This window comes from Erythrobacter fulvus (assembly GCF_028595285.1).
In the GTDB taxonomy this organism is placed as follows: Bacteria; Pseudomonadota; Alphaproteobacteria; order Sphingomonadales; family Sphingomonadaceae; genus Erythrobacter; species Erythrobacter fulvus.
In genome coordinates this window covers 112,354-224,913 of record NZ_JAQQXQ010000002.1, presented here as the reverse complement: position 1 = coordinate 224,913, position 112,560 = coordinate 112,354, and the positions used below count along the sequence as shown (strand labels likewise).

Below are 112,560 nucleotides of genomic sequence, written 5' to 3'. Positions count from 1 at the left end.
AACACCAGCAGCACGCCTGAAATGATCGCGATGATGAGGTTCTGGACCAGCTCTGCCTGCCATTCCTCTTCACCCACCACGTCGCGGATCACGCCTGTGGGCAGATCCTGCAGAACCGGCAGTGCGTCGATCTGCGCCTGCGCTTCGCCCTTGAGCACGCCCGCGGCAAGGTCTGCGCCGACCAGCACGCGGCGGTTCTGGTTGTAGCGCTGAATCGCCGTCGGGCCCGAACCGAAGCTGATGTCGGCCACCCGGCTCAGCGGCACCGATCCGCCGTTATTGGTGGGAACGGGCAGATTTTCGATGGTGGTGAAATCGCTGCGGGCCGCTTCCGACAGGCGCACCTTGATCGGGATCTGGCGGTCCGACAGCGAGAAGCGTGCCGCGTTCTGTTCGATCTCTCCCAGCGTAGCGATGCGGATCGTCTGCGACAGCGCCGCCGTGGTCACGCCCAGCTCGGCGGCAATCTTCTCGCGCGGGGTAATGATGATTTCAGGCCGGTTGAGATCGGCGCTAATGCGCGGGGCGACCAGCGAATTGAGGCCCTTCATCTCCTCGACCAGCCGGGTCGCGGTTTCCTCCAGCAGCACCGGATCGGAGCCTGCCAGCATCACCGTCATGTCGCGGCCCGAACCGAACCCGGCGCTCTGCGACTGGAAGCGTACGCGGGCATCGGGAATCTGCGCCAGCACCGGTGCCAGCTCGCGTTCGAACTGGATCGAGCTGCGTTCGCGATCTTCCTTGAGCTTGACGAAGATCGACGAGCTGTCGCCCAGCCGGATGCGTTCCAGCAGCCGCTCGACTTCCGGCTCCTGCGTCAGCCGGTCAGCCACATTGTTGACGATCCGCTTGGTCTCCGCAAGCGTGGTGCCGGGTACGGTCTCGATCTCGACCCGGCTGTTCTCGTCGTCGATGGTGGGCTGGAACTGCGCAGGAATCTGGCCGAACAGCAAAATCGTCATCAGGAACGAGAACCAGCCGATCGACAGCATCCACACCCGGTGGTCGTAGAAGCGCGCAGTCAGCCAGCGGGTCCCTTGCGCGAAACGGCTCGTGCCGCCCGAAGGCGCCTCAATCAGCTTGAAGGTGAGCCAGCCCGCCCCGAGCGACAGGCCGGAACACAGCAGCACCTGCACGATCTCGAAGATCTTGCCGACGAGCTTGTGGGCAATTCCGTTGGTGTCGCTCGATACGGCGGTCGCCACCTGCTTGGGAATCTCGAGCGCGGCCAGCAGATTGAAGCTGGCGAACAGGGTCACGGCGGTCACCGCCAGCAAGACGATAATGGTCAGCAGTAGCGCGGGAACATAGAACATGCGGCGGCGTGGCCCGGTCAGACCGGCGCGGCGCGCAGCCAGCTTGCCGGTGTCGAGCGTCCACGCCAGCACCCGCATATAGGCGTCGATCAGCGGGCCTTCGCCATGTTCGGCCACGCCCTTGGATTTGAGGAAATAGGCCGCCATCAGCGGGGTGATCATGCGCGCCACGGCCAGGGACATCAGCACCGCGACCACCACGGTGATCCCGAAATTCTGGAAGAACTGGCCCGAAACGCCCGGCATCAGGCCAACGGGCAGGAACACCGCGACGATGCAGAAGCTGGTGGCGACCACCGGCAGGCCGATCTCGTCCGCTGCGTCGATCGAGGCCTGATAAGCCGTCTTGCCCATGCGCATGTGGCGCACGATGTTCTCGATCTCCACGATTGCGTCATCGACCAGCACGCCCGCCACCAGCGCCAGCGCCAGCAGCGACAGGAAGTTCAGGTTGAACCCGAGCAGATCCATGAACCAGAAGGTCGGGATCGCCGACAGCGGAATTGCGACTGCCGAAATAAAAGTCGCGCGCCAGTCGCGCAGGAAGATGAACACCACCACCACGGCCAGCACCGCGCCTTCGACCAATGCCCAGATCGAGGATTTGTACTGGCTGCGGGTATAGGTGGTGTTGGTCGACAGCTTGATGAACTTGATGCCGGGATTCTCGGCCTCGATCGCGTCCATTTCCTCAAGCGCAGCGTCGTAAACCGTCAGGTCCGATGCGCCGCGTGCGCGGCTCATGGCGAAGTTGACGACTTCCTTGCCGTTCACCTCGCTGATCGAGGTGCGTTCGGAATAGCCGTCGCGCACGGTGGCGACGTCGGCCAGGCGCACAGTGCGCCCGCCGCCCAGCTGGATCTGGGTCTGCGACAGCGCAAAGGCATCGTCCGAATTACCCAACACGCGCAGCGACTGGCGGGTACCGCCGATCTCGGCCAGCCCGCCCGCTGCATCGAGATTCACCTGCCTCAGCACCGCGTTGATTTGCGAGGCGGTAACGCCGAAAGACTGCATCCGCGTCGGATCGAGGATCACCTCCATCTCGCGGTCGACACCGCCGAAACGGCTCACTTCGGCCATGCCTTCAATCTTGAGCAGGCGTTTGGCCACGGTGTCGTCGATGAACCAGCTCAATTGCTCGATGGTCATGTCGTCGGCCTCGACCGCGACATAGCCGATCGGCTCGCCCACCACGTTGACCTTCTGCACCTGCGGTTCGAGGATGCCTTCGGGCAAGGACCCGCGCACGCCGTCGATCGCCGTCTCGACCTCGTTCACCGCTTCGATAAGATTGGTGCCGATTTCGAATTCGACGAAGGTGTTGGAACTGCCTTCGCGCGCGGTCGACTGGAGCGAATTGACCCCGTTGATCGCCCGCAGCGCGCTTTCCACGCGTTGGGTGATCTGATTCTCGATCTCGGTCGGAGAGGCGCCGGGCTGGGCAATGGTGACACGGACTGCAGGAAATTCGACGTCCGGATTGTTCGTCACGTCCATTCGCAGGAAGCTGACGATGCCGGCGAACAGCAGGCCGGTGAAGAACACCAGCGGAATCACCGGATTGCGGATCGACCAGGCCGAGATGTCGCGAAGAGCCATGATATTCCTGCCTGTTGCCTTACGCTTGCGTCAGATACGCGGGCGACCCGCGCACGGATGGACCGCTCTTACATCTTCTGCGGCTGGGGGTTGATCGTTTCGCCCGGGTTGAGGAACCCGCCGGCGCGCAGCACCACCTGTTCCTTGCCCGAAAGCCCTTCGGTGATCGCAATGCCCTGCTTGGTCACCGCGCCGGTCTTGACCCCGCGGCGCACGGCCTTGTTTTCCTCGCCCACGACGTAGACGAAGCTGCCGTCATCATCGGCAAGCACCGCGCTTTCGGGGAGCACCGTGGCTGTGAAACTGCCGCTGTTGATACGGGCCGTGGCAAAGCCGCCGGGACGCAGGCCGGGGGCGAAGGACAGAGCGACCCGCGCCGTACCCTGCCGCGTGGTCTGATCGATCACCGGCGAAAGCTGCCAGATCTGGCCCGAGAACTCCTTGTCCGAACCGGTCGGGATCACGCTTGCGACAGTGCCGACCGAAAGGCCGGCCAGCTGGTCTTCGGACAGTCGGGCGAGCATTTCCATCTCGCCGCCACTGGCAATCACGAACAGCGCGCCGTTGCCGGGGCCGACCGTCTGGCCGGGTTCGACATTGCGCTGAAGCACATAGCCCGACGACGGTGCGAGGACGTTCAGCCGATCATTGCGGGCCCGCAGTTCGCGCAGCTGCGCCTCGGCCACCTTGACCCGCGCCACCGCGGCATCGCGGGTCGCGGTAAGGCGATCGACATCGGCCTTGGAGACGAAGCCACGCTCAACCAGTTGCAGCGCGCGATCGAGATTTGCCTGCGCAAGATTGGCATCGGCGCGGGCAACCTCGATCTGGGCGGCCTGCGCTTCGGCCTGCTGGACCTGCACCGAACGATCGATCACGGCCAGCACCTGACCCTGCTGCACCCAGTCGCCCGCGTCGACAGTGACGCGCATCACCTGCCCGCCCTCGCCCACGGCGCCGACCGGCATCGGGCGACGCGCGGCGATAGTGCCGGGCGCTTCGATCACGCCGGCAACCGTTGTCTGGCCGGGTGTAATGACAGTCACCACCGGGGCCTGCGAATTGTCGTCGCCTGCGGGCACCGGTTCTCCGCCGGCAAGGGCGAAATAGACGCCGATCGCCAGCAAAAGGCCGAACAGGCCGATCCCGCCGACAATCAGCCAGCGCGGCACCCGCGGGGCGGACAGCGTCCGTGCATCGGCATATTCGGTCGTCACCCCGTCGGCAGCTTCGGCCCGGATGGTGGTCTCGTAATTCATTGCCATTCCCTCGTCGGGGCCTTCCGCTTGCGCGCGGAATGGCGACCCCTGAGTGTATTATCTCGGTAAGTCACCGAGCGCAACGCCTGATAGTCCGGGGTGCGTGCGGGGACAATCCGTGCATCGACGGGTGACTTTGAGCTTAGACGAAGGGCGCGGGAGACGGTTCCCCGAAGCGCGGCAAGGGCTCCCGTTCAGCGCAGACGACCGCGCTTGATCAGGTTGACCACACCGAGCAGCACGACCGCGCCCAGCACCGCGACCAGCAGGCCGGTGATCGAGAATTCCTGCACGCTGCCGCTGATCCCCAGCAGCGGACCTGCAATCGCGTTGCCGACGACCGAGCCGACGCAGCCGACCACGATATTCGCCAGAATGCCCATAGAGGCATCGCGGTTCATCACCAGACTGGCCAGCCAGCCGGCAATCCCGCCAACGATCAATGCGATAATCCATCCCATGGTTTTGCTCCCTTTATCCTGCGCACGCGAAAAACCCGCGCGCCCTGCGGATGTGCGAAGTGACGCACTTCGTCGCATGGATGCAACGGGCTAAGGACAGAAAGGGTATCAGGCAGGACGAAGCGAGCAACCGGGCACGGGGCCCGGCGCCGATCAGTATTTCAACTGGCGCTGGTAGAGATCGCGGTAATGCTGGATCTTGGTGACGCGCAGGCCATGCATGCCCGAACGATCGACGGCGCGCTGCCACGAGGCGAATTCCTCGAGCGTGAGGCCATAACGGGCCAGCGCTTCGTCAAGCGTCAGCAAGCCGCCATTGACCGCCGCGACGACCTCGGCCTTGCGCCGCACCACCCAGCGCTTGGTATCGGGCGCGGGCAAATCGGCAATCGTCAGCGGCTCGCCGAGGGGGCCGATGACCTGTGCGGGGCGGATGTCCTGGTTTTCCATCATTGCTCTTCTCTCGCATCGCCTCCGGGCGCATCCGTAACACTCTTGGCATCGGCCCCCGATGCCGCGTCGTGCCGGACAGCCACGCATGCGCTTTCACTGCCACCCAAGGCTTTAGAGGCGTCTAAAGCATCAAGGTTAATGGCAAGTTGGTTATCCTCGATCATGGCAAAGTAACTTGCCGCTGCATCGCCGAAGCTGGCCGCGACCGCCTCGATCCGGCCTTGCGATTCGCCACGCATCAACAGACGCAGGTCACGCGCAGCATTGAGCCGGGCGGTGATCTCGCTCCATTCGACCGCTTTCAGCGCATCGCCGGCACGCCGGGCACCGCGGGCTTCGAATCGTTCGCCCGCAGCCGGCGACCCGGAAGGCCGCAGACGGACGCCGTCGTCGGCACGGCGCCCTGCGGGAACCGGCCGGAATGCGGCGGAAACAGGATTCGCTTTCTCGAACATGCAGGCCGCTTCTAACCCGAGTGCGTCAAGATCGGGTAAAACCGCCATTTACTCCCGCTTAGGAATAGTGCGGGGCGCAGAAGAACCTTGGCGAGCGCCGCGGGACTGGCGAAAGCCGGACGGCGTCGCTATATGGCAGCCCGTTTCCATGGATACGCCGACACTTCCCAAGGCCGGCCTGCTGAGCGGGCCCGACGCCGCCGCGCTGTTCGATCTGCCGCGCCCGGCCGCCGACTGCCGCATTGTCGTGGCGATGAGCGGCGGGGTCGATTCGTCGGTCGTCGCCGCGCTTGCCGCCGCGAGCGGGGCTGAAGTGATCGGCATCACGCTCCAGCTTTATGATTATGGCGCTGCGACGGGCCGCAAAGGCGCTTGCTGCGCCGGCGACGATATCCGCGATGCGCGTGCGGTGGCCGACCGGCTCGGCATAGCGCATTACGTGTTCGACCATGAAAGCGCCTTCCGCGAGGAAGTGGTCGAACAGTTCGCCGACGAATATCTCGCCGGACGCACACCTGTCCCCTGCATCCGCTGCAACATGGGGCCGAAATTCACCGATCTGTTCCGCATGGCACGCGAGCTTGGCGCGGATTGCCTTGCCACCGGACATTATGTGCGCCGCGTGATGACGGCAGACGGCCCGCAGCTCCATCGCGCCTTCGATCCGGCGCGCGATCAGTCGTACTTCCTTTATGGCACCACCGAAGCACAGCTCGATTACCTGCGCTTTCCGCTGGGCGGCATGCCCAAGCCGCAGGTTCGCGAGCTCGCCGAGGCCGCAGGCCTGCGCAATGCCGCCAAGCCGGATTCGCAGGACATCTGCTTCGTGCCCGACGGCAATTACGCCAAGATCGTCACCAAGGTGCGACCCGAAGGCGCGGCTCCCGGCAATATCGTCCATGCGGCAACCGGCGCAGTGCTGGGCGAACACAAGGGCATCGTCCATTTCACCGTGGGCCAGAGGAAAGGCCTCGAGATCGGCGGCCAGCCGGAACCGCTCTACGTGATCGGCCTCGATGCCGCAGCGCGCGAAGTGCGGGTCGGGCCCAAGCGGATGCTGGCGGTCCATGCCGCGCGCCTGACCGAGACGAACCGCATTGGGCTCCTGCCGGACGAGCCTCTGACCGCCAAGGTCCGCAGCCTTGCCAAGCCGGTACCGGTCACACTGGAAGGGCCGCTGGGCGACGGGAGCTCAACCACGATCCGCTTTGCCACTCCCGAATTCGGTGTCGCGCCTGGGCAGGCTGCGGTTATCTATGCCGGGGAGCGGGTGATCGGCGGCGGCTGGATCGATTCGACGGAGAAGGTGGAGAGTTAATCCTCCCACTTCTCCAACACGCAGCCATAGCCTTCGCGATAGGTTGCGGTGGTTTCGGCCACCAGCGGGAAACGCGCGGTGACGCTTTTGGCCTCCGGATCATCGCGGAGCGTGACTGCCTCCATTCCCAGCAATTTGTCCTTGGCGCAGTCTTCGAGGCTGCGGCCCGCGACGAAACGGCATGAACACGCGACCCGCGCGGCATAGGCCGATCCGATCGCGCCATAGCCGTCGATCGGCTCGCGAAACGCCCATACCGCCCCGCCTGCGCCGAGCGCGATCAGCGCCAGCAGCCACAGCCCGTAACGCGCGCGGCCGGAAGTTCGGGGGGTGGAGGATTTCGCCATTGCCAAGCCTTGTTGCTTCGGGAATTGAGGGCCCGATGACCCCTGCCGAACACCTCCATAACCGCGCCACGCTGCTCGCGCCAGCCCTGCTCCTGCTTGCCGGTTGCGGCGCGGCGCCGCCCGCCGAAGCGCCGCTTTCGGAGGCCGCGATGGACGCCGTCACCGCCGATGCCGGCGCGCCGAAGGACCAGCTCGCAAGGGCAATCGACGATCTGTTTACGGCACCGGGCGTGGGAGAAACCCGTGCGGTGGTGCTGCTGGCCGATGGCAAGATCGCTGCCGAACGTTACGCACCGGGATATGACAAGGACACGCGCTTCGTCAGCTGGTCGATGGCCAAGACGGTGACCGGCGTGCTGATCGGGATGCTGGTTTCGGACGGGCTGCTCGCGCTCGACGAACCCGCCCCGGTTCCGCTGTGGCAGCGCCCCGGCGATCCGCGCGCCGAGATAACCCTGCGTCACCTGCTGCAGATGCGCAGCGGCTTGCGCCACACCGAGGCAGGCGATCCCCCCTATGCATCCAGCGAAGTGAGGATGCTCTTCCTCGACGGGCGCGACGACATGGCCAAGTGGGCCAAGGAGCAGCCGCTGGAGGCCGAGCCGGGCAAGATGTTCGAATATTCGTCGAACACCAGCGTGATCCTCGCCGATATCGCCGCACGCGCGCTGGCCGGCAGCGACACGCCCGAAGCGCGGCGCAAGGCGGTGGCCGATTACCTGCAACAGCGCCTGTTCGGCCCCTTGGGGATGACCAGCATGGTCCCCGAATTCGATGCTTCCGGCACGCTGATCGGCGGCAGTCTGATGCATGCCACCGCGCGCGACTGGGCGAAGCTGGGCGAAATGCTGCGCCGCAAGGGCCGCGCGCCCGGCGGCGAGCAGCTGGTGCCGAGCCGCTGGGTCGAGGCGATGGTGACGCCGAGCCCCGTACGCGCCAATTACGGCTTCCAGATCTGGCTCAATGGCGAGCTCCCGGAAGGCGAGGAGCAACCGCTGTTCCCCGACCGAGCGCCGAAAAGCATGTTTTCGTTGATTGGCCACATGGGCCAATATGTGCTGGTGTCGCCGGAACAGCGCGTGACCCTGGTGCGGCTCGGCCATTCGGGTGCCGAGGAGCGCAAGGCAATGCTGCAACAGGCGGCGGATGTGCTGGAGCTCTATCCCGCCAGGTAATGCCTCACAGGTAGAAGCTGCCCTCCACCACGGTCACGCACGGCCCGCCGAGCCATGCGCGATCCTCGTCGAGGCGCAGCGTCAGATCGCCGCCCCGCTCGCTCGCCTGATGCGCGGTGAAGCTGGCTCGCCCGAGCTTCGCCGCCCAGTAGGGGGTAAGCACCGCGTGGGCCGAGCCGGTGACGCTGTCCTCGTCGACCCCGCCGCCGGGAACGAACACGCGGCTGACGATGTCGGTCTTGTCCCCCGGAGCGGTGGCGATGAACTGGTCCTTCCCGAGCTTTTCCAATCTGCGAATGTCGGGCGCGAGACCGCGCACCGCCGCTTCGTTTTCGAAGAGGTAGATGTTGTAGCCGAGCTCGGAACGGAAGACTTCAAGCGGTTCAGCTCCGAGCAGGCGGATCGCCTCGGCCTGATTTTCGCGGGTGTCCGCGGCGGTGGCAATGGCAGGGAGTGCAAGTTCGTAACCCTCGCCGGCCTTCACTACTTCGAGCACGCCCGACTGCCGCGTGCGGAAGGTCACGCGTTCGCCACCGTCCCGGGTCAGAAGAATGTGACCGCTCGCCAGCGTGGCATGGCCGCACAGCGCGATTTCATAGGTCGGCGTGCACCAGCGCAGCTCCCAGTCGGCCGCTCCGGTCGTCTCGCGGACGACGAAGGCGGTTTCGGCAAACAGGTTCTCTGCGCCGATCTTTACCAGCACGTCGTCGGGCAACCATTCCTCCAACACCATCACCGCGGCCTGATTGCCGCCGAATGACTGCGCACTGAAGGCATCGACGTGCCAGTAGGGAATTTTCTGCGTCATTCAGAACCTCAGGGGTAAAGCAGCGTATCCGACCACGGCGCGTCCGGCGCGCTGCGGGTGAATTCGCGGCGGTCATGCAGCCGGTTGTCGCGATCGATCCAGAATTCGATTCTTGTCGGGCACAAAGTAAATCCCGTCCAGTGCGCCGGACGCGGCACCTTGCCCTCGCTCTCGTGCGCCGCCCAGAGCTCCTGCACCCTTTCGAGATAGGCCTGCCGCCCGGGCAGCGGACGCGACTGGTCGCTGGCGGCACTGCCGACCTGGCTCTTGTAAGGGCGAGAGTGGAAATAGGCGTCGGCGCGCTCCGGGCTGACTTCGGTCAGCGGCCCTTCGATGCGGATCTGGCGGCGCAGGCTTTTCCAGTGGAACAGCAGCGCCGCCTGCATGTTGGCGCGGATCTGCGAGCCTTTCCGGCTCTCGGCATTGGTGAAGAAGGTGAAGCCCCCGCCCATAATTTCGTTCGGGCCGTGGCCCTTGAGCAGCACCATCCGCACCGACGGCGCAGCATCGGCGGTCGCGGTAGCAAGCGCCATGGCGTTGGGATCGTTCGGCTCGCTGCCCTGTGCCGCCGCGAACCATTCGTCGAAAAGGACGAAGGGATCGGTGCCTGCAGGGATCACGCTGTCGGCCAGCTGCGCGTCATCAAGGGGGGGTGCGCCGGACATCTGGGGTTCCTTGGTTGGTGGACTGACAGGCCACATAGATACGCGCACCGCCGGACGAAAGCCGCAGATGGTAAATTTCGGCTGTCGTTGCAGCCTGCGCAAGCTTGCGCATGGCGACTGTCTCACCTAGCTAACTCACCATGCGCGATCCGTATAGCATCCTCGGCGTTCCCCGCACCGCCTCCGAAGCGGACATCAAGAGCGCGTATCGCAAGCTCGCCAAGGAGCTGCACCCCGATCGCAACAAAGACAATCCCAAGGCGGCCGAGAATTTTTCCGAGGCCACCCGCGCCTATGACCTGCTGTCGGACAAGACCAAGCGCGCCCAGTTCGATCGCGGCGAGATCGATGCCGAGGGCAATCCCGCCAACCCCTTCGCCGGCATGGGCGGGCGTCCGGGCTATGGCCGCGGCGGCACCTATGGCGCCGGGCCGGGTGCCGGCGGTTTCCGCGAGAGTGATTTCGGCGGCTTCGGCGCGGAAGATGTGGATCTGGGCGATCTGTTCGAAGGCCTGTTCGGCGGGCGGGCGCGCCAGCAACAGCCTCCGCCTCGCCGTCCCTTCGGAAAGCAGCCTCCGCCACCCCCGCCCAAACGCGGCGCGGATATCCAGTACCGGCTCGCGGTGCCCTTTGTCGAAGCGGCTGCCGGGCGCGACCAGCGCATCACGCTGGCCGACGGCAAGGCGATCAACCTGAAACTGCCCACTGGGGTCGAGGATGGCACGATGATGCGCCTCAAGGACAAGGGTCACCCCGGGCCGGGCGGTCATGGCGACGGGATCGTGATGGTCGAAGTCGGCACGCATCCCTTCTTCAAGCGTGAAGGCGACAATATCCGCATGGATCTGCCGATCACGCTCGACGAGGCGGTGCGCGGGGCCAAGGTCAAATGTCCGACAGTCGATGGTCCGGTGATGCTGACGATCAAGCCCGGTACCAATGGCGGCACCGTGTTGCGACTGGCGGGCAAGGGCTGGACCAAGAAGGCCGGCACCACCAAGGACGGCAAGCATGAACGCGGCGATCAGCTGGTGACGCTTGAAATCCAGCTCCCCGCCGATCTCGCCGCGCTTGAGGAGCGGCTTGAAGGCTGGGTGGATGCTGCCCGCCCGCGGGAGAAGTTCGGCCTGTAAGGCCGGGCTGGGGCGCCGCGCCGGTGACCGATACAGCCTTTCCACGGCGGGTCGTCGAGGTGGTGCGGCGGGTCGCAGTCGGCACCTTCAACGACGGCTTCATCCATGCAGGCAATCTCGCCTATCTGTCGATGCTGGCGATCTTCCCGTTCTTCATCCTCGGCGCGGCACTGTTCGAATTGCTCGGCGGGCGGGAAAACGCGCTGGGATTGATCGACGCCGTGACACGCGCCTTGCCGCCGACCGTTGCCGGGGTGATCAAACCGGTCGCCGACGACGTGATACATGCGCGTTCGGGCTGGCTGTTGTGGCTCGGCGCGGCAGTGGGATTGTGGACCGTTTCCAGTCTGATCGAGACGATCCGCGACATTCTTCGCCGCGCCTATGGCACGCAGGCGGTCCATGCCATGTGGAAGACCCGGCTGTTTTCGGCCGGGCTCACACTCGCGGCGGTGGTGGTGCTGATGCTGTCCCTGTTCGCGCAGGTGGTGATCGGGGCGGCCCAGCAGGTAATCCATGCCGTCATCCCGCAACTGGCAGAGCTGATCAGCACGCTACAGTTTTCGCGTATCGTCCCTGCGCTGGGCCTGGTCGGGTCGCTGTTTGTCCTGTTCGCATCGCTCACGCCGCCCGAATATCGCAGGCGGCGTTATCCCAAATGGCCGGGCGCGCTGTTTACCGCGCTGTGGTGGCTGGCGGTCGCTGCGGCGCTTCCGATGGTGCTGCGGCGCTTCTTCACCTATGACCTGACCTATGGCAGCCTTGCGGGAAGCATAGTGACGTTACTGTTTTTCTGGCTTGTCGGGCTCGGCCTCGTTATCGGCGCGGAACTGAACGCAGCGCTGGCAGGGCCGCAGACCGCATCCGGCGAAGCGAGCGAGGAGAAGGCGTAGATGAACGGTTTGATGGCAGGCAAACGCGGCCTGATCATGGGGCTCGCCAACGACAAGTCGCTGGCCTGGGGCATTGCCAAGAAGCTGGCCGAGCACGGCGCGCAGCTGGCGTTTTCTTATCAGGGCGAGGCGCTGGCCAAGCGCGTGATCCCGCTTGCCGAACAGCTGGGTAGCGATTTCACCTTCGAATGCGACGTGTCGAGCATGGAATCGCTCGATGCCGCCTTCGCAACGCTGAAGCAGCGGTGGGACAGTCTCGATTTCGTGGTCCACGCGATCGGCTTTTCCGACAAGAACGAACTGCGCGGCAAATATGTCGACACCAGCCTCGACAACTTCCTGCTGACGATGAACGTCTCGGCCTATTCGCTGGTCGCGGTGACGAAGCGCGCGGCGGAAATGATGCCGGAAAGCGGCGGCAGCATCCTGACCCTGTCGTACTACGGCGCAGAAAAGGTCGTGCCGCATTACAACGTCATGGGCGTTGCCAAGGCAGCGCTGGAAACCAGCGTGAAATACCTCGCCAATGATCTCGGCCCGCAGGGCATCCGGGTCAACGCAATCAGCGCCGGGCCGGTAAAGACGCTGGCGGCAAGCGGGATCGGCGACTTCCGCTACATCCTCAAGTGGAACGAGTTGAACTCGCCGCTCCGCCGCAACATCACGATCGAGGATGTGGGCGGTGCGGGGCTTTATTTCCTTTCGGACCTCTCGTCCGGGGTTACGGGCGAGACGCACCATGTCGATGCGGGCTACCACCTCGTCGGCATGAAACAGGAAGACGCGCCCGACATCGCGCTTTCCTGACATTTGTGATTAAGTTGCAAAAATCGGCACTCGAAACAGAGCTTTAGCAATGGACCATGTCGGCGACTGCGTCGCAATCTCCAATGGCAATCTTTCTGCTCTAATCGATCCTTTAGGTGCTGAACTCGTGTCTCTGCAAGACTGCCGCGGCCGAGAGTATATGACCGACGCCGACCCGGCGTTCTGGTCGGGTCACGCTCCTTTGCTATTCCCAATTGTCGGAAGACTGAACGATGACGTGCTTCGCGTAGACGGGCTCGAATATCGGATGCAGCAACACGGCTTTGCGCGACGAATGCTATGGAGTGAGATAGAGACACAGAGAAATGCAGTGACATTCCGCCTATCGGATACTGCTGCAACACGCGTGCGGTACCCCTTCACTTTTGAATTAACTGCTCGATACAGCCTCGAAGCGACCCGGTTAAGAGCGACGATCAAAGTGCGAAATCCAGGCCGCCAGCCTCTGCCATTTAGCTTTGGCTTTCACCCAGCATTTGCTTGGCCACTTCCTGATGCTGGGGAGAAGGAAATGCACAGCATCACTTTTGAGGGTGCTGAGGCAAGTCATATCTGTCGCCTTGATGCGGATGGGTTGCTTGCGGTACAAGAAGAAACCCCTCTCAAAAACGGTCGCCTCCCGCTTCATTCAGCACTGTTTACCGGCGGTGCTTTGATCTGGGATCGATTACAGAGCCGGCGCTTGAAATATAGTGGATCCAACGGCCCGTGGCTTGAGATCCTTTTCGATCTTCCGCAACTTGGAATTTGGCAGAAGCCGGGCGCAAACTTTATTTGCATCGAGCCATGGTCTGGACTCGCGGATACTGCCGAGTTTGCTGATGATCTCGCGCGTAAGCGAGGGATCATCCTTTTGCCACCGGGTGACGAGGCAAACTTCACAATGGAGGTGATCGTGCATGAACGACCACACGTTCACGATGAACTATTCTCGACATGAACATTTTGCGTCAAACTCTTACACTCCACGAGTAACACTTGTGCAGGAGCAAGAGTTAACTGTATTTTTTAAAGTATAGCACACACCGCTCTTTAGCGTGAAATTTCCGCTCAAAACTGGAAGGCAGGCGCCGTTCTGGAACGCACCTCCAACGCAGCCGCTTGCGAGTTCGCTGGATCCCTGATCTGCCTTGAATTTAAAGCAGTGCCTGCCACCATCGCTCGTTGTCGAGGTACCAGCGCAGGGTTTGACGCAAGCCGTCGTCGAAACCGTGATGCGGCGCATAGCCAAGTTCGCCGCGCGCCTTTGTTTCGTCGATTGCGTAGCGGCGGTCATGGCCGACACGATCAATGACGAAGGTCTTGAGGCTGCTGGTTGCCTTACCCTTGGCTGCGGGCGCATCGGGGTAGCGCTCTGCCAGGCCGTCGATCTCGGCGAATGCGCGGTCGACTTCGGCACAGATGGTGTCGATCACGGTCATGTTGGGCAGTTCCGCTCCGCCGCCGATATTATAGGTCTCGCCCGGCTTGCCGTTGACGAGGCAGGCCTCGATCCCCCGGCAGTGATCCTCGACATGCAGCCAGTCCCGCACGTTCATGCCGTCGCCGTAGATCGGCAGGTTGCGGCCGTGCAGCGCATTCAGCAAGAAAAGCGGGATCAGCTTTTCGGGATACTGGTAGGGCCCGTAATTGTTCGAGCAATTGCTGGTCGTCACTTCCAGCCCGAAGGTGTGGTGATAGGCTCGCACCAGATGATCTGAGGCGGCCTTCGACGCCGAGTAGGGCGAGTTGGGCGCATAGGGCGTAGTCTCCCTGAAGGCCGGATCATCAGGCTCCAGTGATCCGAACACTTCGTCGGTCGAGATGTGGTGGAACCGGTGCGGTTTGCCGCTGCCTGCCAGCCAGACCGTGCGCGCGGCTTTCAGCAGGCTGTTGGTGCCGAGGATGTTGGTGTCTATGAAGGCATCGGGCCCGCTGATCGAACGGTCGACATGACTCTCGGCAGCGAAGTGGACGATCGTGGTAATGTCGCGATCGCGCAGCAGCTTCTCGACGAGGTCGGTATCGCGGATGTCGCCCACCACTAGCTCGGCATTGGCCGCGCCTTGCAGCGTCGAGCGGTTGCCGGCATAGGTCAGCGCATCAAGAACGATCACGCGGGTATCTGGGTGCTTCGCGTTCAAGTAATGCACGAAATTGCCGCCGATAAATCCGGCGCCGCCGGTAACAAGCAGATCAGCCAAGCTTTACCTCCTCTTCGAGCATCAGGCACAGATTGTCGCGCCAAGGGGTCGGCTGATCACCCAGCAGTTCGCGCGTGGCACTGCAATCGAGCACCGAATAAGCAGGACGACGCGCAGGCGTTGGGTATTCTGTGGTGGTGAGCGCGTGGATGGTAGGGATACGCGGGATGAGACCTCGCGCGTGGGCCTCCTCGGCGATCGCAACCGCGAAGTGGTGCCAACTCGCCACCCCCTCATCGCAATGATGGAATGTCCCTGTCGCGCCTTTCTCGACCAGCGCCCAGATGGTGCGCGCAAGGCCCGTGGCCCAGGTCGGCGCGCCCACCTGATCGGCAACCACGCCCAGTTCCTCGCGCTCCTTCATCAGGCGGATCATCGTGCGCACGAAGTTCGCGCCACCCGCCTCATACACCCATGCGGTGCGCACCAGCAGGTCTTCGGCGCGCAGGGTATCCTCGCCTTCGGCCTTGGTGCGGCCATAGGCGCTTTGCGGATTGCGCTGCGCATCGGGAGCATAGGGCGCCGAGGAGGTGCCGTCGAAGACATAGTCGGTCGAGACATGGACGACCTTGCCGCCCGTCCCGGCCATCGCCTCGACCATGATCCTTACCGCATCGGCATTGATCGCCCGGGCAAGAGCCTCGTCGCTCTCGGCCCGGTCCACCGCTGTGTAGGCGGCAGCGTTAATGATCAGATCGGGTGCCTCGACCACCAACCGCGCAGTGAGCATCGCCGCATCGGTCAGATCGACATCCTCGACATCGATCGCATTGACCTCGGCCCAGGCCGGCGCCGTGCGCTGCAAGGCCCCGCCAAGCTGGCCGCCCGCTCCGGTAACCAGCACTCTCATGCGAACACTGGCACATCGGCAAGCGCAAGCCCGCGCGCATCCTTGTCCGAGATGATCGGATCAAGCCCGGCAAGAGGCCATTCGATCCCCACCGCCGGATCATCCCACGCCAGCGAGAACTCGCTCTGCGGCGCATAGGGCGCGGTGCACTTGTAGAGGAAATCCGTATCGTCCTCGAGCGTCAGGAAGCCATGGGCAAAGCCCTCGGGCACCCAGAACATGCGCCTGTTTTCAGCACTCAACTCCACACCGGCCCATTTGCCGAAGGTGGGCGAGGAGGCGCGCAGATCGACCGCAACATCGAACACCGCCCCGCTTGTGACGCGCACCAGCTTGCCCTGTGGACCCGGGTTCTGGAAATGCATACCGCGCAGCACGCCCTTTTGCGAGCGACTGTGGTTATCCTGCACGAAACCGAGGTCTAGCCCAGCAGCGGCAAAGCCAGCGGCGCTCCACGTTTCCATGAAGAATCCGCGCTGATCGCCTAACACGCGCGGCTCCACGATCAATGGGCCGGGAATGGTGGTTTCGACGATCTTCATGCGTGTGCCGGATTGTCGAGCAGGCCAAGGAGGTACTCGCCATAGCCGGACTTGCGCAGCGGCTCGGCAATCTCGCGCAGGCGGTCCGAAGTGATGAAACCCTGTCGCCAGGCAATTTCCTCGGGACAGGAAATCTTCAACCCCTGCCGCTCCTCGGTAATTCGCACATAGGTCGCCGCATCGAGCAGCGAGGCATGGGTGCCGGTGTCGAGCCACGCAAATCCGCGCCCCATCATCTCGACCGACATCGCACCCTCATCCAGATAGAGCCGGTTGAGATCGGTAATCTCCAGCTCGCCGCGGGGTGATGGCTTCAGATCACGCGCGCGATCCACCACGGTCTCGTCGTAGAAATAAAGCCCGGTCACAGCATAGTTCGACTTCGGCGCCTTTGGCTTTTCCTCGATCAAGATCGCCTTGCCCGCCGCATCGAACTCGACCACACCGAAAGCCTGCGGATCGTTGACACGATAGGCGAACACTGTGGCGCCATCCGAGCGTTCATTGGCGCTCTGCAGCAGATCGGGCAAGCCGTGGCCGTAAAAGATGTTGTCACCTAGGATCAGCGCACTCGGCGCGCCGCGCACGAAATCGGCGCCGATGTGGAATGCCTGCGCCAGACCTTCGGGCCTGGGCTGCACCTCATAAGATAGCGACACCCCGAACCCTGAGCCATCGCCGAGCACCCGCCTGAACTGGTCCACATCGTCAGGCGTGGTGATGATAAGAATGTCGCGAATTCCCGCGAGCATCAGCGTGCTCAGCGGATAGTAGATCATCGGCTTGTCGAAGATTGGCATAAGCTGCTTCGAAACACCACGGGTCAATGGATAGAGGCGCGTTCCAGAACCACCTGCGAGAATGATGCCACGGCGATTTTTGGATAACCAACGTCTGATCATTGGTCGCCTTAGACTCCTCTTTTTCGGTACGGCTAGTGAAATCAATACCTAATAAGTTGCGGTGAGCAATGAGCACATCGAGATGTTCGGGTCAACTTCTGCCAGAGTCCAAATCCAATCAAGCTATTGAAATTTTTGATCAAAGTGATTGAACGGGTCTCCGCCTACATAGGAGGCGCTTCGGAATATCGCATTCGTTGTTTTGGTGTCGGATGAAGCTTTGGCAGCGATTGAGCCGCACTTACCGAAGAACCAGCCTGAAGCGCGACAGGTTCCTGGATTCGCTTTTCGCGGCAGGTCTTGCCTGCCTCATGATCGTCGAAGTCGATCGCGAAGCGCGGACCGAGGTTGGCCTTGATCCTGTCGATGCTCTGATCGGGTTCGGGTTCGGGAAAGTCGAGAACGGCATACCCGCGCTCAAACAGCTCAAGCCATATGCGCACTTCCTCCTCGCTCAGGCCGAGTTTGAGAAGGAGGCGCGAGAAGAGCGGGGGTTCGATGAGAGGAAGATCCAGAAGGGGGTTCTTCAAGGCGCGGATCCTTCAAGCAGCATCACGAACTCTCCCCTTCCCAGCGCGCGATTAGCTCAGGCCGCTGCGAACATGACATCTCAGTAAAACGACGTCGGTGCAAGTCGCGATTCTACGCGCCGAACCCGCGCTGCATTATCAAATGCCGTCGCACTGCACATGGCCATGTACCCTCCTTGCGTTATTCCCTTGTACGTCGGAGCGCGGCGGGCTGGGACAGGCAGAGCAGGAATCACCGCCTCTGCCGCTCGAAGCGCGTCAGCTTGAGGGCGCTGTCGCATCGGTAAATCTGTCGTAGAGGAGACGCATGGCGCGCCCAAGCCCATCTCTCCCCCTGGCACACTGCCTCAAGATACTGTGAAAGTCGTTCCTCACCGTCCCGCGCTCGTCCAACTCCGCATAGATGCGCCAGAAGTCATCGAGGCCGAGAGCACGAGGCATATGCCAGACCCCATGATACCCGAAGCACTGAAGCGGATCGCCCTTCCGTTCCGCCGAAAACCAATCGGCGACCGCGGCCTTCGCGAACCGCAGCCCCCGCTCCTCGAGCCATGCCCGGTTGATCCGGCCAATGGCGAGATCCTCGGGATGCGAGACGACGAAATCTGAGTGCTGGCACGCCTCGAGCAGAGCACGGCTACGCAGCGAGAAGCCCCCATTGCCAACGTCTAGTCCGTCCTGGAATTGCGGCCATGACGCACCGATGTAATCGTAGCTGAGAAATTCGTCGCGCCAGCGTGTACCATTCAGGACATGGCCGTCCCACTGTACTAGCAAGCAATGCGACGTAGTCACGTAAGCTGGCAGGCTGCGCAGTATGAACTCCGAATAGGCGCGGGAGGATGTCAGGGGCTCCATCTGATGCCATTGGGCCGCTTGCGGGAGATCCCGAGGTCGCTCGTGCGTCAATAGCATGACGTTGCCGAATTCCACCTCGTCCATGCTTCTGCGGAGCGCAGCGACCGTTGCGGCGACGTTGACAGACGTCACCGCGACGAGCGTGACCTGCGGAAGCGAGAGGTTCGGTGCGGATCGCCGATACATATCAGATCGCGATCACGAATTGCTCGCTTGCGCGGCTGAGGTGAGGATGATGGTAGGGATCGACCACAGTGTCGGTTCGCCATCGCTGCTTCAGCGCAGCCAATTCGCGTGACAGGCGTTCCGCTCCGACCTTGTCCCTATCCAATCCCCTAGAGACCGATTCATGATGGATCAGCCTTGCGCGCGGCTCATACAAAGACTGCCATCCGCGCTCGTTCAGCTTCAGACACAGGTCGACGTCGTTGAAGGCGACCGGGAATTTCACCTCGTCGAGGCCGCCCACGGCAAGAAAGCGATCACGCTTGACCACTAGGCAGGCCGCCGTAACCGCCGAAACGAATTGCGGCAAGGCGTGCCGCCAGAAGTAGCCCTCGTCTTCCGGGCGAAGGAAACGGTGTGCATGGGCGGCGCCACCCCCCACCCCCAAGGCCACGCCGGCATGCTGGATCCGTCCATCGGGATAGAGAAGCTGGGCACCCACCGCGCCGACATCGTCCCTGAGGGCCTGCACGACCATGCAGGACAACCAATCGCGATCGATCATCTCGATGTCGTTGTTGAGCAAACACAATAACTCTCCGGTTGCCCGATCCACAGCGCTGTTGTTGATGCGCGAATAGTTAAACTCACCCGCATGACGGATAACCCGAATGCCGGTCTTCTGGACGTCCTCTAGGAAACGGATACTCTCCGGATCATCGCTTTCATTGTCCACAACTATCACCTCCATATCCGGATAATCCGTATCTGCAACGCCCCTAAGGCACGCGGCTAACAGGTCCACCCTGTTGCGGGTGGGTATAATGACAGAGACGCGAGGCTGTTCGGCCGGCAAGGCGCATTGCGGGAGTGGCAAGCGGGGACGGCGGCGGGTCTTTCGATGGGAGTGGATCCGGCGGATGTGCTTAACATCGCCGTCTCCGAGCATCAACCTGACGAGCTCGCCATCCCAATCGGCTGCATCGACGGCCGCCATCAGCGCAGCGCAATCTGCACGGACCACGCAAGTTCCTGTGACGAAGTCGAAATAGCGAAAGAGTTCGCAGTTCCAGTCAGGCTTGAAATGCGGTGACATCCGATGCCCGCGCGCGTCGATAAGGTCATCATCGGCGTAAACCACGTTGCCGGCGAACCCGCGGATCCCTCGCCGATAGCCGTGCGCCGCTCCCTCGGACAAGACATCGCCCGACGTGATCGGCAAAAGCCATGGCTTCATCGCCCAGTCGATCTCGTTCGCCAGGCGAATCAGATCATCCCGCGCGTCAGGCCCGATCACAAATGCGGGAATCCCTTGCGAAACGAGCGATCCCAGTGTCGCTTTCAGATCGCCACCTGGCGTTTCCTTGACGAGGGCGATAATCGAAGGGTCATCGTCGATCGCTGCTGGACGCGTCTTCTGTTCCTTCAGCATCCAATAGTCGTAGGCGCGACGGGAGCAGCCCAGCAGAGGAGCGAAGTGCGCAAGCGAGCGAGCGCGCTTGCCTGTGATGTACCACCAGGTCGCGAGAATGTATTTGCGAGGGTGCCGAAGCAGCGCTTCCCAGTGAACCGAGAACGCTAGGAGCCGGGCACAAACTGCCGGCCGGTGAACCAAGCTCACAGCGAATATCCCGATCCCGACTCACGTCCCGAGCGCAGATCGCATCGCACCTCGCCGCACGTGCCAGCTGCCCTTACGCGGAGCAAGCACGTCGGAGACCATCGTGGGCATGCGTCGGTCATAGAAGCGGCTCTTTCGTTGTGTGCGAGTTCTCAACCCGCCTCAGACAAGCTCGCGGAGCCGTCCAGACCACGCTTTCGCGACGGCATCTAACGAGTATCTCTGCCTTATGCGCTTCGAAGCGTTAGCCGCAAGGCCTTGGCGCCAATCCCGGTCAATCACCATCCTTCGCATCAAACAGGCAGCCGCATCGACATCAGGTTCACCCCATTTTTGTCCGGCACCGAAAGGATACTCCCCTTGACGCACCTCCCGCAGGCCCGTTGGAACCAGTGCGGCCGTATCGTCGTCAGCGAAGTCCATATTGCCTGAGTAGGCTGATACGATGACGGGCTTTGCAAGCAGCATGGCTTCGGCAATGTTGCGACCAAAACCTTCGCTCCTGTGCAAGGAAACGAAAGCGTCGAAGGACCGGTAGAGATCCAGCAGGCTCCCGCGCGACAGAGATTTGTCGATGACATGGATCTGTTGATCACCATGCATCAGATCCCCCAGCGCTTGCCAGGCAGATTGATCCGCCATCCCTCGAATGCTCTTTAGAACGAGCCCCACTTTGAACTCACTCGGCGAAAACGCCTTGCGGAAGGCAGCGATCACAGCCTGCGGATTCTTCCGGGCGAAGCTCGAGAGCCCATCGAAGCTGTATCCAAACAGAAAGTGATCCTGCGGCAGGCCGAAGTCCGCCCGCGTCGCCCCGTCCGTGGCATCAGCGTTGACTGCCATCGGCATATGCATGACGGGAATCGGTGCGGCGCGCTTATAAGCGTCGTATGTGAAGCGGCTTGTCGCCCATACCTCGTCGACGAAGTCCCAGGCATGGTCCCACGCCTGCGGCCACTCAGGGAGTTCCCAGGGCCAGACACCGATATTGTATCGCCCCTCACCAATGGCCGGTCCCTGGGCGATGATCGCAGCCAAGGTGGATTCTGCCGTCATGCAGAACAGGTTCACGTCGTATGGCAAATCGGCGGAGAGGCTCGGACTCCTCAACCCTTCATCCTGTCCTGCAGCGACTGCTTCGACATTGCGGATCACATAGGGGATCCCGGCTGCTTCGAGCGACTTGGCGGCCATCCTCACATCTTCGCCGAGGCCGAGACGGCCCAAGGCATGGCCGAAGAGGTTGACGCCCTTTATCCTGCCTTGGCGCCTCCTCCGCAGGGGCGGCGCGGCGAGCGCAATCAACGGGTGTGCGAGGATCGGGTATTCGCGGGCACCTTCCGAACGACACCACGCCTCAAAGGGTCCGGCATCGCACGATTCGAACTTCGCCCGCACTTCCGGCGCGGCGTGCCAAATCAAGCGGCAAATCATTGGCAAGCCCGAGCTGGGGTCGGGCACCTTGAGCGCTTTCGCCTGACGCACGTCAAGAAGCCCCCCGAGGTTTGCCTGCGTCAAACCCTGGGTAAAGACATGGGCGAGAACATCAAGCTGCGCGTCGCCCTGCCGCAGGTCGCTATTATTATTGCAGTTGTGCCGGTACAAAGCGCGCATCAGCCAAGTGACTGGGGTGCAACCGGTTCGAGGCAGGTGCGGAATGGGCTGGTTGGCCATTTCGAAGCCGCCGTCGAGGTCCGGATCGAAACGCAAACCCAGCTCGCGAAAGCCGTGAAGTAGGCACCACCAGAAAAGCCCTGCGCGCCCCTTGGATGTTTTCAGGTCGAACGCATCCTGTAGGTCGGGTCGTTCGCGCCAGATCAGCAGAGCGCGTGGCGGAAGCTCCGCTCGCGGCGGTGCCCGGGTCACCACACCGAAAAGCCACGAAGACCACTCGGCCAATTTGGGAAAGACATAGACGGCGAGCCGCTCCGTCATCGTGTATCCCCACGAGCCGGACGGCTGTCGATCGTGCGGATCGGGAGGCCCTTCGGGTGGCGATGGCAAGACACGGAAACGTCTGCCCAGCGATCGGCAGGGATTAGCGAGGCGCTCAACCAACCGAGGCTTCGCATCGTTAGGAGCTGCGCACCAGCAGTGTTACACCGGCGCGGTCAAAATCAAGCGAGTCGAGCCTGTCGGCATAAAGGCACTCTCCTGCCCCTGCGCGGGCCTTCCCATCGTCTGACATCACTTCGCCCGCCAGCGGCAAGGCCAGCATCGCGCCGTCATACGCGGCGATCGTCGCGGCATCGGGCACGCCTTCGATCCGGTCGAAGCGGAAATGCGGCCCGTTTACCAGCACCTGCCCGGCAGCGATGCTGCGGCGGTGCTCGGCCGCGTAGGGACCGCCGTCGGACACCGCCAGCGCCCGCTTGAGATGGAGCTCGCGCGGGCGGCCGTAATCATAGAGGCGGAAGGTGGTGTCGCTGTTTTGTTGCACCTCGACCAGCGACAGTCCTGGACCGATCGCATGGACGGTGCCGGCAGGCAGATAGAACAGATCGCCCGCGCACGCAGGATGCCAGACGAGAAGATCTTCGATGGTGCCGTCCAGCGCGGCGGCCTCGATCTCCTCCGAGGAAACCTCCCGCGCGAAGCCGATCGCGAGGCGTGCGCCCGGCTGGGCATCGAGCACCAGCCAGCATTCTTCCTTGCCAGCCTCGCCCGGCAACGCATCGGCATCGGACGGGTGCACCTGGACAGACAACTTTTCGGAAGTGAACAGGTATTTCACCAGCACCTGCGACAATTCGGGCGGCGGTTCAAACCAGATCTCCCCGATCCGTTCGCCTTGCGGCGCGACGAAAGGCGCGGGCAGCTGCTCGCGACCCCAGACCTTGGCGACCATGCGGGTGGGAAGCTGGCGCGCCGTCACTGGTTGGCGGCCCCTGGCAATTTGCCGACCGCCTGCGCGCCCTCGCGCGTGGTGACCAGCACTTCGTCGCCGCTGACGATGATGCACACATTCTCCAGCCCGACGGCGGAGATGCGCGGCCCGTCGGTCTGCGCAAACACGCCCTTGCAGTCAGCCAGATCGACCGGCCCGCCGCGGGCGACATTGCCGTTGCCATCCACCGAAGCGGCCAGCGCATCGGCGAGCGCGGCCCAGTTGCCGATGTCGGACCAACCCATGTCCGCCAGCACCATTGCCGCACGATCGGTGTTTTCCATCACCGCGTAGTCGATCGAATCCCCCGCGATCGCGGCGAAGGGTTCTGCCGCTGGCAGGAAGCGCGCGCCGTCATCGCGCCCTTCGCTTGCCGCCTGCCTGACCAGCCGCGCCATTTCGGGGCGGTGTACAGCCAGTTCGGCCAGCAGGTGTCCGGCGCGGAAGGCGAAGATCCCGCCGTTCCAGCTGAAATCGCCGCTGGCGAGATATTCCCGCGCGCCGGCGAGGTCGGGCTTTTCGACGAAGCGGCGGATGGCATAGCCGCCGGGAAGCGGATCGCCGCGTTCGAGATAGCCATATCCGGTTTCGGGCCGGTCGGGCGCGATGCCGAAGGATACGAGATAATCCTGCGCGGCCAGTGCCGCCGCCGCCAACGCCGCGGCGCGGAAGGCGGCGCTATCGGCAATGTGATGATCGCTCGGACAGACGAGCATCACCGCGTCTTCGGGCAATAATGCCGCGGCCAGCGCAATCGCGGGCGCGGTGTTGCGCGCGCAGGGTTCGATAACCAGCCGCGCGCCCGGCGTATCGCGCAACTGATCGCTGATAATGTCGGCATGTGCCACACCTGCCACCACCATCGGCGGGGCGAAGCGATCATCGCCCGCCACGCGGCGCACCGCCTGTTCGAACAGGGTTTCCTCGCTCACCAGCGGCAGGAACGGCTTGGGCAGCGCGACGCGGCTCAATGGCCACAGCCGGGTACCGCTTCCACCGCAAAGAATCACCGGGTAAATCATTGTCGTTCCTTTAGCGATCACAGTGCCAACGAAAGAATGGTCGATGGGCGTGGCCGGTCATGCATATTAGTTCAAGGATCTCGCTGCTCACGTTAGCCGGCCAAATCAAGGCACCGGCTGAAGGGATTCAAGAAAACCGTCAAGCTCAGCGAAGTGGTTACGCCATTCGTGAACTGTAAAGGCCGCCATCCGCCGCAGCTGCCCTTCGCGCCGCGCGCTCATGGGATCCGCATAGTCAAGGATAGCCGCGCGCCACGCAGCATGGTCAGATGCCGGCAGAAGTTCGGGAATACCCTGACCGATTTCACGGAACACCGGCAGGTCGCTGGCGATCACCGGGACCCCGGCGGCCAGAGCCTCCATAAGCGGAATCCCGTAACCCTCGGCCAAACTGGGAAACAACAGGGCCCGTGCACGCCCCAACAGTCTGGCAAGTTGTACGTCATCAAGTGGCCCAACTTCGTGGACGCTGCCCTTAAAGTCCATCCCGTCGAGCATCGCGAAGACATCGTCCGCCTGCCAACCACGTCGACCAACGATTATCAGTTCTGGAATGCATTCCTGCGATGCTAAGCGCGAAGCGCTTGCCAGCAAATCTTGCCACACCGAGAGAAGCAGCCTATGATTCTTGCGACCCTCAATCGTACCCAGCACGACGAAGGTCGCCTTATCGGGCTGGCTGGCGCAAACAGCCGGCAGACGCGGCGTCCCCGGCCAGATGGCGATCGACGGCGGCATCTTTAAACCTTGGGCACGAGCGAATTCGGCGAGCGTGTCGAAAGTATGCACACTATTGGCGACTACGCCTGCGCCCGTTGCCAGCACCGTCCACATCCGTCGGCGATGTCTTTCATATTCGCCGTCGCGGCAAAATTCAGGGTTAGTGATCGGTATCAGATCATGGACCAGGTAAACCGGACGAACACTCCGTTTGCGACACCATTCGGCCATCCCGGTCGCATCGAGACCTGTATGACCTGGATTGAGCCACAACCGCCCGCCTCCGCCAAGGCGATCGCGCAAATGGATCCCGTGGCGCAACATAAGACCAAGTACCTCGCGGCGAAAGCGGAAGACATCTCTTTCTGCCTGGTCCGGGCGCCGTAGGGTTTGGAACAGCGCTTGTGATGCCGTTCGGGGAAGGATCGACTTACCACGGCGATGGATCACAACCGCCTGTGCCTCCGCCGCGTAATGATCAAGCCAAGCAAGGCATATGCGGTCAATACCAGTCGAGCGCGTGCCGGTCCAGCGTCGCCAAACCAGACGCGAAACATCCAATAGCCGCGGCGCATCATTGTCGAGCATCGCGGGAATGCCCTACCTTTGCTGCGCAATAGTCGTCACAGTCGCTGCTGGCAGAATGGCCTGGGAGACTATCCCGACAAAGCGCTGAAGCTCAGCCACGGGAGAATTGGTTACATAGATGAAGTCTCCATCCTCTATGCCGAACTTTTGGGCGAGGAAATACACTGCCGGGTCCTTGAGATCAAAGCTGTAGATCGCTGGATCGCGTAGGTTGGTTAAATCGCTTCGGTCCCGCCAACGAAAAAGGAATACGCCGCGCGGATTGGCGCGACCATCCTGCAGTCCGCCAATCCGCCCGAGTGCCTGTGCTAATGTGATGCCAAATGCTTCAAAGCGGATCTCGTCGTTGCGTCCCGCCGCACCCAGCACTGTAAAACTGTAGGGCTGGTATAGCGCGGTCACTACATCGTCTGTGGCGAGCATGATGTTATTTTCGTTACGTTCAATGATCAGCGACAACGGCATGCGGTAATTCTTGCCGCTCCGCGTCACTTGGATCGTTGTGAGGTTCACAGGCGACTTTACCCCGCCCACTTGAGCCAACGCATCAAGGAGACGTTCGCCCCGAGGTGTCAGCGGGATACGGGCCGACTGGGCAAATTCGCCAACCATCGTGACTGTAGCAGTGTTGTTGCGGACAAGCCGGACCTGCACCTGGGGCGCATTAGCGCGCCCCCGCAGGCGCGCAACGATATCACTTTCAATCTCGCTGAGGGTTCGCCCTCGCGCCCGAACCGCCCCGGCGAAAGGCACGGTGATCGTTCCTTCCGGACCCACTAACAATTCGGGCAGGGTCGTGGGGCGCGCCGTACCGATGGCAGTTCCGATACGGGTGTCACCGATTGAACCTCCAAATAAAGTAGCCGGGGGCGCCTCCCAGATCGTGACTTCCACGGCATCGCCAACATCGACCACAGTACCGACCGGCCTGACTTCTTCAAAAACCTTAGCAAAGGCGGGAGGGGGGCTGAGCACAGGCAGAGCCTGAGCCGTCTCGCCATTAACCTGGATGACCTCGATCGGGATCGGAACCTCCCCCGCGGCGACTGGCACAGAGGTGGCGCTCGAGAGAGAGCGCGCACTCGGCCCAAAAGCCTGGCAAGAGGCGAGCACAAGTCCGACCACGGACATAACAAATGTTCTACCGATGCGGGAAACGTTCATCAAGGGATATCCAAGTCGTACTGGCGGTGTCCGTGCGGGTGCACGTGCAATGTCGCTTGAACATTTGCCTTTGCCATCGCTGCCTGTCGCTGTCAAAGGGCATGGCCTACAAGAACAGGTTTACCAATCGATGCGGAGGCCAAAAAGCGCATTTGATTTCAGGAGTATGTTCACGCGGCCCATCGCCTGCGCACCAATGGTTGTATTGCCCCTGACGTGAGACAGACTGATTCGAAACGCGGTCAATCTCAGTTGACCGTGCGTGAGGAAAGGCGCTAGCAGCGCTCGTCGGGATCGCCTGAGCTTAGGTTCCAGTGCCGAAAGTGCGATAATCGTCGTGGGAGATGCCTCCCAAGGGTGCCAAGAAAAATGAATCCAATGCCAGATACAACGGCGCGTTCCTCGGAAATCGTTGCTTTTAACAACTCGGGCCCCGGCGAGGCGGTTGTTCAGGAGTCCGCAGCGCGCCGTGCGCGTCGACTGTCCCGCGTACGTGACGCGCTGGGCCGGATGGATCCCCTGTTCTGCCTGACCGTTATCATTCCGACCCTGATCGCGACACTCTATTTTGGCTTCATCGCGTCGGACATCTACATCTCGGAAAGCCGGTATGTAGTGCGCAGCCCCGACAAGCCGCAGAAGAGCGGTCTCGGCGTTCTTCTCGGCAGCGCTGGGTTTTCGAGCGCCAGCGAAGAAGTGCGGGCAGCGCAGGGCTTCATTGAGTCGCGCGATGCCCTTCGCGCGACCAACAAGGACGATTTCGTCCAAATAGCCTGGGGGAATGAAAATATCTCGATCTTCGACCGCTTCAATCCACTCGGCTGGTCCGGGTCGTTTGAGGACCTCTACCAGTACTACCGCGGCAAGGTCGATGTGCAGTATGATGCAGAAACCGGGATCACCACCCTGACCGCCCGCGCTTTCAGGCCGCGGGACGCGCAGACGATCAACGAGCGCCTACTCGAGCGGTCCGAACAGCTCGTCAACAACCTCAATAGCCGAGGCAACGAAGATCTTGTCCGCTATGCCGAGCGAGAGGTTGAAGAGGCCAAAGCGCAAGCGTCGGCTGCGGCGCTCGAGCTGTCAAACTATCGCAATCGAAAAGGGGTGATTGACCCCGAACGCCAGGCGGCTGTCCAGCTGCAGATGATCTCGAAACTGCAGGACGAGCTGATAGGGGCCCGTATGCAGTTGCTGCAGCTGTCGCGGGTGGCTGCGCAGAACCCGCAGATCCCCGTTCTCAAGGTCAGGATCGCCGGACTCGAGCATGCGATTGGCGAGCAACTCGGAAAGGTCGCAGGTAGCGACGGTTCGCTGTCCGAGGCAGCCGCCGAATACCAGCGCCTCCAAGTGCAGCGCGAGTTCGCTGACCAGCAGCTCGGCCTGTCGCTGGCGGCCCTGCAGGATGCCCGCAACGAGGCGCGGCGACAGGTCGCTTATGTGGAGCGGGTAGCGCAGCCGAGCCTCCCCGACGATGCGCTCGAGCCGCGCCGCCTCCGCGGGATCCTCTCGACCCTGATCGTTGGTCTAGTGGCATGGGGTATCTTGACCATGCTGCTGGCGGGGGTCAGGGAGCACCGGAATTAGGCTCCTATGACCGATCTTTCCCTTTCCCACTCCTGGACGATCCAGCGCAGGGTCCTTGGGGCCCTTCTAATGCGTGAAATTCTCACACGCTACGGACGACACAACATCGGCTTTCTGTGGCTGTTTGCAGAACCGATGCTGTTCACGTTGGGAGTGACGGCGCTTTGGTCGGTCGCCAAACTCGACCAGATTTCTTCAATCCCGATCGTTGCCTTCGCGGTAACCGGCTATTCGAGCGTGCTGCTATGGCGCGCCATGCCTTCGCGGTGCATTTCAGCCATCGAGCCCAACTTGCCACTGCTGTATCATCGCAATGTCCGGCTGCTCGACGTGTTCTTCGCGCGCATCGCGCTCGAGGCAGTGGGGACGACCATTTCCTTTGTTGGCCTCGTCCTTGTCTTCTGGGGTCTCGAGTGGCTGACCTTTCCCGAAAACGTGATGAAGGTGATAAGCGCTTGGCTCATGCTCGGCTGGTTCGGGGCCGGGCTCGCACTACTTCTCGGGGCGCTTTCCGGCACAAGCGAGCTTATCGAGAAGCTGTGGCATCCGGTCTCTTATCTGTTGTTCCCGCTGTCTGGCGCGGCGTTTGTCGTGGACGGCCTTCCACAAGCCGCGCAGGGCGCAGTTCTCCTACTTCCCATGGTGCATGGGGTCGAGTATCTGAGGGAAGGTTATTTCGGATCACAGATCACTGCTCACTACGATCTCGGCTACATGGCGACATGGAATGCGGGTTTGACGATTGCCGGCCTGCTCAGGATCCGCGCTATCGCGGACAGGGTGCGACCTGAATGATCCGGATGACGGGTATCCGCAAAAGCTATGAGACCGCCTCAGGGCCGTTCACCGTGCTCGATGGGGTGGACCTCACGATTGCACCGGGCGAGACTATTGGCATCCTCGGACGTAACGGGGCGGGCAAGTCCACACTCGTGCGGATTATCGGCGGCGCCGAAAAGCCCGATGCTGGAAAGATCGAGCGCAAAATGAACGTGTCGTGGCCGCTTGCCTTTTCCGGCGGCTTCCAGAGCAGCCTCACCGGGCTCGACAATCTGCGGTTCATTTGCCGGATCTACGGCGTCGATCCCGAAGCCTGCCTGCCTTTTGTCAATGACTTCACCGAACTGGGGGTTTACCTGAGGGAGCCGGTTCGCACCTATTCGTCAGGTATGCGTGCAAGGCTCGCCTTCGCGGCATCAATGGTGATCGAATTTGACTGCTATCTCGTGGACGAGATCGTGGCGGTCGGTGACAGCAGGTTCCAAGCTAAGTGCCATGAGGAACTTTTCGTGAAGCGTGCCGACCGAGCAATGATCATTGTTTCGCATGATCCGGGCTTCATTAAAAATCACTGCGATCGGGCAGCGTTGTTGATCGATGGCAAGCTGAAGCAATTCGCAACTGTCGATGGCGCTTATAATTCTTACGCGGAGGCGATGGCGTGAAAGCCCACATCGGATCGCGCCGATTTTCTTTCCTCCACTAGGCCGCTGGCTTCCACCCATCTCCCACCTTTGCCAAAGATTGAAATGCCCCTGATTAGTGTGGAGAAAATGTTGGACTTGTTGCCTTACCAGCTCGAACAGACTCTGATCGGCTCCACCGTGCGGAAGGTCTTGACGCGGCGACGCCGCGCGCTTTTGGAACCGCGCGGCCTGGTGCAGCCGGAGGTCCAGCGAATCTTCGTAGATGTATCGGTGATCAGCAAGCACGATGCGGGCACCGGCATCCAACGGGTTGTTCGGGCATTGGCGCTTGGACTGAAAGCGCGGGCTGACACGCTCGCGTGCAGCCTACATTTTGTCGCGGCGGGACGCGAGACTCCGTATCACACCATTTGCTGGCCAAGTGGTGACAAACTTGCACTTTCGGTCCAGATGGAAGGCCGGCCTGGGGATATTTTTATAGGGCTAGACTATTCACTGGATGACATTCGCTGGAACTCCAGTCAGTTGGCGCGTTTCCGTCGCCAAGGCGGGAAGCTATGGTTTCTCGTCCACGACCTTTTGCCGCTCGAGAAGCCCGGCTGGTTCTCGCGCAATACGGTCATCCGCTACCGCGCGTGGCTTGGCATCCTTGCAACGTTGGCAGATGGTTTTCTGTGTAACTCTCCGCAAACTGAATCCCAGCTGCGGATTGCGTTGATGTCCGTTTATGGGCTCGATTCTGGTTACGCGACCAAGGTCCTGCCGATGGGATACCGGATTACCAGCGGCGAACCGATTGATGAAACTAAGCCCAGCAGGCTTACCGATTTGCTACATGGCTCTTCGGCGGGGTATTTCCTGCAGGTGGGCACACTTGAGCCCCGCAAGGGTCATTCCGATGTACTCGACGCCTTCGATATTCTTTGGGCTAACGGCTGGCCCGACGCGTTGGTACTCGTTGGCCAGAAAGGATGGCAGGTCGACGATCTCTACCGACGGATCAGCACGCATCCAAGGATCGGAAAACAGCTTTTCTGGTTCGCTGATGTGGAGGATCCGGAACTTGACCAGATGTATCGGGGCTGCAAGGGGGCCATCATCGCGTCATTCGCCGAAGGGTTCGGCCTGCCGCTCATCGAGGCTCTGGGTCACCGCAAGCCGGTTCTGGCCCGCGATCTGATGGTGTTCCGTCAGCACGAGGAGTGCGGTGTAAAATATTTCCCCGATATTCGAGAGCCCGCAATATTGGCGGAAAGGATCAAGGAATGGGCCGAGGACATCGCGCACGGTAGGATCGCCGTCAATCTTCCAGAAAAGGGGTGGGACGAGTCCGTGACCGAGCTGATTCAAGTAGTCAGCTGACGGGGGATCTCGGCCGCAAACTTCTCTCCTGCTTGTTAAGTCTATTCGCAAGGGACGGAATGATACGTTGCCCGAGCAGGCCGCGCCAGCATCGGCTGCTCAGCCTTCGCTCTCAAGGCGAAAAAGCCAGTCCACGCGTTCTTCCCGTGAGGTCGGCGATGTCTTGTCGTGGATTGAAGAACTTTCGGGCACCGGCAAAGGGTAGTAAGAGGCCGGTTGCCAACGTGCTGATGGCAAGAAAATGCCAAGCGGGGCGAGCTGGAGGTGCTGAATGAAGCCCAGTAAGTCTGTTCGTGCTGAGAACTTCCCGATCTTCCTGTACTCCGGATTTCGGTCGTCCAGCACTTGGTTCTGGTCGAAGTTCCGCGCACATAAAGAACTGCTTTGCTATTATGAACCGTTTAACGAACAACTTGGCTCGTTGACCCTGAAGAACGTTGCAGAGGCCTGCCCCGAAGGATGGCGGTCACACCATCCAGACTGCGGCCCGTATTCGCTGGAGTATGCCCTTATGCTTGGTGATGAGGGCGGGGTCCCGGGCTTTCCAACCGTGCGAAATCTAGGTGACCGATACATAGGCACCGCCGGAGCGGAAGGGCCGCTTGACGAGGATATAGCTGCATATGTGCAGGGTCTGATCAAACATGCAGAACATCGCGGGCGGCTGCCGCTTCTATCTTGTACGCGAATTCTGGCGCGTGCCCGCGGTTTACGGATGGCCTTTGGCGGCTATCATGTGCTTCTCATCAGAAACCTCTTTCACCAATGGAACTCGTATGCAGGTCAGGCTCGGTTCGGGAACTGGTACTTCTTGCACACGCTGTACGAAACGATTGAACTGGCGGATCGCGATCCGGCGATGGCGCAGCTCGCGGGAATTTTCTCTGCCGATGACCGCGCCACGTTCGAAGCATGGGTGAGCTCCGAAAATTTCGACAGGGTTTTCTGCTATTGCGTCGGCTTTCATCTCTATTTTCTGACGCTGGCAAGACGTTCGGCCGATCTGGTCGTCGATGTAAACGCCCTCGCGGCTCCCGATGGCGAACACCTTGAGCAAGTGGTTGCTCAAATCCGGCAGAATATCGGGATCAATGTGGATCTGACCGATGTATGCACACAGGTCGATTTTCCACTGCGTCCGCTATCCGACAAGGCTGCATGTGTCGAAACCATCGACGCGATGGCCTTAACGATCAAGACAATCTGCAACGCCAGCACCGACGAGCGCATCTTCATAGATGGGCTCGTGTCGGACGTGTGGTGTGCGCAGGACAGTTTCCAACGCGAGGCATCCAGCGCCTTCGAGTATTGCACCCTCCTTGAAAAGAAAGCGGAAGCTTTAGCGATCGAATCGGCGACGAAGGTGTGCGATCTCGATAAGGAATTGCAGGAGGTCCGCACGGCGCTCGAAGCGCGTGAGAGTGAGCTTGAGGAAACAAGGCAAGAAAGCGCCCGGGAAAGAGCCGACCTGCTTTGCCGGCTCTCCGCACGAGAAGCCGAGTTCGGAGATTTGGAGCACAGCTTATTTCGGGAGCGCGCGGAACGGTCACAGCACCAAGTCGAGGTTGATCGCGAGATGCAGCAACTTGCGGATCAATTGGCCAGATCGCGTCGAGAAATGCTATCCGTTCAAAATGTCCTCGGCGAAGCACATGAGGCGTTAAATGCGTCCCAGACTGAGCTTGTGGTGGAGAGAGGGCGCGCCCAACGGTTTGAAGACGCAGTCGTAATGCTCGAAGCTGCGATGTCCAACTTGGGTGCCGTGAATCTCGAGTTGGCGGGCCGAATTTCGAATCTGGAACAAGCGGGCGCAGAGCTGGCAATGAATTTGGCGGCCGAACAGGCAGCGCGGGTTCGGTCTGAAGATCGGTTGCAAGGAGTTCTCGAGGGCGACAAAGTCCGCGATCGGCTAACGTTCGCCCTCGCAACGCTCATAAAATTCAGCAGCCTCCGGCTGCTCATGCCCAAGCGGGTTTGGGAGCGCAGGTTGCGCGAAAGCCTCTGCGGATTGCCGGGTTTCGAAAACACGTGCGAGCTCGGGGAAAAGGGTAACACGCCGGACGGATTAGCCGAGTGGATTTGGAGAGCGATTATCAGCGACCAATGATGGCCTCAACCGATTACCTAAACGAGCATTTTCAACCGCGACTGGCTCATTTTTCCTTGCGCAAACACGGCAGAACCGAATAGGCGACAAGCCCAATCTTTCTTGTGATTTGATGAAATGCGGCTCTCACTGGCAAAGATGATCGAGATTTTCACCGAATATTGAGCTTGTATTTGAACGCCATGTCAAACGTTATGGTACTATTTTTTAAATTAAGGGGCAATCTCGATGGGCGATGAATCGAAATCAAGACACTCAAGATTGATAATACTCGATCCGGTGTGCGTATTTCCATATGGGCATAATGTCGCAGCCATGGATACCTTTAAGCATTTCGTTGGAAAGTATTTTGAGGAGGTTGTGAGCCTTGGATGCAATAGCCTTCCGGACGAAATTAGCGCCCACTTTCGTATAATGCCGACTTTCGAATACTATTACAATGACGTAATGCCCTTGCCGGATGCCCACGTCGATACGACGTTCCCGCGAACGCATGAGCAGAAGACTACTGCGGCGAAGAAAGATCTGGCTCGACTGCTAAAGCAGCTGGAGGTCGGCGGCGATGACACGATCTGCTACCCGTCGGTCGACTTTTATTCCCTACTAGCGCTGGTGGAATTGATCGACGAGCTGCGCGCAGCCGGGAGCCCCAAGCTCTTGATTCGGCTCATTGGGGTCATGGAAACGGCATCCTCAGGGCGATATAGCAAGCCGCTCAATGTTACGATAGCGCTCATAAATCGCTTGTTTGAGGCGGGTTTGCCCGTACGGCTTGCAGCCGAAACCCCGCGCTACGCCGAATATCTCGCCGGTCAACTGAACCGTCCGGTAGCAGTTGCAGCGAACATCGAAATCCGCGAGCAGGTGCCCCTGCCGCAGACTGAACAATTCACCGTGATTTGCCCCGGTTCCGCGCGGTACGACAAGGGCTTCCTCGACCTCGCCGAACTGTTTTCCGGAGTGAGGCGGCGAGATCCCGACATGCGCATCCGCTTCATCACACAGGTGTTGCCGGATCGGGATTTGAAGCATCAGATTGACTATCTGGTGCGGCTTTACGCTATCCCGGGGACGACCCTTCTTCCCTCGCAACTTTCGCCGGTGGACCTCGCGAAGCTATACGAAGAAGCCGACCTGGTGCTGCTCCCTTATGCGCAGGATGTGTACCAGTTCCGCGGTTCGGCCGTCCTGATCGAGGCCATGATGAGTGGACGACACTGTCTGGCGTTGGAGGGGCCGGCGTTCGTCGACCAGATGCGCTATTTTGGCAGCGGCACGGCGTGCAGGAGTATCGCCGACATGGCTGACAAGGTTATCGCCTGCAGCATGGAAACGCCGCTTTCCCGCCATGCAAAAGCCAGCCAAGCACGAGGTCGGTTTGTGCGGGATCTCGTATCCAGCTACAGAGATTGGGTGATCTGAAATGAAAAAAGCTCTCTTCGTAGATCACCAATTTCATCAGAAGACCCGCTCGGCGGATTTCTTTGTCGATATTTTGCGTGCCGCTTTTGATGTGCAATCTTATTATCTCGAGCCCGAACGTCAGCCTGATGACGGCGTGCTGAATGCGGCCGCTGGCGTCGACATTGTCATACTATGGCAAATGGACTTCCTGGCACCCCTCTTTTCGGCGATGGGTAAGCCTGTCATCGTAATCCCGATGTTCGACGGGTCGGGCGGCATGCCCGATGTTCACTGGATGTTCGCGCGCAAAGCGCGCTTCCTCAATTTCAGTCTCGTGCTCAATGAGCGCATCCGCATGGCCGGCTGCAAAACGATGCTGTTGCGCTATTTCCCAGAACCGGCGGATGAGGAAAAGCTACCACACTTCGACAAGTTCGACGCCTTTTTCTGGCAGCGCCGGCCAGATCACGGCATCGACTTCAGACTTGTGGACACCCTGTTAGGGGGCGAACTTGACAGCTTGCATCTCCACAATGCGCCAGACATTGTAGGTAACTTCGTCCCGACCTTGCCTGAAAGGACGCGATACAAGTTTACCCAAAGCACCTGGTTCAAAGACAGAGCTGGCTATGCGAATTGTTTGAATAAAGCCAACGTCTTCATCGCGCCGCGCGTCGCGGAGGGAATAGGCATGGCGCTTTTGGAAGCAATGGCGGCGGGCAAGCTGGTTTTAGCCCATGATGCGCCGACCAACAATGAGTATATCAGCAACTGGTTCAATGGGATATTGTTCAACAAGAACGCTCCTTCCGCCATTCAGATCCGCAACCACGCATCACGGATAGCGCGGGCCGGATGGCGCACAGTGGTGGAGGGGCGCAAACAGTGGCTTTCCTCACACTCCGCGATCATCGAGTGGGTCGACAAGGCAGAAACCCCACCAGCGATCGACATGGATCACTCTGTATTCTTGCGAGACCTTTGGTACAGTTACTACGCATCTCTCGACGAATACGTGTCGTTTATAACGAGGCGTTTAACTGTATTGGGCGAACTGTCCGATTTGCCCTACCACAGGCTTCTGGATGCGCTCGGCGAGGCACAAGCAGAACAGATCGATCCCTCTTTGCAATTGCGGGATTGCGCGCTTGGGAGCAACGGTGTGCTAGACCTGACCAACACGGACGACCGGTTCATTGGGGAAGGCTGGAGCAACGCCGAACCTGAATGGCGCTGGGCCGTCGGGAACAGGTCCGAAATCCATTTTTCGGGCCTCGACGCCGGGGAGGGTCGAGTAAGGACATGCTTCACAGCATCTTCTCTTCCTCAACTGGGCAAGTGGGTTCAGTGTACCATCCTACTTAACGAACAGATCGTTCATGAAGAGCGAATTAAACCCGGCTGGGCAGATTATCACTTCGAATTCGACGCGGAACTTCTGCGCCATGAGAATCGGTTTGTTTTGTGTTTTGATAAGGCGACCGCCTTACCAACGGACAATCGCAGGCTGTCTGTATGCTTCAAGCAGTTCAATTTTTCTTTGGACAACAGCTAATTTATTAATTTAGCTTCTCGTAGCGCGGTCGAAATGGCTCACGCTTATTGGGTGAGCGACTCCCTTTAAATCGGAAATGGTAAATTTATGGCACAGAAGAAGGCTCTCATAACGGGTGTTACAGGCCAAGACGGTTCCTATCTTGCTGAATTCCTGCTTGAGAAGGGATATGAAGTTCACGGAATCAAGCGCCGGGCCTCGCTCTTCAATACCCAGCGAGTTGATCACATATACGCAGATCCTCATGTAGAGTCGTCGCGTTTTCGGCTGCACTATGGCGACCTGAGCGACACGTCCAACCTTACTCGACTGATCGCCGAGATCGAACCCGACGAGATCTACAACCTCGGCGCTCAGAGCCATGTGGCCGTAAGCTTCGAGGCCCCGGAATACACGGCCGATGTCGATGCGATCGGCGCCTTGCGCCTTCTCGAGGCGATCCGCTTTCTGGGGATGGAGAACAAAACCCGCTTCTACCAGGCATCGACTTCAGAGCTTTACGGTCTCGTGCAGCAAGTTCCGCAAAGCGAAACTACTCCTTTTCATCCCCGCTCGCCCTATGCGGTTGCCAAGCTCTATGCCTACTGGATCACGGTGAATTACCGCGAGGCATACGGCCTCTACGCTTGCAACGGAATACTGTTCAATCACGAGTCCCCGCGTAGAGGCGAAACCTTTGTCACCCGCAAAATTACTCGTGGCCTTGCCAATATCAGCCAAGGCCTGGAAGAATGTCTCTTCATGGGAAATATAGACGCGTTGCGTGACTGGGGGCATGCCAAGGATTACGTCCGCATGCAATGGATGATGCTTCAGCAGAATGAAGCTGAAGACTATGTGATTGCTACGGGCCTGCAGTATTCGGTGCGTGAATTCATCCAATGGTCCGCCAAAGAACTTGGGATAGACTTGTCGTTTGCGGGTGAAGGCCTCGACGAAGTCGGAGTGGTGACCGCGGTCGATAGGGACATGGCACCTGGCCTCAATGTCGGCGACATCATCGTGCGTATCGACCCGCGTTACTTCCGCCCTGCGGAGGTAGAAACTCTGCTGGGTGATCCTACGAAGGCCAAGAACAAACTTGGCTGGGTTCCGGAAGTCACCGCGCAGGACATGTGCGCGGAAATGGTGGCCGAAGATCTCAAGGTTGCAAAGCGCCATGCGCTGCTCAAGCTTCACGGCTTTAGCATTCCCGTCGCTTCGGAAGGTTGAGGGGTCAGCTCATGAAAGTATTCGTTGCCGGTCACCGCGGCATGGTGGGCGGCGCAATCGCACGTTTGCTGGTCGAGCGCGGCGATGATGTGATCACCAGATCGCGCGCCGAACTCGACCTGCTCGACCAACAGGCTGTAAGAGCCTTTATGGCGATTGAACGTCCTGACGCGGTCGTTCTGGCCGCAGCCAAGGTCGGGGGGATCTACGCCAACAACACCTTTCCCGCGCAGTTCATCTTCGAAAACCTTATGATGGAGTGCAACGTCATCCACGAGGCATTTACCGCCGGGGTCGAGCGCCTACTTTTCTTAGGATCCTCGTGCATATATCCGCGAAATGCCAAGCAACCAATCAGCGAGGAATCGCTGTTGACGGGCGTTCTGGAGGCTACCAACGAACCATACGCAGTCGCCAAGATTGCCGGCATCAAGCTGTGCGAGAGCTACAATCGCCAGTACGGAACTGACTATCGCAGCGTCATGCCGACCAATCTGTACGGGCCCGGAGACAATTTCCATCCGGAAAACTCGCATGTGCTGCCAGCCTTGCTACGTCGCTTCCACGAGGCTGTCCGAGACGGGAAGGACGAGGTGACTATCTGGGGCACGGGAGCACCGAGGCGCGAGTTTCTGCACGTGCAGGATATGGCGGCAGGATCTGTCTTTGTGCTCGACCTTAAGAAAGAAACCTACTTGAGGAATACCGACCCAATGCTGAGCCATATTAATCTCGGCTACGGTGAGGACGTGAGCATCAGGGAGTTAGCGCAGATGATTGCAAGGACGACCGGCTTCACGGGACGGATCCTTTTCGACACCAGCAAGCCTGACGGCACTATGCGCAAGCTGATGAACGTGACCCGCCTGACGAACATGGGCTGGAGAGCCGAGATTCCGCTGGAGGACGGCATCGCACAGACGTACCGCTGGTTTCTGAAAAACCATTCCAGCTTGCGCGAAGCCTGAGCCATAGTGACAAAAAGGATTCTCGAAGGCGCGAGCTTCCTACTCATGGCTGCTTTCCAATTAGCCGGTCTTGATCGCGGAGAAGTGTCGGACACTGACGGGAATCGAGCGGACTTCTGAAACTTTCTGGCGTGTTTCCGAGGCAAGTTGCTGCCGGTCCGGGCTTCACCGAGGACTGGCCGCAAATGATCGACAGCGCCCGCATTCGCGGTCAGGTCTTCGGCCGGTGGCGGAAAGGTCGGCAAGAGGGGTAGTGCGAACGCACTTTGTCGACCTCGCGGCGGCTTTGCAAGCAGGATCCGCGCTCGCGGTGACAATCAGGTGCGGCCTTTGGGGTTCGTCGTGGCCGACGGTCTCAGATCACAACCATGTGGAGCAGCTGGCGGCGACCCGTGTCAACAGACCCGAGGCACTAATGGCTGACAAGGAGCACGATGGCGACCGCTTCCGAGAGAACCTGAAGATCCGGGATGTTCTGCAGACTACCCGTCGCGAACGACCATCCTGCAGTTCAACGGCTTCCTCAACGGAGTCGCTTCGCGTACGTCGACAGCCGTGCACGGCGCGACGATCCCAGCGGCACACTGGATGCCATTTCTGTCATGGCCGGTGCGCGGCGCGCCTTAGGGGCCCACAGAGTTCAAAATTGCTTTGCAACAATCGCGAGCGCGTTCTTGCCCAGACCTTTTGCGCAGTCCGGCGTTTCGGCCTCGCTGTAACACCGCAGTTCGGGTGCGTTGCCCGATCCGCGTAGGTGAATCACGCGGTCATTATCGAAAATCATACGTACGCCGTCAGTCAGATCAACCTCACACAGGGCGCCCTCGGCGATGCCGCTGAACACGTCGTCGAGCCGCGCATCACGATCCGGATCGGCCAGCAGCCAGTCCATAAGGCGATCGCGCCGATCAGGAGCGAAGTTCTTTAGCCGATCGCTATGAGTGAAGCGTTTCGGCAATCCAGCAACGAGGGCGCTCACCGAACCGGATTGCGCATTTGCCAGCACGGCCATTATCGGAAGCACAGCATCGCGTGTGGGGAGTGCGGCTAGACGGGTGCTGCCGCGTTCGACATCGCTGCCGAGCAGAAAGCCGCCATTGGCTTCGAACCCGCAAACGCGAGGCTCGCCCTTCGCAAGAGCATCCTGCATCGCCCTGATGACAAAAGGCGATCCGATGCGGGTTCGTTCTACGCGGTCGAAAAATCCGCTTCTTTCGGCCACACCGTTGCTCGAAATCGGGGTGATCACGGTTTGCATCCCAAGCGCTTTGGCGCACAGCATGGCTAGCACATCTCCGCGTAACCATGTGCCATGTTCATCGGCGAGAAGCGGCCGGTCGCTGTCACCGTCGGTCGATGCAATCGCGTCGAGCCCATGTTCCGAGACCCACTGCATAGCCAGGACTACATCTTCAGGCCGCACCGCCTCGGTGTCGACGGGAACGAAGCGCTCCGATCGTCCCAACATCACGATCTCGGCACCCGCCGCGACAAGAATGTCCGCCAGAATGTCGCGGCCCACCGCCGAATGCTGGTACACACCAATCCGCATGCCCTTCAACGCGTCGACCCCAAAGTAATCTCGATAGCGGGCAAGGTAGGGCGCTACGATGTCGTGAGGTTGCGGCAGCGGAGTTGCGTCTAGCAAGGCACCCGAGGCGTTCAGCTCTGGTTCTGGCACGCGCTGGCCGATTATTCCCTGCTCATCGTCCTTCAGGATTTCCCCTTCGGCGCGATAGAACTTGATACCGTTCCGATCGTCGGGGATGTGGCTTCCAGTCACCATGATGGCGGGAATTCCCTCGCCCATCGCATAGAACGCCAAGGTTGGGGTCGGTACGAATCCGCAGAACAACGGCTCGCAGCCGAAATTCCGTACCGCGGCACTGCAGGCTGTAAGGATGCGCGGCGTCGACGGCCTAAGGTCGCCTGCAAGCGCGACCCTTTCGCCGGGCCGCAAGCAACCGTCGCCGACGAGATAGGCAAGAAAAGCCGTCGTGTAAGCATAGCACACCCGATCGGTCATTGCACGGACCAATCCCCGTGCGCCGCTAGTGCCGAACGCGACACCGCTTTCCCGCATCAGTGACTTGATGTATATTGATCCTGCCATAATTATGGTCCCTGCTGCTTCAAGGTGGTTCGAAATAAGCTGAGGTAGGTAGGCTCGAGGCTGGCGCTGCGTCTAGGCTTCCGTCACTCGAGCAATCGGGAAAGGCCGGCAAGCGCGCGGCCCTGGAGACGCCTTGCACCCACCAGAGCCGACTGCACGATGCCCAAGCGCTGGGCAGAAATGGCGAGCCGCTCGACCAGCACTTCCGCGGAGCAGGGCAGGCCCGTAATCGGGTCGACATAACGCGGATAAAGCAGCAACGCTGCAGCCACCAGTTCGTCGAGCGTGCGGCGTGCCTTACGGCGAGCGGGCACGGGACCGCGATCCACGGTCAATCCCCAGCCGGCATAGAAGGGCACGCCGTGCACAGTCACCTTCTTGCCGCGCATCAGCGCCTCGAACCCCGCGAGCGAGCTGTTGACGTGGAGCTCGTCGACCATCCCGATCAGCGCCGCCATCGGCGCCTCAGTCTCGACCCGGTCGGCAAGCGCAGCCGCGTCACGCGCTGGGATTAGTCCGCGACGATGGCCAGCGAGCACGTCGGGGTGGGGTTTGTATATGAGGAACGCTTCGGGGCCCGCCTCCGCGCGAGCGCGGCGCAGCAGTTCAAGATTGGATGATAGTGCCCCACCGCTCGTCACCGCGCGGTCATCTTCCACCTGTCCGGGAACGAGCACATGTTGCCTCGAACCGCCGAAGCGCAGAAGCGAGGCGGTGCCGCCAGTCTCGTACTTCGATAGTCCACCCGCGATGATCGCCTCCCGGAGCATCCGAGCACGTTCGAGAAGTTCGGGAGGGAATTCACCATTCTGCAACAACCGCTCGAGCCTACTTGGGCTGGCGGGAGCGAAGTGGGGGCCTTCCGCATCAACGATGATTGATAGTGGCGGGACGCAGTCCGCACCGAGGCCGTCGGAGCGAATGAAGCCATCCTCGATTTCGATCACAGGGGGCGCAGTCGCTTCAAGCGCGCGGGCCTGTGCAGCGGAAATCCGGGTCCGCCATAGCGCGACCGCCGCTCCTTCCGGCAGGTCAGCGAGCCGACGGCCAAAGGGGACCGGCCCACCCGCCCACAGCAGCGCCGAGACCGTCGGCTTTTTCCAGTGGGCAATACCCATCACCGAATGGATGCGCCGGTTGGCATCGATCAGCGCGCGCCATTGGCCACACAGCGCGATAGCTTCGAGGGGCGAAATGGCGCCGCCGTCAAAGGGGTTGAACCACTGCCAGCCGGTAAGATGCGCTTCGAGCAGGCGCGCCGCGTCCTCCTTCCCCGCCTCACGCTCGCCGCCTGCGCCTACAAGCACTGTCGGCAGCCCGGCCGCAAGCGCGAGGAGGGCGCGCGGGTCATTCTCCGGCAGGCGCACCGACCGGGCGCGGTCAAACAGTGACCATGGATCGGCATCGGCAGGCCAGTCAGCAGCATCGAGCCGCTCCGACGAGACAACCTGCCGGCCCCAGTAACATCCCCCAACCCGATGCTCGGCAAGCGCCGCGAGCAGCGTCATGGAGTCACCCGCACTCGCACCGCCGGGCGCGGCGAAACGCGGCGCGCGGGCCCCGGGAAAGGGCGGGATGGAAAGTATCGGGGTGGGCTTCATATTAGCCGAGGGCGGCAATTGCGACGATCTGGCGAAGCAGATCGGGAAGCTCGCTCAGTGGGACCATATTCGGGCCGTCGGACAGGGCGTTGTCCGGGTCGGGATGGGTTTCCATGAACAGCCCGTCGACGCCGACCGCCATCGCAGCCCTTGCGAGCGGCGCGACAAACTGGCGCTGGCCCAGCGACCGGTCGCCGCCGCCGCCAGGAAGCTGGACGCTATGCGTAGCATCGAACACCACGGGCGCGCCCATCTCGCGCATGATGACCAGTCCGCGCATATCGACGACAAGGTTGTTGTAACCGAAGCTTGATCCACGCTCGCACAGCATGATCTGCGGATCGTCAATCCCGGCGCTCTCAGCCGCTGCGCGGGCCTTGCCGAGCACCGCCGCCATATCGGGTGGGGCCATGAATTGCGCCTTCTTGATGTTCACGGGCTTGCCGCAGGCAGCTGCCGCCATGATGAGGTCGGTCTGGCGCGCGAGGAAGGCCGGGGTCTGGATCATGTCCACCACCTCGGCCACAGCCGCGCACTGGTCGGGAAGGTGCACATCGGTCAGCACCGGCAATCCGGTTTCGCTGCGCACCTTTTCGAGCACCCTAAGGCCTTCCTGGATGCCGTTGCCGCGAAAACCGCTCACCGAGGTGCGGTTGGCCTTGTCGAAACTAGCCTTGAAGATCACCGGGATGCCGAGTTCTTCGCTGATCCCGCGCAATCGCTCGGCGATCGCGAGGCACAGCGCCTCGCTCTCGACTACGCAGGGGCCGGCAATCAGGAACGGCGGCGTCCCGGCTGCGCGACGGAAAGCGGGCAGCATCACACAGACTCCATCGCCGCGCGGCGGGCCAGTTCGGCCTCGATCAAAGGCACATCAGTGGGGTTGTTGAGTTCAATCATTTCCCACGCCGGCGCCTCGCACACTGCAACCCCTACCGGCAAGCCTGCATCCAGGAACCTTAGCTGCTCAAGCCCCTCCTGCAGTTCGATCGGTGCCGCTCCGTGAACCGTGTAGGATAAAAGCGCCTCCGGCCGATAAGCGTAGAGCCCAAGGTGGAGCAAGACGCTTTCGCGCGGCGTTGTGCCGGGCAAAACATGGGGAATGATGGACTTTGAAAAATAAAGCGCTCGGCCCGCACTACTGCAAACGACCGTTGTCCCGCCAACGCGTCCGGCAGCGGCGTCGGCCTGAAGATGAGCCAGCACGGCAGGGCTTGCCGGGACTGCCGCGGTCGCCATCGCGAATTGTGGTTCGGACTCGATTAAGGCCACTAGCTCCGCGACCATACTCGCTGGGGTCAACGGCGCATCACCTTGCAGATTTACTACCAGTTCGGGCGAATACCCCAGCGCAGAAAGCGCCGCCGCGCAGCGTTCAGTGCCATTGGCACAGGCTTCTGGGGTCATCACCACAGCCATTTCATTGGCACGAGCGACGGCGGCAATCCGATCATCGTCGGTGGCAATGATACAACCGGCGTCTGGTCCCAGTAGTCGCACCGCCGCAAGCCCGGCTTGCCAAGTGTAATGTAACGCCGGGCGTGCAATACCGTCAGCACCCCTTAATTCGGCAAGGGGTTTAGCCGGAAACCGGGTAGACGCGAGCCGGGCCGGAATAATGACGAGAATACGGTGCATTGCCGCTTAGAGGGTGACAACGGGCGCGGGAGGCGCAGCAATGTCGTAGATCTGGACCACGCCAAGCGGCGTGAGGGGCTGCCTTTGGTCCACCACGAACAAGACCGTGATGCGATGGGTGTTCATTATCTCGAGGGCTTCCTGGACAGTCGCAGTACGAACGATCGTGCGCGGCGCGGGAGTCATCAAATCGGCGGCACAACTGAAGATGAGATTGCGAGCATGACGCCTGAGGTCGCCGTCGGTAATGATCCCGACAAGTTCGCCCGTCTCGTCGACAACGCCAGCCACACCTAGGCGCTTTTCCGTCATGGTCACCAGAACGTCGGGCATGGGTGTCGCCATCGCAACAATCGGCAGACGGTCGCCCGAATGCATCACGTCTTCGACATTGCGCAGATGCAGACCGATCTCTCCGCCAGGATGAAGCGCCCTGATATCGACGCCCGAAAGACCGCGCGCACGCATCACGGAAACCGCCAGCGCATCTCCAAGCGCAAGCATCATGGTAGAGGAAGTCGTCGGCGCAAGGCTGGAGGAGCAGGCTTCCTCGACGTTAGGCAGACGCAGCCCGAGGTCGGCGGTGCGCATCAGCAGCGAATTGGGGTTACGTGACACTCCGATTAGCGGACAGCCGATGCCTTTGGCGTAAATACACAAAGGCTGCACTTCGACCGTGGCACCACTATTTGAAAAGACGATCAGCACGTCTCCCGGGCTGACCATGCCAACGTCGCCATGCGCAGCTTCGGCGGCGTGGACAAACAGCGCCGGCGTGCCGGTTGCAGCGAGAGTCGCGGCAATCTTGCGAGCGACGTGTCCCGATTTTCCGATACCCGAAACGATCACCCGCTGCCGACAGCGGAGAATCATTTCTACAGCCTCTGCAAAAGCGTCACCCAGCCCCTCGCCCAGCAGCCGAAGGGCATCCGCCTCCATCGAGATGACGTTGCGACCAACATCCACATGGGACTCCGCGTGACCAGTGTGCGTCAAGCGGGCAGAGTGGCTTACCATTTGCAATTGCCCTTCAAAAATGCGTCAGACTACACTCGCGACCCGAGGCAGTTCGAAAACAAGGCGATTATCTAGTGTGGTTTCGCAACATCATATTTGACCTCGACGGAACTCTCATCGACAGCGCGCGACTGACTGGAGCCATCATCGACCGCATGCTGCAAGAACGCGGAGCCACTAGGTATGCCGATCCCGCCCTGATCCGCAAGATGGATGCGGTTGGCGGTGAGGCCATGATCGCCGCCGTCATGGGCGGGCACTCGTCCGACCCTTCCGCCGAGATTGAGGAATTCCGTCGCATTCACCGGATGATCGACGTTCCTGCTGATTTGGCTTTTCCCGGTGTGCACGAAGCTCTGGAAGTCCTGACAAACAGAGGCGTGGGCCTTGCGATCTGTTCGAACAAGCCGCAGTTTCTTTGCGAGAAGATCCTTACCGAACTGGGGCTCGTACAGCACTTTGCTGCCATTATCGGCAGCGCCCCGGGACGTAATCGCAAGCCCGACCCCGAAGCCGCACATCTGGCGCTTGCGGGGCTGGGCGGAACACCGCACGACACGCTCTACTGCGGGGACTCGCAGGTCGATCTCGACACAGCCCGCGCAGTAGGAATGGCCGTGGCGCTTGTCGAATGGGGTTACGGCACTCGCGAAGCGCTCAGCAAAGAACCAGACACCCCTGTTCTTCGGTCGATATCGCAGCTGCTGGACGGCATTGGTGGGCACAGCCGTCTAAGCCTCGTTGTGCGATGAGATGCGGGTCGCAAAAACGCGATCCCACAACATGCCGGTGATGGCGTAGTTGCCCTTCGCACGCAGATGATGGTGGCGCATGTGATGCGTCTTGAGCATCCGCCCGAACGGGCCCTTCATCGGGAACTGGTGGCAGGCATAGTGGATGATGTCATAGGCCACGTAGCCGGACATGAAACCGAACAGCAGCCACGTGCCTGCCGGACCGGCGACCGCAAGTGCGGCGGCCCAAACCAGCAGCCCCACGGGAATGCTGACGACCGGCGGCATCAGGTTGCGCAGAGGATCGTTCGATTCCGAATGATGGTTGCCATGAATGATGAATACCGCCCGCTGCAACAGGGGCGAGCGCGGCTCGAAGTGGAAGAGATGGCGATGCAAAAGGTATTCGGTCAGCGACCAGACCAGCCAGCCTATGCCGACCAGCATCGGCGCCCACAAGGTCGGCGCCGTTGCAATTCCGACGAGCGCAATCGCGGGCAAAAGGATTGCCCAAAGCACGACAAACCACCGCATCGAAATGACGGTCAACCGCTCGAGGCGGGCGCTACGGAACAGTTTTACGCGCGGGTGAGAGGACGGCGACCCAGAAGGCATGCCCTGCCCTTTCAAGTCAGATTCCTCAAAGTCAAGACGCATGCGATGTACTACACTGAAATTACGACGATTAGCGTTGGGGTGCACCCATCCCCCTTTTTACCCGCCCGCTCGTAGCCCTTATGCGATGCCATGATGCGCGAGTCAGACGCTGTTTCTCTTGACGCCCGAACAGCTTCGTTTCCTATAACGACGATGGGCAAAGAAATATCCTTGGTGGATGCACGTGTTTTCATCAGCGGCGCCTCGGGTGCGCTTGGGCGTGAGCTTGCCATGCGGCTTGCCCGGCCCGGCGTGCAGCTGTCGCTGTGGGGGCGCGACCCGGCGCGCCTTGGCGAGGTGGCCGCTGCATGCCGCTCGCGCGGGGCCGAAACGGAAACGCGCTCGCTCGATCTTGCCGGGCTCGATGCCGCGGTGGCGGCGCTGGCCGATGAAGACGCGGCGGCGCCCTTTGATTGCGCCTTCCTTGTCGCCGGGCAAGGTGACACGCTGCCTTCCGGCATGGTGGTCGAGCCCGCGGAGCAGGTGGCCCGCCTGTGCCAAACCAATTTCATGGCGCCGGCCGCGCTGGCCGCGACGCTGGCCGAACGCATGGCAGAGCGTGGGCGCGGGCGGATCGCGCTGGTGGGGACCGCCGCAGCATCCCATTCGCTACCCTTCGCGGCGACCTATGCCGGAAGCAAGGCCGGCCTTGCCCGCTATGCCGATGCCTTGCGACTCGCCGTCAGGGATCGCGGGGTCAGCGTCACGCTGGTGTCGCCGGGCTTCTTTGCCGGTGGGCCGACAGGCGCGCGGCCCGGCGAAATCCCGGCCGGGCAGGTAGCAGACAAGATGATCGCGGCGGTGCTTGCAGGCCGCGCCGAACTGGTCGTGCCGCGGCGCTTCCTGCTGCTGCGCTGGCTGGACCGGCTGCTGCCGCGACCGGTCAGGGACCGGGTGCTGTTATCGCTGCGCCTCCCCTAGGCGAATCGCGTCGAGGATGGCGTGGTGAAGCTCGGCCGGAGTCAGATCCTCTCCCGTGCCGGTGCCCGGCAAAGGCGTTCCGTCGCTGGCGAAGCGAAGCATGACGTAAGGCGTGTGGCGCTCCGCACCCGGTTCACTCGCGCCAGGGATGCTGGGCCGGTGATCGCCGAAAAAGCACAGGATGGCAGGCCGTCCAAGGCGCGGCAAGGCATCGATCAGGCGCGCGAGCATGGCATCACTACGGGCAAGCAACCGCAGATAGGGCGAAGCCCCGCGTGCGGCATCGCGCTCTTCCGGAGGCCACGGCCCGTGGTTCTCGATCGTCACGGCGTAAAGCAGGCTTGATCCGGCACTGTCCTGCGCGATTTCGATGATGCGATCGGCGACGGCCGCGTCGGTAACATAGCGCCCCTCGTCGGGGCCGGGACGCGGAAAGAACTCCTCACCGACAAGGTTGCCGAAACCGGCCTCGGGCATAAGCCGGTGCCGCCCGTAGAAACGCATATCGTGCGGATGGACGAACCAGCTGTCCCATTCGTCCCGTCCCAGCCGGTTGGGCAGGGCCCAGCTCGCCTCGCCGCGGGCGGTCAGGAAGGGGTCGAACCGGCGGGTGCCCAGCACCTCTTCGCCGCGCCCGAACAGCACCCCGAACTCGGTCCGCATGGTGTAGGCGCCGAAGCCCGAAACCAGTAATCTTCCGTGCCGCCATGCAAGGCTTCGCGCCGTTTCCAGCGCCGGAAGGGACAAGCCGGGATCATCGAACAATGCCACCGGATCGGTGAAGGATTCGCATTGAACGATCACCACCAGCTGGCCGGCGCGCCCCGTGACCGGCGGCGCGTCGCAGGGATCGGGATCGGTTGTGCCGCGCCAGTCGTGCCAATGCGCAAGCAAGCTCGCCACCAGCCCGTGGCGCATGACATCGGTATCGGGATCGGGAGCGGAGACTTCGAGAGGCCAGCCGATACGGCGTAACGCGACGGCCAGTCCCGCTGCCGCCACCACCCCCAGCCCCAGGCCCAGCAGCCGCGGCTGCGCATTGAGGTTCGAGAGCAACGCCAGCGCCGCAAAAGCAAGGACGAGACCGCCGCCCAGCAGGACGACCTGAATCGGGCGCAGCGCCGTGAGGTAGAATTGCGGATGCTGGAAAACCGCGCCGATAAGCGCGAAATCGCTGAACACCAGCGGCTCGCCCAGCACGCGGCGCTTGATATTCGAAATCAGCGAAAGCGCCGCAAACAGCGCCGCGACCACGACAGCCGATACCAGCGATGCTCCGGTAATGACGAGCACGAGCGCAAAAGCGAGCATGGCGACGAGCAGCAACACAGCCGTCCCCCGCAGGCTGCGCGGAAGCAGCGAGAGCCGCCCGTGCGGTGCAGCGAAAGCATCGGCCGCGATAACCAGCACAGCAAGAACAAGGGCTTCAGCGGCCAGAATGCGGAGAATCTCGCTCATCGGCGCGCCTCCCGCAACGCCAGGGTCGGTCGCGCGGGCGCCTTGCCAATCCGGTCACGCCTGTCTTTTGTCATCGGCTCGGGCTAGCGTCGATAGGCGTAGGAAAGCAAAAACAAAATGATGTCCCGGCATCGACAAACCAATGCCGGTAGGACTAGGGGATGCAGACAAGACCCCGAACACTGCATGGCCCCGTTCCACTCATGACCGATCAACAGATCCTGCCGCAGACCGATCCGGTCATGCCTGCAGGAGGACCGCGCCGCGTGATGCTGCTGCAAGGGTTGATGGGGTCGTTCTTCCGGCGCCTCGGTCTCGCCCTGCGAAAAGCCGGTCACGAGGTGTTCAAGGTCAATTTCAACGGCGGTGACAAGGCCTATTGGCGCTTGCCGAACGGCATCGATTATCGCGGGACGCTGGCCGAATGGCCCGAAAGCTTCGCCCGGCTGCTCGAGAAACACCGGATCAGCGATGTGATGCTGTTCGGCGATTGCCGCGATCATCACATGGCCGCGCTGAAGGTATGCCGCGAACGCGGCGTGACAGTCTGGGTGTTCGAGGAAGGCTATGTCCGGCCCGATTGGGTGACGATGGAAGTCGGCGGCGTGAACGGCCACAGCACCTTACCGCGCGATCCGCAATGGTACCGCGCCACAGCCGCCGAATTGCCGCCCGTGCCCGAGCATCAGAAAGTCCCATCCTCATTCCGCCGCCGCGCGAGCGAAGGGCTCTGGTACAACACCGCGGACGTGCTCTCCCGTTGGCGCTATCCCGGCTGGCGCAACCACCGGCCATGGCATCCCGTGGTCGAAGGCGTGGGATGGGCGCGCAAACTCAACCGGCGACAGGAACGCAGCGAGCAGGGCGCAAAGCTGCTGGCTCGTCTGGCCGATCAGGATGCGGCCTATTACCTGTTCCCGCTGCAGCTGGATTCGGACGCGCAGATCCGCCTGCATTCCCCCTTCGCCGGCATCCTTGATGCGCTCAATGTCGTGCTCGCATCCTTTGCCGAACATGCCCCGGAAGAAACGCGTCTGGTCGTGAAGGAACATCCGCTTGATAACGGGGTGCGTGACTGGCAGCTGGAAACCGCCGACCTTGCCGAAAGATACGGGATCGCCGACCGGGTCGATTATCTCGCATGGGGCGATATCGAAGCCATTGCCGAGCGGGCCAAAGGGATGGTGACGATCAACAGCACCAGCGGGACGCTGGGCCTGGCGCGCGGCGTGCCTGTGGTGGTGCTGGGCAAGGCCATCTACGACTTGCCCGATCTAACCTTCCAACATGGTCTTGACCGCTTCTGGAGCGAGGCAACCCCGCCTGATGCGGAAACCTTTGCCGCCTTTCGCCGCGTTCTGATCGAACGCTGCCTGATTCCTGGAGGATTCTTCTCGGACGAGGCGCTCGACAAAGTGGTGACCCATGCCGTGGCCCGGTTCGAAGGCCGCCGACTGCTGCCCGACTGATCGCGATTTTGCAGGGTAAGGATTTCAGCCGCGCGCCATTCCCGACAGGCCTTGTCGCACCGGCTTGACGGCGTTGGCCCCCATCAATAGCCGAAGAGACGCCGGCACTGGAGGGAACAGCAAGCATGCGCACCATTCTCGTCACCGGTTCGGCCGGGTTCATCGGGTTTCACCTCTCGCAGCTGCTGCTGGACGAAGGTTTTCGCGTCGTCGGCTATGACGGGATGACCGATTACTACGACGTGCGGATCAAGCAGCGGCGTCACCAGATGCTGCTGCAGCACCCGCATTTCACCTGCACCGAAGGCATGCTGGAGGATTTCGAGCGGCTGCACGCGCTGGCGCTGGCGGAAAAGCCCGATGTGATCGTCCACCTCGCCGCACAGGCAGGGGTGCGTTACAGCCTCGAAAACCCGCGCGCCTATGTCGATGCGAACCTCGTCGGCACCTTCAACGTCATGGAGTGCGCACGCGAGCTGGGCGTCGATCATCTGCTGATGGCTTCCACCAGTTCGGTCTATGGCGCCAATACCGACATGCCTTTCGCCGAGACGCAGAAATGCGACACGCCGCTGACGCTCTACGCCGCGACCAAGAAGGCGAACGAGGCGATGGCGCATTCCTATGCCCACCTCTGGAACCTGCCGGTCACGATGTTTCGCTTCTTCACGGTCTATGGCCCGTGGGGGCGGCCCGACATGGCGCTGTTCAAGTTCACCCGCGGGATCCTCGAAGGCGCGCCGATCGATATCTACAACGACGGCGAGATGTATCGCGACTTCACCTATGTGAGCGATCTGGTGCGCGGCATCCGGCTACTGATCGATGCCGCGCCCGTCCGGCCCGAAAGCGCCGAGGACATTGCCGCGGGCGACAGCCTTTCGCCCGTCGCACCGTTTCGCGTCGTGAACATCGGCAATGGCGATAAAGTGCGGCTGATGGACTTCATCACCGCGATCGAAGCCGAATGCGGGCGCGAGGCAGTGAAGAACTTCCTGCCGATGCAGCCGGGCGATGTGCCTGCGACCTGGGCCGATGCAAGCCTGCTGAAGTCGCTCACGGGCTACGCGCCGCAAACCCCGTTCCGCGAAGGGGTCGCGCGGTTTGTGGCGTGGTACCGGGATTACTACCGGGTCTGACGACGCGCCTTACTGCGGCTCGTCGCTCGCGGGCTCGGTCGGCTCGGGCAGCTTGCCTTCGCCCGGAAGCTCGGCCTGGCGCTCGCGCTCTAGCCGTTCCATGTATTCGCGCTCGATCATCTCGACCCGCGCCTGTTCGGCGGCGGCGTCTTCGTCGATGGTCGAAAGACGTTCCTGACGGGCCTCCTCGATCAGCTGGCTGAAGCGCACGTTTTCGGCCTCGGCGCGATCCTTGTAAGCGGCCTCGACGAATTTCTGGGTGCAGCCGGTAAAGCCGCCCGCGCCGGCCGGGCTACAGCTCATCGCGCCGAAATCGCCGACATACTTGATTTCCTCTACCCGCCGCGCCCAGGCGGTGTTCTCGGGCGAGGTGCTGTTGCGCAGGTTCGAGGGGATGCGATAGCGTTCGGCCTCGACCAGAATTTCGCAGATCACCACTTCGCCGTCCTTGGCTTCGGGGCATTCGTCAGCGCTGTAGGCGATCACCATGTTGATCTTCTCGTCCGCGCTTTGCGCCGATGCCGGAGCGGCGGCAGCCAAGGCAGCGGCGGCAGTGACGAGAGCGGGGGCGAGCAGGTGCTTCATCGCGAATGATCCTTGTGGCCAGCACGGCAATGGCACCGCAATGCCTGTGCGCGGGGGTCTTTGTCTAGACCGCACGCGCTGAACCGCCGCTGAAGCCGGCTTTCCCGCAGCGCGATTAGCGAAAAATTGAGTCCGGTTGATCTAGGCATGTCTGCATGGATGCAAAGATAGCAGTCGTTGGCCTCGGCTATGTCGGCCTGCCAGTCGCCGTGGCGCTGGCAGAGCGATTGGGCAATGTCGTCGGTTTCGATATCTCCGCCGCGCGCGTTGCCAGCTTGCGTGCGGGGCACGATGCCACGCGCGAGATCAAGGATGCACGGCTGACGTCATGCGGCCTTGAAGTCTCGGACGACCCGGCGGTGCTGGAGGGTGCCGAAACGATCATCGTCACCGTCCCCACCCCGATCACCGATGAACGCCGCCCCGACTTGACCCCGTTGCAACGCGCCTGCGAAACAATCGGCCCGCGCCTGTCGAAGGGCGCGCTGGTGGTGTTCGAATCGACCGTGTTTCCAGGCGTCACCGAGGATATCTGCGGCCCGTGGCTGGCGCAGCATTCGGGGTTGGAGCAGGGCCGCGACTTCGCGCTCGGCTACAGCCCCGAACGAATCAACCCGGGCGATCACGTCCACCGGCTCGAAACCATCACCAAGATCATCGCCGCCGACAGCCCTGCCGCACTGGCGCGGATGCACGCGGTCTACGGGAAGATCGTCGATGCCGGGCTGCACGAAGCGCCCTCAATCAAGGTCGCCGAGGCAGCCAAGGTGATCGAGAACACCCAGCGCGATCTCAATATCGCGCTGATGAACGAAATCGCGCTAATCTTCGACCGCATGGGCATTGCCACGCGCGACGTGCTGGCGGCGGCGGGGACGAAGTGGAACTTCCTACCCTTCACCCCCGGTCTTGTCGGCGGGCACTGCATCGGGGTTGATCCCTTCTACCTAACGGCAGCAGCGGAAAAGCTCGGCTACCGGCCCGAGGTGATCCTTGCCGGGCGACGGATCAACGACGCGATGGGTCAGGCGATCGCGCAGAAGCTGGTGAAGCTATTGATCGCGAACGGGGTTTCACCCTGCCGTGCACAGGTGGGCGTGATGGGGCTGACCTTCAAACAGGACGTGCCCGATATCCGCAATTCCAAGGTGCCCGACATCCTTGCCGAACTGCGCGAATACGGGATCGACGCGCTGGTGAGCGATCCGCTCGCCGATCCGGCGGCGGCGGCGCACGAATATGGCATCGCTCTTAGCCCGCCAGAGGAACTGGTCCAGCTTGATGCGCTGGTGCTGGCGGTGAATCATGCAAGCTATGTGGCCGACCCGGGCGATCTTGTCGCGCGCATGCGCGAAGGCGGCGTGCTGATCGACGTCAAGAGCGCAATCGACCGCAAGGCCTTGCCCGACGATCTGGTCTACTGGAGCCTGTAGCTGCAGCCGCGCGCCAGCCAACGCCCTGCCGGCAGCGCCCGATTGCACAGAAGGCATCATTGACTCAAAGGCTTGGGAGGGTAAGCAGGGCGCCTTGAAAGCCCCCATGCGTAAAGCCAGACCATGATCATCCGCAAAGCCCTTATGGCACCGGTCTGGGTGCTTCAGCTGGCAACGGGTTCAAAGAGTTTTCTCGACAATCCGCTGATCGGTTCGCAGCGGCTCAACCGGCGCGGCCTTCATGTCGCGCGGGTCAGGCTTGCCGACAGCCTGTGCCGCTGGCGGCGCAAGCGGCTGGCGCGCAAGGTCAGGCCCGACTGGCGCGAAGCCTTCGACCGGGACGGTTTCGTCGCCATCCCGGACATCGTCCCGCCCGCCGAATTCGCCGCCCTGCGCGAAGCGGTGCTCGGCTATGAGGGGCCAGCACGGGAAATGCGCCAGGGCGATGCGATCACCCGGCGCATGGCGGTGGACCCGGCAATGCTGCAAGCGATCCCCGCGTTACGCCGCCTGCTGGAGCGCAAGGATATCGTGGCGCTGTTCCACTATGTCGCCAGCTACCGCATCACCCCGCTGCATTACGTCCAGACGATCGTCAGCAAGGCCGGCGGCAACGATCCCGACCCGCAGGAAGTGCTGCATGCGGACAGCTTCCATTCCTCGCTCAAGGCCTGGCTGTTCCTCAATCCGGTGACGATCGAGGACGGGCCCTTTACCTATGTCCCGGGCTCGCACCGCTTCACGCCCGAACGGCTGGCCTGGGAGCGGGAGCGCAGCCTCGCCGATCCGCGCGCGATCGATCGCCTGTCCGCGCGCGGCTCTCCGCGCATCGGCCAACGCGAGCTGGACGCGATGAAACTGCCTGCGCCGCGCGCTCTGGCGGTGGCGGCCAATACGCTGGTGGTAGCAGATACCGTCGGCTTCCACGCGCGCGGCCCTTCGCTGCGATCGGGCGAGCGGGTGGAATTGTGGTCCTATGCGCGGCGCAATCCGTTCCTGCCGTGGCTCGGCGGGGACCCGAGCAGCCTGCCCGGCATCGCCGAGCGACGCGTCGGAATCGTATGGCGCGTGCGTGACCGGCTGGCGAAACAGATCGGTCAGCCGTGGCAGCCGGTCGGGCACCGCACCCCCACCGAGCGAGACTAGCCCGCCTGCGACAGGCGTCAGATCCTCTCGCTCATCTTGATGGCGAGGCGACAGCCCAGCCGGATCGCACCGGCCAGCAACGGATAGGCCGGCGCGCGTTCGGCGCCGTTCGCCAGCGCTGCATCGCGGTGCTCGCGCTCATCCTCGCGAAAGGCCTCGATCATTTCGGCCAGTTCGGGATCATTGCCGCTCGCTTCCAGCTTTTCGAGCTGTTCGGAATAGTGTTTGTCGATCTCTTCCTCGATCGCCGCGGTGCAAGCCATCGCCGCTTCGGGGCCGAGCAGCGCCGTGCCTGCCCCGAGTGCATAGCCCGCCGCCGACCAGAACGGATGCAGCGCCGTGGGGCGCACGCCGCGCTTCACCAGCAGCGCATCGAACTTGGCGCGGTGTTCGCGTTCCTGTTCGGCCATGTGACGGATTTCCGCCGAATGGGGGCCCCGGTCGCCCATCACGGCCAGCTGGCCTTCGTAGATGCGGGTCGCGCCGAATTCGCCGGCCTGGTCGACCCGGATCATGCGGTGAAGTTCTTCGCGCTGCATTATCGGCTCCTTTGGGTGCACCTTACCTACGATACGCGGCAAGCGCCACAATGGCTGCACCCGAGGCGCACGAAATCAGGAAATTGAACCCCGCGAGCGAGATGCCGAACAGCGTCCACGGCGCGATGTCACAGCGGATCAGCGGTGCGGCAGAGAAATTCGTGATGTCGACCCCGGCACCCGGGGTCGAGCATGCCGTAAGCCCTTCCCACCAGCCATATTCGACGCCCGCGTGAAAGCCGCCGATCAGACCGGAGGTGATGATCGCCAGTCCCGCCAGTGCCACCCACACCCGCGCCGGCTGCATGAAAAAGGCCAGCAGGCCAATGCCGAGCGCCGCGAAATGCGGATAGCGCTGCCACCAGCACATTTCGCACGGGAACAGCCCGAAAACGTATTGCGAAACATAGGCTCCGCCAAGCAGGCCTGCGGGAACCAGCACGGCCAGCAGCCGCGCCTTGCCAAGACTATCCATGGCATCGCGCCCTAACGCTTGGCAGGCCGCAGCGCCACCGTGCTCTTCGTCGTGCGGCGCAGGGTTTCCATCGCATAATGCAGCTGGAAGTCCTTCACACCCTGTTCTTCAAGTTGGGCCGAGGTCAGCTGGAAACGGGGATCGGCGATGCTGTCGCTCTCCATTTCCTCGTCCTTGATGCCCAGTTCGTTGATCAGGTGGCCGCGCAGGTCGCTTTCGCGGGTCTGGTATTTCTGGCGCAGCGCGAAATCGGGGTCGGAGATCTGGGGCACCGCAATATCGGGCTTGATCCCGCCTTCCTGCACCGACTTGCCCGAAGGCGTGAAGTAGCGCGCCGTCGTCAGCTTGAGCGCGGCGTCCGGGCCAAGCGGCAGCAGCGACTGGACCGAGCCCTTGCCGAAGCTGCGTTCGCCCATGATCAGCGCGCGGCGGTGATCCTGCAACGCGCCCGCGACGATTTCTGAAGCCGAGGCCGAGCCCGCGTTGATCAGCACGACCAGCGGCACGCCTTCGGCCATGTCGCCGCGATAGACCGTTTCGGCATCGTAGAGCATCGTTTCGCCGCGCGCGCGGCCGCGCTGGCTGACGATGCGCCCGTCGGTCAGGAACAGATCGGCCAGCGCCACCGATTCATCGAGGCTCCCGCCCGGATTGTTGCGCAGGTCGAGCACCAGCCCGGCTACGCGTCCGGCGGCTTCCTTCTTGATGTCCTGCCATGCGGAGAACACGTCCGCGCCGACATCGGCGGAAAATTCGTTGACGGTGATGACGCCGATATTGCCCGCACCCAGTTCGTGGGTGACCGGCTCCAACTCGATCACGCCGCGTGTCACGTCGACTTCCACTGGCTCATCACGGCCCGGACGGAAGATTGTCAGCTTGATCGAGGTGCCCGAAGGCCCGCGCATCTGCGCTACCGCGTCGTCAAGGCTGCCGCCGTAGATCAGCGTGCCATCAAGATGGGTGATGAAATCGCCCGCCTTGATGCCCGCCTTGTCCGCCGGACTGCCCTTGAACGGGGAAACCACCTTCACCGCGCCGTCTTCCATCACCACCGACAGGCCGAGACCGGAATAATTGCCGTCGATCATGGTTTCGAGGCGCTGCAAGTCGCCGCCGTCGAGATAGGCCGAATGTGGATCGAGCGCCGCCAGCATCCCGTCGATCGCGCCGCGGATCAGCACGTCATCCTCGACCGGCTCGACATAGCTTGCCTTCACCCGCTGGAAGACTGCGAAAAGCTTGGCGAATTCGGGGCCCGCGCGGCCGTCCACCTGGGCCATGGTGGCGGTGGTGGCGGGGATCAGCGCCACCGCAGTGACGAGCGCGGCGCTGCGCAGGAGAGCGGCGAATTTCATAGGGGTGCAAGGCTCCTTTGTGCAGGCGAATGTATAGGTTCGGCAGGCTTAACGCCAGATGAGAGCTTCGCAGCCGGCAGCGGCGTGTCCGGACGGGACAGGTGTGCTCGCCGGAACCGCCCGGAAATTCGCGCTTAACGCAGATATTGCAACGGGTTGACCGGCTCGCCGTCGCGCCGCAGCTCGATTGTCACCGGCGCTCCGCGACCCCCGGCAACCCCGACGGGACTGCCGCCGATCACCGCCGCGCCGACCGCCACATCGACCCGCGCGAGGCCGGTGACGAGGCTGGTCCAGCCGCCGTCGTGCTCGATAATGACGATTCGCCCGAACCCGCGATAGGGCCCGGCAAACACCGCCCGCCCGCGCGCGGGGGCCACGACCTGCGCGCCTGCAACCGGGGCAAGCTCCAGTCCGGTGCTGGCAATGCCGCTCGCGCGCCGCGCGCCGAAACCAACCAGCGTGCGGCCGTCGACCGGCAGCTGGTAATCGGCAGGCGGAGACGCACTACCCGTCGCCGAAGGGGCCGGTTCCGGCGCGGCGGGCAAGGGCGCGGACAGATCGGCCGGACGCAACACCGGGCCGGGCAGCGCGGCCAGTTCGCGGCGCAGCGCCGCAATATCGTCAAGCCGCGAGACCAGCCCGTCGAGATCGCGTGCTTCCTCCGCCAACGCCAGCGCGCGTTCCGCCTCGCGCATGGCGGCCCCGCGCGCGTTGCGCGAGGCGACGCGCTGCTTGCTTTCCAACGCGGCGAGCGCGGCACGGCGTTCGCGCAGGGCTTTTTCGCCGTCGCGCAATTCCGCCAGTGTGCGCGTCGCTTCGGCCTCCAGCGCGCGGCCCTTGTCAAGCTCGTCGCGCAGATCGGCGGTGCGCGCGCGGATCTGCGGCACCGCGCTATCCAGCACGGCGCGGACATAGACCACCTCCTTGAGCGAACCCGGTTGAAGCGCAGACAGCGCAAGCGGGCGGCGCGACGCGGTCTGGAGCGCGGCGGCAAGGCGGGCGGTCGGCTCCTGCTGTTCGGCAAGGCGCGCGGTGAGTTCGGCGCGCTCGGCCTGCACCAGCGACAGCCGCGCGCGGGCGACTTCGATATCGGCCTCGGCCTGCTGGATGCGGGCGGCGAGCGCGGCGGCTTCGCTGGCGGTGCGGGTGGCAGCCTCGGTCGCGGCTTCGGCCTTGCGGCTCAGGCGGGCGGCGCGCTGCTCGGCCCGGCGGCTCTCGCGCGCGGCGCGGGCGAGCTGGGCCTCTGCCTCGGCAGGTTCGACCAGCAGGACATCGGTGCGCGCGCGGCTATCGGGCATGGCAACGGCCAATGCCGCGCTGATGGCGATGAGTGCAGTGGCAGTGAAGGCATGACGGCGCATGGCCCTATCCTGCCCGATGATAGGGATGCCCGGCAAGGATGGTGGTGGCGCGGTAAAGCTGCTCCATCAGCATCGCCCGGGCCAGCATATGCGGCCAGGTGGCAGGCCCGAAGGCAAGCAGCAGGTCGGCCGATGCGCGTTCGGCATCGGAATGTCCGTCCGCAGCGCCGATCATGAAACGGGTTTCGCGCACCCCTTCGTCGCGCCACCGGCCCAGCAGGGCCGCGAAATCCTCCGAAGCCATCGCCCGCCCGCGCTCGTCGAGCAGCACTGTGCGATAGGGCGTCACCGGATCGGCCACCTTGCCCGCGCCGGTATCGGGCCATTCGGTCAGCTTGACCGGCCAGGTCAGGCGCTTGGCATAGCGGTCCACCAGCTCACCCTCGGGCGAGCGGCCGATTTTCCCGCGCGCGATGATATGAAGAAGGATGGCTCAGACCCCGATGAAACGGACTGGAACGGGCCGCAGGCCCGCAAGGCCGACCGGCCGCCCGCAGCGATGCGGCCTTCAGGCCTCAAGTAGCGAAGCGATAGGCCGACAAAAACGCCGCGTGCGCGCGGATTTCGCAGCCCGGATGGGCGGCGGAACACAAGGACGCTCGCCCGGAGGGGCGAACGCAGAACAAATTAATTCCGGCCCATCATCGACGTTTCCGATCCCTCGAACGACCACATGCGTTCAAGGTTGTAGAAGCTGCGCACTTCGGGGCGGAACAGGTGGACCACCACGTCGCCCGCGTCGATCAGCACCCAGTCGGCAGCGGGCAGGCCTTCGACCCGCGCGGAGCCATAGCCGGACTGCTTGATCTTCTCGGCCAGCTTCTGCGCCATCGCCGCGACCTGACGGGTCGAACGGCCGCTGGCGATCACCATGTAATCGGCGATCGAGCTCTTCCCGGCGAGCGGGATCGAGACGATCTCCTGCGCCTGGTCATCGTCGAGCTGGGTCAGCACCAGCTGGTGCAGGGCATCGCTTCCCATATCAGTTTGCCCGAGCGACTGGGCCGCCTTGGCGGCTGCCTGCAGCGGGGCGGGCGGAATGGATGCGATCAGTGCCTCGGTCATAGGCAATCAGGTATCTCCAGAGTGCGGGGCGATGCGGCCGCATGGCAGTAAAACGGATGGACGAACGGGCCGAAACGCTTGTGCCGCGTTTCATGCCTGCTCCTCTGTCCGGATGCTGCGGAATGTCAGCCGGTCACGCAGCGGCATATCGGGTTTTTGGCCGTTTCGATCCCCGCCGAGCAAAGGCTCGGCCCACCCGGCATGGGCACGGCGAATGGCCGTGGCCGAGCGGTAATCCGGATCGAAACGCAATAACACCAGTGCCGGTGCGCTCCATTGCCCCCGTTTCCGAATGCTGGTGGCAGGCACACGATACGGCCTGAACCAGGCCATGGCGGGGCTCGTCATGGCATCCGCATCATAGCCGGGGCGGGCGATCACCGCAATCGGCATTGTCCGCGCGATCCGGCGCCAGTCCTTCCAGCGATGGAATTCGGCGAGATTGTCGGCCCCCATCAGCCACACGAAGCGCCGTTTCGGATAGCGGCGCTGAAGCGCGCGGAGCGTGTCGACGGTATAGCGTGTGCCGAGCTGCGCCTCGATCGCGGTCGGCACGATTCGCGCGCGCCGCGCCTGCGCCCGCGCCGATCGCAAGCGCGCTTTCAGCGGCGCCATTCCGGCACGGGGCTTGAGCGGGTTGCCGGGCGAAACCAGCCACCACACCTCGTCCAGCCCGAGCGCATCCATCGCGAACAGGCTGATGCGCCGGTGCCCGCCATGCGCGGGATTGAAGCTGCCGCCGAGCAGCCCGGTCAGGACAGGGCGGGATCGCAAGCGCCGGGTTCCGTCACGCCTAGGGCCGGGTCTGGCCTTGCCCGCGCACCTGCCATTTATAGGTGGTGAGCCCTTCGAGCGCGACCGGTCCGCGCGCGTGCAGCCGGCCGGTGGCGATGCCGATCTCTGCCCCCAGCCCGAATTCGCCGCCGTCGGCGAATTGCGAAGAGGCATTGTGCATCACGATCGCGCTGTCGACTTCGGCCAGGAAGCGTTCCGCAGCGGCATCGTCGGCGGTCACGATGGCATCGGTATGGCCCGAGGAATGGCGCGCGATGTGGGCGAGCGCGGCGTCGATTCCGTCGACCATCGCCACCGACAGCACGGCGTCGAGATATTCGGTATCCCAGTCATTCGCGCTTGCCGCGATCACCCGCCCGTCAAGCGCGCGGATGCGATCGTCACCGCGCACCTCGCAGCCCTTGTCGATCAGCGCCCCGACCAGCTCGCGCGCCTGCGGGAAGTCCGCGTCGATCAGCAGCGTCTCCATCGCTCCGCAGATACCGGTGCGGCGCAGCTTGGCGTTGAGCGCGATGCTGGCCGCCATGCCCGCATCGGCGGCGGCGTGGACATAGGTGTGGTTGATGCCGTCGAGATGGGCGAGCACCGGCACGCGGGCATCGGCCTGCACGCGGGCGACCAGGCTTTTGCCGCCGCGCGGCACGATCATGTCGATCAGGCCCGCCGCCGCCAGCATCGCGCCCACTGCCGCGCGGTCCTGCGTCGGCATCAGCTGGACGGCATCGGCGGGCACGCCGCCTTCCGCCAGCCCTTCGACGAGCGCGGCGTGGATCGCGCGGTTGGAATGCACCGCCTCGCTCCCCCCGCGCAGCAGCGCCGCATTGCCCGCCCGCACGCACAGCGCGGCGGCATCGGCGGTGACATTCGGGCGGCTTTCATAGATGATCCCGATGGTCCCGATCGGCACACGGATGCGCTGGAATTTCAGGCCATTGGGCTGGGTATGCGTGTCGATCACCTGCCCCACCGGATCGGGCAGATCGGCCACCGCGCGCACTGCGGCGGCGATGCCGGCAAGCCGTTCGGGGTTGAGCGCCAGCCGGTCAAGCATGGCCTTGGCCAGCCCGCGCGCCTCGCCTGCGGCAAGATCCTTCGCATTGGCTTCGAGCACCGCATCGGCCGAGGCTTCGAGCCGGTCGGCGGCGCGGTGGAGCGCGGCGGCGCGTTCGGCGCTGGTCATCGCGGCAAGCTGGCGCTGCGCGACGCGGGCGCTGCGGGCCATGGCGGCGACCAGCGCTTCAGGATCGGTGGAATCGGAACGGAGAGTCTGGGTTGCTGTATTGGTCATGCCGCGGCTCTTAGCAGGCATGCCGCAGACTGTCAGGCCCGCCCTCAGCGCCTGCCCCGACGACCCGGCACGAATCGGGAACGCCGATGCCGCCGCCGCGCAATTTCCGGCATCACTGAGGGCGCGCTGTGGAAGATGGCTCCAAGATGAACCATTCGCCGCGATTCCGCTTCGGTTCACCCCTTGCAAGCTGACAGCGATTCGACCCCCGGGAGATGCGCTGTTAGCGGCCTTGATGTGGGGCATAAATAAAATCGGGGCCGCCGTGTCAGACAGAGTTACCACGCGCAAGTGGGGCGAGCAGCTACGCTCATGGTTCCCAGACCGCGAGTTTTTCATGCGCTCCCAAGGTCAGGTGCGCTTCATCAAGATTTCGTCGAAGCTGCAGATGCGGGCTGCCGCGGCAGTTGTCGCGGTTGCGCTGGCATGGCTGGTTTCGCTCGCGGTGATGGCCTGGGGCCAGTACCGCGCCGAGGCCGATCTGGCCGCCTTCGCACAGGAAAAGGCGCGCGTCGCCACCGCCAGCGAACGGATCAAGGCCTATGGCAGCGATCTCGACCGCGAAGTTGAAAACATGAAGCAGCGTCAGGACTTCCTCGAAGAAATGGCCCGGATGCTGCCCGAGGACATTGTCGCCGAAGGCGCGGCCAGCAGCACTGTTACCGATTCGTCGGCCGAAGCGGCGCAGACAGTCGAAAAGGTCGGCGCGCTGATCCCCGAAGCGCGTGGTCTGGCCGAAATCGAGGCGCGCCAGCTCGCCTTCGTTGAGCGGCTGACCCGATTTGCAGACGCCCGCGCAAGCCGCGCCGAAGCGGCGATGCGCAAACTCAATCTCGATCCGCGCGTGCTGAGCCGTCAGGCACAGCAGGGCATGGGTGGTCCGTTCGAGGGGCTCGCCGGGGCCGACAAATCCGACCTCGATCCGCGCTTCGAACGCCTCGGCCTCAGCCTTGCGCGCATGGCGGCGCTTGAACGCGCGCTCGACGGCATCCCGCAGGTTGTGCCCGCCACGGTTGAAAACATCACCTCGGGCTTCGGCTATCGCCGCGACCCGTTCAACGGCCGGGCCGCGATGCACGCCGGGATCGACTTCAAGGGCGCGGTCGGTTCTCCGATTTTCGCCGCCGCCGAGGGCCGCGTGACCTTCGCCGGATGGAAGGGCGGATATGGCAAGGCGGTGGAAGTGACCCACCCCAACGGCCTCGTCACCCGCTACGCCCACCTTTCGCGGATCGACGTCAAGCCGGGCCAGAAGGTCGCGGCCGGAGCCACGCTCGGCGGGCTCGGCAGCACCGGCCGCTCGACCGGCCCGCACCTCCATTTCGAGGTTCGCATCAATAATCGCGCGGTCAACCCGCGCCCCCTTTTGGAGACAGCCCCCGATGTTCTCAAAGAAGTCCGCGGCGCCGGACCTGACCGCGCCCCAGCCATCAAGACCGGCAAATAGGAGCAGCGCGATGGGTTCGGGTTCGACCTTCTCCGTCATCGGTGCCGATGTGACCATCAAGGGCGATATCGCCGCCACGGCCGATCTGCATGTCGACGGCACGATCGAAGGCGACATCAAATGCGCCAGCCTTGTGCAGGGCGAATCCAGCAGCATCCACGGCGGTGTCGTGGCCGAGAGCGCGCGCCTTGCCGGCCGCGTCACGGGTTCGATCACCGCACGCGAGCTGGTGATCCTCAAAAGCGCCGTGATCGAGGGCGACGTGCATTACGACGCGCTGACCATCGAACAGGGTGCGCAGGTCGACGGGCGTTTCGCCCCCAACGCGCGCCAGCCGGTTAAGGCCGTGCCCTCGCCAAGCATCGAAGCCGCCGAGTAAGAGAGCCTAGAGCACCTCGGCGCGCAGGGTCTTGCGGTCGAGCTTGCCGATCATGGTCTTGGGCAGGGCATCGCGGATCACCACCTGATCGACCCGCTCGTGCTTGCCGATTTTGGCATTGAGCCAGTCCCGCAGTTCCTCCGCCGTGGCGCCGCCCGCTTCGTTCAGCGTGACATAAGCGCGCGGCACCTCGCCGCGATATTCCTCGGGCACGCCGATCACCAGCGCCTCCTTCACGGCGGGATGTTCGAGGATCACATCCTCGACCACGCTGGGGAAGACCTTGAAGCCGCCCACCGCGATCATGTCCTTGATCCGGTCGACGATGCTGATGAAACCGTCGGCGTCGATCTGGGCGACATCGCCGGTGCGCAGATAGCGCTTGCCGTCGCGCTCCACGAAGGTGTCGGCATCGGTCTCGGGCCGGTTCCAGTAGCCGCGCATCACCTGCGGGCCGCACACAGCCAACTCGCCCGGTTCGCCTTCGGGGGCCAGTTGCGCCGGGTCTTCCTTGTCGAGCAAGATGATCGCGGTGCCGGGCACCAGCTGGCCGATGGTGCCGCGTTTGCGGGTACCTTCGTAGGGATTGGCCGAGACAACGCCCGAACTTTCGGTGAGACCGTAGCCTTCGCACACGCGCACGCCCGTGACTTCCTCGAACTTGAGGTGGACGGGCGCGGGCATCGGTGCACCGCCGGAAATACAGACCTTGAGGCTGGAGAGGTCAGTTTTGGCAAGGTCCGGATGATCGAGCATGGCCTGGAACATCGTCGGCACGCCCGGAAACCCGGTGCAGCGGTAACGCTGGATCGTTTCCAACACCTGTTTGGTCTCGAACCGCGGCACCATCGCGATCGACGCGCCGGTGACCATCGCGTGATTGAGCAGCGCGGTGTTGGCAAAGACGTGGAAGAAGGGCAGCGCGCCCATGAACACCTCGCCCGCCGGATCGCCGAAGGGATTGAGCGCGGCGACCTGCTGGGCGTTCACCGAAAGCTGATCATGCCCCAGCATCGCCCCCTTGGGACGCCCGGTGGTGCCGCCGGTATATTGCAACAGGGCGAGATCGGCGGGGGTGACTTCGGTCGGGGACGGCACGCGGTCGGGGGTCATCTCCGACCAGCTCTTCACGGCGTTGCCATAGGCGACATCGGCAATCTGGCTGCGCTTCAGCAGCTTGAGCGCCAACCCCTTGTACCAGGGCAGCATCCCGGAAAGGCTGCCGACCACCAGTGTTTCAAGTTCCGACGATGCCAGCACCTTGCTGGCGGTGGAATAAAGCTCGGGCACGTCGAGCGTCACCAGCAAGCGCGTGCCGGAATCGCCCACTTGCCACGCCAGTTCCTCGACCGAATAGAGCGGAGAGAAATTGACGACGATCGCACCCGCCATCATCGCCCCGTAATAGGCGGCAGCATAGATTGGCACATTGGGGAGGAACAGGCCGACACGGTCGCCCTTGGCAATGCCCAGCGCCTGAAGCCCGGCGGCAAAGCGCCGCGCATCGCGATGAATTTCGGCGTAGCTGTAGGTGCGCCCGAGGAAATGCAGGAACGGCGCATCGGGATTGGCGCGCAACGTGCGTTCGAACATCGCCGGAAGGCTCATCGGTTCGAACCGGGTGTCTTGCGGGACGGGGTGGTGATAGGCGGGGCTACTGACAGTCATGTCAGTAATCTTGTCCGACAATGCCCGCGCGCACAAGCAAATCCCGCGCGCAAACGGCTAATTTTTCGCAATTGCGCGAAAGCCTTGCCGGATCGCACCCTTGGCGGTCCGGCAAGGCGTAATCAGGTTCAGATGAACCCGCTCTCGGGGTCGATCTTCTGTTCTTCGGCCTCGGCTTCGCGCTTGCGGGCGAGCCAGGCTTCGGCCTCGGCTTCCTGCGCGGCTTCGCCGGCGGCCTTGGCCTTGTCGTCACGCTCGGCGCGCAGTTCCTCGATCAGCTTTTCGCGATCATTGCGCTCGGACTTGACCGGCGCATCGGCATCCTCGGTCACGCCCGCACGCTTGGCGGCCTTGGCGACCATCGCATCCAGCTCACGCTGCGAACACAGGCCCAGCGTCACCGGGTCCTTCGGCGTGATGTTCTGGATGTTCCAGTGCGAACGGTCGCGAATCGCGCCGATGGTGTTGCGGGTGGTGCCGATCAGCTTGCCGATCTGCGCGTCCGACACTTCGGGATGATTACGCAGGATCCAGGCGATGCCGTCGGGCTTGTCCTGACGCTTCGACACCGGGGTATAGCGCGGGCCCTTGGTGCGGGTCACTTCGACCGGCGCCTTGTGCATCTTCAGCGAATAGGACGGGTCGGCCTGGCCCTTCTCGATTTCGCCCTGGGTCAATTCGCCCGAGTGCACGGGATCGCGCCCGGTATATTTGCTGCCCGCCAGATCGTCGGCCATCGCCTGCACTTCGAGGATGTGCAGCCCGCAGAACTCGGCAATCTGCTCAAACGAGAGCGCGGTGTTGTCCACCAGCCACGTCGCGGTGGCGTGCGGCATCAGCGGCTTGGGCTGATCCTTGGTAGCCATGGGGGAATCTCCGTTGAAAATGAAAGGGCCGCCCCTTTCGGAGCGGCCGCCTTGAGAGCCTAGATAGGGGAAAGCAGGGAAAACGGCAAGAAATGGATTCAGAACGCGGGCAAGGCCGCGAGAGATTCTGCCTCGCCCTCTTCCAGCGCGACCAGACCCGACAGGAACTGCCGCGTCGCCGCCTCCCACGAATAGCTTGCACCATAGGCCGCGCAGCCGGAACGATCGCAATAGCGCGCGGCGTCGATCGCGCGGGTCAGATCTTCCGACAGCGCGCCGACAGCGGGCGTGACGATGTCGAGCGGCCCTGCCACCGGAAAAGCGGCCACCGGCGTGCCGCAGGCCAGCGCCTCGATCATCACCAGACCGAAGGTGTCGGTGCGGCTCGGGAACACGAACACATCGGCTCCGGCATAGCAGCCCGCCAGTTCGACGCCGGTCTTCTTGCCGAGGAACAGCGCATCGGGAAACTTCGCCTCCAGCGCCGCGCGCGCCGGTCCGTCGCCGACCACCACCTTGGTGCCGGGATAGTCGCAGGCGAGGAACGCCTCGATATTCTTCTCCACCGCAACCCGGCCGACATAGAGCAGGATCGGGCCTTCAAGTCCGGCATATTCGGGCGGCGGGGGTGCGTCGGGGGAAAAGCAGGAAAGATCGACTCCGCGGCTCCAGTGGGTCAGCCGGGTCAGCCCCTGTTCGCGCAATTGCGTGCGGATTGTCTCGGTCGCCACCATGATCCGCTGCGCTGGGCTGTGGAACCAGCGGATATAGGGCCAGAATGCGCTCGCCGGCAGTCCGGTGCGGCGGGCGATATAGTCGGGAAACTGGGTGTGATAGGCGGTGGTGAAAGGCACCTTGCGCTTGAGGCAGTAATGCCGTGCGGCCAGCCCCAGCGGGCCTTCGGTGGCGATATGCACCGCATCGGGCGCGATTTTCGCCAGCCGCCGCCCGACCGCGCCCGGCACAGTGAGCGCGAGCCGGATTTCCGGATAGGTCGGCGCAGGCATGGAGGGATAGCCCTCGGGCGAGATCACCGCGACCTGATGCCCCCATCCGCGCAGCACCTCGCACGTGGTCGACAGGGTGCGCACCACGCCATTGGTCTGCGGATGCCATGCGTCGGTGACGATTGCGATGGATGCGGGGGCAGGCCCCGCGGGTGCGATGGATGCGGGGGCAGGCCCCGCGGGTGCGATGGATGCCGGGACTTGCCCGGCGGCGGCATCGGCAAGGATGGTCGTATAACGGTTCACGCGGCCTCGCGCGCGGGGCCGGTTTCGTGCGGGGTGGTGGCATCTTCGGCCTCGGCACGGCGCTTGATCTCCTCCGGCCAGTGGAGGATCTCCATCCGCCCGTCGTGATGTTCGACCAGCGCGTTGCAGCCTTCGACCCAGTCGCCGTCGTTCCAGTATTCGACCGGCTTGCCGTTGTGCTGAAACTCGCGGAATTCGGCGGTGTGGATATGGCCGCACACCACCCCGTCCACGCCGCGTTCACCGGCAGCGCGGGCGACGACTTCCTCGTACTTGCCGATGAATTCGACCGCGTTCTTGACCTTGTGCTTGGCCGCCTTGCTGAGCGACCAATAGGGCTTGCCCAGCCAGCGGCGCACGGTGTTCACCGCGATGTTGCACTTCATCATCAGGTGATAAGCATGGTCCCCCACGAAGGCGAGCCAGCGGTGCGACAGCATGACGGCATCGAACTCGTCGCCGTGCAGCACCATCAACCGGCGCCCGTCGGCAGTGTCGTGGAAAGCCGCGCGGCGGATTTCGATCCCGCCGAAATTGAGGCCGGTGAACTGGCGGAACATCTCGTCATGGTTGCCCGGGATATAGACGACCCGCGTGCCGCGACGGGCGCGCTTCATGATCCGCCAGACGATGTCGTTGTGCGCGGCAGGCCAGTAGAACTTCTTCTTCAGCCGCCATCCGTCGATGATGTCGCCGACGAGGTACATAGTCTCGCTGTCGGTATGGTCGAGGAAATCGATCAGCAGCTCGGCATTGCAGCCCTTGGTGCCGAGGTGGACATCGCTGATCCAGATCGTGCGGTAGCTGCGCCGTTCGTTGCCCTCGGGCTCGGGCGTTCTGGGCGCGCCCAGAGGAAAGCTGGCGACGTTGGTGCCAATCAGATCGGAGAGGTCGGAACCGGTCATGCGTAATCCCCGGAAGTCATCTTGCCGGGACCCCGTATGACAGGGAATTGTTACAGGGGTTGAGCAGGCAAATGACGGTTTCGGGTCAATATTCTGCTATTCTGACGCAATTGTGACAAGGTTTGAATGGGGCCGTCAGTCCATCGGCACAAAGCCGGGCAGCGCCCGAATCCGGGCAATCCAGCTGTTGATGTGCGGGTAATCGCCCAACCCGAAGCCGCCCTCTTCGGCCACGTGGGTATAGGCGAAAAGGGCAATGTCGGCGAGCGTGACCGCAGCGCCGCAGAAAAAAGCATGGCCTGCCAGGTGGCGGTTCATCAGGTCGAGCGCCGCGCACCCCGCCATCCGCTTGGGCATGATTTGCGCACGCTGTTCAGCCGACAGGTTCGCCTCGCCCACAAAGCGCAACCAGAAGCGGAGCGTGGCGACGTTGGGTCGTGATTATACTGCTCGAAGAACATCCAGCGCAGCATGTCGGCCTGCGCAAAGCGATCTTGCGGGATGAGGCTGCTGCCATGGGCAAGATACCAGCACGCGGCGTTGCTTTCGGGCAGAAACTCCGCGGTTTCGCCCCGGTCGATCTGCAAAACCGGGATACGCCCGTTGGCGTTCACCTGCGCCAGGAATTCGGGCGTGCGGGTCTCGCCCTTCATGATGTCATAAGCGCGGGTTTCGAGCGGCAGGCCCAGCAGCGCGGCGGTGAGCTTGATCTTGTAGCAATTGCCGCTGCGCGGATCTTCGTGGAGGGTCAGCACCTCAGCCACCCGCAACCTCCAGCACGATCTTGCCGATATGCTCGCCCGCTTCCATCCGCGCATGGGCGGCGGCGGCTTCGGCCAGCGGGAACGTCATGTCCATCACCGGCGACAGCTCCCCGTCGGCGAACAGCGGCCAGGCATTGTCGGCAATCTCGTCCGCCAGCGCAGCCTTGAAAGCATCGGTACGCGGGCGCAGGGTCGATCCGGTCAGCGTCAGCCGCCGCATCATCACCACCGCCATATTGATGTCGGCCTTGGCCCCGCCCAGCACCGCAATGGTCACATGCCGTCCGTCCTCGGCCATGCACTTCAGGTTGCGCGCGACATAATCGCCCGACACCATATCGAGCACGACATTGACGCCCTTGCCGCCCGTGTGCGCCATCACCGCCTCGACAAAATCCTCCTCGCGGTAATTGATCGCAAGGTCTGCGCCGATGCGGGTGGCGGCAGAGCATTTGGCGGCATCGCCGCAGGTGACGATCACGTCCATTCCGAAGGCCTTGGCAAGCATGATCGCCATTGTCCCGATGCCGGAAGTACCGCCGTGGATCAGCACGCTTTCCCCGTCGCGCGCCAGCCCGCGCTCGAACAGGTTGTGCCACACGGTGAACAGGGTTTCGGGCAGAGCGGCGGCTTCGGCCAGCAACATTCCCTCAGGCACGGGCAGGCAATGCTGCCAGTGCGCGGCGCAATATTCGGCATAGCCCCCGCCCGGGGTGAGCGCGGCGACATATTGCCCGACAAGCTCGCGCGGGACTTCGCTACCGACGGCAACCACTTCGCCCGAAACTTCCAGCCCCAGAAGCGGCGAGGCACCCGGCGGCGGCGGATAGGCACCCGCGCGCTGGAGGCAGTCGGGGCGGTTCACCCCGGCATAGGCGACCTTGATCAGCACATCATCGGGGCGCAGGCGCGGCAGCGGGACCGTTCCGGCCTTCAGAACATCGGGCGCCCCGGGGCTGTCGAACACGACTGCGGTCATGCTTTCGGGGAGGCTTGCCCCGGACCCTGCAACCATCACCGCTATCCCCCTGAATGATCCCCGTTAACTTTGCGGAAGGGGCAAATACCCGCCTTGCCGATTGACAGCAAGCCGCTTGGCTTGCGATGCTGCGCGACGATGGAAGAGCCCGATCGCCCCCGCCCCAAAGGAGATGCGGCCTCGCACCTCGCGGCAGAGGATCTCGGGCCCTATTCGCAGGCCGAGCTGGATGAACGCATCGCCCTGCTCGAAGCGGAAATCGCGCGGGTGACAGCGCATCGGGGCAAGGCGGCCGCCCACCGCGCCGCCGCCGAAGCGCTGTTCGGGAAACCGTCGGGGTGAGGCCATCGGGTTTTCCTCCGGCGTACACGCAAACGGATTCGCAATTTCTCGCGACCATCCCATATACTCGGCAAACGACTCCCCCCGCTCCCCCTCCGGGAGCATCCCTCGCCCTCTCATAGAGATTTCCCATGCCCAGCTTCGCCCAGAACCTCGAACGGACCCTGCACAACGCACTCGGCCACGCGTCGGAGCGAAAGCACGAATATGCGACGCTGGAGCACCTGCTGCTGGCGCTGATCGATGACGAGGACGCTGCCCAGGTGATGGCGGCCTGCGGAGTCGATCTGGCCGAGCTGGGCGAGGTGGTGAAGCAGTATCTCGATCAGGAATACCAGTCGCTCAAGACCGAGGACGGGGCCGATCCGCAGCCCACCGCCGGCTTCCAGCGGGTGATCCAGCGCGCAATCCTGCACGTCCAGTCGTCGGGCAAGGACACCGTCACCGGTGCCAACGTGCTGGTCGCGCTGTTTTCCGAACGGGACAGCTACGCGGTCTATTTCCTCCAGCAGCAGGATATGAGCCGGCTCGATGCAGTGAGCTATATCAGCCACGGCATCGGCAAGGGCGGCCGCCAGATCGAAAGCAAGACACCGCAGGGCACCGACAAGGCCGAAGAAGCGCAATCGGCCAAGGAAAGCGGCAACAAGAAGGAAACGGCGCTCGACCAGTTCACTGTCAACCTCAACGCCAAGGCGGAAAGCGGCAAGATCGATCCGCTGATCGGTCGCGGGCCGGAAGTTGACCGGACGATCCAGATCCTGTGCCGCCGTTCCAAGAACAACCCGCTCTATGTCGGCGATCCCGGCGTCGGGAAAACCGCGATCGCCGAAGGTCTGGCGCGCAAGATCGTCGAAGGCGACGTTCCCGAAGTGCTCAAGGACGCGGTGATCTACTCGCTCGACATGGGCGCGCTGCTGGCCGGCACCCGCTATCGCGGCGATTTCGAGGAACGACTGAAGCAGGTCGTCTCCGAACTCGAAGGCATGCCGCACGCGGTGCTGTTTATCGACGAGATCCACACCGTGATCGGTGCCGGCGCCACCAGCGGCGGCGCGATGGACGCCTCGAACCTGCTCAAGCCCGCGCTGTCCAGCGGCGCGATCCGCTGCATCGGGTCGACCACCTACAAGGAATTCCGCAACCACTTCGAAAAGGACCGCGCATTGCTGCGCCGGTTCCAGAAGATCGACGTGAACGAGCCGACCATCGAGGATACCATCGCGATCCTCAAGGGCCTGCGTTCCGCGTTCGAGGATCACCACAAGGTCAAGTACACGCCCGACGCGATCAAGACCGCGGTCGAGCTGTCGGCGCGCTATATCAATGACCGCAAGCTGCCCGACAAGGCGATCGACGTGATCGACGAAGTCGGCGCGATGCAGATGCTGGTGCCGCCGAGCCGCCGCAAGAAGACGATCACCGCACGCGAGATCGAGCAGGTTATCGCGACCATGGCGCGCATCCCGCCCAAATCGGTCAGCAAGGACGACAAGAAGGCGCTCGAAAACCTCGAACGCGATCTCAAGCATGTCGTGTTCGGCCAGGACGAGGCAATCCACCGCCTGTCGACCGCGATGAAGCTGAGCCGCGCGGGGCTGCGCGATCCGGACAAGCCGATCGGCAGCTTCCTGTTCAGCGGGCCCACCGGCGTCGGCAAGACCGAGGTCGCGCGCCAGCTCGCCAGCATCATGGGGATCGAGCTGAAGCGTTTCGACATGTCGGAATATATGGAACGCCACTCGGTCAGCCGCCTCATCGGTGCGCCTCCGGGCTATGTCGGCTATGATCAGGGCGGCCTGCTCACCGACGCGGTCGACCAGAACCCGCATTGCGTGCTGCTGCTCGACGAGATCGAGAAGGCGCACCCCGATCTGTTCAACATCCTGCTGCAGGTGATGGATAATGGCCGCCTGACCGATCACCACGGCAAGACGGTGGACTTCCGCAACGTGGTTCTCATCATGACCACCAACGCGGGCGCTTCCGACATGGCGCGGCAGGGAATCGGCTTCGGCGATGTGTCCAAGGCCGACGCGGGCGACGAGGCGGTGAAGAAGATGTTCACCCCCGAATTCCGCAACCGTCTCGATGCGATCGTGCCCTTCGCCTATCTCGGCCGCTCGACCGTGGCACGGGTGGTGGACAAGTTCATCCTCGAACTCGAATTGCAGCTGGCCGAGCAGAACGTCCACATCCAGTTCGACAGCGACGCGCGCGCATGGCTGGCGGACAAGGGTTACGACAAGCTCTACGGCGCACGTCCGATGGGCCGCCTGATCCAGGAAAAGATCAAGCAGCCGCTCGCGGAGGAACTGCTGTTCGGCAAGCTGTCCGACGGCGGCGAGGTGCATGTCAGCATCAAGGACGGCAAGCCCGCCTTCGAGATGACTCCGGCCCCGCCCAAGGTGAAGGCCAAGCGCAAGGCTCCGGCGAAGAAGAAGCCGGCGGCGAAGAAGGCCGCGCCCGAGGCCGGCGAAGGCTAAGCGCGCGAAAATCCAGTAAAGGGCGCGGACAGGGAAACCCGTCCGCGCCCTTTTCGTTTGTATCGGCATGACCGCCCCTTTCTCCTGGATCCGGCCCGAGCCGTGGGGCATCCATGTCGTGCCTGCCGATGTATGGGTTGATCCCTCGCGCCCCGTGCCGCGTGCGCTCGTCACCCACGGCCATGCCGATCACGCGCGCGGCGGGCATGGAGAGACGATCGCCACCCCGGCGACGCTGGCAATCATGCACCTGCGCTACAACACAAACGAAGGCGCGGTACCGGCGGAGTATGGCGAACGCGTCACGCTCGGCGGCGGCGTTAGCGCGACCTTCCTTCCCGCAGGCCACGTGCTCGGCAGCGCGCAAATCCTGCTTGAGCACGCGGGCGAGCGGGTGATCATCACCGGCGATTACAAGCGTAGCGCAGACCCCACCTGTGCGCCCTTCGCCGTCACCCCCTGCGATATCTTCATCACCGAGGCGACTTTCGGCCTGCCGGTGTTCACGCACCCGCCGATTGTCGAAGAAATCGGTAAATTATTGAAATCTCTGACAGATGATCCTGAATCCTGCGTGCTTGTCGGGGCCTATGCCTTGGGCAAGGCGCAGCGGGTGATCGCGGAACTGCGCGCCGCAGGGCATCACGAAACGATCTGGCTGCACGGCGCGATGGAGGCCATGTGCCGCCTTTACGAGGAGCACGGCGTGACGCTGGGCGACCTGCGGCTTGTCAGCGATGCGCCTTCGAAGGAAGCGATGCGGGGAAGCATCGTCATCGCGCCGCCCTCGGCGCTCAATGACCGATGGAGCCGCCGCCTGCCCGATCCCGTCACCGCGATGGCGAGCGGCTGGATGCGGGTCCGCCAGCGCGCGCGTCAACGCGGGGTGGAACTGCCGCTGGTCATTTCCGACCACGCCGACTGGAACGAGCTGACGCAGACCATCGGCGAGGTGAATCCGCACGAAACCTGGATCACTCACGGCCGCGAGGAGGCACTGCTGCGGTGGTGCCAACTGAACCAGCGCCGCGCCCGCGCGCTGGCGCTGGTGGGCTACGAGGACGAGGATGACTGAGCTCCCCGTCCCCGCGCACAAAGGCTTACTTGATCGTTGCGAGATCGGCTTCGATCGCGGCCAGCATGTCGTCGCTGATCATCCCCTGCGAGAACGGCGCGAGCGCCTTGAGGCTCATTGCCTTGAACTGCTCGTAGGCGGGGTGCTGGTCGATACCCGGAAGATGCTTGTCGAGGACGGCCTTGGCGCGCTCGTCCGCCATCAGCGCGGCGATCGGCGTGTCGACAGTAAAGGCAGCCGCCGGAGTGGTGGCCGGCACGGCGGCGGTATCTTCGGCAAAGGCGGGAGCGGCAAGGCAGGCAAGGCCGAGAGCCGCAGCAAGGAGGGGGGTGGACTTCATGCGGATTTATCCTTGTTGACGGCGCGCGCGGCTGCGGCGCCGGTCGCGAGGAATAGCGCAAGCATCGGAAAACGCAACGCAAAGCGCAGGCCCGGCTGATGGAAGACTTCGCCGCCCTGCTCGATGCGCTGGTCTACACCACCAGCCGCAACCGCAAGCTGGCGCTGATCGCGGATTACCTGCGCCGCGCGCCCGATCCCGATCGCGGCTGGGCGCTGGCGGGACTGACCGGCGGGCTCGACTTTCCGGCGGTGAAGTCCTCGACGGTGCGCAACCTGATGATGGAGCGCATCGACCCGGTGCTGTGGACACTTTCGCGCGATTTCGTCGGTGACACCGCCGAAACGGCCAGCCTGTTGTGGCCCGAACCGGAAGATGCGGCCCCGCAGCCCGATCTGTCGCTCACCGAAGTGGTGGAGCGGCTTTCCGCGCTGACCCGCGCCACGGCGCCGCAGGAACTTGCCACCCTGTTCGACCGGCTCGACGCAAAGGGCCGCTATGCGCTGATCAAGCTCGCCACGGGGGGCATGCGGGTGGGCGTGTCGGCGCGGCTGGCCAAGACCGCCTTCGCACAGGCCTTCGAGGTCGCGGTCGAGGAGGTCGAGGAATATTGGCACGCCCTCTACCCGCCCTATGCCGAGCTGTTCGACTGGGCGACTGGAGCCGCACCCGCGCCCGATCTCGCCAATGTCCCGCGGTTCCGTCCTTTCATGCTCGCCCATCCGCTGGAGGAGGCTGAGGTCGATATGGCCGAATATGCCGCCGAATGGAAATGGGACGGCATCCGCGTGCAGCTGGTGCGCGCAGGCGGTGAAACGCGGATCTATTCGCGTTCGGGCGACGATATTTCCGCGACCTTCCCCGAATTGCTCGATGTACTTGTCGTGGATGCGGTGCTCGACGGGGAATTGCTGGTGCGCGGCAGCACCCAGGGCGGCGAAGCGGGCGGCGCGGCGAGTTTCAATGCGCTTCAGCAACGGCTCGGGCGCAAGACGGTTTCGGGCAAGATGCTGCGCGAATATCCCGCCTTTGTCCGCCTTTACGACATTCTGCTGCTCGAAGGCACCGACTGGCGCGAGGCCCCGTGGAAGTCGCGCCGCGCAACTCTGGAAAGTCTGATGGAGCGCCTGCCCGACAGCCATTTCGACCTGTCGGCGCTGGTCGAAGCGGAAGACTTCGCCCAGCTCGCCGCGATCCGAGAAACCGCGCGCGACGAGGCGATCGAAGGCCTGATGCTCAAGCACCGCGAAAGCCCCTATGTCGCGGGCCGCAAGGTCGGCCACTGGTTCAAATGGAAACGCGATCCGCTGTTGGTGGATTGCGTGGTGATGTATGCCCAGCGCGGCAGCGGCAAGCGGTCGAGCTTCTATTCGGATTACACCTTCGGCTGCTGGGACGGCGATCCCGATGCGGGTGCCGAGCTGCTGCCGGTGGGCAAGGCCTATTCGGGCTTCACCGACGCGGAATTGAAGAAGCTCGACAAGTTTGTGCGGCAGAACACCCTCAATCGCTTCGGCCCGGTGCGCGAGGTAAAGCGCGAACTGGTGTTCGAGGTGGCGTTCGATAGCGTCCACACCTCCAAACGCCACAAATCGGGCCTCGCCATGCGCTTCCCCCGCATCCACCGCATCCGCTGGGACAAGCCCGCGCACGAGGCCGACCGGATCGAAGGATTGCGCGCATTGATAAAGGACTGAGCGCGGCCTAACTCCCGCACAGATCAACGGGAGAGAACCATGTCCTACGCCACCGCCGCGCTTGCCACCTATGCCAACATACTCGGCACGCTCGACACCCTTGTCACCAAGGCGGAAGGCCACGAAAAGGGCGAGGCGCTGCTTCAGGCCCAGCTGGCCGAGGACATGTTCCCGCTCCACACCCAGATCCGCTTCACCATCGATCAGGTAATGACAGCGCTGAACCGTCTCGGGAACGCCGGACACGCCGCCGACGACAGCGACATTGCCAGCCTGAAAGAAGCGCGGGAACGGATTGCCAGGGCGCAGGCGCTGGTCGCCGGGACGGACCCGGCCGGCTGGCCCGCAAGCGGTGACACGGTGGAATTCACACTCCCCAACGGCATGAGCTTTGCCATGCAGGCGCACGAATATTGCCGCGACTGGGCCACGCCGCAGGTGTATTTCCACCTGATGGCCGCCTATTCGATCCTGCGTGCCGAAGGGCTGGCAATCGGCAAGGCGGATTACGTCGGCTACATGATGAAATATCTGAAGCAACCGACCGCCGCCGCCTGACATGCACCGCTACGATCCCGCCCGCCAGCGCCTCGCGCTCGGCCTTGCGGGCCTTGCGGGGCTGGTGGACGCGACGGGGTTCGTGGTGGCGGGCGGCTATTTCACCTCCTTCATGTCGGGCAACACCACGCGGATGGGGGTGGAACTGGTCGAACGCCCCGTTCTGGCGCTGCTGCCGCTAGGGCTGATCGCGTGCTTTCTCGGCGGCGTGATCGGCGGGGCGTTGGTGCTGCGGCGCGTGCGGGGCCGGCACAAGCGGGTGCTGCTGGGGATGGTGACGGGGCTGCTCGGGCTGGGCGCGGGCTTGCTGGTCGCAGGCTTGCCGATGCCCTTCCTCGCGCTGTCGGCTATGGCGATGGGCCTCGCCAACAATATCTTCTCCCGCGATGGCGAGGTAACGGTGGGTGTGACCTACATGACCGGAGCATTGGTGCGGTTCGGTCAGGGGATCGCCGCGAGGATCGACGGGCAGAGCTTGCCCGCCACCCGCGGTTACGGCCTGTTGTGGAGCGCGCTGGCGGCGGGGGCGGCGGCAGGCGGCGGGCTGTGCCTGATCGCACCGGAGATCGCTGCGGCAAGCGCCTGCGGGCTGGCGCTGGTGCTGTGGGGCTTCGCCTTGCGCGTCGAACGCTAGGTCTCCACCCGGAACAGCTTCTGGCGCGAAGTTGCGCCGCGCAACAAGGCAAGGCGGGAACGCGGGATGCCGAGCGCGCTCGCCAGCAGGCCCGCCACCGCTTCGTTGGCCGCGCCCTTGTCGGCAGGCGCGCGCACCTTCACCAGCACCGCCGCCCCGACGAGCGTCACTGCTTCCTCGCGCGCACCGGGCGTCACTTTCACCGCCAGCCGACCCTGCGGATCGATCCGCGCCCGCAGATCATCCGCGGCGGGAAGCGACGGGCCTGGCCGCGCCATTATTTCAGCGCGGCGGCTACCGCTTCGGCGTGGTGCTTCGCGTTCTCGGCATAATGCGCCACGCCGATCCGCATGCCGGCAATCGCCGGTTCGGGCAGATCGCGCAGCTTGGTCGCCGGGCGGCCGGCCCATAGCTCGCGCTCGCCCATAACCTTGCGCTCGGTCAGCATCGCGCCTGCGGCGAGCATCGCGTCCGACCCGATCACCGCCTTGTTCATCACAATCGCGCCGAGGCCGACAAAGCCGCGATCATGGATCGTGCAGCCGTGAACCATTGCCATGTGGCCGATCAGCACATCATCGCCAATCACCAGCGGGCAGCCGTCAGGATCACCCGGGCGCGGCGGATCGCAGTGGAGCACGCTCCCGTCCTGCACATTAGTTCGTTCCCCGATGCGGATGGTGAAGACATCGGCGCGCAGCACGCAATTGTACCAGATCGAGCTGCCCGCACCGATTTCGACATCGCCGATGATGGTGCAGCCCGGGGCGATGAAGGCGGTTTCGTGGATCTTCGGGCTCTTCCCGTGAATCGGGATGATGTTGACGCCGGGGCGCTGGGTCATTGCTGGCTCTCCCATTGCTTGCGGGTAATCGCGTACTGGATAATCGGATCGGGTTCTGCCGGGTCGCGGAAATCGAGATCCGCGCGCCGCTCCATCCCGAGCTTTTCCATCAATCGCCAGCTGCCGACGTTCGCCTCGCAGGTCAAGGCGACCAGCAGCGGCGCCCCGATGACGCCAAAGCCCCAATCCACCACCGCGCGCATCGCCTCGTGGGCATAGCCCAGCCGCCAGCGGTCCTCGCGCACCAGCCAGCCGATTTCGTGGTCCTGCGGGTTGGGTGCGAGCGGGTGGGCGACGCGGCGCAGTCCGCAATGGCCGACCAATTCGCCGCTGGCGCGTTCCTCCATGATCATGAAGCCGAAGCCTTCGGCGGCAAACCCGTCGCGCGCGGCCTGATGCTTGGCGGCGATCACTTCGCGCGGCTGCACCCCGCCGAGATGCCGCATCACCGCAGGCGTGTTGAGCAGCGCCATGTGCGGATCGAGATCGCCTTCACCGATCTGGCGCAGCACCAGCCGGGATGTGGTCAGCACTGTTGCGGTCATGCCGTGTGTCCGGCTGCCTTCCACGTCTCGCGGGCGATGGAATAGGCGATGATGACGGGGTTTTCGGGATCGAAATCAGGGCTGGCAAAGTCGAGATCCTCGCGCCGTTCCATCCCCAGCCGCAGCATCAGCCCCCAGCTGGGCGCGTTGCCCTGAACAGTCAGCGCGATCACCTCGTCCGCGCCGAAGCGGGTAAAGGCAAGATCGAGCGAGGCGGTCGCGGCTTCCCTGGCATAGCCCTGTCCGTGGGCATCCTCGCGCAGGCGCCAGCCGACTTCCATCATCCCCTGCGGCCCGCCCGGCTGGTTCGACCGCTTCAGCCCGCAAAAGCCGAGTAGCGCGCCATCCTCCCGCCGCTCCACCACCCAGAAGGTGTGGCCGTGATCGCGCTGGTAGGATTCAAGCCGGACGCGCGAGGCAGCCTTGCCGGCATCGTCCAACACGCCGCCCAGCCAGCGCATGACCGAAGGCGTGTTGGTGACACGCCAGAACTCCGCCCAGTCATCCTCGCGCCAGTCACGCAGCACGAGCCGCGCGGTTTCGTGGCGAAAATCACCCATTCAGCAGGCGCGCGACGTGCGCGGCATGATAGGTGAGCACGCCGCTGCATCCGGCGCGCTTGAAGGCGATCAGCTTTTCCAGCACCAGCGCGTCGCGATCACCAATGCCGGCGGCCTGGGCGGCCTCGATCATCGCGTATTCGCCGCTCACCTGATAGGCGAAGACCGGCACATCGAAGCGCTGTTTCACGCGGTAGATGATGTCGAGATAGGCGAGGCCCGGCTTCACCATCACGCTGTCCGCGCCCTCGGCAATGTCGAGCGCCACTTCGCGCATCGCCTCGTCGGCATTGCCCGGGTCCATCTGGTAGGCTTTCTTGTCGCCCTTCAGCAGTCCACCGCTGCCCACCGCATCGCGGAACGGGCCGTAGAAGGCGCTGGCATACTTGGCCGCATAGGACATGATCTGCACATTCGGGTGCCCATTCATCTCCAGCGCCATGCGGATCGCGTGGATGCGGCCGTCCATCATGTCGGAAGGCGCGATGATGTCCGCCCCGGCATTGGCCTGATTGACCGCCTGATCGACCAGCACCGCCACGGTCTCGTCATTGATGACATAGCCGGTGTCGTCGATCAGCCCGTCCTGCCCGTGGCTGGTATAGGGATCGAGCGCCACGTCGGTCAGCACGCCGATGTCGTTGCCGCAGGCGTCCTTGATCGCACGGATCGCCTGGCACATCAGGTTGTCGGGATTATGCGCTTCTGCCCCGTCGTCGCTGCGCAGTTCGCGGGGCGTGTTGGGGAACAGCGCGATCACCGGAATGCCGAGATCGACCGCTTCCTTCGCCCGCGCCACAATCCCGTCGACCGACCAGCGCGAAACGCCCGGCAGCGTCACCACTGGTTCTTCCACTCCCTTGCCCGAAGTGACGAACAGCGGCCAGATCAGGTCGGCGGGGGTGAGCACAGTTTCACGGTGCAGCGCACGGCTCCAGCCGTGGGCGCGGGTGCGGCGCATGCGGGTGTTGGGATAGCTTCCGGTCATGGGCAAGACTTATGCCCGAACACAGGCTGACGACAAGCGCTGGTTACAGCTTGCGCCCCGAACCGGTGCGTTTCGCAAGGTCGATCTTCTCGATCTCGCGCACCGGTTCCTCGATCTCGGTCGGCAGCGGCTCGAGATCCTTGAGCGCCGCGCCGGTCTCCACTTCCTTCAGGCGGATCAGCTGGCGGCGGAAATCGATCAGCTCGGTGCCCGACAGCTCGGCACGGGTGACGAAGCTGACGCTGGCCGGATTGATCACCCGCCCGCCGCGATACATCTCGTAGTGAAGGTGCGGGCCGGTCGACAGGCCGGTGGAGCCGACATAGCCTATCACCTGCCCCCGGCGCACCTGCTGGCCAGCGCTCACCGCCATGCGGCTCATATGGCAATAGCGGGTGGAAAGGCCGCTGCCGTGATCCAGCCGCACCGCGATGCCGCACCCGCCCGCGCGGCCTGCGGAGGACACCCGGCCATCCGACACCGCGACGATCGGCGTGCCGTAACGCGCCTTGAAGTCCATGCCGGCGTGCATCCGCCTGTAGCCGAGGATCGGGTGACGACGCATCCCGAAGCCCGATGTGATCCCCCCCGGAACCGGCGCCAGCAAGCCGCGGCGCTGTTCGCCCACGCCCGAAGCTTCGTAGAAACGTCCGTCCTTGCCCCAGCGCATCAGCTGGGTCTTGGGCTTCCCGCCGCGATCGATCCCGGCATAAAGCAGCTGCCCTGCCTGCCGTTCACCGGTGGCGGCGCGGCGATAGGCGAGGATGATGTCGAATTCGTCATTCGCGCGCACTTCGCGCTCCATGTCGACCTGCGCATCCAGCGCCTTGAGGTATTCCTGCACCGCGCCGGCCGGAACCCCTGCCTGACGCATCGAGCGATAGAGGCTTGAGCCGACCGTCCCGCGCACCCGCAGCGGCGTTTCGTCGACGCGGATGATGTTGCGTTTCAACGCCAGCGGCCCGCTGGGGATGACGGGGGTACCGTCCTCGGTCGTCTCGCCCACGCCGGGGCGGGTCAGTTCGAGCTCGAGATCGAAGCGCGCGCGGAAGGCGAGGCTGTCCAGCGGGCGGGGCGCGCCCGGGGCCGGACGGCGGCCGAGCAGCACGTCGATCTGCGTTCCCGGCGCGATATCAGCCAACGGCACCGCCTGCCCGACCAGCGCGGCGGCGCGATCAATGTCGCTCGTGGAAACGCCCGCGCGGCGCAGCATGGTCGCGAAACTGTCGCCGGGGGCGAGCGTCACCAGCAGTTCGATCTGCGGGCGTTCGGGTGCGCTCTTGAGCGGAATCACCCGGTCTGTCGGCCCCATGCGGCGTCCGGAATCCGCGCCCAGTGCCAGCGGCAGGATCATCTGGCTGCGCATCTCGCTGACAACCTCGGCATCCTGCGGCATCGCCGGGCGCGCTTCGAGCGGGGTCAGATCGGGCCAGAACGCCAGCGCCACCGCGCCCAGGCCGAGCATCGTGCCCAGCCCGCGGAACCAGCGGCGGCTGCCGATATTCTCCGCCAGATCGGGCGCAAGATCGAGCCCGTCGAACCAGCGCGAGGCGGCGAATTTCCATTCATCGTAACGCTCGCCGAAACCGTTGACCCGCGCGACGACCTTGCGCCGCGCGTTTTGCGCCTTGGTCGGCGGGGCGAGTTTTTGGGAATTGCGCAGGTAGGGAAGCAGTTCGCGGGCGGTTTCCGGGTCGATGGCAGCCGGAAGTACGATGGCCGGCGGCATGGCGTCACGTGCCGTCGCAGCCGCGTCGGTCGTGTCTTCCGCTTCGGGCATTTCGCCCGGATTGCGCGCATGGTCCAACATCATTGCCCCGAAAGCCGCACCCGTGGCGGGCGCTCCCTGCCCAGCCTTGTCGTATTTCTCTGCACGATCAAAGTAAATGCGACGTTAACCAGCGACCAAGTGCATCACGGGTGCGATAAGTCGTTTCGCTTATGCGCAGGACGTGTTCGCGGCCGCCCTTGCCCCCTCCGGCCAAGCCTGACAGAACCGCAGGCGCCGTGACCTTCTCCGCCCCGCCCCGCCCAACCGACGACGCGCGCGTGCGCGCCGTGCTCGGTCCGACCAATACCGGCAAGACGCATCTCGCGATCGAGCGGATGTGCGGCCATTCCAGCGGCATGATGGGCTTTCCGCTGCGACTGCTGGCGCGCGAGGTCTATGACCGGGTCCGCGCAATCAAGGGCGACAAACAGGTGGCGCTGATCACCGGCGAGGAACGGATCGAGCCGCCGGACGCGCGCTATTTCCTCTGCACCGCCGAAGCGATGCCCAGGACTAGCGGCGAACACGCCTTCGTCGCGCTGGACGAGGCGCAATTGGGGGCCGATCCCGAACGCGGGCATATCTTCACTGACCGGCTGTTGCATGCCCGCGGGCGCGAGGAGACGATGATCCTCGGCTCGGCGACGCTCGAACCGCTGGTCAAGGCGCTGATTCCCAGGGCAGAAATCACCAGTCGTCCGCGCTTTTCGACGCTGTCCCATGCGGGGGTGTGCAAGCTGTCGCGCCTGCCCAAGCGTTCGGCGGTGGTCGCCTTCAGCGTGGAGCAGGTCTACGCCATGGCCGAGGCCTTGCGGCGCTTCAGAGGCGGCGCGGCGGTGGTGATGGGCGCATTATCGCCCGAAACCCGCAACAAGCAGGTCGCGATGTTCCAGTCGGGCGAAGTCGATTACATCGTCGCCACCGACGCGATCGGCATGGGTCTCAACCTCGATCTCGATCATGTCGCCTTCGCGGCGCTGTCGAAATATGACGGGCGGCGCAAGCGGCGGCTGACCCCGTCGGAAATGGCGCAGATCGCCGGACGCGCCGGACGGCACCAGCGCGACGGCACCTTCGGCACGCTGTCGGGCACCGGAAAGGGCGACGGTGAACCGCTCGCCTTCACCGACGAGGAAGTCTACGCGATCGAGGAGCACCGCTTCGCTCCGCTCACCCACCTGTTCTGGCGCGAGGCCGAGCCGCGCTTCGACAGCCTCGACACGCTGATCGCCGATCTTGAGGCGCGGCCCGCCGATGCCGTGCTGAGAGCCGCGCCCGAGGCCATCGATCTCGCGGTGCTCAAGCGGCTGGCGTCAGACAGTCTTGGCGCCAGCGTGCGCGGCGCGGGCAATGTCCGGCGTTTCTGGGAAGCCTGCTCGCTGCCCGATTTCCGCAATCTCGGGGTCGAACCCCATGCGCGCTTCGTCGCACGCTTGTGGGAAGACCTGCGCGGCGGCTATCTGGGCGCCGATTTCGTTGCCGCACGCATCGCCGAGCTTGACCGGATGCAGGGCGACATCGACACGCTGCAAGGGCGGATCGCGGCGATTCGCAGCTGGGCTTACATCTGCCAGCGACCCGACTGGGTGCTGGCACGCGACGAAATGGCCGCACGCGCACGCGCGGTCGAGGCGAAGCTTTCGGATGCGCTGCACGCGCGCCTGACCGAACGCTTCGTCAACCGGAGGACGACACTCTTGATGAAATCGCTGGGGCAGGACGCAAGCGCGCTGCCCGTGACTCTCGAAACCGACGGCCACCTTACCGTGGAAGGGGAATCGATTGGCCGCCTTGAAGGCTTCCGCTTCCATGTCGATCCCGACGCGGGCGTGGCCGACCGGCGGATGCTGCTGGCCGCGGGTGAAAAGGCACTGCCCGCGCTGCTCGCAAGCCGCGCCGAATGGCTGCTGTCGCAGGGCCTTGGCGAGCTGGAGATTTCCCGCGGCGCAATCCGCTGGCAAGGTCGCGCATTGGCCGAAATCGCCTTTCCGGGCCAGCCGGGCGCAGGCCATTTCGGCACGCCGCGCCTGACGCTCACCCGCGATCTGGCACTACTGCCCGAAACCGCGCGCGCCGATTTCGAGGCTGGGCTTGCTGCGTGGCTGGAACAGCAGCTCGAACCGCTTGAACCCTTGCGCAAACTGGCAGAGGCCGCGCGCGATCCGGAAGCCGGGTCGCAGGCGCGCGCGCTCGTCATCACCCTGATCGAGGCGCGCGGCGTGATCAGCCGTGAGGATGCGGGGCTGGAACACCTGCCCAAGGAAATGCGCCCCTATCTGCGCAAACTCGGCATCACCTTCGGCGCGCTCGACATATTTGCCGCGCCGCTGCTGAAGCCCGCGCCGCGCCGGTTGCTGCACGCACTGGGCCTCGACCCGCGCCCGCTGAACGAGGCGATGCTGCCGGTGCTGGCCGAGGGCGCGTGGGCCAAGGGGCGGCTGCCCGCCGGATACCGCTATGCCGGAACCCAGGCGATCCGCGTCGATCTGGCCGAGAAGATCCTGCGCGCCGCCTTCGATGCACGCAGCGTGGTAACAGCGGCACGCCCGAAAGAACGCAATCCGGCCTTCCGGCTCGATCTGGCGCTCGCGGTGTCGGTCGGGCTGGAGGCTGACAATGCCCGCCGTCTGCTGGGCAGCGCGGGTTTCCGCTGCGACCGCGCGCGGCCCTTGTCGGAAGGCGCGCAGGGTGCGCCCGCGCCCGACCGCTGGCACTGGCGCCCGCGCCGTCCCGGTGAACGCGATGACAGACGCGGCGAACGCCAGCACAGGCAGGGCGGCAAGCCGGCCGCCCGGCGCGAACAACAGGACGCGAAGGGCAAACCCCAGGGCAAGCGCAAGCCGCCGCGCAATGACCGGCGCGACGATCGCCCGCGCACTGCGCCTAAGCCCGATACTGGTCCGGCCCGCGCCGGGGGTGCCTTCGACAAGCTGGCGGACCTGCTCAAGGGATGAATGCAGGCGGCGCGCACGGCTCGGCAGGGTCGATCAGGATCGACCGTCTGCTCGTCTATCTGCGCTTTGCCCGCACCCGCTCCGCCGCCGAGGCGCTGATCGCCGCCCATGCGCTGCGCCGCAACCGCAAGCATGTGCAACGCGGATCCGAACAGGCGCGGGTGGGCGACGTGTTGACGATCGCGCTGGGCGGGTCTGTCCGCGTCATCGAACTGCTGTCCCTGCCCGACCGGCGCGGTCCGCCGGCGCTGGCGCGTTCGCATTATCGTGAGGTTGACGGCGACGGTCTTGACCCTAAAGGGCAAAACACCATAGCAGCGTCGCCTCTCGCGGCGGGCACCGAGCCCGCAGATCCCGAAGACCTCTTGTGAAAGAGCCGCAATGACCTACGTCGTCACCGAAGACTGTATCAAGTGCAAGTACACTGACTGTGTCGAAGTCTGCCCGGTCGATTGTTTCTACGAAGGCGAAAACATGCTGGTGATCAATCCCAGCGAATGCATCGATTGCGGCGTGTGCGAGCCGGAATGTCCCGCCGAAGCCATCCTGCCGGATACCGAGGACGGGCTGGAAAAGTGGCTCGAGCTGAATACCAAATATTCGGCCCAGTGGCCCAACATCACCAGCCAGAAGGCCCCGCCCGAAGATGCCGATGCGCACAAGGGCGAAAAGGACAAGTTCGAGAAGTATTTCAGCGCCGAACCGGGCGAAGGCGACTGATTTATCCGGCTAAGTTGCGTATCTGCGAAGATACGCGCGCCTTCGCAATCGCCGACTCGCAATTTTGTTGCGGGTATGCTATATAATGAGGGAACCGCGCAGGCCGAGGCAGTTGGTCAGGGCCCGCGCAGGCGTTGAAACCAGGAAGGCCACACACCAGCAACCTCCCCCCTAGGTCAATCGACTCCCGGCGCTTTGCCCCTTGCGGGGGCGGGTCGCGCCGCCGGGATGATTGTCCCTCTCCCGTTGCCGGAACGGCCCACAGAAAGGAACTTGCATGGCAAGCACCGCAAACGCATTCACCGTCGGCGATTATGTTGTCTACCCCAAGCACGGCGTTGGCCGGGTAATCGAACTGCAGAGCGAGGAAATCGCCGGCATGCAGCTCGAACTTTACGTTCTGCGTTTCGAAAAGGAGCGGATGACGCTCCGTGTGCCGGTCAACAAGGTCGAATCGATCGGGATGCGCAAGCTGTCTTCCGACAAGACGCTGAAGCAGGCGATGGAAACCCTGAAGGGCAAGCCGAAGGTCAAGCGCACCATGTGGTCGCGCCGCGCGCAGGAATACGAAGCGAAGATCAACTCGGGCGACCTCGTGTCGATCGCCGAAGTGACCCGCGACCTGTTCCGTCCGGAAGACCAGCCGGAGCAGTCCTATTCCGAACGCCAGATCTTCGAAGCGGCGTCCAGCCGCCTCGCCCGCGAACTCGCGGCCATGGAGGAAACCGACGAGCCGACCGCGCTCGGCAAGATCCTCGACGTGCTGCGCGAACACGCACCGCAATATTACGACAACGCCGAAGAAGCCTGAGGCTTCCCGCGTTCCGCGAACATCAAGGGCTGCCCTGCGGGGCGGCCCTTTTTGTTTGCGCCATCCGCCGCGCTTGCACCTTGCGGCTTGGTGTATTATATCGGCAATACGCTGACACCGGCCCCGGAGGGAAAAACCGCATGATCAACCAGATCCTCAAACGCATGGCCCCGCTCGTCGTGCTTGCACTCGGCACGGCCCTTGGGGGCTGCGACGGCGCGGATATCGAAATCAACGGCAAGAAGGGCGTTCCCTTGGCCGAGCTCGACATGAGCGGCGCCGCGCCGACCGAAATCGTGCTGTCCTCGGGCGACAACGTGATCCTGACCGAAGGCGAAACCTTTGATCTCGCGGTGGAAGGGAAGGACACCGACGCCCTGCGTTTCGTGCGCGACGAAAAGCTGATCGGCATCACCCGCGAGGACGGCTGGAACGGCTCGGACAAGGCCACCATCCGCATCACCATGCCCCCGCCGTCCGAAATCGTGATCGCGGGCAGCGGCACGATCAAGGCAAGGTCGCTCGCCAGCACCGCGTCGATCAATATCGGCGGATCGGGTGCGGTCGAATTCGATCAGGTCGCGGCCGAAACGTTCGAAATCAACATCGGCGGCAACGGCAAGATCAAGGGCGCAGGCACAGCCAAGCGGCTTGAAGTGGTGATCGGGGGATCGGGCAAGATCGATCTCGCCGCGCTCAAGGCCGACCGCGCCGAAGTCACGATCGGCGGATCGGGCGACATCGCCTTTGCCTCGGACGGCACGGTGGAAGCCACCATCGCCGGTTCGGGCGACGTGAACGTGGCGGGCAGCGCCAAGTGCACCGTAAAGGCGTTCGGATCGGGCACGCTCACCTGCAATCCGGCGAGCGCGGAAACAGCTCAACCGGCCTTGCCGGCGGAAGAACCCGCAGAATAATATTTGCTTTTCGGCAGGGTGCGCGCGACATGATGCGATCATGCGCGCACCCCTTCTTTTGGCCATGAGCCTGTCCGCCTTCGCGTTGCAGGGCTGCATCGCCCGCACTGCGGCGAATATCGTCACCCTGCCGGTGAAAGCCGCCAGTGCCGGGATCGACGCGGCGACCACCAGCCAATCCGAAGCCGACGAGAAGCGCGGGCGCGAAATCCGCAAGCGCGAGGAGCGGATCGGCGAACTCGAACGCGATTACGACAAGGCGATGGAGCGCTGCGGCGAAGGCGACGATGCCGCCTGCGAGAAAGCCCAGGCGATCCGCGCCGAACAGAAGGCGCTGATGCAAGGCGTGCCGGTCGAACCGGAGAATTAATCCGCCGGTGTTGCCGCGCGCCGCAGCCGGTCGTTGATCGCGCGGCCCACGCCCTGATCGGGCACCGGCGCGACCGCGATACGCGGGTGATCGGCGCGGGCAGCCTCGTGCAGACAGGCATAGAGTCGCGTCGCCGCTTCATTGACGTCACCACTCGCCGACAGCGTGCAGTCACCCTGCACCGCACCGAACCCGATCAGAAACTCGTCGGGCTCCGCTTCGGTCGCACCGAGGCGTACCGGCTTGCCCGGTGCATAGTGGCTGGCAAGCTGCCCGGGGGCTTCGATGCGCGCGGGGGCCTGCACCCCCGCCTGCCGCTCGCTGATCCCGTAATCGAAATAGTGCCGGTGAAGTGCATCGCTGTCGACCGGCCCCGGGCGCAACTCGCGCCAGCTTCCGTCGCGCCCGATGGCAAGAATGGTCGATTCCACCCCCGCGCTCGTCGGCCCCGCGTCGAGCACCATGTCGATCCGCCCGTCAAGCGAGGCGAGCACGTGTTGCGCGGTGGTCGGGCTGATGAAACCCGAGCGGTTCGCGGATGGTGCAGCCAACGGAAAATCGACTGCCGCCAGTAAAGCTTGCATCACCGGGTGCGCCGGACAGCGCAAAGCGACCGTCGGCAAGCCTGCCGTTACCGCTTCGGTCAACGCCGCATCGTCCTTCTTCGGTAGAACCAGCGTCAGCGGGCCGGGCCAGTGGATCATCGCCGCAAGGTCGGCATCGGATGGCCATTCGGCATAACACCCCGCCTGCTCCACATCCCGCACATGGACGATCAGCGGGTTGAAATCCGGGCGGCCCTTGGCGGCATAGATCTTCGCCACGGCCTCGGCGCTGTCAGCCCGCGCAGCAAGGCCGTAAACAGTCTCGGTCGGCACCGCGACAAGCCCGCCCGATTCGAGGATGCGCGCCGCTTTTGCGATCCCCTCGGCGTCTGCCAGCACCACTTCCGTAACGTTCTTGCCGCTCATGCCTCTCGCGCTATAGACTGGCGCGCGGCCTGCCAAGTGCGGGCATTTCTCACCCCCTTTCCGCCCACCCGAAGGACGCCTTGCAAGTGACCCCCTTTACCCCACCCACCGCCGACCAGCTGCTCGCCATCCGCGTCAATGCCGGGATCGAAGAGCTGGCCGCGACCGAACGCTTCGCCCATGCCGAGCCCGATCTGGTCGAGGCGATCGTCGAGGGCGTGGGGCAGTTCGCGGCAGGCGAATTCGCGCCGCTCAACCGCAAGGGTGATCTTGAGGGCGCAAAGCTCGAAAACGGCCGTGTCCGCCTGCCCGAAGGGTTCGAGGCCGCCTATCAGGCCTATGTCGAGCAGGGCTGGAACGCGATTGCCTCTCCGGCGGCGCATGGCGGGCAGGGCCTGCCCTTCACCCTCGCCTGCAATGTGCTGGAGAACCTCGGCGCGGCGAATATGGCCTTCACGCTGCTGCCGATGCTATCGGTCGGCGCGATCGAGGCGCTCGAGCATCACGGATCGCCCGCGCAGCAGGCGATGTATCTCCCCAACCTCGTCAGCGGGAAGTGGTCGGGCACGATGAACCTGACCGAACCCGCCGCGGGGAGCGATGTCGGCGCACTGCGGAGCACGGCCGAACCGATCACCGAAGGCCCAAACGCAGGCAAGTATCTGATTACAGGTCAGAAAATCTATATCACCTGGGGCGAGCATGACCTTGCCGAGAATATCATCCACCTCGTGCTCGCCCGCCTCCCCGGCGCGCCCGAGGGATCGCGCGGCATCTCGCTCTTCGTGGTGCCCAAGTATCACGTGAACGCCGACGGCAGCCTCGGCCCGAAGAACGACCTGCGCTGCGTCAGCCTCGAACACAAGCTGGGCATCAACGCCTCGCCCACCTGCGTCATGTCCTACGGCGACAATGGCGAATGCATCGGCGAACTGGTCGGCCAGGAGAACAAGGGCCTCGCGGCGATGTTCACGATGATGAACAATGCGCGCATCAATGTCGGCAATCAGGGCGTGCAGATCGGCGAACGCGCCACCCAGCAGGCGCTGGCCTATGCCCGCGACCGCGTCCAGTCCGCCCGCGCCGGCTCGCCCGACAAGACTCCGGTGGCGATCATTGAGCACCCCGACGTACGCCGCATGATCCTGCGGATGAAGGCGCTGACCGAGGGTGCGCGCGCGCTGCTGTACTACTGCGCAGGGCAGGTCGATCGCGGCAATCTCGGCGATGCAGCGGCCAAGGCGCGGGCGGAGATCATCGTTCCGCTGATCAAGGCATGGGGCACAGATATCGGCGTGGAAGTCGCAGGCCTCGGCATCCAGATCCACGGCGGCATGGGCTTTGTCGAGGAAACCGGCGCGGCGCAGCACTGGCGCGATTCGCGCATTGCTCCGATCTATGAGGGCACCAACGGCATTCAGGCTGCCGACCTCGTCACCCGCAAGCTGGGCCTTGAAGGCGGCGACGCGCTGGTGACACTGTTCGAAACCATCGCCCGCGAGGCGGCAGGCGAAACCGCTCTGGCCGCGCTGGCGCAGGACTGTGCGCATATCGCCCGCTGGATGCGCGACGAAGCCAGCCTCGACGATCGTCTCGCCGGTAGCGTCCCCTTCTGCACCATGGCCGCAGTCGCGGTTGCCGGGTGGCAGCTCATGAAGCAGGCCGAAGCGGTCGCGGCAGGCGCAGCGCCCGCGCTGGCGGCGACCAAGCCGGTAACGGTGCGCTTCTTCCTCGACCGGATCGTTCCCGAAGCCGCGGGCCTGAAGGCCGGGGCCACCGCAGGGGCGGGGCTGCTTTACGCCCTGCCCGCAGAAGCGCTGGCCGGCTGAGATGGAGGACGGCGGCGAACTCGCACGGATTGCCGCCGCGCTGGAGCGGCTCGCACCCGCACCGCCGCCGCCGACCGACTGGCACGCCCACCCCGCCTATGTGTGGGAGGGCGAACGCGCCCGCGCGGTGCCGGTGCTCGATGCTCTGCCGCTGGGTGCGCTCCACGGGATCAACGCCCAGAAAGTTGCGCTGCGCGACTTGTGCGCGCGGCTGGCGAGCGGCGCGGCGGCGCATGATGCGTTGCTGTGGGGCGCGCGCGGGATGGGCAAGTCGGCGCTGGTGCGCGCCGCAGTGGCCGATGTTCAGCGCGAACAGCCGCAGGCGCTCGCTCTGGTGCAGCTCGCGCCCGGTTCGCTGCCGACTTTCCCTGCGCTGATTGCCGAACTGGCGCAACAGAAACGCGCCTTTCTGCTGTTCATCGACGATCTCGGCTTCGGCGAAGGTGCGCGGGCCGAGATGCTGGCGCTCAGGAGCCTGCTCGACGGGGGTGTGGCCCCGCGCCCGGCGCATGTGCGGATCGCCGTTACCGCCAACCGCCGCGCGATTGTCGAGCGCGAAGATACCAGCGCGGCCATCCATGAACGGGACGAGCGCGACGATGCGCTGGCGCTGGCCGACCGCTTCGGACTGACGCTGGGCTTTCACCCGGCGGACCGCGAGACCTATCTCGCAATTCTCGAAAGCTACACCGCGCCCCGCGGGCTGGCTTTCGATGCCGAGGAGGCGCTGGCCTTTGCCATCCAGCGCGGCAACCGTTCGGGCCGCACGGCGCTGCAATTCGCGACCGAACTGGCCGGGCGCGCAGGGATCAGGCTGTAACTAGTTGATCTTCTGCCCCGCCTGTTCGCGCAGGTAATCCTCCTCGAATGCCGAACGCGGATCGCGCAACTCGCGCAGCGGCGGCAGACGCTCGCCCGTTAGCCGCGCAATTGCCGGAGCGGGTGAAGCGCCCGGTGCGCGCACGCGCCAGATGATGCCGGCCGTATCGTCCGACACCAGCAGCGACCCGTCGCCTGCCCATTCGACCCAGGTCGGCCGGCCGCGAGTGGTGCCGTCCTCCTTGAGGAAACCGGTCAGCACCGGTTGCGGCTTGCCCACCGGATTGCCGCGCGCGTCGAATTCCACGAAGACCACATCATAACCCGAAGCCGGCTTGCGGTTCCACGAACCGTGGCGTGCGACAAAGGCCCCCGTGGCAAAGTTATTGCCCATCATGTGGCCTTCCTTGCCGAACACCAGCCCCAACGCGGCGACATGCGGGCCCATCGCGAATTCGGGATTGCGGGTATATTCCATCAGATAGGCGGGCATCGGCGCCTTGACCCTGCGATCGATGTTTTCCTTGTAGTAGATCCACGGCCAGCCGTACTGCGCGCCCACCGGCACATTGGTGAGGTAATCGGGCACCAGATCGGACCCGAGCATGTCGCGTTCGTTGACTGTGGTCCACAGCTCACCGGTCCAGGGGCTGAAATCCATTCCGTTGGCATTGCGCAGACCGACCGCGAACTGGCGCTGGCGGTTGGTTTCGAGATCATATTGCCAGATCATCGCCCGGCCTTCCTCGGCCTCCATCCCGCGCTCGCCGATGTTGCTGGCCGATCCGACCGCGACATAAAAGCTCTTGCCGTCGGGCGCGATTTCCATGTTGCGCATCCAGTGGTTGCCGCCCGCAGGCAGGTCCATCAGTTTGCGCGGGGTGCCGCTGACCTTCTCGCTACCGAGCGCATAGGGGAAGGCCAGCACGGCGTTGTGATTGGCAACATAGAGCGTGTCGTCCTTCCAGCTCATGCCCGAAGGCGAATCGAGGCCTTCCTCAAGCAGCACGATCTGCTTTTCGGCGGTGCCGTTCCCGTCCTCGTCACGCAGCAGGATGATCTGGTTGGGCGATTCGCCTGCCGATCCGGCCTTTTTGAAGAGAATCGAGGCAATCCAGCCCTCGATCGTCGCCATGATCCCGCCGCCGCTGCCGCCTTCGCTCTTGGGTGCGCGGGTCAGCGTTACCAGCACATCGCCATTGGGCAGAGCATAAAGAATGCGCGGATGATCGAGCCCTTCGGCAAAGCGCTTCACCTCCAGCCCATCGGCCGGGAGGGGGGCTTCGCCTTCGGCCCAGCCCACCGGCTCGGCAATATTCACCGTGGGGAAGCTTTCGGCAGCAGGATCCTGCAGCACCGGTTCTGTCCCGGCGACCTCCTCTACCGAGAGATCGGCGGTGTCACCGCGCGAAAGGAACCATAGGGCACCCCCGGCAATCACGATAATGATGCCCAGAGCGATTGCGATCTTGCGGAAAATAGCCATGTGGGGGGAGATAGAGCCGCCCCGCCCCGGCGGCAACACACAAGCTGCGAAGGCCCCTTGCCCGATGTTCGATTTCAAGCCCGCCGCCGATGCCGACCCGGCCGAAGTCCACCGCGATCTGCTGGGCGCGGCCGATGCGCTCACGCTGGACGAGCCGGACGGCATCGCCAACATGGCCAATGTCGCGGCGCTGATCTGGGAATTCCTGCCCGATCTCAATTGGGCCGGGTTTTACCGGGTGGCCCCGACGAGGGACGGCGCGGGAAGCGAACTTGTCTTGGGGCCGTTCGTGGGCCGGCCCGCCTGTATCCGTATCCCCTTCGGCATCGGCGTATGCGGCACCGCTGCGCAAAGTCGCGCGACGCAACTTGTCGCGGACGTCCATGCCTTCCCGGGCCACATCGCCTGCGACGCGGCGAGCCAGTCGGAACTGGTCGTGCCGGTGCTGCGCGACGGTGCGGTGATTGCGGTGATCGATCTCGACAGCCCCACCCCCGGACGCTTCACCCGCGCCGATGCGGAAGGGATTGAGGCCCTCGCGACATTGCTTTCGGCACGAATCTGAGAGGTTTCTGCCCGCAGGCGGCCCGAAACGGGACAGCAGGCACAGCGCCGCTTGGGCGCCCGGCCTGGTCGGTGGTAAGCTTTTTGCTAACCATCAGCCGCATCCGGCTGACTCAGGGGGAAACCAACCCATGTCCAAGCGCCTGTCCGTCCTTCCACTCGCCGCTCTTGCTCTTGCTGTTCCGGCGGCGGCAAATACGCAGACCTATGATGATCTGCCCCCGCTCGCCCCGCTGAGCGATAGCGAGGTCCGGCAGCTTCCGCCCGAATACCGCACTGCGCCGGTTACGTCGGAAATGACGGAAACCGTGATTGTGTCGGACGGCGTGGAAACCATCACCCGCACCCGCCGGATTGACGCGCCGCGTCCTATGCAGGCGGCACCGCGTGGGCCGCACCATGCCTATGCTCCGGCGATGACCTATGCGCCCGCCCCCGTGGTGTTCGAACGTGACCAGTGGATCGAAGAATGCCGTCGCCGCACTGCGGGACGCAGCAAGGACGATACCGGCACCATCATCGGCGGGCTGCTCGGCGCGATTGCGGGCGGGGTTGCCGGTTACGAGATCGCCGGCGCGGGTGACCGCGTGCTCGGCACTGTCCTGGGCGTGGGCGGCGGCGGATTGGTGGGCGGTCTGCTCGGCAGCCTGTTCAACGGCGACAAGAAGAAGAACCTCTATAATTGCGAGGCCGCGCTCGACAGCTACCTTTCGCAATACGGCGCACCAGCACCGCGCATCGCCAGCCGCGAAATCGCCTATCCAGCATACGGCGCGCCCGCCTATTCCTATGGCTACGGCTATCCGGCGGCCTATTCCTACGCTCCGCCGCCGCAGATGGTGATGGTGCCGGTTCGTAGCGAGGTGCAGCAGCAGGTGGTGGTGCGCGAAACCGTGCGTGAGGAGACCTACACCGTCCCCGGTGCCGTACGCGAGATTCCGGAACGTCGGCCTTCGCCCAAGATGATCAAATCCGACCGCTAAGGCAATTTGTCCGACCGCTTCGGCGGACCAACAAAAAGCCCCGGAAGTTGCACGGCGCGACTTCCGGGGCTTTTGATTTGCGCTGAAACGGAATGCGCGGTCAGAACTCTCCACCGGTCAGGCGCTGGCACACCAGATCGAGCTGATCCAGCGTGGTATAGCGGATCGTGATCGTGCCCTTGCGCGGATCGACCTCGGGCTTGATCTTCACGCCAAGCCCCAGAAATTCCTCGAGATGTTGCTGCACGGCGAGGATATCGGCGTTCTCGGTAGTTTCGGGACGCGGTTTGGGGCTGGTGCCGCCCGTTTCCCCCTTGGCAAGCTTGCGGCTGAGCAATTCGATATCGCGCACCGAAAGCCCGTCCTTGACGGCGATCTCGGCCAGCTCCGCGGCATCATCACGACCCACCAGCGCACGGGCATGGCCGACCGACAGCGTGCCTTGCTCGATCAAGTCGAGCACCGGATCGGGCAGCGTCATCAGCCGCATCATGTTGGCGACGTGGCTGCGCGACTTTTCGACCATCTTGGCGATGTCGACCTGGATCATCCCTTCCTGTTCGGACAGGCGGTGATAGGCACGTGCTTCCTCGACCGGGTTCAAATCCTCGCGCTGAAGGTTCTCGATCAGCGCCAGCGCCATGACCTCGCGCTCGGTAAGGTCGCGCACCAGCGCCGGAATCTCGTGCAGCCGGGCCTTCTGCGCCGCGCGCCAGCGGCGTTCGCCCGCAACCAGCTGATATCCCGCACCTTCGGGATGGGGGCGCACGATAATCGGCTGGATCACCCCGCGGGTAGCGATCGAGGCGGCAAGTTCGTTCAGCGCGGCTTCGTCGAAATGCTTGCGCGGGTTGCCCGGCAGCGGCTTGATATTCGCCAGTGCTAGCATCCGCAGGGCCGTGCCGCCCGCAGCGGGCGCGGCATCGGCAGGCTCGTCACGCCGCACCAGCGGTTCTTCACGCCGGGTCTCGCCCAGCAACGCGCCCAGCCCCTTGCCAAGCCGCCGCGGCTTTTCCGCCGATGAGCGTGAAACAGCAGAAATATCAGCGGTTTGAGTGGTATTATCGGTCATGCAGCCTGTCTTTCTGCGGGAAATCGTCCGATCAGCTCGCGCGCCAGCGACATATAGGCGCGGCTGCCGGTGCAATGCTGGTCATAGACCAGCGCGGGGAGCCCATGGCTCGGCGCCTCGGACAGGCGCACATTGCGCGGGATCACTGTGTCGAACACCAGCTTGCCGAGACAGTCGCGAACGTCGTCGGACACCTGATCGGTCAAGCGGTTACGGCGATCGAACATGGTCAGCGCCACGCCGATGATGCCAAGCCGCGGATTGAACCGCTGCTGCACCTGGTCAACCGTCTGGAGCAGCTGGCTGAGACCTTCGAGCGCGAAGAATTCGCATTGCAGCGGCACCAGCAACGTATCGGCCGCGCACAGAGCATTAAGCGTCAGCAGGCCGAGCGACGGGGGACAGTCGATAAAGGCGATGTCATGTCCCGTGTGGTTCTCCAGCGCGTGACGCAGGCGGGCGGTGCGCTCCTCCACCGATACCAACTCGACTTCCGCGCCGGACAGATCCACCGTGGCAGGGACGATATCAAGCCGCGGGATGCTGGTGGGGACGATGGCATCTTCCAGCGCCACCTCGTCTACCAGCAGATCATAGCTGGAAACCTCTCGCGCGGCAGAGTGCACCCCCAGCCCCGTAGAGGCATTGCCCTGCGGATCGAGATCGATCAGCAGCGTGCGCCATCCGGTCGCCGCCATCGCCGTGGCGATGTTGATTGCGGTGGTGGTTTTGCCCACTCCGCCCTTCTGATTGGCGATCGCGATGGTCAGCATGGTGTTTTCCGTCCTTCCCGCGCGCGGATTCAGGTGGAATCCGCACAGATGTCGCGTGTCAGGCCTTCACAATGATTCCCGCGTCGGGATCGGTCAAGGAATGTTTCACGTGAAACATTGCCCGAATCGAAGGCTTCAAGCTCTCCAATTCCTGCGCCGCCGAGCGTCCCTTGGGCAAGACATAGGCGGTCTGCCTTGTGGAGAAGGGTGCGGACAAGCTGAGCAGCTTTGGCAAGGGAGCAAAGGCACGTGCCGAAATGGCGCGGGCGGGAAAGGGTTCGACACGCTCCAAACGCTGTCCTTCGACCCGGCATTTGTGCAACCCCAGCGCGGCAATCGCGGATTCGAGGAATTCCACCCGCCGCGCGCGGGATTCGACCAGCACCACGGGCATATTCGGGCAGAGCGCCGCGATCACCAACCCCGGAAAGCCCGGTCCGCTCCCCAGATCGAGCCACGGCCCCTGCGCATTCGGGCCCAATGTTTCACGTGAAACATTTTCGATCAGCTGCGCCGAATCGGCAATGTGGCGCTGCCAGATGTGGGGCTCTGTCGCTTTGGCGATGAGATTCTGGCGCTGATTCTCCTCCAGCACCAGCGAAGCCAATTGCTCCAGACGCGCCATGCCTTCGGTATCGGTCAGGCCGGCGACATAGGCGCGCGCTTCGTCTTCGGTAATGATCACGCTGCGCGCTGCCCGTCAGCGGCACGGCGGCGCGCATAGACCAGCAATGCGGAGAGTGCGGCGGGCGTCACACCGGGGACCCGCCCTGCCGCCGCGAGGGTGCCGGGTGCCGCCTTGGTCAGGCGTTCGACCATTTCGTTGGAAAGCCCCGGCACCTCGCCATAGGGGAAGTCCGCCGCCAGCGGCAGCGCCTCGCTGGCGCGCAGATCGCGCAATTCGGCATCCTGCCGCGCAAGATACGGGGCGTAAGCCGCATCCTCCGCCATTTCCTCGGCAAGCAACGGATCGAGCGCGGTGACTTCGCCCAGCCATGGCGCAAGCGCTTCGTGGGTAACACCGTCATGCCGGAGCCATTCGGCAATCGACTTTTCGCCGTGGTCGCGCCGCACCGGCAGGCCCAGATCGGCCAACTCGCGCGCGTGGAGCTTTTCGGAATGTTTCACGTGAAACATTGCCCGCACTTCCTCGCGCCGTTCCCACCAGATTCGGCGTTCGGCAGTGATACAGCCCGCTTCGATCCCCAATCCCGTCAACCGCGTCGCCGCGTTATTGGCGCGCAGGCGCAGCCGGTATTCGGCACGCGCCGTCAGCATCCGGTAGGGCTCCGACACGCCCTGCAAGGTCAAATCATCAACCATCACAGCGATGTAGCTGTTCGCGCGGTCAAGCTGCGGAGCCTGCTTGCCGAGCGCGGCAGCGGCAGCTTCCAGTCCGGCAACCAGCCCTTGCGCGGCGGCTTCCTCGTAACCAGTCGTGCCGTTGATCTGCCCCGCGCAATAAAGCCCCGGGATCGCGCGCACCTGCAAATCGGGCGTCAGCGCGCGTGGATCGATATGATCATATTCGACCGCATAACCCGGCTGCACGATTTCCACCCGCTCGCACCCCGGCATGGTGCGCACCACGGTTTCCTGCACGTCCACCGGCAGCGAGGTGCTGATGCCGTTGGGATAGACCATGTGCGTATCGAGCCCTTCGGGTTCGAGGAACACCTGATGCCCCTCGCGATCCCCGAAGCGGTGGATCTTGTCTTCGATCGACGGGCAATAGCGCGGCCCCGCGGCAGCAATCGCGCCCGAGAACAGCGGCGAACGGTGCAGGTTGGCGCGGATCGCGTCATGCCCCGCCTGCGTGGTGCGGGTGATTGCACAGAACACCTGCGGGTTGATGCGGCGCTGGGTGAGCGGCGACATGGTCCACGCCTCGCCATCCGAAGGCTGCTCCTCCAACGCGGCCCAATCGATTGTGCGCCCGTCTAGGCGCGGGGGCGTGCCGGTCTTGAGCCGCGCCATGGGCAGGTCAGCCCCGCGCAGCTGCTGGGCAAGCCGCTTGGCAGCGTTTTCACCGATGCGCCCGCCTTCGAAACGTTCCTCGCCGCGGAAAAGCACGCCCCCTAGGAAGGTGCCGGTGCACAGTATAACGCGCCCGGCTTCGAGGGTGGTTCCGTCGGCCAGTTCCAGCCCGGCTACTGCGTCGCTTTTCAACACAAGCGCCGCAGCCTCACCCTGCACCAGCGCCAGATTATCCTGAGCGCGGACCATCGCCTGAACCGCCGCCTTGAAGCGCACACGGTCGGCCTGGACGCGGGGGCCCCACACAGCGCTGCCCTTGGAACGGTTGAGCATGCGGTAGTGGATGGCCCCGGCATCCGCCGCACGGCCGATCACGCCGTCGAGCGCATCGACTTCGCGAACCAGATGCCCCTTCCCCAAACCTCCGATCGCAGGATTGCAGCTCATTGCGCCGATGGCATCCAGATCGAAGCTCACCAATGCCGTGCGCGCGCCCATCCGGGCTGAAGCACAGGCGGCCTCAACCCCGGCGTGCCCGCCGCCAATGACGATGACATCGAAGCTCTGCATGGGCGCGCAAATAGGGCGTGGGTGGAGAATCGTCAAAGGCGATTCGTGCGCGTACTCAGCTTCGCCGCCAATGTTTCACGTGAAACATTTTGCGCCACTACGCTCACTTCCCGATGCAGAAGCGTCCGAACAGCGTGTCGAGCATGTCTTCGGTGGTCGCCCGCCCGATCAGCCGATCAAAAGCGAGGCGCGCGCGGCGGAGTTCCTCGGCAACCAACAGCGGGTCGGAAAGCGTCCCTGCCCCCTCCAGCGCCTCTGCCGCTTCGGTCAGGCGCGCGTGCTGGCGTGCGTTGAGCGCCGCTTCCCCCGGTTTGGGCAGCGCGTCACGGGCGCGGTCAACCAGTGCCGACTTGAGCAGCCCCACCCCCTCACCCGTCGTGGCAGAGAGTGTGAAGCGCGCCGACGGCTTGGGAACAAACCCCTCGCGATCAGCCTGCGCAGCGATTTCCCATGCGTCCACCGGCCCCTCTCCCTCTGGCCCGAGCCACAGCACAAGATCGGCCCGCACCAGTTCGCTTCGCGCACGATCAATCCCGATGGCCTCGATTGCGTCAGCCTTCGCGTCTTCGCGCAGACCCGCCGTGTCGACGAAGGTGAAGGGAACGCCACCAATCGCCACAGAGCGTTCGATTACATCGCGGGTGGTGCCGGCGATGGGGGAGGTGATCGCCGCCTCGCTTTCGACCAGCGCGTTGAATAGCGTCGATTTCCCCGCATTGGGCGGTCCGGCCAGCACCACACGAAAGCCCTCCCCCAATCGCTCGGAGCGCGGGCGGGCGAGCCATTCGCGCAATTCATCGGCCAGCGCCGCAATGTTCCACGTGAAACATTCGGGGAGATCGGCCGAATCCTCCTCGTCCGAGAAATCGAGCACGCCTTCGACTTCAGCGGACAGGCCGAGCACCTTGTCGCGCCATGTCTCCACCTGCCGCGACAGCGCGCCGCCGGCGTTGGCAAGCGCGGCCGCGCGTTGTAGCTCAGTCTCGGCAGAAAGCAGGTCGCCCAGCCCTTCGGCCTCGGCCAGATCGATGCGGCCATTCGCAAAGGCCCGGCGGGTGAACTCGCCCGGTTCGGCGCGGCGCAGACCCGGTAGCGCGGCCAAGGCTGCCTCCACCGCCGCAATCACCGCACGGCCCCCGTGGCAGTGGAACTCGGCCAAATCTTCGCCCGTGGCGGTGTTCGGCCCGGGGAACCACAGCACCAGCGCCTCGTCGAGCAACGCACCCGTCCCGTCCCGCAGCTTTGCCAGCGAAGCACGGCGCGGCGCGGGCATACGTCCGGCAAGCGCCGACAGAGCCTCCCCCGCCCGCGGCCCGGACACGCGGATCACGCCCACGCCCGCGGGCGGCGCGCCGCTCGACAGCGCGAAGATGGTCGGCGTCTGGCTCACGGGATCAGTCGGAGGATTTCGGCCCGTCAGCGCCGCGCTGCGCGGCCTTCATCCCGCCTTCAACAAAGCTCTGGAACAGCTTGAGGCCCACCTGCCCCATCGGCGCCAGCGCCTGAGCATATTCAGCCATCTGCGCAGGGTTCGAAACACCCTTCATCGCCTTGGCGATGTTCTCGACATAGATATTGTTGGCCGCACTCACATCCGGAAGGCCAAGGAAGCTGCGAGCCTCTTCGGGGGTGCAATCGACTTCGATAGTGATCTTCATGGGCGCGTCCTCCTGCGTGTCTTCCATTTGGGCTTGGCAGCCGAGCAAGGCAAGAGATAGGACGCTGACACACCCTTCCCGGCAAGCGAGAGAGAGACACGCCATGAGCCTCAACGAAACCATCCCCACCCTCGAAGGCGACGCCAGCTTCGGGGCCTATGTCGCCAAGCCCGAAGGCGCGCCCAAGGGCGCGATCATCGTCATCCAGGAAATCTTCGGGGTGAACCCGGGCATCCGCCAGAAATGCGACAAGCTGGCAGCCGAAGGCTATCTCGCCGTCGCGCCGGATCTGTTCTGGCGGCTTCAGCCCGAAGTTTCGCTTGATCCCGATGTGGAGAGCGAATTCCAGACTGCGCTCGATCTGATGGGCAAGTTCAATCAGGATCAGGGCATCCGCGATATCGAAGCGACCATTCACCACATCCGGCGCACCCTAGGCGTCGCGAAGGTCGGATGCGTCGGTTACTGCCTCGGCGGACGGCTCGCCTATATGACGGCGGCGCGCACCGATATCGATGCGAGCGTCGGTTATTACGGGGTCGGCATCGACGGGTTGCTGGGCGAGAAGCACGCGATCGCCAATCCGCTGATGCTGCACATTCCCACCGCTGACGGCTTTGTTCCACGTGAAACACAGGAAGCGATGCACGCAGGGCTGGACGATCATCCGCGCGTGACGCTGCATGATTACGACGGGCTCGACCATGGCTTCGCCACCGAACACGGCAAGCGCCGGGTGGAAGACACCGCCAACCTCGCCGACAGCCGCACCGCCGCCTTCTTCGCCGAGCATCTGGCATGAGCGCCACCAATCTCGCGCGCTGGCACGCCTATATGGAGAGCGGGAGCAATCCCGCTGTCCTGTCGGAATTGCTTGCCGACGACGCCGTGTTTCATTCGCCGGTGGTCCACACGCCGCAGGTCGGCAAGGCGATCGTCATGGCCTATCTGGTCGCCGCCAGCCACACGCTGGGGAATGAGAGCTTCCACTATGTCCGCGAGCTGGTGGACGGGGAGGAGATGATGCTCGAATTCGTCACCGAGATGGACGGAATCACCGTCAACGGGGTCGATATCATCCGCTTCAATGAAGACGGAAAGATCAGCGATTTCAAAGTGATGGTGCGACCACTCAAGGCGATCAACAAGGTCTGGGAAATGATGGCCGCGCAGCTGGAAAAAGCGAAGGCTTAATTCAGCACCGCGAAATTGACGATCATCTTGCGCACTTCGGGATCGAGCCCGTCCGGCAGATCCCGTTCGAGCATTTCGCGCCGGCTCTCGATACTTTCGGCGATCATCACCCGCTTCATCGCCCAGTCGGGACAAGTGCGCTGGTGGATGCCGCGGCGGTCAAGCACCGACACGCCGCTGTGGCGCGGATCGGCGAAGATCGTTTCCATCAGCGCATTGACCTCGCCCTCCTCGCCCTCGAGCAGCTGGAGGAAATTGCGGCCGTTGAACAGCAGCAGGCCGGTGATGCCGCGTGCCGGATTGTTGCGCGCACTGGCGGCGAGGATAGCGTCCACTTCCTCGCGCGGCAGGGTCGGCGCGGTGCTGATATAGAGATACTGGCTAAGCACTTTTTCCGACCCGTCCGTTCGTTATCCTTGCCGCACGCGCCCCCCGGCGCGGCGTTGCTTACTGGTTCATCGTATCGAAGAAATCGTCGTTGGTCTTCGAATCCTTCATCTTGTCCAGCAGGAACTCCATCGCATCTACGGTGCCCATCTGCATCAGGATGCGGCGCAGCACCCACATCTTCGACAGGCGATCCTTCTCGACCAGCAGTTCTTCCTTGCGGGTGCCGGACTTGCCGACATCCAATGCGGGGAAGATGCGCTTGTCGGCAACCTTACGATCGAGCACGATTTCGCTGTTACCCGTGCCCTTGAACTCTTCGAAGATCACTTCGTCCATGCGGCTGCCGGTGTCGATCAGCGCGGTGGCGATGATCGAGAGCGAACCGCCTTCCTCGATGTTGCGCGCCGCGCCGAAGAAGCGCTTGGGCCGCTGCAGCGCGTTGGCGTCCACACCGCCGGTCAGCACCTTGCCGGAAGACGGCACCACGGTGTTGTAAGCGCGGCCCAGACGCGTGATGGAATCGAGCAGGATTACCACGTCATGCTTGTGCTCGACCAGGCGCTTGGCCTTTTCGATCACCATTTCGGCGACCTGCACGTGGCGCTGTGCGGGTTCGTCGAAGGTCGAGGAGACAACCTCGCCCTTCACGCTGCGCTGCATGTCGGTGACTTCCTCGGGACGTTCGTCGACCAGAAGGACGATCAGGAACACCTCAGGGTGGTTGTCGGTGATCGCCTTGGCGATGTTCTGCAGCAGCACGGTTTTACCGGTGCGCGGCGGCGCGACGATCAGCGCGCGCTGGCCTTTGCCCTGCGGGGCGATGATATCGATCACCCTCGCGCTCTTGTCCTTGATCGTCGGATCGAGGCTATCGAGCCGCAGCTTGGAATCGGGATAGAGCGGGGTGAGGTTGTCGAAATTGGTGCGCAGACGCACCGCTTCGGGATCGTCGAAATTGACCTTGGCAAGGCTGGTCAGCGCGAAATAGCGCTCGCCGTCACGGGGCGCACGGATTTCGCCTTCGACGGTGTCGCCGGTGCGCAGGCCCCAGCGGCGGACTTGGTTAGGCGAAACGTAGATGTCATCCGGCCCGGCCAGGTAGTTCGCCTCGGGCGAGCGCAGGAAGCCGAAACCGTCCTGCAGCACCTCGATGGTGCCGATGCCCATGATCTTTTCTTCGTATTCCTCGTCCTCGGCGAGTTCGCGCAGGATGCTGAACAGCAGATCCTGACGGCGCATGGTCGATGCGCCTTCGACGCCCAGTTCTTCCGCCATCGCGACCAGTTCGGCCGGGGTCTTTCGCTTGAGGTCCTTCAGATGCATGTCGTGTATTTCCGAAAAAGAGCAGGAGTGGCCGGATGGTCAGTACCTCTGGGAAACAGAGGCGCCCCTGTTGGACAAGGGGCCGGGCTTGGAGAAAGCAGACCTGACGGGGCGGGAATGGCCCCGGTCACCGGATTAGGTGAGACGCGAAATAGATGCCCTGCGCGGCGCGGTCAATCGCGTAAAATCGCGGGTCAGAACGGCTTCAGATAAACCAGCACCACGATCACGATCAGCATCAGGCCCGGCACCTCGCCGATCATGCGCAGCTGCCCCTCGGTCAAGGGGCGCTCGCCGCGGGCCATTTTCTTCGTCTGGGCGACCAGCCAGCCGTGAAAACCCGTCATCGCCAGCACCAGCGTCAGCTTGGCGTGGAACCAGCCGTCGGAGAAAAAACCCATGGTGAAGGCCATCGCCAGCCCCAGCACCCAGACGATGACCAGCGAGGGCGTCAGGATGATCTTGCGCAGCTTGCCCATGCGCGTCGCCCACTTCGCCTCACCTTCCGATCCCGACGCATGATCGAGCATGTAGATGCACTGGCGCGGCAGCATGAACAGCCCTGCCAGCCAGAACACCATGAAAATCACATGTCCCGACTTGAGGAACAGATAGATCGACGAGAGCAGTTCCTGCATTGCCTTAGCCCCTCAGCGCCGCGAGCAGTTCCTCGACATGGGCGATCGGCGTGTGCTGGCCGATCCCGTGGCCGAGATTGAAGACATGGGGACGATCCCCGAAGGCGTCGATTATCGTCTTCACCCGTGCGGCCAGCGCCGGCCCGCCCGCTTCGAGCAGCAGCGGATCGAAATTGCCCTGCACCGGCATGCCTTCGGGCAGGCTTTCATGCGCCCAGACCGGATCAAGCGTTTCGTCGAGACCAACCGCATCCACACCCGTTTCGCGGGCATAGGCAGGCAGCTTCGCACCTGCTCCCTTGGGAAAGCCGATCACGGGCGCTTCAGGGTGCGATTCCTTGAGCTTCGCGGTGATTGCGGCGTTCGGTGCGACGACCCACTTTTCGAATTGGTCGGGCGCCAGACTGCCGGCCCAGCTGTCGAACAGCTGCACCGCTTCCGCGCCTGCATCGATCTGGCCGCGCAGATAGGTGACCGAGACATCAATGATCGCATCCACGATCGCCTGCATATGCGCCGGATCGCGATAGGCCAGCAACCGCGCCGCGCCCTGGTCCTTCGATCCCTCGCCCGCGATCATGTAGGTCGCGACCGTCCACGGGCTGCCCGCAAAGCCGAGCATCGTGACCTGCGGCCCGATCTGCTGGCGGGTGAGCCGTACGGTTTCATAGACCGGTTCGAACCGTTCGAAAGCCGGGGTGAAGGAATCGAGCCCGACCTCAAGCAGCGTCGGCGACAGCTTGGGCCCCTCGCCCGCCATGAAGGCCAGCCCCTGTCCCATGGCATGCGGCACGATCAGGATGTCGGAAAACAGGATTGCCCCGTCAAACCCGAAGCGCCGGATCGGCTGCACGGTGATTTCGGCCGCGGCTTCGCTGTCGTAAACGAGTTCGAGAAACCCGCCTTTTTCTGCACGAAGCGCCCTGTATTCAGGGAGATAACGGCCCGCCTGACGCATGAGCCAGACGGGGGCGACGTCCTGACGGACACCTTTGAGCGTATCGAGAAGCGGACCGGGCATGGCGTTCCTTAAAACAAATCAAAACAAATTATAAAAGGATTGATGGAGTCTGTTGGCCCTGTGGAAAGCGGGAATTACCGGTTCCTGCCCGATTACCCCCAGCCGCGCCAGTCCTATTGACCCCCCACCGAATCCGCACGGACTGGACGTCAAGCAGGCTTTATCCTCAGTCTTCACAGCCTGTCGACAAATCCTGTCCCGTGTCGACAAATACCCCGGTGAAAAGGCCGGTAGCGGGTAGGAAAATTGCTCCGCAGCTTGTCCGGCAATTGCTCCCGTGGTTTATGCCCCCATCTGTCCACAGCCCGAACCCGAGCCGCGCCCGCATGAACCGACTCAACCTGCACCTGGTATCGGATTCGACCGGCGAAACGCTGGAAATGATCGCCAAGGCGGCGCTCGCGCAGTTCGACGATCCCGATGTCAGCCGCCATTTCTGGCCGATGGTCCGCTCGCTCCAGCACCTTGACCGGATCGTCCCCGATCTTGCCGCGCATCCCGGGCTGGTGCTCTACACCCTCGTCAATCCTGAAACCCGCAAGCGGCTGGAGGAACATTGCCGCCATCTCGGCCTGCCCGCCGTGCCGGTGCTCGATCAGGTGACCGCCGCGCTCGAAGCCCAGCTTGGGCAGGAAGCGCACGGGCGTCCGGGCCGCCAGCACATGATGGACGCGGACTATTTCCGCCGCGTCGATGCGATCCAGTACACCATCGCCCATGACGACGGCATCGGTTACGAGGAATGGGAGCAGGCCGATATCGTGCTGGTCGGCGTGTCGCGATCGTCCAAGACGCCGACGTCGATCTACCTCGCCAATCGCGGCTACAAGACCGCCAACATCCCGCTGGTGGTGGAAAGCCCCCCGCCGCCCGCGCTGTTCGGCCTGCGCCATCCACTGGTGGTGGGCCTTACCACCTCGCCCGAACGGTTGGTGCAGATCCGCCGCAACCGCTTGCTGTCGCTGAACGAGGCGACCGAGACTGCCTATGTCGATAGCGACCGGGTGAAGGCCGAGCTGCAATTCGCACGGCGGATGTATGCCGATAATGGCTGGCCGGTGATCGACGTCACCCGCCGATCGATCGAGGAGACCGCGGCGGCGATCATCCGGCTGGCGCAGGAACGCGACCGCAAGCCCGCGAGCGAGGGCGGGACGGGAAAGCCGATATGACTCTGATCCTTGCCAGCAAGTCCGCCTCGCGCCGGGCAATGCTCGATGCTGCGGGTGTGGCTTACCGGAGCATTCCCGCCGATATCGATGAACGCGCGGTCGAGGCGGGGTTGGCCGGTGCTGCCCCTGCTGAGGTGGCAGAGGCGCTGGCGGTGGCGAAGGCGGCAGCAGTGGCAGCGGCGCATCCGGGCGCGCTGGTGCTGGGTTCGGATTCGCTGGTGGTCGCGGGCGGGCGGCGGTTCGACAAGCCCCGCAGCCGCGATGAGGCGGGGGAGCACCTGCGGTTCTTCTCCGGCCAGGTGATGGAATTGCACTCCGCCGCGGCGCTGGTCAAAGACGGCGGCTGCCAATGGAGCCATGCCAGCATCGCCCGGCTGCATGTGCGCGATCTGTCGGAGGATTTCATCGCCCATTATCTCGACCTCGAATGGCCCGAGATCGGCCACGCCGTCGGTGCTTTCCGGATTGAGGGGCTGGGGGTGCAGCTATTCGAGGCGATCGAGGGCGACCAGTTCACCGTGCTCGGCATGCCGCTGCTCCCCCTGCTCGGCGCACTGCGCGAGGAAGGGGTGCTGCTGGCATGACGCGCCCCTATGCCGAGGTGATCGGTGATCCCATCGCGCAGTCGAAGTCTCCGGCGATCCATAATTTCTGGCTGAAAAAGCTGGGAATCGCAGCCGAATATCGCGCCTGCCACGTGCGGCCTGCGGAACTGGCGGATTACCTTGCCGCCCGCCGTGCAGACCCGCTGTGGCGTGGGTGCAATGTCACCATGCCGCACAAGCAGGCGGTGATGGCGCTGATCGACCGGATCGATCCACCTGGCGACGCGATCGGGGCGGTCAACACGATCATCCCGTCGGGAGATTCCGTGTTCGCCGGCACCAACACCGATGCGGCAGGTTTCCTCGAACCGCTCGCGGCAGAGCTGGCGCAGACCCACTACTTCCGCATGGCACGCATCATCGGCACCGGTGGCGCGGCGCGGGCGATCATCGCGGCGCTCGCCTCGCACAACTTCACGCTGGTGGTTGCCGGACGCGATCCGGCCAAGGCGCGCGCGCTGCTCGATGAATTGGCACCCAGGGGCGAGCACCACGCGATCGATATCGCCCATTTCGCCGACCCGACCGATTTTGCCTTCGACGACCGCGAAGGGTGCTGTGATCTCGTCATCAACGCCTCCAGCCTCGGCATGCAAGGCCAACCCCCGCTGCCCTTCGACTGGAGCCATGCACCCCCGGGCTCCATCGCCTATGACATCGTCACCGCCCCGCTCGACACCGCGTTCCTTAAGGACGCTCGCGCCAAAGGCCACCGCACCATCGACGGGCTTTCGATGCTGATCGGGCAGGCGGCGGTCGCTTTCGAGAAATTCTTCGACGCACCTCCGCCGCGCGAACATGATGCCGAACTCAGGGAGATCCTGACGCGATGAGCAAGCCGAAAATCATCGGCCTCACCGGCTCCATCGGCATGGGCAAATCGACCGTCGCAGCGATGTTTGCCGAAGCCGGTATCCCCGTGTTCGACGCCGATGCCGAAGTGCGCCGCATGCAGGGGCCGGGCGGCGAGCTTGTCCCCGCAATCGAAGCTGCCTTCCCCGGATCGACCGGGCCCGAGGGTGTCGACCGCGACCGGCTCGGCCATCAGGTGTTTGCCGACAAGGCGGCGCTGGCGCGACTCGAGGCGATCGTCCACCCCGCCGTCGCCGCGAAACGCGCCGCTTTCCTCAAAGAACACGCCGATAAACGCGCGGTGGTGTTCGACATTCCGCTGCTGTTCGAACGCGGCGGGCACGAGGCGGTGGACACCATCGTGGTCGTCTCCGCGCCCGAAGATGTACAGCGCGCCCGCGTGCTCGCCCGGCCCGGCATGACGGAGCAGAAGTTCGAGCACATCTACGGCCTGCAACTGCACGATTCGGAAAAACGCGAACGCGCCGATCATGTTATCGACACCGGCACCTCGCTGGAGGAAACCCGCCGCGAAGTGCTGGCGCTGGTCGCGTCACTTTGATGGCCGGGGCCTCTTGCCAGCGGGCCATTCCGGGAGGATAGTGCGGCAAATGCGGGAAGTGATCTTCGACACCGAAACCACCGGGCTCGACCCCAAGACCGGGGATCGCATGGTGGAAATCGGCTGTGTCGAAATGATCGGCCGGGTCGAGACAGGCCGCACCTTCCACGCCTATTTCAATCCCGAACGCGATATGCCGGTAGAGGCCGAGCGGGTGCACGGCCTCAGCGCCGCATTCCTTGCCACCAAGCCGCGCTTTGCTGAGGTGGCGGACGAATTGCTCGAATTTCTGGGCGATGCACCGCTGGTGGCGCATAATGCCGGGTTCGACTTCGGCTTCCTGAATAACGAGCTTGAACGGATCGGCCGGGCAGCGATCGATATGGAGCGGATGGTCGATACCGTCGCCCTTGCCCGCAAGAAGCATCCGGGCGCGAAGAACTCGCTCGATGCGCTGTGCACGCGATACGGGATCGATCGCAGCCACCGTGTGAAGCACGGCGCGCTGCTTGATGCCGAACTGCTGGCGCAGGTCTATGTCGAACTTACCGGCGGGCGGCAGATCGGGCTTGGTCTGGCCGAGGCGGAAAGCCTCACGGTGGTCGAAACCGCGACAATCGCCGCCGCACCGGCTGCGGGCCGGGTGGCGCGCCCGCCGCGACCGCACGCCGCCTCGCCCGAGGAACTGGAACGTCACCGCGAATTTGTCGCGGGGATCGAAAACGCCATCTGGGCGCGCTGAGGGGTCGGCGCGCCGCACGCATAACGGGATCCTCATCTTGGACGGAGGGCAATGACATGGATATTCGGATTTCGGGCCATCAGGTTGATACCGGGGCGGCTCTGCAGGAACACGCCGCCGACCGTTTGGGCGCGGTGGTCGAGAAATATTTCGACAATGCGCTGTCCAGTCATGTGACCTTCGGCAAGGCGCCCGCCGGGGCCTTTACCTGCGACATTGTTACCCATGTGATGCAGGGCCTGATCCTCAAGGCGCAGGGTTCCGCGCAGGATGCGCACATCGCGCTCGACGATGCGGCAGCCAAGATCGACAAGCAGTTGCGCCGCTACAAGCGCCGCCTGAACGACCGTCACGAACAGGCCGATCATGCCCGCGGCGAGGAAGAGGCCGCCTATACCATCTTCGCTATCGAGGAGGACGAGGAACAGGAAGTCACCGCCGATGCCCCGCTGGTGATCGCCGAAACCCGCGTCGATATCCCCACGGCCAGCGTCGCCGACGCGGTGATGCTGATGGACCTGCGCCACACGACCGCGCTGTTCTTCAAAAATGCTGGCACCGGACGGCATAATATGGTTTATCGGCGCGCCGATGGTTCGATCGGATGGGTCGAACCGCGATAGGATCCGCGCCTGAAGTGTGACGGGAGGCCCGCCCCAATGGCGGTTGTCACTGGCAACGGATTCACACGGCAACAGCAGGAGGGGCCATAGCCCCCGCCACAGGGTTTGATCGAAACCCTGCCGGACGGGATTTGCTCTGTTCGCTGGTTTTTCAATCGGGACTCGCAGAAAAATGGACGTAAACCTCGCACTCTCTCCGCAGGCGATTCTGTTCGACAAGATCGACAGCAAGTCCGGGGTGCTGGTCGCAGCGGCGCAATTGCTCGCCGATGCCTACGGGCTCGACCGGCACGAGGTGCTGGAGAATCTGGAAGCGCGCGAGGCGCTCGGCAGCACCGGGTTCGGCCGCGGGGTCGCGATCCCGCATTGCCGCAGCAAGGATGTGCGGCGTCCGTCGCTGGCGCTGATCCGGCTGGAGCAGCCGATCGATTTCGCCGCCGCGGATTCGCGCCCCGTGACGCTGGTTTGCGCGCTGGTCTCGCCCGAGAATGCCGGCGCGACGCACCTGCACGCGCTGGCTGCGATATCGCGCCTGACCCGTGACGAGGCGAAGTTGCAGATGCTTGCCGATGCCCCGAACGCCGAAGCGGCCTATGCACTGCTTACCCGACAGTTCGAACGGGATGCCGCCTGACGCGCGGCCTGCAAAAAGACAATGACCGGAGAGGAACACGCAAACCCCGCCATCGGGGCCGAAGGCCATTACCGCGCGTTGGAGCGGCTCTATGCCTCTGCGCCGGTCAACGCCAAGTTTGCATCGCAGCTGCACATCCCGGGCGAGGGTCTGTCGCGGCTGATCTTCACTGTCACGCCCGAGGATTACCACGCCGCCGGCGCGGCCCACGGGACGATCTATTTCAAGATGCTCGACGATGCGGCCTTCTATGCGGCCAATACGCTGGCGACCGATCGTTTCCTGCTGACCACCAGCTTCAACCTCCACTTCACCAAACCGGTGCGCAGCGGAACTGTCGTCGCAGAGGGCCGCTGGGTATCGGGCAAGCGCCGGGTGTTCGTGGCCGAGGCGCGGCTGGTCGATGAGGAAGGCGAGGAAATCGGGCGCGGCACGGGCACCTTCATGCGCTCGCGCATCCCGCTTTCCAGCCTGCCGGGCTACACGGCCGGCGCGTGAGCACGCGGCTTCCCGCGCATCTCGAAGTCGGGGCGATTCTGCGCCTTGCCGAATCGCAGGGCGGCTTTGGCACCGTGCTGGCCAAGGGCGAACGCGACGCCGGGACGATCCTGCTGGTAACCACGTGTCGTGGTGAAGCGGCAAGACTTTACGAAAGGATGCCCCAGCTCGACGGATCACGCAGCTTTGTTTCATCCAAAGAAGAAAACCCTGAAAATAAACAGGAATTTTCCGAATATCTGGCGCGGCGGCGGCGTCAGGACCCGGATATCTGGCTGATCGAGGTGGATATCGACGATCCGGAACGCTTCGTCGCGCAAATCGACGCGTTAACTTGACCTGCCAGCCCGTTTGGTTATGGGCCCGCGCACTTCCTGGCGCAGGCTGACGGGCGGCAATCCGGCCGTTCGAGCAGCACGCAGACGGGGAGCCGCCGGTAGGCTTTTTGAACCCCCCTCTCTTCGCGAACACAATCGCAACGGGTTTCCGCCTGCGTCGGAGCGCGCTCACCGCCCGAATAGTAGAGTACATGAGTCGCAAGACCGTCTCGATGCTTGCCCTCGCCGCTGCGGCGATCGCAACCATTACCCTGCCCGGCGTCGATGGCGCCGCGGTTCTGGCCCAAAGCGCGGATGCGCAGGCCAATGACCAGCTTACCCTGTCCGGTGAGGCCGATGCGGCCCCGGTGGCGGAGCTGGTTCCCGAAACCCCCATCTTCATTTCCGCCGAAGTGGTGCAGCCGCTTCCCGAGGCGCCTGAAGCGCCCGACGCCACCGTGCTGACCGAAGCCGGATCACTGCGCGAACTGGTCGGCATGGTCGATACCGACACGCCGCTGAGCGAAGAAATGCGCTGCCTTGCCGGCGCGGTCTATTTCGAAGCGCGCGGCGAACCGCTCGCCGGGCAGCTTGCCGTGGCGCAGGTGATCATCAACCGCAGCGAAGACACGCGCTTCCCCGGCAGCTATTGCGGCGTTGTGCGCCAGAAGGGCCAGTTCTCCTTCATGCGCGGCACCCGCATGCCGAATATCCGCACCGGCACGCCCGCATGGTCGCGCGCGGTGGCGATCGCCGAAATCGCGCATCAGGGCCTGTGGGAATCCGAAGCGGGCGAGGCAGTGTTCTTCCACGCCAAATATGTCCGCCCCGGCTGGAGCCTGCGCAAGACGCGTCTGGCGCAAATCGACACGCATATTTTTTATCGCTGAAGTCATCCGTCATCCCCGCGCAGGCAGGGATCAATCACGGGTTGCAGCTTGGACAGCAGAGGCCGGATAGGCCCCTGCCTGCGCAGGGGTGACGGTCTAGCGCAACCTGACCCAGACAGGCGCGTGGTCGCTGGCCTTTTCGCGCCCGCGATGCGCCTTGTCGACGCCCGCGCTTTCCAGCCGGTCGGCGCATTCGGGCGACAGCAGGATGTGATCGATGCGGAAGCCGTGGTCGCGCTGCCACGCGCCGGCCTGGTAATCCCAGTACGTCCACACCCCGCCGCGCGGATTGTGGGTGCGCAGCGCGTCGGTCCACCCGTCATTGAGGAACCGCGCATAAGCGGCGCGGGATTCGGGCTGCATCAGCGCGTCGTCGGCCATCGCCTTGACCGACCAGACGTCGTCATCTTCGGGAATGACGTTGAAATCGCCCAGCACCACCGCGGGCACTTCCTCGGCCCAGATTTCCGCCATGCGTTCGCGCAGGCGTTCCATCCATGCCAGCTTGTAATCGAACTTCGGCCCGGGATGCGGATTGCCGTTGGGCAGGTAGAGACAGGCGATGCGCACGCCGTTCACATCGGCTTCGAGATAGCGTGCCTGTTCGCCCTCGCCATCCTTCAGCCCGTCGATCCCCAACCCGCGCCGCACCTCGGCGATTTCATACCCTGCGCGTTTGTCGGCGAGGATTGCGACGCCGTTGAAGGCCTTCTGCCCATGCCAGATCGCGGTATAGCCGATTGCTTCGAAATCGGCGACGGGGAAGCCGTCGTCCTGCGATTTGATTTCCTGCAGACACGCGACCGCGGGGCGCGTTTCCTCGAGCCATTCGATCAGCCGCGGCAGGCGCGCCTTGATGCCGTTGATGTTGAAGGTGGCGATTTTCATGCGCGCCCTGATGCCTCAAAGCGCAGCCCGGGTCTAATTCAAATCCCGAAACTGGCCCCGCAACCGCAACCGGCGGCGGCTTGCGGGTTTTCGACCTTGAAGGCCGCGCCGCCGAGGGATTCGACGAAATCGACCGTGCTGCCCGCGATCAGATCAAGGCTCACCGGATCGACCACCAGCCGCACACCGTCGGTTTCACTCACCATGTCGTCGCCCTCGGGCGCATCGGCGAGGTCGAACTTGTACTGGAAACCCGAACACCCGCCCCCTTCGACCGCAAGGCGGAGAATGGGCGCGCGCGCCTGCTTTTCGGCGATTAGCGCGATCCGCCGGGCGGCGGCGGGGGTGAGAGTCAGGGGTTCGGGGCTCATGGGTGTAATCTAGTGCGCGCGGCCGCGTTCCTCAAGCGGTCAGACCGCCTGAATATAGTTGCGCAGCGCCTCGGCCTCGTGCTCGACCTCGTCGATTTTGTGC

Annotated in this window: 114 protein-coding genes and 1 pseudogene (2 of these 115 cut by a window edge); 51 read left to right on the top strand and 64 right to left on the bottom strand. The window is 63.6% G+C overall.

Going from position 1 to position 112,560, the window contains the following annotated elements; genetic code table 11:
- From OIK40_RS04020 to OIK40_RS04000, 5 genes are all read right to left on the bottom strand, one after another.
- A protein-coding gene (locus OIK40_RS04020; RefSeq protein ID WP_273676421.1) for an efflux RND transporter permease subunit crosses the window boundary here: on the bottom strand, positions 1-2,918 show its 5' portion. 586 nt of this gene lie to the left of the window's left edge; 2,918 of the gene's 3,504 nt are visible here — the first part of the coding sequence; the start codon lies at positions 2,916-2,918; the stop codon falls past the left edge of the window.
- Between the two features lie 68 nt (positions 2,919-2,986).
- Positions 2,987-4,177 carry an efflux RND transporter periplasmic adaptor subunit gene (locus tag OIK40_RS04015; protein ID WP_273676420.1) on the bottom strand — a complete coding sequence of 397 codons (1,191 nt, stop codon included), beginning with the start codon at positions 4,175-4,177 and terminating at the stop codon, positions 2,987-2,989.
- A 194-nt stretch (positions 4,178-4,371) separates the two neighbouring features.
- Entirely contained in the window at positions 4,372-4,638 is a 267-nt protein-coding gene (locus OIK40_RS04010) for a GlsB/YeaQ/YmgE family stress response membrane protein (RefSeq protein ID WP_273676419.1), read from the bottom strand.
- A 153-nt stretch (positions 4,639-4,791) separates the two neighbouring features.
- On the bottom strand, positions 4,792-5,091 hold the full coding sequence (sciP, locus tag OIK40_RS04005; protein ID WP_273676417.1) for a CtrA inhibitor SciP: 300 nt from the start codon (positions 5,089-5,091) through the stop codon (positions 4,792-4,794).
- On the bottom strand, positions 5,088-5,594 hold the full coding sequence (locus tag OIK40_RS04000; RefSeq protein WP_273676415.1) for a hypothetical protein: 507 nt from the start codon (positions 5,592-5,594) through the stop codon (positions 5,088-5,090). Before OIK40_RS04000 ends, sciP begins: the two co-directional genes overlap by 4 nt.
- Positions 5,595-5,694: 100 nt before the next feature.
- On the opposite strand from OIK40_RS04000, the gene mnmA reads away from it, so the two are divergent.
- Positions 5,695-6,864, top strand: coding sequence for a tRNA 2-thiouridine(34) synthase MnmA (gene mnmA / locus OIK40_RS03995; RefSeq protein ID WP_273676413.1), 1,170 nt, complete (start codon positions 5,695-5,697; stop codon positions 6,862-6,864).
- Here the strand turns inward: mnmA and OIK40_RS03990 are convergent.
- Positions 6,861-7,211 carry a hypothetical protein gene (locus tag OIK40_RS03990; RefSeq protein ID WP_273676411.1) on the bottom strand — a complete coding sequence of 117 codons (351 nt, stop codon included), beginning with the start codon at positions 7,209-7,211 and terminating at the stop codon, positions 6,861-6,863. The two genes, mnmA and OIK40_RS03990, sit on opposite strands and share 4 nt — an antisense overlap.
- A gap of 35 nt (positions 7,212-7,246) precedes the next feature.
- Between OIK40_RS03990 and OIK40_RS03985 the strand changes: the two genes are divergently transcribed.
- On the top strand, positions 7,247-8,386 hold the full coding sequence (locus OIK40_RS03985; protein WP_273676409.1) for a serine hydrolase domain-containing protein: 1,140 nt from the start codon (positions 7,247-7,249) through the stop codon (positions 8,384-8,386).
- Between the two features lie 4 nt (positions 8,387-8,390).
- Here the strand turns inward: OIK40_RS03985 and OIK40_RS03980 are convergent, their stop codons facing one another.
- Both OIK40_RS03980 and pdxH read right to left on the bottom strand, forming a co-directional pair.
- Positions 8,391-9,194, bottom strand: a complete 804-nt coding sequence (locus OIK40_RS03980) for a PhzF family protein (RefSeq protein WP_273676407.1) — start codon at positions 9,192-9,194, stop codon at positions 8,391-8,393.
- Positions 9,195-9,202: 8 nt separating this feature from the next.
- On the bottom strand, positions 9,203-9,859 hold the full coding sequence (pdxH, locus tag OIK40_RS03975; protein WP_273676406.1) for a pyridoxamine 5'-phosphate oxidase: 657 nt from the start codon (positions 9,857-9,859) through the stop codon (positions 9,203-9,205).
- Between the two features lie 140 nt (positions 9,860-9,999).
- Here pdxH and OIK40_RS03970 point away from each other — a divergent pair, with 140 nt between their 5' ends.
- The 4 genes from OIK40_RS03970 to OIK40_RS03955 are packed head-to-tail and all read left to right on the top strand — an operon-like array spanning position 10,000 to position 13,653.
- Entirely contained in the window at positions 10,000-10,992 is a 993-nt protein-coding gene (locus OIK40_RS03970) for a DnaJ C-terminal domain-containing protein (RefSeq protein ID WP_273676405.1), read from the top strand.
- A gap of 23 nt (positions 10,993-11,015) precedes the next feature.
- Positions 11,016-11,885 carry a YihY/virulence factor BrkB family protein gene (locus tag OIK40_RS03965; protein ID WP_273676402.1) on the top strand — a complete coding sequence of 290 codons (870 nt, stop codon included), beginning with the start codon at positions 11,016-11,018 and terminating at the stop codon, positions 11,883-11,885.
- Entirely contained in the window at positions 11,886-12,692 is an 807-nt protein-coding gene (gene fabI, locus OIK40_RS03960) for an enoyl-ACP reductase FabI (RefSeq protein ID WP_273676400.1), read from the top strand. It abuts the gene before it with no gap.
- Between the two features lie 49 nt (positions 12,693-12,741).
- Positions 12,742-13,653, top strand: coding sequence for an aldose 1-epimerase family protein (locus OIK40_RS03955; protein WP_273676399.1), 912 nt, complete (start codon positions 12,742-12,744; stop codon positions 13,651-13,653).
- A 196-nt stretch (positions 13,654-13,849) separates the two neighbouring features.
- On the opposite strand, the gene rfbB is transcribed toward OIK40_RS03955, so the two are convergent.
- The 12 genes from rfbB to OIK40_RS03895 form a co-directional block, all read right to left on the bottom strand.
- Positions 13,850-14,896: a dTDP-glucose 4,6-dehydratase gene (rfbB, locus tag OIK40_RS03950; protein ID WP_273676398.1), complete on the bottom strand. Its 1,047-nt coding sequence runs from the start codon at positions 14,894-14,896 to the stop codon at positions 13,850-13,852.
- Positions 14,889-15,746: a dTDP-4-dehydrorhamnose reductase gene (gene rfbD / locus OIK40_RS03945; protein WP_273676397.1), complete on the bottom strand. Its 858-nt coding sequence runs from the start codon at positions 15,744-15,746 to the stop codon at positions 14,889-14,891. Before rfbD ends, rfbB begins: the two co-directional genes overlap by 8 nt.
- Positions 15,743-16,288 carry a dTDP-4-dehydrorhamnose 3,5-epimerase gene (gene rfbC, locus OIK40_RS03940; protein ID WP_273676396.1) on the bottom strand — a complete coding sequence of 182 codons (546 nt, stop codon included), beginning with the start codon at positions 16,286-16,288 and terminating at the stop codon, positions 15,743-15,745. Before rfbC ends, rfbD begins: the two co-directional genes overlap by 4 nt.
- Positions 16,285-17,190, bottom strand: coding sequence for a glucose-1-phosphate thymidylyltransferase RfbA (gene rfbA, locus OIK40_RS03935; protein WP_273676395.1), 906 nt, complete (start codon positions 17,188-17,190; stop codon positions 16,285-16,287). Before rfbA ends, rfbC begins: the two co-directional genes overlap by 4 nt.
- A 164-nt stretch (positions 17,191-17,354) precedes the next feature.
- Positions 17,355-17,720 (bottom strand): hypothetical protein, encoded by a 366-nt coding sequence (locus tag OIK40_RS03930; protein ID WP_273676394.1) that lies wholly within the window; start codon positions 17,718-17,720, stop codon positions 17,355-17,357.
- Positions 17,721-17,978: 258 nt separating this feature from the next.
- Positions 17,979-18,662 (bottom strand): DUF5672 family protein, encoded by a 684-nt coding sequence (locus OIK40_RS03925; protein ID WP_273676392.1) that lies wholly within the window; start codon positions 18,660-18,662, stop codon positions 17,979-17,981.
- Between the two features lie 103 nt (positions 18,663-18,765).
- The gene (locus tag OIK40_RS03920; protein WP_273676391.1) at positions 18,766-20,175 is read right to left on the bottom strand and encodes a glycosyltransferase family 2 protein; all 1,410 of its coding nucleotides are present in this window, start codon (positions 20,173-20,175) and stop codon (positions 18,766-18,768) included.
- A gap of 351 nt (positions 20,176-20,526) precedes the next feature.
- A complete protein-coding gene (locus OIK40_RS03915; protein ID WP_273676389.1) occupies positions 20,527-22,299 on the bottom strand; it encodes a glycosyltransferase family 4 protein in 1,773 nt (590 codons plus the stop codon).
- A 139-nt stretch (positions 22,300-22,438) separates the two neighbouring features.
- Entirely contained in the window at positions 22,439-23,212 is a 774-nt protein-coding gene (locus OIK40_RS03910) for a class I mannose-6-phosphate isomerase (protein ID WP_273676625.1), read from the bottom strand.
- A gap of 23 nt (positions 23,213-23,235) precedes the next feature.
- Positions 23,236-24,273, bottom strand: a complete 1,038-nt coding sequence (locus OIK40_RS03905; protein ID WP_273676387.1) for a mannose-1-phosphate guanylyltransferase — start codon at positions 24,271-24,273, stop codon at positions 23,236-23,238.
- Positions 24,274-24,378: 105 nt separating this feature from the next.
- The gene (locus OIK40_RS03900; protein ID WP_273676385.1) at positions 24,379-25,581 is read right to left on the bottom strand and encodes a glycosyltransferase family 4 protein; all 1,203 of its coding nucleotides are present in this window, start codon (positions 25,579-25,581) and stop codon (positions 24,379-24,381) included.
- Between the two features lie 12 nt (positions 25,582-25,593).
- The gene (locus OIK40_RS03895; protein ID WP_273676623.1) at positions 25,594-26,745 is read right to left on the bottom strand and encodes a polysaccharide biosynthesis/export family protein; all 1,152 of its coding nucleotides are present in this window, start codon (positions 26,743-26,745) and stop codon (positions 25,594-25,596) included.
- 378 nt (positions 26,746-27,123) lie between these two features.
- Here OIK40_RS03895 and OIK40_RS03890 point away from each other — a divergent pair, with 378 nt between their 5' ends.
- The 9 genes from OIK40_RS03890 to fcl all read left to right on the top strand — a co-directional run bounded on the left by OIK40_RS03890 (position 27,124) and on the right by fcl (position 38,367).
- Positions 27,124-28,332, top strand: a complete 1,209-nt coding sequence (locus OIK40_RS03890; RefSeq protein WP_273676383.1) for a KpsE/RkpR family capsule polysaccharide export protein — start codon at positions 27,124-27,126, stop codon at positions 28,330-28,332.
- Positions 28,333-28,338: 6 nt separating this feature from the next.
- Positions 28,339-29,127, top strand: coding sequence for an ABC transporter permease (locus OIK40_RS03885; RefSeq protein ID WP_273676381.1), 789 nt, complete (start codon positions 28,339-28,341; stop codon positions 29,125-29,127).
- Entirely contained in the window at positions 29,124-29,777 is a 654-nt protein-coding gene (locus OIK40_RS03880; RefSeq protein ID WP_273676379.1) for an ABC transporter ATP-binding protein, read from the top strand. Before OIK40_RS03885 ends, OIK40_RS03880 begins: the two co-directional genes overlap by 4 nt.
- A gap of 84 nt (positions 29,778-29,861) precedes the next feature.
- Positions 29,862-31,121 (top strand): glycosyltransferase family 4 protein, encoded by a 1,260-nt coding sequence (locus OIK40_RS03875; protein WP_273676377.1) that lies wholly within the window; start codon positions 29,862-29,864, stop codon positions 31,119-31,121.
- Positions 31,122-31,392: 271 nt separating this feature from the next.
- Positions 31,393-33,228 (top strand): hypothetical protein, encoded by a 1,836-nt coding sequence (locus OIK40_RS03870; RefSeq protein WP_273676376.1) that lies wholly within the window; start codon positions 31,393-31,395, stop codon positions 33,226-33,228.
- A gap of 228 nt (positions 33,229-33,456) precedes the next feature.
- Positions 33,457-34,650, top strand: coding sequence for a glycosyltransferase family protein (locus tag OIK40_RS03865; protein ID WP_273676374.1), 1,194 nt, complete (start codon positions 33,457-33,459; stop codon positions 34,648-34,650).
- Position 34,651: 1 nt separating this feature from the next.
- Entirely contained in the window at positions 34,652-36,187 is a 1,536-nt protein-coding gene (locus OIK40_RS03860; protein WP_273676372.1) for a glycosyltransferase, read from the top strand.
- An 87-nt stretch (positions 36,188-36,274) separates the two neighbouring features.
- On the top strand, positions 36,275-37,399 hold the full coding sequence (gene gmd / locus OIK40_RS03855) for a GDP-mannose 4,6-dehydratase (RefSeq protein WP_273676370.1): 1,125 nt from the start codon (positions 36,275-36,277) through the stop codon (positions 37,397-37,399).
- A gap of 11 nt (positions 37,400-37,410) precedes the next feature.
- A complete protein-coding gene (gene fcl / locus OIK40_RS03850) occupies positions 37,411-38,367 on the top strand; it encodes a GDP-L-fucose synthase (protein WP_273676369.1) in 957 nt (318 codons plus the stop codon).
- Between the two features lie 640 nt (positions 38,368-39,007).
- Here the strand turns inward: fcl and OIK40_RS03845 are convergent.
- From OIK40_RS03845 to OIK40_RS03825, 5 genes are all read right to left on the bottom strand, one after another.
- A complete protein-coding gene (locus OIK40_RS03845) occupies positions 39,008-40,450 on the bottom strand; it encodes a phosphomannomutase (RefSeq protein WP_309557493.1) in 1,443 nt (480 codons plus the stop codon).
- Positions 40,451-40,563: 113 nt separating this feature from the next.
- Positions 40,564-41,988: a capsular polysaccharide export protein, LipB/KpsS family gene (locus tag OIK40_RS03840; RefSeq protein ID WP_273676366.1), complete on the bottom strand. Its 1,425-nt coding sequence runs from the start codon at positions 41,986-41,988 to the stop codon at positions 40,564-40,566.
- Positions 41,989-42,082: 94 nt separating this feature from the next.
- On the bottom strand, positions 42,083-42,901 hold the full coding sequence (gene kdsA / locus OIK40_RS03835; protein ID WP_273676365.1) for a 3-deoxy-8-phosphooctulonate synthase: 819 nt from the start codon (positions 42,899-42,901) through the stop codon (positions 42,083-42,085).
- Positions 42,901-43,719, bottom strand: coding sequence for a 3-deoxy-manno-octulosonate cytidylyltransferase (locus OIK40_RS03830; RefSeq protein WP_273676364.1), 819 nt, complete (start codon positions 43,717-43,719; stop codon positions 42,901-42,903). Before OIK40_RS03830 ends, kdsA begins: the two co-directional genes overlap by 1 nt.
- Before the next feature lie 6 nt (positions 43,720-43,725).
- Positions 43,726-44,736: a KpsF/GutQ family sugar-phosphate isomerase gene (locus tag OIK40_RS03825; RefSeq protein WP_273676362.1), complete on the bottom strand. Its 1,011-nt coding sequence runs from the start codon at positions 44,734-44,736 to the stop codon at positions 43,726-43,728.
- A gap of 74 nt (positions 44,737-44,810) precedes the next feature.
- Here OIK40_RS03825 and OIK40_RS03820 point away from each other — a divergent pair, with 74 nt between their 5' ends.
- Entirely contained in the window at positions 44,811-45,488 is a 678-nt protein-coding gene (locus OIK40_RS03820) for an HAD family hydrolase (RefSeq protein ID WP_273676361.1), read from the top strand.
- On the opposite strand, the gene OIK40_RS03815 is transcribed toward OIK40_RS03820, so the two are convergent.
- Positions 45,468-46,100, bottom strand: coding sequence for a sterol desaturase family protein (locus OIK40_RS03815; RefSeq protein ID WP_273676360.1), 633 nt, complete (start codon positions 46,098-46,100; stop codon positions 45,468-45,470). The two genes, OIK40_RS03820 and OIK40_RS03815, sit on opposite strands and share 21 nt — an antisense overlap.
- A 201-nt stretch (positions 46,101-46,301) precedes the next feature.
- Between OIK40_RS03815 and OIK40_RS03810 the strand changes: the two genes are divergently transcribed.
- Entirely contained in the window at positions 46,302-47,048 is a 747-nt protein-coding gene (locus tag OIK40_RS03810) for an SDR family NAD(P)-dependent oxidoreductase (protein WP_273676359.1), read from the top strand.
- On the opposite strand, the gene OIK40_RS03805 is transcribed toward OIK40_RS03810, so the two are convergent.
- Positions 47,028-48,506, bottom strand: a complete 1,479-nt coding sequence (locus OIK40_RS03805; RefSeq protein WP_273676357.1) for an LTA synthase family protein — start codon at positions 48,504-48,506, stop codon at positions 47,028-47,030. The genes OIK40_RS03810 and OIK40_RS03805 overlap by 21 nt on opposite strands.
- Before the next feature lie 203 nt (positions 48,507-48,709).
- On the opposite strand from OIK40_RS03805, the gene OIK40_RS03800 reads away from it, so the two are divergent.
- Together OIK40_RS03800 and OIK40_RS03795 are read left to right on the top strand one after the other, a co-directional pair.
- A complete protein-coding gene (locus OIK40_RS03800) occupies positions 48,710-49,975 on the top strand; it encodes a capsule polysaccharide biogenesis protein (RefSeq protein WP_273676355.1) in 1,266 nt (421 codons plus the stop codon).
- A gap of 125 nt (positions 49,976-50,100) precedes the next feature.
- Positions 50,101-51,114: an NAD-dependent epimerase/dehydratase family protein gene (locus tag OIK40_RS03795; RefSeq protein WP_273676354.1), complete on the top strand. Its 1,014-nt coding sequence runs from the start codon at positions 50,101-50,103 to the stop codon at positions 51,112-51,114.
- A gap of 9 nt (positions 51,115-51,123) precedes the next feature.
- Here the strand turns inward: OIK40_RS03795 and OIK40_RS03790 are convergent, their stop codons facing one another.
- Positions 51,124-51,699 (bottom strand): hypothetical protein, encoded by a 576-nt coding sequence (locus OIK40_RS03790; protein ID WP_273676353.1) that lies wholly within the window; start codon positions 51,697-51,699, stop codon positions 51,124-51,126.
- Between the two features lie 155 nt (positions 51,700-51,854).
- Between OIK40_RS03790 and OIK40_RS03785 the strand changes: the two genes are divergently transcribed.
- Together OIK40_RS03785 and OIK40_RS03780 are read left to right on the top strand one after the other, a co-directional pair.
- Positions 51,855-53,132 carry a nucleotide sugar dehydrogenase gene (locus OIK40_RS03785; protein WP_273676351.1) on the top strand — a complete coding sequence of 426 codons (1,278 nt, stop codon included), beginning with the start codon at positions 51,855-51,857 and terminating at the stop codon, positions 53,130-53,132.
- A gap of 123 nt (positions 53,133-53,255) precedes the next feature.
- Entirely contained in the window at positions 53,256-54,278 is a 1,023-nt protein-coding gene (locus OIK40_RS03780) for a phytanoyl-CoA dioxygenase family protein (RefSeq protein WP_273676349.1), read from the top strand.
- Between the two features lie 17 nt (positions 54,279-54,295).
- Here the strand turns inward: OIK40_RS03780 and OIK40_RS03775 are convergent, their stop codons facing one another.
- The 8 genes from OIK40_RS03775 to OIK40_RS03740 form a co-directional block, all read right to left on the bottom strand.
- Entirely contained in the window at positions 54,296-54,817 is a 522-nt protein-coding gene (locus tag OIK40_RS03775; RefSeq protein ID WP_273676347.1) for a demethoxyubiquinone hydroxylase family protein, read from the bottom strand.
- 22 nt (positions 54,818-54,839) lie between these two features.
- Positions 54,840-55,292, bottom strand: a complete 453-nt coding sequence (locus OIK40_RS03770; protein ID WP_273676346.1) for a disulfide bond formation protein B — start codon at positions 55,290-55,292, stop codon at positions 54,840-54,842.
- 11 nt (positions 55,293-55,303) lie between these two features.
- Positions 55,304-56,650: a S41 family peptidase gene (locus OIK40_RS03765; protein WP_273676345.1), complete on the bottom strand. Its 1,347-nt coding sequence runs from the start codon at positions 56,648-56,650 to the stop codon at positions 55,304-55,306.
- A gap of 134 nt (positions 56,651-56,784) precedes the next feature.
- Complete coding sequence (locus OIK40_RS03760) at positions 56,785-58,014, bottom strand: murein hydrolase activator EnvC family protein (protein ID WP_273676343.1); 1,230 nt, start codon at positions 58,012-58,014, stop codon at positions 56,785-56,787.
- A 4-nt stretch (positions 58,015-58,018) separates the two neighbouring features.
- Positions 58,019-58,444 carry a 23S rRNA (pseudouridine(1915)-N(3))-methyltransferase RlmH gene (locus OIK40_RS03755; RefSeq protein ID WP_273676621.1) on the bottom strand — a complete coding sequence of 142 codons (426 nt, stop codon included), beginning with the start codon at positions 58,442-58,444 and terminating at the stop codon, positions 58,019-58,021.
- 197 nt (positions 58,445-58,641) lie between these two features.
- Positions 58,642-58,995: a ribosome silencing factor gene (gene rsfS, locus OIK40_RS03750; RefSeq protein ID WP_273676619.1), complete on the bottom strand. Its 354-nt coding sequence runs from the start codon at positions 58,993-58,995 to the stop codon at positions 58,642-58,644.
- Positions 58,996-59,169: 174 nt separating this feature from the next.
- On the bottom strand, positions 59,170-59,853 hold the full coding sequence (locus OIK40_RS03745; RefSeq protein WP_273676341.1) for a nicotinate-nucleotide adenylyltransferase: 684 nt from the start codon (positions 59,851-59,853) through the stop codon (positions 59,170-59,172).
- A gap of 19 nt (positions 59,854-59,872) precedes the next feature.
- The gene (locus OIK40_RS03740; protein WP_273676339.1) at positions 59,873-61,162 is read right to left on the bottom strand and encodes a glutamate-5-semialdehyde dehydrogenase; all 1,290 of its coding nucleotides are present in this window, start codon (positions 61,160-61,162) and stop codon (positions 59,873-59,875) included.
- Positions 61,163-61,499: 337 nt separating this feature from the next.
- Here OIK40_RS03740 and OIK40_RS03735 point away from each other — a divergent pair, with 337 nt between their 5' ends.
- Both OIK40_RS03735 and OIK40_RS03730 read left to right on the top strand, forming a co-directional pair.
- The gene (locus OIK40_RS03735; RefSeq protein ID WP_273676337.1) at positions 61,500-62,609 is read left to right on the top strand and encodes a M23 family metallopeptidase; all 1,110 of its coding nucleotides are present in this window, start codon (positions 61,500-61,502) and stop codon (positions 62,607-62,609) included.
- A gap of 10 nt (positions 62,610-62,619) precedes the next feature.
- Positions 62,620-62,988 (top strand): bactofilin family protein, encoded by a 369-nt coding sequence (locus tag OIK40_RS03730; RefSeq protein WP_273676335.1) that lies wholly within the window; start codon positions 62,620-62,622, stop codon positions 62,986-62,988.
- 6 nt (positions 62,989-62,994) lie between these two features.
- On the opposite strand, the gene OIK40_RS03725 is transcribed toward OIK40_RS03730, so the two are convergent.
- From OIK40_RS03725 to OIK40_RS03700, 6 genes and pseudogenes are all read right to left on the bottom strand, one after another.
- Positions 62,995-64,656 (bottom strand): long-chain-fatty-acid--CoA ligase, encoded by a 1,662-nt coding sequence (locus OIK40_RS03725; RefSeq protein WP_273676333.1) that lies wholly within the window; start codon positions 64,654-64,656, stop codon positions 62,995-62,997.
- Positions 64,657-64,784: 128 nt separating this feature from the next.
- Positions 64,785-65,522 (bottom strand): DUF1013 domain-containing protein, encoded by a 738-nt coding sequence (locus OIK40_RS03720; RefSeq protein WP_273676331.1) that lies wholly within the window; start codon positions 65,520-65,522, stop codon positions 64,785-64,787.
- Between the two features lie 98 nt (positions 65,523-65,620).
- Positions 65,621-66,718 carry a glycosyltransferase family 4 protein gene (locus OIK40_RS03715; RefSeq protein WP_273676618.1) on the bottom strand — a complete coding sequence of 366 codons (1,098 nt, stop codon included), beginning with the start codon at positions 66,716-66,718 and terminating at the stop codon, positions 65,621-65,623.
- Between the two features lie 53 nt (positions 66,719-66,771).
- Positions 66,772-67,680, bottom strand: a complete 909-nt coding sequence (locus OIK40_RS03710; RefSeq protein WP_273676330.1) for a UDP-2,3-diacylglucosamine diphosphatase — start codon at positions 67,678-67,680, stop codon at positions 66,772-66,774.
- A 135-nt stretch (positions 67,681-67,815) separates the two neighbouring features.
- Positions 67,816-68,444: pseudogene (locus tag OIK40_RS03705) on the bottom strand (glutathione S-transferase family protein).
- Positions 68,437-69,459, bottom strand: a complete 1,023-nt coding sequence (locus OIK40_RS03700; RefSeq protein ID WP_273676328.1) for an NAD(P)H-quinone oxidoreductase — start codon at positions 69,457-69,459, stop codon at positions 68,437-68,439. The pseudogene OIK40_RS03705 and the gene OIK40_RS03700 overlap by 8 nt, the downstream one beginning before the upstream one ends.
- A gap of 57 nt (positions 69,460-69,516) precedes the next feature.
- Here OIK40_RS03700 and OIK40_RS03695 point away from each other — a divergent pair, with 57 nt between their 5' ends.
- The 3 genes from OIK40_RS03695 (at position 69,517) to OIK40_RS03685 (ending at position 73,326) form a co-directional block, all read left to right on the top strand.
- Positions 69,517-69,765, top strand: a complete 249-nt coding sequence (locus OIK40_RS03695; protein ID WP_374211778.1) for a DUF1192 domain-containing protein — start codon at positions 69,517-69,519, stop codon at positions 69,763-69,765.
- A 131-nt stretch (positions 69,766-69,896) separates the two neighbouring features.
- Entirely contained in the window at positions 69,897-72,251 is a 2,355-nt protein-coding gene (gene clpA / locus OIK40_RS03690) for an ATP-dependent Clp protease ATP-binding subunit ClpA (RefSeq protein WP_273676326.1), read from the top strand.
- Positions 72,252-72,318: 67 nt separating this feature from the next.
- On the top strand, positions 72,319-73,326 hold the full coding sequence (locus OIK40_RS03685; RefSeq protein ID WP_273676324.1) for a ligase-associated DNA damage response exonuclease: 1,008 nt from the start codon (positions 72,319-72,321) through the stop codon (positions 73,324-73,326).
- 25 nt (positions 73,327-73,351) lie between these two features.
- Here the strand turns inward: OIK40_RS03685 and OIK40_RS03680 are convergent, their stop codons facing one another.
- Positions 73,352-73,666 carry a hypothetical protein gene (locus OIK40_RS03680; RefSeq protein WP_273676323.1) on the bottom strand — a complete coding sequence of 105 codons (315 nt, stop codon included), beginning with the start codon at positions 73,664-73,666 and terminating at the stop codon, positions 73,352-73,354.
- Positions 73,667-73,764: 98 nt separating this feature from the next.
- On the opposite strand from OIK40_RS03680, the gene OIK40_RS03675 reads away from it, so the two are divergent.
- Genes OIK40_RS03675 through OIK40_RS03665 form a run of 3 tightly spaced genes read left to right on the top strand, consistent with a single transcriptional unit; the run spans position 73,765 to position 76,555 of the window.
- Positions 73,765-75,363: a cisplatin damage response ATP-dependent DNA ligase gene (locus tag OIK40_RS03675; RefSeq protein WP_273676322.1), complete on the top strand. Its 1,599-nt coding sequence runs from the start codon at positions 73,765-73,767 to the stop codon at positions 75,361-75,363.
- Positions 75,364-75,402: 39 nt separating this feature from the next.
- On the top strand, positions 75,403-75,921 hold the full coding sequence (locus OIK40_RS03670; protein WP_273676321.1) for a DUF1993 domain-containing protein: 519 nt from the start codon (positions 75,403-75,405) through the stop codon (positions 75,919-75,921).
- 1 nt (position 75,922) lies between these two features.
- A complete protein-coding gene (locus tag OIK40_RS03665) occupies positions 75,923-76,555 on the top strand; it encodes a YoaK family protein (RefSeq protein ID WP_273676320.1) in 633 nt (210 codons plus the stop codon).
- Here the strand turns inward: OIK40_RS03665 and OIK40_RS03660 are convergent.
- From OIK40_RS03660 to OIK40_RS03635, 6 genes are read right to left on the bottom strand one after another with little or no spacing between them, the layout of a single operon-like run.
- Complete coding sequence (locus tag OIK40_RS03660; protein WP_273676319.1) at positions 76,552-76,833, bottom strand: DUF167 domain-containing protein; 282 nt, start codon at positions 76,831-76,833, stop codon at positions 76,552-76,554. The two genes, OIK40_RS03665 and OIK40_RS03660, sit on opposite strands and share 4 nt — an antisense overlap.
- Positions 76,833-77,399: a gamma carbonic anhydrase family protein gene (locus OIK40_RS03655; protein ID WP_273676318.1), complete on the bottom strand. Its 567-nt coding sequence runs from the start codon at positions 77,397-77,399 to the stop codon at positions 76,833-76,835. Before OIK40_RS03655 ends, OIK40_RS03660 begins: the two co-directional genes overlap by 1 nt.
- Entirely contained in the window at positions 77,396-77,944 is a 549-nt protein-coding gene (locus OIK40_RS03650) for a GNAT family N-acetyltransferase (RefSeq protein ID WP_273676317.1), read from the bottom strand. The genes OIK40_RS03655 and OIK40_RS03650 overlap by 4 nt, the downstream gene beginning before the upstream one ends.
- On the bottom strand, positions 77,941-78,504 hold the full coding sequence (locus OIK40_RS03645; RefSeq protein ID WP_273676315.1) for a GNAT family N-acetyltransferase: 564 nt from the start codon (positions 78,502-78,504) through the stop codon (positions 77,941-77,943). Before OIK40_RS03645 ends, OIK40_RS03650 begins: the two co-directional genes overlap by 4 nt.
- Entirely contained in the window at positions 78,497-79,492 is a 996-nt protein-coding gene (hemB, locus tag OIK40_RS03640; protein WP_273676314.1) for a porphobilinogen synthase, read from the bottom strand. The genes OIK40_RS03645 and hemB overlap by 8 nt, the downstream gene beginning before the upstream one ends.
- A 43-nt stretch (positions 79,493-79,535) precedes the next feature.
- Positions 79,536-81,305 (bottom strand): peptidoglycan DD-metalloendopeptidase family protein, encoded by a 1,770-nt coding sequence (locus OIK40_RS03635; protein WP_309557482.1) that lies wholly within the window; start codon positions 81,303-81,305, stop codon positions 79,536-79,538.
- Between the two features lie 194 nt (positions 81,306-81,499).
- Between OIK40_RS03635 and OIK40_RS03630 the strand changes: the two genes are divergently transcribed.
- The 6 genes from OIK40_RS03630 (at position 81,500) to OIK40_RS03605 (ending at position 87,035) form a co-directional block, all read left to right on the top strand.
- Positions 81,500-84,217: a helicase-related protein gene (locus OIK40_RS03630; protein WP_445235106.1), complete on the top strand. Its 2,718-nt coding sequence runs from the start codon at positions 81,500-81,502 to the stop codon at positions 84,215-84,217.
- The gene (locus OIK40_RS03625) at positions 84,214-84,588 is read left to right on the top strand and encodes a S4 domain-containing protein (protein ID WP_273676313.1); all 375 of its coding nucleotides are present in this window, start codon (positions 84,214-84,216) and stop codon (positions 84,586-84,588) included. Before OIK40_RS03630 ends, OIK40_RS03625 begins: the two co-directional genes overlap by 4 nt.
- A 10-nt stretch (positions 84,589-84,598) precedes the next feature.
- A complete protein-coding gene (gene fdxA / locus OIK40_RS03620) occupies positions 84,599-84,937 on the top strand; it encodes a ferredoxin FdxA (protein ID WP_273676312.1) in 339 nt (112 codons plus the stop codon).
- A gap of 277 nt (positions 84,938-85,214) precedes the next feature.
- Positions 85,215-85,748, top strand: coding sequence for a CarD family transcriptional regulator (locus OIK40_RS03615; protein WP_273676311.1), 534 nt, complete (start codon positions 85,215-85,217; stop codon positions 85,746-85,748).
- 140 nt (positions 85,749-85,888) lie between these two features.
- Positions 85,889-86,665 carry a head GIN domain-containing protein gene (locus OIK40_RS03610; protein ID WP_273676309.1) on the top strand — a complete coding sequence of 259 codons (777 nt, stop codon included), beginning with the start codon at positions 85,889-85,891 and terminating at the stop codon, positions 86,663-86,665.
- Positions 86,666-86,705: 40 nt separating this feature from the next.
- Positions 86,706-87,035 carry a hypothetical protein gene (locus OIK40_RS03605; RefSeq protein WP_273676307.1) on the top strand — a complete coding sequence of 110 codons (330 nt, stop codon included), beginning with the start codon at positions 86,706-86,708 and terminating at the stop codon, positions 87,033-87,035.
- On the opposite strand, the gene OIK40_RS03600 is transcribed toward OIK40_RS03605, so the two are convergent.
- A complete protein-coding gene (locus tag OIK40_RS03600) occupies positions 87,032-88,006 on the bottom strand; it encodes an L-threonylcarbamoyladenylate synthase (protein ID WP_273676305.1) in 975 nt (324 codons plus the stop codon). The genes OIK40_RS03605 and OIK40_RS03600 overlap by 4 nt on opposite strands.
- An 86-nt stretch (positions 88,007-88,092) precedes the next feature.
- On the opposite strand from OIK40_RS03600, the gene OIK40_RS03595 reads away from it, so the two are divergent.
- Complete coding sequence (locus tag OIK40_RS03595) at positions 88,093-89,835, top strand: acyl-CoA dehydrogenase family protein (protein ID WP_273676303.1); 1,743 nt, start codon at positions 88,093-88,095, stop codon at positions 89,833-89,835.
- A gap of 1 nt (position 89,836) precedes the next feature.
- On the top strand, positions 89,837-90,655 hold the full coding sequence (locus OIK40_RS03590) for a DUF815 domain-containing protein (RefSeq protein WP_273676301.1): 819 nt from the start codon (positions 89,837-89,839) through the stop codon (positions 90,653-90,655).
- Here OIK40_RS03590 and OIK40_RS03585 read toward each other — a convergent pair whose 3' ends face one another.
- A complete protein-coding gene (locus OIK40_RS03585) occupies positions 90,656-92,140 on the bottom strand; it encodes a PQQ-dependent sugar dehydrogenase (RefSeq protein ID WP_273676299.1) in 1,485 nt (494 codons plus the stop codon). It abuts the gene before it with no gap.
- A 64-nt stretch (positions 92,141-92,204) separates the two neighbouring features.
- Here OIK40_RS03585 and msrC point away from each other — a divergent pair, with 64 nt between their 5' ends.
- Both msrC and OIK40_RS03575 read left to right on the top strand, forming a co-directional pair.
- Positions 92,205-92,705 (top strand): free L-methionine (R)-S-oxide reductase MsrC, encoded by a 501-nt coding sequence (gene msrC, locus OIK40_RS03580; RefSeq protein WP_273676297.1) that lies wholly within the window; start codon positions 92,205-92,207, stop codon positions 92,703-92,705.
- Positions 92,706-92,835: 130 nt separating this feature from the next.
- Positions 92,836-93,687: a hypothetical protein gene (locus OIK40_RS03575; protein WP_273676634.1), complete on the top strand. Its 852-nt coding sequence runs from the start codon at positions 92,836-92,838 to the stop codon at positions 93,685-93,687.
- A 100-nt stretch (positions 93,688-93,787) separates the two neighbouring features.
- Here the strand turns inward: OIK40_RS03575 and OIK40_RS03570 are convergent, their stop codons facing one another.
- The 6 genes from OIK40_RS03570 to OIK40_RS03545 form a co-directional block, all read right to left on the bottom strand.
- Positions 93,788-94,759, bottom strand: a complete 972-nt coding sequence (locus OIK40_RS03570) for a ParB/RepB/Spo0J family partition protein (protein ID WP_273676295.1) — start codon at positions 94,757-94,759, stop codon at positions 93,788-93,790.
- A complete protein-coding gene (locus tag OIK40_RS03565; protein ID WP_273676293.1) occupies positions 94,756-95,532 on the bottom strand; it encodes a ParA family protein in 777 nt (258 codons plus the stop codon). Before OIK40_RS03565 ends, OIK40_RS03570 begins: the two co-directional genes overlap by 4 nt.
- A 58-nt stretch (positions 95,533-95,590) precedes the next feature.
- Positions 95,591-96,217, bottom strand: a complete 627-nt coding sequence (rsmG, locus tag OIK40_RS03560) for a 16S rRNA (guanine(527)-N(7))-methyltransferase RsmG (RefSeq protein ID WP_273676291.1) — start codon at positions 96,215-96,217, stop codon at positions 95,591-95,593.
- Positions 96,214-98,079 carry a tRNA uridine-5-carboxymethylaminomethyl(34) synthesis enzyme MnmG gene (mnmG, locus tag OIK40_RS03555; protein ID WP_273676289.1) on the bottom strand — a complete coding sequence of 622 codons (1,866 nt, stop codon included), beginning with the start codon at positions 98,077-98,079 and terminating at the stop codon, positions 96,214-96,216. The genes rsmG and mnmG overlap by 4 nt, the downstream gene beginning before the upstream one ends.
- A 103-nt stretch (positions 98,080-98,182) precedes the next feature.
- The gene (gene mnmE / locus OIK40_RS03550) at positions 98,183-99,469 is read right to left on the bottom strand and encodes a tRNA uridine-5-carboxymethylaminomethyl(34) synthesis GTPase MnmE (RefSeq protein ID WP_273676287.1); all 1,287 of its coding nucleotides are present in this window, start codon (positions 99,467-99,469) and stop codon (positions 98,183-98,185) included.
- 4 nt (positions 99,470-99,473) lie between these two features.
- Complete coding sequence (locus OIK40_RS03545) at positions 99,474-99,737, bottom strand: DUF6489 family protein (protein WP_273676286.1); 264 nt, start codon at positions 99,735-99,737, stop codon at positions 99,474-99,476.
- A 103-nt stretch (positions 99,738-99,840) separates the two neighbouring features.
- On the opposite strand from OIK40_RS03545, the gene OIK40_RS03540 reads away from it, so the two are divergent.
- The gene (locus tag OIK40_RS03540) at positions 99,841-100,539 is read left to right on the top strand and encodes a dienelactone hydrolase family protein (RefSeq protein ID WP_273676284.1); all 699 of its coding nucleotides are present in this window, start codon (positions 99,841-99,843) and stop codon (positions 100,537-100,539) included.
- A complete protein-coding gene (locus OIK40_RS03535; RefSeq protein WP_273676282.1) occupies positions 100,536-100,931 on the top strand; it encodes a nuclear transport factor 2 family protein in 396 nt (131 codons plus the stop codon). The genes OIK40_RS03540 and OIK40_RS03535 overlap by 4 nt, the downstream gene beginning before the upstream one ends.
- On the opposite strand, the gene OIK40_RS03530 is transcribed toward OIK40_RS03535, so the two are convergent.
- From OIK40_RS03530 to hemE, 4 genes are all read right to left on the bottom strand, one after another.
- Positions 100,928-101,320, bottom strand: coding sequence for a BLUF domain-containing protein (locus OIK40_RS03530; RefSeq protein WP_273676280.1), 393 nt, complete (start codon positions 101,318-101,320; stop codon positions 100,928-100,930). The two genes, OIK40_RS03535 and OIK40_RS03530, sit on opposite strands and share 4 nt — an antisense overlap.
- Before the next feature lie 58 nt (positions 101,321-101,378).
- Complete coding sequence (gene rho / locus OIK40_RS03525; protein ID WP_273676278.1) at positions 101,379-102,644, bottom strand: transcription termination factor Rho; 1,266 nt, start codon at positions 102,642-102,644, stop codon at positions 101,379-101,381.
- A gap of 194 nt (positions 102,645-102,838) precedes the next feature.
- Positions 102,839-103,282: a CopD family protein gene (locus tag OIK40_RS03520; RefSeq protein ID WP_273676276.1), complete on the bottom strand. Its 444-nt coding sequence runs from the start codon at positions 103,280-103,282 to the stop codon at positions 102,839-102,841.
- Positions 103,283-103,286: 4 nt separating this feature from the next.
- Positions 103,287-104,303: a uroporphyrinogen decarboxylase gene (gene hemE / locus OIK40_RS03515; RefSeq protein ID WP_273676275.1), complete on the bottom strand. Its 1,017-nt coding sequence runs from the start codon at positions 104,301-104,303 to the stop codon at positions 103,287-103,289.
- Between the two features lie 326 nt (positions 104,304-104,629).
- On the opposite strand from hemE, the gene OIK40_RS03510 reads away from it, so the two are divergent.
- From OIK40_RS03510 to OIK40_RS03465, 10 genes are all read left to right on the top strand, one after another.
- Positions 104,630-105,475 (top strand): pyruvate, water dikinase regulatory protein, encoded by an 846-nt coding sequence (locus tag OIK40_RS03510; RefSeq protein ID WP_273676273.1) that lies wholly within the window; start codon positions 104,630-104,632, stop codon positions 105,473-105,475.
- On the top strand, positions 105,472-106,059 hold the full coding sequence (locus tag OIK40_RS03505; protein WP_273676271.1) for a Maf family nucleotide pyrophosphatase: 588 nt from the start codon (positions 105,472-105,474) through the stop codon (positions 106,057-106,059). Before OIK40_RS03510 ends, OIK40_RS03505 begins: the two co-directional genes overlap by 4 nt.
- The gene (gene aroE, locus OIK40_RS03500) at positions 106,056-106,913 is read left to right on the top strand and encodes a shikimate dehydrogenase (protein ID WP_273676269.1); all 858 of its coding nucleotides are present in this window, start codon (positions 106,056-106,058) and stop codon (positions 106,911-106,913) included. The genes OIK40_RS03505 and aroE overlap by 4 nt, the downstream gene beginning before the upstream one ends.
- Positions 106,910-107,494 carry a dephospho-CoA kinase gene (gene coaE / locus OIK40_RS03495; RefSeq protein WP_273676267.1) on the top strand — a complete coding sequence of 195 codons (585 nt, stop codon included), beginning with the start codon at positions 106,910-106,912 and terminating at the stop codon, positions 107,492-107,494. The genes aroE and coaE overlap by 4 nt, the downstream gene beginning before the upstream one ends.
- A 49-nt stretch (positions 107,495-107,543) precedes the next feature.
- Positions 107,544-108,236, top strand: a complete 693-nt coding sequence (gene dnaQ, locus OIK40_RS03490) for a DNA polymerase III subunit epsilon (RefSeq protein ID WP_374211777.1) — start codon at positions 107,544-107,546, stop codon at positions 108,234-108,236.
- A 56-nt stretch (positions 108,237-108,292) separates the two neighbouring features.
- Complete coding sequence (gene hpf, locus OIK40_RS03485; protein ID WP_273676263.1) at positions 108,293-108,859, top strand: ribosome hibernation-promoting factor, HPF/YfiA family; 567 nt, start codon at positions 108,293-108,295, stop codon at positions 108,857-108,859.
- A gap of 172 nt (positions 108,860-109,031) precedes the next feature.
- A complete protein-coding gene (locus OIK40_RS03480; protein ID WP_273676261.1) occupies positions 109,032-109,493 on the top strand; it encodes a PTS sugar transporter subunit IIA in 462 nt (153 codons plus the stop codon).
- Positions 109,494-109,514: 21 nt separating this feature from the next.
- Entirely contained in the window at positions 109,515-109,991 is a 477-nt protein-coding gene (locus tag OIK40_RS03475; protein WP_273676259.1) for a PaaI family thioesterase, read from the top strand.
- Positions 109,988-110,329, top strand: a complete 342-nt coding sequence (locus OIK40_RS03470; protein ID WP_273676257.1) for a DUF1491 family protein — start codon at positions 109,988-109,990, stop codon at positions 110,327-110,329. Before OIK40_RS03475 ends, OIK40_RS03470 begins: the two co-directional genes overlap by 4 nt.
- A 191-nt stretch (positions 110,330-110,520) precedes the next feature.
- Complete coding sequence (locus OIK40_RS03465) at positions 110,521-111,198, top strand: cell wall hydrolase (RefSeq protein ID WP_273676255.1); 678 nt, start codon at positions 110,521-110,523, stop codon at positions 111,196-111,198.
- Positions 111,199-111,294: 96 nt separating this feature from the next.
- Here the strand turns inward: OIK40_RS03465 and xth are convergent, their stop codons facing one another.
- The 3 genes in view from xth to OIK40_RS03450 are tightly spaced (at most 39 nt apart) and all read right to left on the bottom strand, a layout consistent with a single transcriptional unit that may run on beyond the window.
- Complete coding sequence (gene xth / locus OIK40_RS03460; RefSeq protein ID WP_273676253.1) at positions 111,295-112,086, bottom strand: exodeoxyribonuclease III; 792 nt, start codon at positions 112,084-112,086, stop codon at positions 111,295-111,297.
- A gap of 38 nt (positions 112,087-112,124) precedes the next feature.
- Complete coding sequence (locus tag OIK40_RS03455; RefSeq protein WP_273676251.1) at positions 112,125-112,457, bottom strand: HesB/IscA family protein; 333 nt, start codon at positions 112,455-112,457, stop codon at positions 112,125-112,127.
- A 39-nt stretch (positions 112,458-112,496) separates the two neighbouring features.
- Positions 112,497-112,560, bottom strand: partial view of a CBS domain-containing protein gene (locus OIK40_RS03450; protein ID WP_273676249.1) — the final stretch only. Its footprint extends 368 nt past the window's final position; the window shows 64 of its 432 coding nt (coding positions 369-432); its start codon lies off the right edge, out of view; its stop codon occupies positions 112,497-112,499.

Bases quoted from the DNA above. Each gene is read 5' to 3' on its own strand.
- aroE (WP_273676269.1), top strand. From the start codon at position 106,056: ATGACGCGCCCCTATGCCGAGGTGATCGGTGATCCCATCGCGCAGTCG.
- OIK40_RS03610 (WP_273676309.1), top strand. From the start codon at position 85,889: ATGATCAACCAGATCCTCAAACGCATGGCCCCGCTCGTCGTGCTTGCA.
- gmd (WP_273676370.1), top strand. From the start codon at position 36,275: ATGGCACAGAAGAAGGCTCTCATAACGGGTGTTACAGGCCAAGACGGT.
- dnaQ (WP_374211777.1), top strand. From the start codon at position 107,544: ATGCGGGAAGTGATCTTCGACACCGAAACCACCGGGCTCGACCCCAAG.
- OIK40_RS03615 (WP_273676311.1), top strand. From the start codon at position 85,215: ATGGCAAGCACCGCAAACGCATTCACCGTCGGCGATTATGTTGTCTAC.
- OIK40_RS03675 (WP_273676322.1), top strand. From the start codon at position 73,765: ATGGAAGACTTCGCCGCCCTGCTCGATGCGCTGGTCTACACCACCAGC.
- OIK40_RS03875 (WP_273676377.1), top strand. From the start codon at position 29,862: ATGCCCCTGATTAGTGTGGAGAAAATGTTGGACTTGTTGCCTTACCAG.
- OIK40_RS03890 (WP_273676383.1), top strand. From the start codon at position 27,124: ATGCCAGATACAACGGCGCGTTCCTCGGAAATCGTTGCTTTTAACAAC.
- OIK40_RS03825 (WP_273676362.1), bottom strand. From the start codon at position 44,736: ATGGTAAGCCACTCTGCCCGCTTGACGCACACTGGTCACGCGGAGTCC.
- OIK40_RS03775 (WP_273676347.1), bottom strand. From the start codon at position 54,817: ATGCAGCGCGAAGAACTTCACCGCATGATCCGGGTCGACCAGGCCGGC.
- OIK40_RS03520 (WP_273676276.1), bottom strand. From the start codon at position 103,282: ATGCAGGAACTGCTCTCGTCGATCTATCTGTTCCTCAAGTCGGGACAT.
- mnmA (WP_273676413.1), top strand. From the start codon at position 5,695: ATGGATACGCCGACACTTCCCAAGGCCGGCCTGCTGAGCGGGCCCGAC.
- OIK40_RS03670 (WP_273676321.1), top strand. From the start codon at position 75,403: ATGTCCTACGCCACCGCCGCGCTTGCCACCTATGCCAACATACTCGGC.
- OIK40_RS03585 (WP_273676299.1), bottom strand. From the start codon at position 92,140: ATGGCTATTTTCCGCAAGATCGCAATCGCTCTGGGCATCATTATCGTG.
- hemE (WP_273676275.1), bottom strand. From the start codon at position 104,303: ATGCCCGGTCCGCTTCTCGATACGCTCAAAGGTGTCCGTCAGGACGTC.
- OIK40_RS03860 (WP_273676372.1), top strand. From the start codon at position 34,652: ATGAAAAAAGCTCTCTTCGTAGATCACCAATTTCATCAGAAGACCCGC.
- OIK40_RS03655 (WP_273676318.1), bottom strand. From the start codon at position 77,399: ATGACCCAGCGCCCCGGCGTCAACATCATCCCGATTCACGGGAAGAGC.
- rfbD (WP_273676397.1), bottom strand. From the start codon at position 15,746: ATGAGAGTGCTGGTTACCGGAGCGGGCGGCCAGCTTGGCGGGGCCTTG.
- OIK40_RS03900 (WP_273676385.1), bottom strand. From the start codon at position 25,581: ATGCTCGACAATGATGCGCCGCGGCTATTGGATGTTTCGCGTCTGGTT.
- OIK40_RS03660 (WP_273676319.1), bottom strand. From the start codon at position 76,833: ATGGCGCGGCCAGGCCCGTCGCTTCCCGCCGCGGATGATCTGCGGGCG.
- hpf (WP_273676263.1), top strand. From the start codon at position 108,293: ATGGATATTCGGATTTCGGGCCATCAGGTTGATACCGGGGCGGCTCTG.
- OIK40_RS03575 (WP_273676634.1), top strand. From the start codon at position 92,836: ATGTCCAAGCGCCTGTCCGTCCTTCCACTCGCCGCTCTTGCTCTTGCT.
- OIK40_RS03790 (WP_273676353.1), bottom strand. From the start codon at position 51,699: ATGAAGCACCTGCTCGCCCCCGCTCTCGTCACTGCCGCCGCTGCCTTG.
- OIK40_RS03680 (WP_273676323.1), bottom strand. From the start codon at position 73,666: ATGAAGTCCACCCCCCTCCTTGCTGCGGCTCTCGGCCTTGCCTGCCTT.
- OIK40_RS03665 (WP_273676320.1), top strand. From the start codon at position 75,923: ATGCACCGCTACGATCCCGCCCGCCAGCGCCTCGCGCTCGGCCTTGCG.
- OIK40_RS03590 (WP_273676301.1), top strand. From the start codon at position 89,837: ATGGAGGACGGCGGCGAACTCGCACGGATTGCCGCCGCGCTGGAGCGG.
- OIK40_RS03760 (WP_273676343.1), bottom strand. From the start codon at position 58,014: ATGCGCCGTCATGCCTTCACTGCCACTGCACTCATCGCCATCAGCGCG.
- OIK40_RS03925 (WP_273676392.1), bottom strand. From the start codon at position 18,662: ATGGACGAGGTGGAATTCGGCAACGTCATGCTATTGACGCACGAGCGA.
- OIK40_RS03915 (WP_273676389.1), bottom strand. From the start codon at position 22,299: ATGACGGAGCGGCTCGCCGTCTATGTCTTTCCCAAATTGGCCGAGTGG.
- OIK40_RS03845 (WP_309557493.1), bottom strand. From the start codon at position 40,450: ATGCGGGAAAGCGGTGTCGCGTTCGGCACTAGCGGCGCACGGGGATTG.
- OIK40_RS03505 (WP_273676271.1), top strand. From the start codon at position 105,472: ATGACTCTGATCCTTGCCAGCAAGTCCGCCTCGCGCCGGGCAATGCTC.
- rfbA (WP_273676395.1), bottom strand. From the start codon at position 17,190: ATGATCAGACGTTGGTTATCCAAAAATCGCCGTGGCATCATTCTCGCA.
- OIK40_RS03480 (WP_273676261.1), top strand. From the start codon at position 109,032: ATGGACGTAAACCTCGCACTCTCTCCGCAGGCGATTCTGTTCGACAAG.
- rfbC (WP_273676396.1), bottom strand. From the start codon at position 16,288: ATGAAGATCGTCGAAACCACCATTCCCGGCCCATTGATCGTGGAGCCG.
- OIK40_RS04010 (WP_273676419.1), bottom strand. From the start codon at position 4,638: ATGGGATGGATTATCGCATTGATCGTTGGCGGGATTGCCGGCTGGCTG.
- OIK40_RS03910 (WP_273676625.1), bottom strand. From the start codon at position 23,212: ATGGTCGCCAAGGTCTGGGGTCGCGAGCAGCTGCCCGCGCCTTTCGTC.
- OIK40_RS03990 (WP_273676411.1), bottom strand. From the start codon at position 7,211: ATGGCGAAATCCTCCACCCCCCGAACTTCCGGCCGCGCGCGTTACGGG.
- OIK40_RS03540 (WP_273676284.1), top strand. From the start codon at position 99,841: ATGAGCCTCAACGAAACCATCCCCACCCTCGAAGGCGACGCCAGCTTC.
- OIK40_RS03565 (WP_273676293.1), bottom strand. From the start codon at position 95,532: ATGCTGACCATCGCGATCGCCAATCAGAAGGGCGGAGTGGGCAAAACC.
- OIK40_RS03625 (WP_273676313.1), top strand. From the start codon at position 84,214: ATGAATGCAGGCGGCGCGCACGGCTCGGCAGGGTCGATCAGGATCGAC.
- OIK40_RS03785 (WP_273676351.1), top strand. From the start codon at position 51,855: ATGGATGCAAAGATAGCAGTCGTTGGCCTCGGCTATGTCGGCCTGCCA.
- OIK40_RS03700 (WP_273676328.1), bottom strand. From the start codon at position 69,459: ATGGTTGCAGGGTCCGGGGCAAGCCTCCCCGAAAGCATGACCGCAGTC.
- OIK40_RS03885 (WP_273676381.1), top strand. From the start codon at position 28,339: ATGACCGATCTTTCCCTTTCCCACTCCTGGACGATCCAGCGCAGGGTC.
- sciP (WP_273676417.1), bottom strand. From the start codon at position 5,091: ATGATGGAAAACCAGGACATCCGCCCCGCACAGGTCATCGGCCCCCTC.
- pdxH (WP_273676406.1), bottom strand. From the start codon at position 9,859: ATGTCCGGCGCACCCCCCCTTGATGACGCGCAGCTGGCCGACAGCGTG.
- OIK40_RS03780 (WP_273676349.1), top strand. From the start codon at position 53,256: ATGATCATCCGCAAAGCCCTTATGGCACCGGTCTGGGTGCTTCAGCTG.
- OIK40_RS03795 (WP_273676354.1), top strand. From the start codon at position 50,101: ATGCGCACCATTCTCGTCACCGGTTCGGCCGGGTTCATCGGGTTTCAC.
- OIK40_RS03475 (WP_273676259.1), top strand. From the start codon at position 109,515: ATGACCGGAGAGGAACACGCAAACCCCGCCATCGGGGCCGAAGGCCAT.
- OIK40_RS03510 (WP_273676273.1), top strand. From the start codon at position 104,630: ATGAACCGACTCAACCTGCACCTGGTATCGGATTCGACCGGCGAAACG.
- OIK40_RS03770 (WP_273676346.1), bottom strand. From the start codon at position 55,292: ATGGATAGTCTTGGCAAGGCGCGGCTGCTGGCCGTGCTGGTTCCCGCA.
- OIK40_RS03600 (WP_273676305.1), bottom strand. From the start codon at position 88,006: ATGAGCGGCAAGAACGTTACGGAAGTGGTGCTGGCAGACGCCGAGGGG.
- coaE (WP_273676267.1), top strand. From the start codon at position 106,910: ATGAGCAAGCCGAAAATCATCGGCCTCACCGGCTCCATCGGCATGGGC.
- OIK40_RS03800 (WP_273676355.1), top strand. From the start codon at position 48,710: ATGACCGATCAACAGATCCTGCCGCAGACCGATCCGGTCATGCCTGCA.
- OIK40_RS03920 (WP_273676391.1), bottom strand. From the start codon at position 20,175: ATGCTGAAGGAACAGAAGACGCGTCCAGCAGCGATCGACGATGACCCT.
- OIK40_RS03710 (WP_273676330.1), bottom strand. From the start codon at position 67,680: ATGACCGGTTCCGACCTCTCCGATCTGATTGGCACCAACGTCGCCAGC.
- OIK40_RS03985 (WP_273676409.1), top strand. From the start codon at position 7,247: ATGACCCCTGCCGAACACCTCCATAACCGCGCCACGCTGCTCGCGCCA.
- OIK40_RS03455 (WP_273676251.1), bottom strand. From the start codon at position 112,457: ATGAGCCCCGAACCCCTGACTCTCACCCCCGCCGCCGCCCGGCGGATC.
- OIK40_RS03955 (WP_273676399.1), top strand. From the start codon at position 12,742: ATGGACCATGTCGGCGACTGCGTCGCAATCTCCAATGGCAATCTTTCT.
- OIK40_RS03805 (WP_273676357.1), bottom strand. From the start codon at position 48,506: ATGAGCGAGATTCTCCGCATTCTGGCCGCTGAAGCCCTTGTTCTTGCT.
- OIK40_RS03570 (WP_273676295.1), bottom strand. From the start codon at position 94,759: ATGACCGATAATACCACTCAAACCGCTGATATTTCTGCTGTTTCACGC.
- OIK40_RS03645 (WP_273676315.1), bottom strand. From the start codon at position 78,504: ATGGGTGATTTTCGCCACGAAACCGCGCGGCTCGTGCTGCGTGACTGG.
- OIK40_RS03730 (WP_273676335.1), top strand. From the start codon at position 62,620: ATGGGTTCGGGTTCGACCTTCTCCGTCATCGGTGCCGATGTGACCATC.
- OIK40_RS03735 (WP_273676337.1), top strand. From the start codon at position 61,500: ATGCGCTCCCAAGGTCAGGTGCGCTTCATCAAGATTTCGTCGAAGCTG.
- OIK40_RS03740 (WP_273676339.1), bottom strand. From the start codon at position 61,162: ATGACCAATACAGCAACCCAGACTCTCCGTTCCGATTCCACCGATCCT.
- xth (WP_273676253.1), bottom strand. From the start codon at position 112,086: ATGAAAATCGCCACCTTCAACATCAACGGCATCAAGGCGCGCCTGCCG.
- fabI (WP_273676400.1), top strand. From the start codon at position 11,886: ATGAACGGTTTGATGGCAGGCAAACGCGGCCTGATCATGGGGCTCGCC.
- kdsA (WP_273676365.1), bottom strand. From the start codon at position 42,901: ATGCTGCCCGCTTTCCGTCGCGCAGCCGGGACGCCGCCGTTCCTGATT.
- OIK40_RS03650 (WP_273676317.1), bottom strand. From the start codon at position 77,944: ATGACCGCAACAGTGCTGACCACATCCCGGCTGGTGCTGCGCCAGATC.
- OIK40_RS03535 (WP_273676282.1), top strand. From the start codon at position 100,536: ATGAGCGCCACCAATCTCGCGCGCTGGCACGCCTATATGGAGAGCGGG.
- OIK40_RS03725 (WP_273676333.1), bottom strand. From the start codon at position 64,656: ATGACTGTCAGTAGCCCCGCCTATCACCACCCCGTCCCGCAAGACACC.
- OIK40_RS03970 (WP_273676405.1), top strand. From the start codon at position 10,000: ATGCGCGATCCGTATAGCATCCTCGGCGTTCCCCGCACCGCCTCCGAA.
- OIK40_RS03905 (WP_273676387.1), bottom strand. From the start codon at position 24,273: ATGATTTACCCGGTGATTCTTTGCGGTGGAAGCGGTACCCGGCTGTGG.
- msrC (WP_273676297.1), top strand. From the start codon at position 92,205: ATGTTCGATTTCAAGCCCGCCGCCGATGCCGACCCGGCCGAAGTCCAC.
- OIK40_RS03895 (WP_273676623.1), bottom strand. From the start codon at position 26,745: ATGAACGTTTCCCGCATCGGTAGAACATTTGTTATGTCCGTGGTCGGA.
- rsfS (WP_273676619.1), bottom strand. From the start codon at position 58,995: ATGGGAAGCGATGCCCTGCACCAGCTGGTGCTGACCCAGCTCGACGAT.
- fdxA (WP_273676312.1), top strand. From the start codon at position 84,599: ATGACCTACGTCGTCACCGAAGACTGTATCAAGTGCAAGTACACTGAC.
- OIK40_RS03605 (WP_273676307.1), top strand. From the start codon at position 86,706: ATGCGCGCACCCCTTCTTTTGGCCATGAGCCTGTCCGCCTTCGCGTTG.
- OIK40_RS03880 (WP_273676379.1), top strand. From the start codon at position 29,124: ATGATCCGGATGACGGGTATCCGCAAAAGCTATGAGACCGCCTCAGGG.
- OIK40_RS03685 (WP_273676324.1), top strand. From the start codon at position 72,319: ATGACCGCCCCTTTCTCCTGGATCCGGCCCGAGCCGTGGGGCATCCAT.
- OIK40_RS03870 (WP_273676376.1), top strand. From the start codon at position 31,393: ATGAAGCCCAGTAAGTCTGTTCGTGCTGAGAACTTCCCGATCTTCCTG.
- clpA (WP_273676326.1), top strand. From the start codon at position 69,897: ATGCCCAGCTTCGCCCAGAACCTCGAACGGACCCTGCACAACGCACTC.
- OIK40_RS03765 (WP_273676345.1), bottom strand. From the start codon at position 56,650: ATGAAATTCGCCGCTCTCCTGCGCAGCGCCGCGCTCGTCACTGCGGTG.
- OIK40_RS03635 (WP_309557482.1), bottom strand. From the start codon at position 81,305: ATGATGTTGGACCATGCGCGCAATCCGGGCGAAATGCCCGAAGCGGAA.
- OIK40_RS03720 (WP_273676331.1), bottom strand. From the start codon at position 65,522: ATGGCTACCAAGGATCAGCCCAAGCCGCTGATGCCGCACGCCACCGCG.
- OIK40_RS03865 (WP_273676374.1), top strand. From the start codon at position 33,457: ATGGGCGATGAATCGAAATCAAGACACTCAAGATTGATAATACTCGAT.
- OIK40_RS04015 (WP_273676420.1), bottom strand. From the start codon at position 4,177: ATGAATTACGAGACCACCATCCGGGCCGAAGCTGCCGACGGGGTGACG.
- hemB (WP_273676314.1), bottom strand. From the start codon at position 79,492: ATGACCGGAAGCTATCCCAACACCCGCATGCGCCGCACCCGCGCCCAC.
- fcl (WP_273676369.1), top strand. From the start codon at position 37,411: ATGAAAGTATTCGTTGCCGGTCACCGCGGCATGGTGGGCGGCGCAATC.
- mnmG (WP_273676289.1), bottom strand. From the start codon at position 98,079: ATGCAGAGCTTCGATGTCATCGTCATTGGCGGCGGGCACGCCGGGGTT.
- OIK40_RS04000 (WP_273676415.1), bottom strand. From the start codon at position 5,594: ATGGCGGTTTTACCCGATCTTGACGCACTCGGGTTAGAAGCGGCCTGC.
- OIK40_RS03980 (WP_273676407.1), bottom strand. From the start codon at position 9,194: ATGACGCAGAAAATTCCCTACTGGCACGTCGATGCCTTCAGTGCGCAG.
- OIK40_RS03840 (WP_273676366.1), bottom strand. From the start codon at position 41,988: ATGACGCTGCTCGCGGCGCTTGCCGAGCATCGGGTTGGGGGATGTTAC.
- OIK40_RS03465 (WP_273676255.1), top strand. From the start codon at position 110,521: ATGAGTCGCAAGACCGTCTCGATGCTTGCCCTCGCCGCTGCGGCGATC.
- OIK40_RS03545 (WP_273676286.1), bottom strand. From the start codon at position 99,737: ATGAAGATCACTATCGAAGTCGATTGCACCCCCGAAGAGGCTCGCAGC.
- OIK40_RS03830 (WP_273676364.1), bottom strand. From the start codon at position 43,719: ATGCACCGTATTCTCGTCATTATTCCGGCCCGGCTCGCGTCTACCCGG.
- rho (WP_273676278.1), bottom strand. From the start codon at position 102,644: ATGCATCTGAAGGACCTCAAGCGAAAGACCCCGGCCGAACTGGTCGCG.